We start from the raw sequence: 115,343 nt of genomic DNA, 5'->3' as shown, positions 1-115,343 counted from the left end.
ATCGTTGCCCGCAGGATGGTATCGAGCGCGTCGCGCCGGTCTCCTGTCATCTGGAGAAACGGCCCGGGGTCGACCGTCAGCCGGACGAAATCAAACCCGGACGCTTGAACCGCCGTGATCAATTCATCAGGGACGTAGTGTTCTGCAGTCGCAAACGGCGGCCAAGTGTACAAGGAACCGTCCAGGGGCGAGACAGACGCCCAGTTCAGCGGCCGGTGTACACCGATCCCTCGCTGGAATGTCTTGGCACCGTCAACGGCGTACGCCGTGGTCGCCGTCATTGCAGCGCATATCATCGCCAGTATGCGCAGCAACCTTCGCATCACGAAATCCAGCGGCGGAGCCGTGCGGTGTGGTCGCACATCGTCAACAATGTGATGATCAGAATGTCCGCCGACTTGACCGACAGCGCATTGTTGGTCAGCGCCAATGCGAAAAACATCACCGTCGCCAGCATAACGATCGCCGATCGTCCTTTTAGAAGCGCCCGGAAAAGATTGGCCAGCAGCAGCGCGAACAGAATCGCACCTATCAAACCAAACTGGACGGTGAAGACAACGAAAGAGCTCTCGATGAACGGTAGTCCAAAAATATCGAGCGCGATCCGCTGAACCTGCGCGATATCGGCGCCGAACAGGAACTCCTTCCAGCTCAGATAGTCGAACACGCCATAGATGCTGACGCGCGCGAGAGAGCTTTGATCGACGAAACCGCCTTCGAACCGGCTCAAGGCGCCAGCGGCAAACATGACACCGATAACAGCGATCAGTACGATCAGCCCCGCGATCGCAAGCATCATTTTCCGCTGGATGGAATCGACCTGAGATCGCGCCGGCATGGGCTCGAGAATCAGAAATAGCGCACATGAAACACAGGCGGCCACACTTGCAATTCGCGCTCCGGATGCGAGAGCACCCACAAACAAAATAACAACACCCATCAGCTTAAACGACGGTCTCCATCGCGCCACGCCGAGGAAGCAGATGCCGACAGCACACCATTGGCCGAGCTGTAATGGATGATCAGACAATCCGGTCGGGCGGAAAACATCTTCACCAGCGGCATAAGGCAGCAAGCGCGTCCTGAGCGCGAATTCGGCGATGCCGACCGCTGCGCTCAGGATGAGAAACAACAGGATCAGTTCGCCAAGGTTCGATCGCCACTGATTTGGCAGCGTCATCATGACGAACACAGCCATGCACGCGACGATATATGTGTCGAGGATATAGCCGGATGACGTGCTCTGGCCGCTCACCGAGAGCATGAGAAGCAAGCCGCAAATGCCGGCCAGAAAAACGATAATCGCGCGAAGGATACCGACATCCTGTGCGCTCAGCTCGATGCGATAGTTGAGCAGAATCGTAACTGCGATCAGACCGATCCCGTAGAATGCGGGGTGGATCTTCTCGATCGTCGAGCCTTCAAGCGTCGTATAATTGACGAACTGGTTGAGAATGAGTGCGTTAAGTCCAATCCTGAGCAGGACAAAAGCAACGAACGACAGATAAAGCACGCGCAGCAGAACACGGCTGTCGCTCGGCTCGGTAACGGCGTAACCGGAACGGATCATGGAAAGCTGCGCTATAGTGGCCAGTGAAATTTACCCTAGGCAATCCGCGTTAACAGTTGGCTAACCAAACGGTGCGTAAGGGTGGATGTTGGTTTCCGCCATGAGCAGCGCCGCGGTATGCGACGAATGCAAGAAACTCCGAAAATGTCCTCCGTCCGCGTTTTGTGCGTCACGCCTTTCGGTCCTTCGGGCAAGGGCGGCATCGACCGGCTCTATCACTATTTCCGCGAGTTCATTGCCGAGCAAAACGAGCCGGGGATTGATCTACGCTTTGCGCAGTCTCGTGGCGATGCGCGAGGCATCCTCTGGATTGCGACATTTCCGCTCATCCTCGCAAAAATCGGCTTCACACTCAGCCGCTTCCGTCCGCATGTGGTCCATATCAACTTCGCCACCGGTGGAAGCTTACCGCGCAAATACGCCATCCTGAAACTCGCGAAGGCATTTGGCGCGCGAACCATCGTTCATTTCCACGGCCAGTTTATTGAAGATCAGGTTGCTGCGCGCACGGTGCCAGGCCGGCTGTTTAGCGCGATTGCCAACCAGGCCGACTGCGTCGTCGCGCTCGGCAAGGTCCATGCAGACGCCTTCGAGCGCATCGGCGTTCAGCCCCAACGGATCGTGATCGTTCCCAACGGAATTCCCGATTTCGCAGCCGATCTTCCGCTGCCCAAGCAAGACACCGGCTCGATGGAAATCCTTTTTTCCGGCCTGCTGACCGAAAACAAAGGTATGCACGTCCTGATTCCGGCACTCGCTCGCCTTCGTCAGACGACCGAGAACTGGCACTGCACAGTCGCCGGTAATGGTGACGTCCAGCACTTCGTAGACATGGCCCATAAAGCGGGCCTCGACCAGAAAATGACTTTCACGGGATGGATCGAAGCGAGCGAAATGCTCGATCATATGCGCAACGCAGATGTGGTGGTCCTTCCCTCCCGCACCGAGGCCTTGCCGCTCAGCTTGATAGAGGGTGCCTGTGCCGGCGCGGCTCTCGTTGCGACCGATGTCGGCAACGTTCGTGACATCGTGGAAGACGGTGTTAACGGGCTTCTCGTAGCGCGGGAACCGGAGCCCATCGCCTCAGCGTTGCTCGAAATCGCCGCCAACCGTTCTCGTTTAGGCGAGATGCAATCCGCGTCGCGTCAAATCTATCAACGGCATTTTACGCTGTCGGCATTCGCCCAGCGGCTTCGCGAACTCTATCGGCAGATCGCGAAAGTCCCATAGCAGCTTGCATCCGGCTCACGTCATGTGAGGGATAGCCAGCCGCTGATCGATGAATTTGCGCTTTCCCCTGCCCGTCATTGGCAGTTCATCGACGATCTTCAAGTGAATTGTGAGATCGCCAGCGGCACGCTCCGTCATTCGTGTGAGATAGTCCGAGAAATCCGGCTGCTGACCGCCTTCCGTGACCACCCTGAGTTCGACCTCGCCTGGAACAAGCTGACAGAACTGTACTTCACGCGTCAGATCATGCCGGTCGATCGGCACGCACAGTCCGTTAAAGGGAATAAGGGACCCGGACCGGCTAACCAGGTATTCGCTGCTCCGCCGCGGCGCCAGGTGATTCAGAACGAGCCGGTATCCATTACTCGCGCTTGGCAGTTCGACCAGTTGCGCGGCATCGCGCGTGTCGTACCGGATGAGCGGCATGCCTCTGAACATCAACCCCGTCGATACGACACGGCCGGTTTTACCGGGCGTGGTGATCGGCTGGCCGTCATCGTCGACGAGTTCCGTGTATCCGTAAATCGGGTTGAATTCGTACGTATCCGGCTCATTGGCTCGCTCCACGGCGAACGCGACCTTCTCGCTCAATCCATAGAAAGGCACGATGGTCGCCTGATCGAAGACCTGTGTGAAGAGATCACGCTGATGCGGGAACAGTTTTTCCGAAATCGGAAAGATTCCGCGGATCTGCGGCAATGGTGCAGTTCCGGTCCGGAGCAGATACTGAGCGAAAATTGCTATCGCGGAAGGATAGCCGTGAATGAATCGGATATTCTTTTCCCGGATGGCCGCCAGATAGGACGCCATCGTCGCATCATCGAGATGAAAAACGGAGAACCGCAGTTCCTTCAGCGCCGGCTCGATCTCCATGTGGGAGTTCTTGCCGTCGATCAAATCAAATCCGCGAAAAACGCAGCGCCAGTCATGCGCCGTGAATCCGGTCCTCGACCACGCATCGTGAATGAAAGCATACTCGATCGGGCTGCGATTGCGATCAAGCATGATCGACAACGGTTCGCCGGACGACCCATCAGTCGAAGCGCGGTCGAGGCGATCGAGCGGAACGGTGCACATCTCGTCGCGGTGGTCGAGCACGATCTGTCGCGAAAGGACAGGCAGTCGAGACCAGGCTTCGCTTCCCAGCAGTTCGCCGGGCGCGATATGACCAACCACAGGCTTGAGCGTACGGGTGTAGTAAGGCGCATTCCGGATCGCCAGTTGAACCACTTCACCAAGCGCCTGCTGGCGATAGGACCGTACAAAATCTGTGTCCGTCTTCGCGCGATCGATCACACCGCGCCAATGACGATAGGTCTTGCCGAATTTGATAGAAGTTGGCACGTACTGAAGGAAGCGGCCGAGATGGGCCCGCGTCGATAGCGGTAACCGGACATATGCACCGCGCGCGACGTCTAGAACTGTCATCGGTTTCCCCCTGATTTGGCGAACATGTCTATGTACCGCAGCCAATAAGAGGCCTGCGGTAAATCGGACATTTACCTTAACCGTGCATGGTCAAATTGATGGTTATTCAATCAAAACACGTCGCGGTTTACGTGCCGGCCCTGAACCGGGGCGGAGCGGAACGCGTGGCTGCCCTGCTGGCATCCGGTTTCTTCAAGGCCGGCTGGCGCACCACCCTGCTCGTTGATTTCGAGGCGTCTGAGAACCGCGCGCTGATCGATCCCGGCGTGCCGATACGCATACTCGGAAACTCGCATGCCGGTTCTGTAGTGGCCCTCACTGGCTTCCTGCGTTCACAGAAACCGGACGTCGTCCTCGCGATCGGCGGTGCCGCGAACGTCAAGCTTTCTGTGGCCCGCCTTTTGGCCGGCGGCCAATCCCGCATTGTACTTTCGTATCACGGACGTTCCGATGTCGGACGCGGGCGGCTTGGTCACTTGTCGTACTCATTCGCGCCGTGGCTGGCGCGACGCGCCGACGCGGTCGTTTGCGTATCCGGTGGGCTGCTCGAACATCTCCGCGACGACTGGAAGGCGCCGCCGGACAAGCTGACGCGTATCTACAATCCTGTGTCGGTTGAGCACGCGATACCCGCGAGCCATAGCGACATCCTCCAGCGCCCACCCGTCGTTCTCGGCGTTGGAAGACTTAATCCGGAAAAGAACTTTGCTGCACTGGTTCAGGCGATTCCCCATATGCCCCCTGATGCACGCGTCGTGATCTTTGGCGAAGGTCCCGAACGCGACAACCTGCTGGTGCTCGCAAAACAGTTGGGCGTCGCAGACAGACTGGAACTTCCGGGCTACCGCGATGACCCATGGCCCTGCTATGCGCAAGCCCGGTGTTTCGCATTGACGTCGCGCCGGGAAGCCTTCGGCAATGTAGTTGTCGAAGCGCTGGCCTCAGGACTTCCCGTCGTATCGACACGAAGTGGCGGCCCCGACGAAATTCTTGAGCATGGCCGTGTCGGCTCGCTCGTGGACAATGGCGACATCGATGCGCTCGCGCGGGCCATCAACCAGGCACTTGCCAATCCCGGTGATCCCGAACCGCGGATCGCACGCGCACGCATGTTTGACGCCGAGACCGCGATCAGCAGCTATCTCGGCTTGTTCAATACGATACTGATTCGGCCGTAGCCGTCGGGGCGGATTGTCCGCGCCAGATTTCCCACGGCCGGTCAAGCATCCGCACAAGTGCAAATCCAGATGCTGAAAGTGTTGATGCATACACCGCGATGAATGTCGCGGTTCCTCCGAACAGTATGATCAGTGGCAATTGCCCGCCCAGAAGCACGCGGGTGCCGAGGGTCGCGGCTGAGGCCAGCCCAAATGAAACTGCTAGCCCTGCAATGGCGCGCCACGGAACAGTAAATGGCAACAGGCGTGTGGAGAGAAATGCGCTGCCCGCGAGCGAAACGAAGGATGAAAATGCCGCGATTATGGCGGCAACCTGCGGACCGCCTTGCGAAATCAAAAGGAGGCCGAGCAGCAGCGAAATCACCGCAGGCGGAGCCATGCTCACGAACTGCTGCCAGTTCTTTTTCGTGATGTAGAATGCGTTATCGAAACAGAAGTTCTTCAGGCTTGCGAACAGCGTTGCGAAGGCAATCCATGGCATGACCCGCGCGGCCTCAACGCGGTAAGCCTCTGGCAACACCAGTTCAGCAAATGGCTGCGCAAGCAGCGCGATGCCAACCGCCACGGCACCGCACAGCAAGATCAGAGTCAGAATATTACCGCTCTGAACGCGGCCGGCCGCCTCTCGCCCTTCGGATGAATAGCTGCGGACAAGCATCGGAAACAGATACGGATTAAGCGAGCCGCTGAACAGCTCAACCGGCTGCCTGGCGAGAGCATAGGCTGCTGCATAAAGCCCGACGCTCGCTGGTCCAAGGGCATGATTGAGAATGAAGCGATCGAGCCACCCGACTGTCTGCGCCAGCAGCGTGACCGATACGATCGGCACTCCGAACAACAGAGCGGCGCGATAACCCTGACGTGGAAAATAAGGCCACGGCAGGTCTCGGAAAGCCACGGCACAGGCGAGCGTTCCCAAAACAAGTGTTACCAGGGAAATCCCAAGCGACGCAGCAAAGAACGTCGGTTCAATCGCCAGGACAGTTCCTACCCCGCAACCGAGCGACAGAACGCCCCGCGCGATCTCGACGCCTGCGTAAAGCCCATGATGCTGCTGCGTCTGCAACAGCGTTAAACCAAGCCGCAACACAGCGAAAGCCAGCACATAGACCGCGACGGCAACCGTGAACCACCCGGACAGGCTGGGCTGGACGATTGCCAGCAGCAGCGCGCCCAGCAATGACAGGACGCAAGACACAACGGTCAGAACAAGCACCCGGCCAAGCCTGCCTGCGGAGGGAACACGATCCTTGCTCTCGCTGCTCAATACAAAGAGACGCACCCATCCGCCGGTGGCCATATCGAGAATTTCGCCCGTCACAACGATGAGAGCAAACATCCCGTAGTCGTCCATCGACAGCAACCGGGTCAGCACCAGCAGCAGAACGAATGTCGACAGGCGGGGCACCAGATTAGCCCCGAAATAGAGCACGACGTTCAGGTTTTTCATCGGAGACCTGCGTCTGCGAAATTCGAGGCCGGCGCCTGATCCGGCTGCAAAGCCGGCGAAACATTACTCATGGAAGTAGCGGCAGACTGAACATCGATCCGTGTGCCGAACTCTCGCGTCTTCAGATCATTCGCACGAAAGACGATGCGTGCGGCACTCTCCATAACGCCGAACGCTGGTGAATATTCAGCACTCTCAAGCGTAACGGAGACGTTCGGCTGGGCAGAGACCTGCATCAGCGCCTCGCCGCCACGTGTGACAACGACAGTCGCCCCCTCAATCCTTGCCGAACATTCCGGATGAAGCAGAAACCCAATGCTGATTGAGGTCAGCGGCTTTGACGCCTGGTCTCCCGTCGCGAGGAGTTTGTCCCGCACCGTAAGCCCGCTGGCATCGACAGTGATCGTGCGCTCACACAACAGCCCAAAATCGCGAGCATACCCGTCATGTTGAGCTGAGACATCGACGCCGTGATCCGTCTCACGCAGACCGGTAAATTCCGAAGTGGCCTTACGCCGCCAATTGAATGCACCCGAAATTTCACTCTGGTCGGTTCCATTAATGCAGAGTGTATTGTGAACCGCCGTCCCGCGCAGGCGGTCCCGGACGCTGCCACCAGAGTGGTACAGGTACGTTCCGGGATCGACGAGCACCGGTCTTCCGTCAAGATGCAGCGTCAGCGACAGCGCATCAGCGTGGCCGTGCGCCGCAATCGACAGATAGCCGAGGGGGCCATGGTCAAACACGGCCAACGACTCGCGTCCGCTCATCTGGCCTCGTGAGACCGTATATCCTCCGCGCTCGAATATGCGCGTGCCTGCACCTGATACCGATGTAGCGTCAGGCCAGCCGACAAGAAGATTTCGCAACTGTGGAGCGCCGTAATCCGCAGCCAGATCCTGGCGGCCGGTCAAGGCCGCAATCCCGTTCACAACTGATCCTACATAAAGTGGCTCATGGCCTGCGCCGGACGCTATGACACGGCCCTCATCGTCATCACCGATGCGAGGATGATTTCCCGAGCTATCGAGCAACCATCGCAAATGTTCTCCAGCGGACGCGACGCGTGCAATGACGTTATCCGGAAACGGCATGCCGGCCGCTTCGGCGACAGTGAATGCAAGCAAATACCACTCGCATGTAAACGCGGTGTATGTCGGCGACTGTTCCGCACCCACGCCATCGTCGTGGATCTGACGGAATGCTTCGGCGATCAGTATTGCCCTCGCCGCCGACGCATCAATTTCAGCCCCCTGCCAAAGCGTGCCCAGAACGAAAAGAGCCGCCTCCTCCGCAATCAGATGGTTGTTTGCCGACGAATAGCGCGATGGAAAACGCTTGAGCCAGTAAGCATGCGCGGCCAAGCAGGCCGCGATCTTGCGAGAAAGCCGCGCCCCAACCCGCTCCCGGCCAACCAGTCCGATTGTCAGCAGGATCGAGACGACGCGGAGGGCCAGTTCGATCCCGGATATCCAGTTGACCCCTTTGAATGGCGGGTTCGCATCGATCCAGCTCTCGATCAGATCGAGCGCCGACTGCGCCAATTCATCATCATTTTTCAGTCTGGACAGCGCCGCGATCACCGGCACAAATTGCAGGCGGTTCAATTCCCAGACCAGCTTCACGTCGCCGCGGAGGCGATCGTGCCGATACTCGATATCGAAGCAATAGGCGTTATCCGGCCAGCGCAACGCCGATACGGGATCGAGATGCCAATCCATCTCAGTGGACAGATGGAAATCGTGGCCGAGCGCGCGATAGATTCCAGGGGCCTTCGCGGTCGGGGCGACCGATTGCCAAAGCGCACGCGTGCCGGCGTCGATCGACTGCAGCCGGTCAATATCGACTGAAAGAAAAGGCAGATCCGCGGATTCGATCGCAAAGGCTGAATAGTCGTAATATCTTGTCGCGGACAGGCGGCGCTTTCCGGCTTCGCGCAACCGATGGCCCAGCTCCGGGATGCTCATAGCCCGCAGCCGGTTGACGTACCATCCAAGTTTGCCGAACGAACCTGCCATGTCGACAGACGATCCTAGCGTGCTTGCGGGGTCACGGTGACCGGCGCTTTAGCCTTAGGCCGGGTGGTCCTGTTCTTGATCAGCGCGGCGTACGCTCCGAGCAACTTCGGCGCCTCGTGCTCCCATGACAAGTCGCGTTCAATGCGCTGCCGGCCGAAAGCGCCCATCGCTGCGCGACGTTCAGGATCATCAAGGAGTTCGATGATCTTGCCCGCCATGTCTTTCGGATCGTTGTGCCGGGCATAAAGCGATGCATCTGCTGCGGAGACTCGCCCTTCTGTCAGATCGAATTGAACGATCGGCTTGCTCAGCGCCATGTACTCCATGATTTTGTTCATGGTGGACTTGTCGTTCATTTCGTCAGCTTTATCTGGATTAACGCAGACATCCGCCGTGTTCAGCATCTCGAAGAGATCGTGATCACTGGCGCGGCCCGTGAACGTGACAAAGTCATCGACGCCGAGCGTTTTCGCCAGCGCCTTCATTTCTTCGAGCGCGGGGCCTCCGCCGACCAGCCCGAAATGAATGTCAGACCGCTTGAAATCTTCCACAATCACCTTCACGGCGTTCAGCAAAAGGTCGATCCCCTCCTGTGCACCCATGACGCCGACATAACCGATCAGGAAGCGGCGTCCCTTTCGCAACAGCGGGTTGGGGGGAATGATTTGGATGCGATTGAGGTCCGGGCCGGAGCGGACTACGAAAACGTTTTCGTCACGCATGCCGCCGCGGGTCAGTGCGATCCTGCGATAGGATTCGTTTGTCGCGAGCGAGATGTCCGCCGTTTTGAAAGTCAGCTTCTCAAGCAGGACAAGCAACCGATACAACACGTCCTTCCGGCCGAATTTCGATACATAGAGTTCCGGATTGATGTCGTGATGATCGAACACGAACATCTTGCCGAGGAAGAGCTTGAAAAATCCGCCGATCAGAAAGATCGTATCGGGGGGGTTGCATGCATGAATCACATCGAACCCGCGCGCGAAAAGAATCTTCCAGCTCAGGAAGAACTCACAAGCCAGCGCCCAGCCGTATTCGAGCGGATAGCCCGATGCACGCTTGGCTTCGAAGGGCATCCCGTGGCGATGAACATGAACGCCATCGATCAGTTCGTAGCTCTTCTGCGCGTTAAACCCCTTCGGGCAGATCACGGAGACCACGCAGCCGGCTTTCGCCATCGTTTTTGCTTCCGACCATACACGACGGTCGAAAGGTACGGATAGATTTTCGACGATGATCAGGACGCGAAGCGGCCGTCCATCCTTGACCAGGCGCGGGTCACCAGTTGATTCCGACATAACGCGCCTTCATGTCTGGAGATTCCCACAACCGGGCAAGATCGAGAACGATCTGATCTTCGCTGAGCATCGGCTCAATGCTTCGGAATTCAGGCGAAGCGTTGCCGATGATAATGACGTCGGCTGCGACCACGGTCTTTCGCAGCGAAGTCATCATGATCGAACCAATATGTGGGATCGCTTTCTCGATGTACTGCCTGTTCACACCCGTGAGCTTCGAGAGATTGACGCTCGGGTCATAAAGCTTAAGGTTGAACCCCTTGCCGATCAGACGCTCGATTAATTCGACCTGCGGGCTCTCGCGTAAGTCGTCCGTACCGGGCTTGAAACTGAATCCGAGCACGGCAATGTCGCGTTGGCCGAACCCAACAACCTTCGCAATAGCTCTTTCGATCTGATTGCGGTTACTCGGAAGAATATTGGAGAGGATCGGCACTTCGACGTCGAGTTGACGTGCAAGATACGTCAGCGCGCGTGCATCCTTGGGCAGGCAGGATCCACCGAACGCATACCCCGGCTTGAGATAATAAGGGGAAATGTTGAGCTTCGTATCGGAGCAGAACACATTCATCAGCTCATAACTGTCGATATTCAACGCCTGGCAGATGTTTCCGATCTCGTTTCCGAAGCAGACTTTCAGGGCATGCCATGTGTTGTCAGCGTACTTGATCATTTCGCTGGCTTCGAATGATACCGTGAAAAGCGGCGCGCGAATTCCTTCGTAGAGGTTCGCAACCACAAGGGCGGCGGCTGGATCGTCCGCCCCGACGACGGTCTTTGGCGGTGCAAAGAAATCGGCAACCGCCGTGCTCTCGCGGAGAAATTCGGGATTGTACGCGACGGATAGCCCCTCGCCGCAGCGTCGTCCGGATTCACGCTCGAGGATCGGAATGATTGTGTTGCGCATCGAACCCGGAATCATCGTCGATCGCACGATGACAAGGTGATCGCCCTGCTTTTCCCGAAGCGCACGGCCGATTTCCGCAATAACGCTGCAGACGGTATCGATGTTGATGCTGCCGTTATCCCGGCTCGGCGTCCCGACGCAGATCAGCGAGATGTCGGTATCGCGTATCGCCTGATTGACGTCGTCGGTTGCCGTCAAGCGTCCAGACCGGACCCCTTGCTGCATAAAGTCGTCAAGACCGGCCTCCACGACCGGCGGCTTGCCTTCGCGAAAGCACTGCCGCTTGATATCATTGGTATCAAGTCCAATAACTGTGTGACCTGTGCGCGAAAAACATGCGGCCGATACCGCTCCGACATAGCCCAACCCGAAAATGCTGATGCGGCGGGGAGCAGTATTTTGCGGTATAACGGGAGCAATGACCGGCAAGCGATCGGTCGCCGTTTGCGCGCTTCCCGGAGCGAGTTCGATTAGATCGGAGCCATCGAGCCATGAATTCATTTGAGCCGCCTCGTCTTTTTTTATGTCGTATGCTGACGATGATGAAAGGGAAAGACAATGCGGGATCTCATCGCTTGTTAGGCTTACCTTGCCTCAAAATGATTGCATCGATTAACGCTTTGTTAACCTACCGATCAGAACAGGATTGGATGTATAAAATTGGCTCTATAAGCGCGTCAGAACGGCGTGAGATCTAAAGGCGAAGCAAAGCGTAATGCTCAGAACCACATTTCAGGTGCTTGCGTGGACTTCGATTCTCGCAATCGTGATTATAACGGACGGCCCGATTGGGTTGCGTCCGGTCACTCACCTGCCGGGCAGCGTTGAACGATTTTTCGCTCTTCTCACGGTCGCGACGCTGTTCACGCTCGCCTATCCGAACCGAATTTCCTTTATTGGGCTTTCGCTCGTGCTCGCCGTCTTCGTTATTGAGTTTGCACAGGTCGCCTCATTCGGCCGCCATGCTCGCCTGCGGGATGCTGGCGTCAAAGTGCTCGGTGTCTTCGCCGGACTGGCGGTCGGCTATTTCTTGCGGGCCGGAATTGACCTGATACGCGCGAGACTCTCGCGCGATCCAGAGGCGCGTCCCAAGGCCGCAAACCAGTCCTGATAGTCAGGTAACTGCGCATCCGACCTTGGTGCTATCGTAAAGTTGATCGCGATTTCCGTCAGCGACAGAACCGCTTTTTATCCAGGACAATCAGACTTCAAGGGTGTCACCACCCTTGAGATGGAGGATTTCGCGGGCCTCATCAGGCGTGGCGACTTCCAGGCCGAGCCCCTCGATAATCTTGCGCGCCAGGCGCACCTGCTCGGCGTTGGACTCTGCCATGCGGCCCGGCGCTGCCCATAGGGAATCTTCAAGTCCGACGCGGATGTTGCCACCCATGGCAGCCGCCATTGCCGCGATCGGTAACTGGTTTCGGCCGGCACCCAATACGGACCAAACGTACTGATCGCCAAACAACCGATCCGCTGTGCGCTTCATATGCAGCACGTCCTCCGGATGGGCACCGGTGCCGCCCTGCAAACCGAACACCGTCTGCACAAACAGTGGAGCCTTTACCAAGCCCTGATCGAGGAAGTACTTCAGATTATAAAGATGAGCGGTGTCGTAGCACTCGAACTCGAAGCGTGTTCCGCTTCCCGAAAGCTTGCTCAGCACATACTCGATGTCCTGGAACGTATTTCGGAAGACGATATCCTTGTTTTCGACATGCTTGCGCTCCCATTCGTGTTCGAATTTCTTGAAGCGATTGAGCATGCCGAAGAACGCAAAGTTCATCGACCCCATGTTCAGCGATGCGACCTCCGGTTTGTAAAATTCCGCCGGCCGGACCCGTTCATCGACTGTCATGGTTGGCGAACCGCCGGTCGTAAGATTGACCACCGCATTTGAACGCTGCTTGATCACCTTGAGGAATGGCGCAAACGCTTCCGGGCTCTGATCTGGCTGGCCAGTTTTGGGATTGCGTGCGTGAAGATGAACGATAGCTGCGCCCGCTTCCGCCGCGCCGATAGCAGCGTCGGCGATTTCCTGCGGCGTCACCGGCAGCGCCTTGGACATCGACGGCGTATGAATCGCGCCGGTCACAGCGCAAGTGATGATGATTTTGCGGCTCATTTCTTGTCTCTTTCTTCTTTGCAGGCTCGTGGAACTAGTCGCTCTGTTTGGCCTTGTGCGCAACCAGCGCCGCGAGACGCTCGTTGCGGCGGATCGTCAATTTTCCAACGCGCTCAGGCGTTGGCAGGTGCGGCCAAGCCTTGATGACACGTTCGACGTTAGGGCTCTGGTACACCTCAGGTCCGGCGGACGCTGCCGCGAGCTCCTTGTAAAACCCGGTGTAGCGCGCGCAGTAATCCGGGATACCACCGGGCGCGTTGAGTTCGATTGTCTCGAACGGCCCGAGGAATGACCATCGCAACCCGAGGCCATCCTTAACAGTGTGATCGAGGTCTTCGGCCGATATGTACCCCTCGCCCACCAGCCGGAAAGCTTCCGCCAGCAGCGCGCCCTGTAACCGATTGAGGACGAAGCCGTTGATCTCCTTGTTTACCGTGACCGGCACTTGACCGATGGCGCGATAGATTTCGCGTGCACGCGAAATTGCCTGAGGGGATGTCCACGGCGCACCGCAAAGCTCGACCAAAGGCACCAGATGCGGCGGGTTGACCGGATGACCAACGAGACAGCGGGCACGGCCTTTCAGGTTCTCCGTGAAACGTGAAGCCACGATGGCCGATGTCGACGACGCCAGGATCGTATCCGGCGCGGCAAGACGATCCAGCTCGGCGAACAGCGCAATCTTGTCGTCAATTTTTTCGGGACCGTTCTCCTGGACGAATTCAACGTCCTTCAGGGCGTCCGCCAGATCGCTCGCCACCGAGACACGCGCCGCTGCGCCATCCGGGTCCTCGGCAAGCCCATGCTTCGCGAGCGAACGCAGCTCATCCCTAATAAGATCGGGCGCAGCACTCAATGTCGGCGCATGCGGATCGGTGATACGCACATTCCAGCCCGCGCGCGCAAAGATTGCGGCCCAGGCGCGTCCGATCAAACCAACTCCGACAATGGCGACGCTTCTTTTACTGGACATATTTTCTTGTCTTTCGCCTTACAACCACAATACCTTGCGCCGCAGATCGAGATCGTCGCGCAGAGCCTTCGAGGGCCCCTCATGAATGATACGCCCACGCTCAAGCGCCACTGTCGTATCCGACAAAGCCAGCGCAAGATCGAGATGATGGTCGACGATGATGATCGCGACCTCCTTGCGCAACCGGTCGAACGCCTCGAACAGTTGCTCGACGACGGCGGGAGCGAGTCCCTCGAACGGCTCATCGAGCAGCAGCACGCGCACGTCACCCGACAACGCGCGCGCCACCGCCACCATCTGCTGCTCGCCGCCAGACAGATAGTCCGCGGGGCTGTCCAGCCGCTCCCGGATACGCGGGAAGTATTCGTAAACCCGCTCGCGGGTCCAATGTACGCCATTACCGGTCTGTCGTTTCAAGCCGCCCAGCTCGAGATTGTGTTCAACACTCATGCCCGCGAACAACCCTCGCCCCTGCGGGACATAACCGATGCCAAGCCGCGCGCATTCGGCGGATGCACGCCCGACAAGTTCAGCGTCGGCAAGCTTGATCGACCCGTTTGATGCCGGCGCGATGCCTACCAGCGTCTTCAGCAGCGTGGACTTTCCGGCGCCGTTGCGGCCGAGCAGCGCGACGATTTCGTTGTTATGCAGCGTGAAATTCACGCCGTTGAGAATATGGCTCTTGCCGTAGAACGTGTCGACGCCTGCTACAGTGAGCAAGGCGCTTGCTTTCGCCGATGTCTCGCGCGGCTTTGCCGCCACGGCGGCAGCACCGGAGCCAATATAGATCTCCTGAACCTTCTTGCTGCTGCGCGCATCCTCGACGGTGCCATCAAGCAGCACACGCCCCTCATTCATCACCGTCACATGGTCCGCGAGCTGGAAGACCCGATCAATGTCGTGTTCCACGAGCAGCACCGGTAGATCAGACGAGATGCGCTTGATGATCGCTCCAATGCGTTCACGCTCGGCAGCGGCAAGCCCCGCGAGCGGCTCATCAAGCAGCAGCACACGCGGCGCGGTCGCCAGCGCAACGCCCATATCGAGCAGCCGCTGGCCGCCATAGGATAGCGCGCCCGCCTCCGCCTTCTCGATGCCCGCGAGGCCCAGATAACGGATGACCTCGTCGGTCTCGCGGTTGATCGCCTCAATAGACAGCGCATTGGTGAAGGGATCGAACCGGCGCGGATGGCGCGCCTGCACCGCGAGGCGGATATTTTCGCCGACACTCAGTTCCGGAAACAGATTGGTGATCTGGAATGAGCGGCCGATGCCTGCTTCAGCGATCTCCTCCGGTGAATGACCGGCAATAGGCTTGCCCATCAGCGAGGCCTGCCCCTCATCCGGTGGAAACATGCCGGACAGCAGATTGAATGCCGTGGTCTTGCCGGCGCCATTGGGGCCGATCAGCGCATGCAGCGTTCGGTCGGCGATTGAGATATTGATTCCCTGCACCGCCTTGATGCCGCCGAAACTCTTCACCATGTCGCGGGCGGCCAGCACCGGCCCTTCGATCACGGCTTTCGGCCGCAAGAATTCCGGCAGCGGCAACGCCTCGACCTTGCGGGCCGACATCGCTGCTTCCTCCGTGATCCTTTTACGGAACGGCGCAAGAAGTTTCTCACCCACGCCGATCAGGCCGTTCGGCGAGAACACGATAAAGCCCACAAATACGAGGCCAAACCAGAGCAGCCAGTTTTCGGTGTAGATACCGAGAAACTCGCGAAACAGGATGAAGAACAGCGCGCCCAGCGCAGGACCAAGGAAACTGCGCATACCGCCGATCACGACCATGGCCAACAGCTCGCCGGAAAACGCCACCGAGATCGGGTCCGCGGATGTCATCCGGTTCTTGTAAAGTAGAAGGATGCCGGCGAGACCGGTCAGGGCCGCAGAAAGTACGAACGCCGCGAGTTTGTAGCGATTGGTCGGATAACCTAGAAATCGCGCACGTTGCTCGTTTTCGCGGATCGCCACCAATACGGTGCCGACAGTCGAGTTATGAAAACGCCACAGCAGCACCAGCACCACGAAGGCGATGGATGCGACGAACCAGTAATAGTTGACCTGGGAATCAAGGTTGAAGCCGAAAATCGCCGGACGGACGATCCCGCCGATGCCGTTCTCGCCGCCGGTCACATCGGTCCAGCGAAACGACACCGTGTAGAGCATCGCAGCCAGTGCCAGCGTCAGCAGCGAAAAGTAGACCCCTCGCCGCCGCAGGATGAGAAAACCGAACGGCACTGCGACGAGCACAATAATGAGGATGGCGCCGATCGCGGGACCGAAAAATGAATCAGGCATGACGTTGCGCTGGAGCAGTGCCGCGGCGTAGGCCGCAAGCCCGAACCATGCGCCATGACCGAACGACACCAGTCCGGTATGACCGACGAGAATGTTCAGCGCCATGCAGGCAATGCCGAACACGACGACTTCCGTGGCCGACGTCGTCGTCAGGCCGAGCGCGACCAGCACCGGCGGCAACGCGAGCAACCCGATGGCGGCAATGACCAGTTGAACGGGAATCCGCTTGAGCATGACAGACGGCCTCACTCGAAGCGCGTGATTCGCTCGCCTAACAGACCGCGCGGCCTGAACACAAGCACCAGAAGCATAAGGAAATAAATCGCAGCAGTGGATGCCGCCGAGTAGCCGATGCCGACCATGACGCCCTTCACCAGCCCAACTAACAGCGCGGCAACGACGACGCCCCAGAACGATCCGAGACCGCCTATCACCACCACGACGAAGGCCGGTGTGATGATCTCATTGCCCATCGCCGGATGGATCGCGTAGATCGGCGCGAGCAGCACACCGGCCAGTCCCGCAAGCCCGATACCGAGTGCAGCAACAGCGGACATGTAAGGCTGCAGGGAAATCCCGAGTGCGCCGACCATGTCCGGGTTCTGCACGCCCGCACGCACCACACGGCCGAATGCGGTTTTTCTCAGCAGGAACCATAATCCCGCGACGCAGGCGACGGCGATTCCGAGCAGGACAACGCGGTAGAACGAATAGATGAACGAGCCGATCGCCACCTGCCCGCGCAAATCCTGCGGGATCGAGTATGACAGCGGCGGCGCGCCGAAGATCATACGCAGCGCCTGCTCCGCGACCATCGCCAGTCCGAATGTCAGCAACAGGGAGAGAATGGGATCGGCGCGATAGAAACGCCGGAACAGCAGCCGCTCGATCACGACGCCGAGCAATGCCACCGCCACCGGCGATAGTACAAATGCTCCGCTGAACCCGAGATAAGGCGAGATCACCAGAGTAAGGTAAGCACCGATGGCAAAGAATGCGCCGTGCGCAAGATTGACGATGCCGCCGAGCGAAAAAATCAGCGATAACCCAAGCGCAATCAGGAGGTAGTAAACGCCGTCAAGCAGTCCGTTCAGAATCTGCTGTGCGAGCAATATACCGGACATAGTCGCCGCCCCGCGATCGATGAGCCACGCGCAACACGTGTGCCGAAACAAGGAAAGAAGAGTGCGATCCTCCGAATGCCCCGGAGGATCGCATCAAGTCGGTGTTACGACGGGAACGTGCAACTGTTCTCTTCTTTGGTAGCAGCGATGACTTCGAGGTCTTCGTTCGGACCGGGTACGGGACCGCTCGATGAGAAGATGTCCCATTGATTCTTGATCTGAGCTGCAGGTAAGGCCTTCACCGCATACATCTCGTGCATGAGCTGATGATCCGAGGCGCGGAAATAGCCCGGCCTGGTCTTCAGAAGATCGAACTTTGCACCCTTCTCCAGGTGCTCGATGATCTTCGGCGATTCCGCCGACTTCAGATCGTTCATGGACTGCGCCACGATCTTGGTGGCGATGTAATCGCCCCACGCCTGATTTTCCGGCGGCTTCCCGTACTTCTTGCTGAAGGCTGCCACGAACGCCTTGCTGCCGGGCGTGTCGAGCAGATGATGCCAGACCACCGGCCAGGTGCCGACGAAGTTACCCTTGCCCGCAGCCCAGGCCAGTGCGGTGTCGAAGCCGAAGCCCCCCACCGGATAGGTCAGGCCGAACTCAGCATATTGCTTGAGGAAGTTGGTGATCTGGTTTCCGGCGAGATTGATGACGACGAGATCCGGTTTCGCATCACGGATTTTCAGCAGATAGGCCGAGAAATCGGTGGCGTCGGTCGGCACCAGATCGTCACCGGCAAACTGGCCGCCGTTGCCCTCCATGAAGCGCTTGGCGACGCGCAGCAGGTCATGACCGAATGCATAGTCCGCCGTCAGCGAGTACCACTTCTTACCCTTGACGAGACCTTCCTGAAGGAATGAGCGGCCCACCGTCTTCACATACATCGAGTTCTGGGACTCGACATGGAACATGTAGCGCTGGCAATCCTTGCCGCGCAGCGCATCCGAGTTGCCGCCGGTGTTGATGAACAGCGTCTTGTTGCGCGATGCGACCTGCGCGATGGTCAGGCACGACGCCGACGAAATCTCGCCGATGATACAGGCGACCTTGTCGCGCTCGATCATGCGTTCCGCCTTGGTCGAAGCGGTCTGCGGATTGACCGAGTCTTCCTTCAGCAACTCGACCTTGCGGCCCATCACGCCGCCCGCCGTATTGATTTCTTCCACCGCAAGATCCGCGGCCATCACGCCGTATTCGCCAAGTGGCCCGAGAAAGCCGGTGCGCGGTGTCAGATGGCCGAACCGGATGACGTCGGCCGACTGAGCGCGCAGGATCGACGGCGCGGAAAGTCCAGATACCAGCGCGAGACCGCCGGCGGTCTTCAGCAAATTACGTCGCGTGAATTTATCCTTGATCGACATAAGCCATCCTCCCTGTGACGGCCGCGTTTCGCGGCGCTTACTTTCCGGCCGGGCGCCGCGCGATTATTGGCGCTTATATCGCTTGCCGTGATCTGTGATCACACTTAGACTGACAAACCATCGTCGCCTTGTCGAGTCCCTTGTTTCGCGATGCACGCCCCGCAGGATAAACGGTCATGAATCGCCCCGCCGCGCTTGATCTAGTTGAGCCGCTTGACCGGCAGACGTTGGGCGGGCGCACCTATGCGCAATTGTCCGACCTTCTGATCTCCGGCCGGATGGCGCCCGGCGAAAAGATTTCGCTGCGTCAAACCGCAGAGGTCCTCGGCGTCTCTATTATGCCGGTGCGCGAGGCCGTCTCGCGGCTGGTGGCCGACGGAGCGCTCGAAGTGACACCGAACCGCGCCGTCCGCGTGCGTCTGATGACGGCAGCTCAATTCCGCGATCTGACACAAGCGCGCATCGCGATCGAAGGACATGTCGCGGCCGCGGCCGCCAGAAATCGGAACGACGACGATCTCAAATCCATCGCGCGCGCAGAAGCCGAGATGCGCTCGGAAAGCCGTGCGGCCAAGCCGAACCTGCCCCGTGCGGTTGAATACAATAAATCGTTCCATTTTGCCGTCTATGAGGCGGCACATTCGGCGACTCTGGTGGACATCATCCGCGCGCTCTGGCTGAAGGCCGGGCCGGTCATCAACCTCGACCTGCGTGCCAATCCTGAACGCCTGGCGAAAGGCGATGCCGTGCGTTTCCACGCGAAGGTTCTGGCCGCCATCAAGGCCGGGGATGAATCCGGCGCACGCGAGGGGATCGCCGCCGACATCAACAACGCCGCAGAGGTCATTCTGTCGCGCGGCGGTCTTCCTGAACAATAGTTGTTATTGCCTGGAGATGACATGAATCTCGATATCAAGGGACTGCGCGTGCTGGTGACGGCTGGCGCCAACGGAATCGGGCTCGCCATTGCGCGGGCGTTTGCCGGCGAAGGCGCAAATGTTCACATTTGCGACGTCGATACCGAAGCACTTAAGGCACTAAGAGCCAGCGATCCGACGTTGACGCAAACTGTCTGCGATGTCGCGGATCGCGCGGCGGTGAAATCGCTTTTCGCGGAAGCGACTTCCGTTCTCGGCGGTCTCGATGTGCTGGTCAACAATGCCGGCATTGCCGGACCGACCGCCAAAGTCGATGAGATCAATCCCGAGGACTGGGATCGCTGTCTGGATATCTGCCTCACGGGACAGTTCAACTGCACTCGTCTTGCTGTGCCACTGCTACGCGAGAGCAAGAACGCGTCGATCGTCAACATTTCGTCCGCAGCAGGACGACTTGGATTTGCGATGCGTGCGCCCTATGCCGCTGCCAAATGGGGGGTTATCGGGTTCACGAAATCCCTTTCCATCGAACTCGGCCCGGATAACATCCGCGTCAACGCCGTCCTGCCGGGACTGGTGGCTGGAGACCGCCAGCGGCGCGTGCTTGAATCCAAGGCACAGCAGCGCGGCATCTCATTCGCACAGATGGAGCAGACGGCATTTTCCTACACATCGATCAAGGAATATGTCACGCCGCAGCAACTTGCAGATCAAATCATCTTCATGTGCAGTCCGCGCGGCAAGACAATTTCTGGACAGGCCATTTCCATCTGCGGCGACACACAGATGCTGGGCTAGTCCTGGAACAGGAACAGCGATTACCAGCATTTAAGGTATGCCTCTCCTCGCCTGGCGCCCAAACACATCCGGTGAAGGGAAACTGCGCCAGCAGATGCCGAAGGCAGCCATTGTCAAACAGCAGCTGCCATCCGTTTGTCGAATCCGTTGGGAAGTTCGATATCAACCTCCAGCGTCGAAACGCTCTTGCCGCGGTCCATCCGAACGATGACCTTTTCCGGATCGAGTACGACATGCCGTGAAACCACGGCAAGGATCTCTTCTCGCAGGATTGCCAGAAGATCGGGCTGGCCGCGTAAGCCGCGTTCATGCGCCAACAGAATCTGCAGCCGTTCCCGAGCAACCGGCGCGGAAGCAGGACGGCCGCTGAACAGCCGCAACAGATTCATGCTCATGCAGCCCTCCGTCCCAACAATCGGTCCATCAAGCCCTTGCGCTCGACCGGCACTGTCATTGCGATCGATTCACCCATCAGGCGCCGGGCCGCATCCATGTAGGCGCGGGCTGGTGCGCTCGCAGCATTGTTGAGCGTAACGGGAGAACCGACGTTCGAAGCCCGCAGCACGTCCTGGCTCTCGGGAATGATCCCCAGAAGCGGCGTGGCGAGAATCTCGAGGATGTCATCGATGCTCAGCATCTCTCCCCGCGCGGCGCGCCCCGGGTCGTAGCGGGTGATCAGCACATGCTTCTTCACCTGTTCGCCCTTCTCGGCCTTCACGGTTTTGGAATCGAGCATGCCTATGATTCGGTCTGAATCACGCACAGACGAGACTTCGGGATTGGTAACGATGACGGCTTCGTCCGCATAGCGCATCGCAAGGGTCGCTCCGCGCTCGATGCCCGCCGGGCTATCACAAAGAACCCAGTCGAACTTGCTGCGCAGGTCTTCGATAATGCGGCCGACACCCTCTTCAGTCAGCGCATCCTTGTCCCTCGTTTGGGACGCTGGAAGCAACCAAAGATTCTCAAGGCGCTTGTCGCGAATAAGCGCCTGGGAGAGCTTTGCTACGCCCTGCACAACATTGATGAGGTCGAACACCACGCGGCGCTCCGCTCCCATGACAAGGTCGAGATTGCGCAACCCGACGTCGAAATCGACGACAACGACCTTCTCCCCGCTTTGCGCGAGTGCTGCACCGAGTGCGGCGGTGGAAGTCGTTTTTCCCACGCCGCCTTTACCTGACGTCACGACCAAGACTTTGGCCATCCTTACCTCCTTCGCTGGTTAATTCAGCGGTGTAATTCTCATGATATCGCCATCGAGCCACGCCTGAGCGGGCCGATTGCGAAGCGTCGCGTTGATGTCTTCTGCAGTCTGGTAGTAACCGTCGATGGCCAGAAGCTCGGCTTCGATCTTCTGGCAATAAATCCGTGCGGCCGCGTTGCCATTGACGCCCGCCATCGCCCGGCCACGCAGCGTTCCGTAGACATGAATTGAGCCGCCGGCGACAATCTCGGCACCGGACCCGACTGAACCCAGCACCGTTACGTCGCCTTCGGTAAAGACGACGGATTGGCCTGAGCGCACAGGCTGTTCCAGCAGAAGAGACGTTGGTTGCGGTTTCGCTTCCGGCTTCTTCGTTTCGGTCTGCTCGAGCACGCAGTGGCGTCCGCCGCTCAGCATCGGCGGCATGCTCGTGGTGAGCAGTGACGCATCCACGCCCTCGATCCCGAGAACGCGGACATTCCGATCTTCCAGGCTTTTGACGAGATGAGCGATCGCGGATTGGCTAAGGGCCAGTGCCGATAGATCCAGAACGACCGGCTTTCCGACAAAAAATCCGGGCGAACGCGCGAGTGTCGCGTCTATTTCCTCAAGCCAACCGACAATTGGAACCGTTGGGGAAAACACGAACGCGACATAGGACCGCCCCCGGAGACGCACCAATTGACGTTGTGGTACCGCTTCTGCGTCCATGACCGCCGACTCACTCTTCGTTATTGAATAGTTAAAGACTGAGCCGCGTTGGTTAACGGTTAGTTAATGCGCCTTTTTTCATTGCGATAACGAACAACTATCGGTGTGACCGGCAACACAAGCCTTCCACACTTGCAATCGAATCTGTTGCGGCAGCATTTTCATATGCGATTGCGTCGCTCTCCGAACACACATCGCATCTGCCGAAAAGACAATTTTCTGCGCAATCAACGGCTGTAAAAATAGAATCAAAACAACTGAAAATTGTCGGGAACCGATTCTTATCTCAGTTCGGTCGAGTTTTTGACTTACTAATGTCCGGTCGCGGTTCCATCAAATGTGGGTGATTGTCCGCCGCTCGTTCAGCAGACGGAACATTTGCCGAGGGACAGGCGATGAAAGCGTTATGGACGGTGCAGCCGCGAGATATGACTCAATGGCTGAAGCGGACGACATTGCATTATGCAGGTCCGGTATCCGACGCCCTGTTTCAAGTTTCCCGACTACCAAACTTTGTGTCTCGTCTTGACCGATCCCGCGGCTTTTCCGTGCGGCCAGCTTTGACCACTGGAATCTTGTTCATCACACCCACGAAACCATCCACCGCCATGGCCACATCACCCCTGAGGTGACTGAGACCAAGCGGTTAAACGTTGTGAGGAGTAGCGTATGAGTACCTTAAGCCCGCAGGACCATCTCAATCCCCAAAATCCGTTGTATTATGCGCCGCGCTGGTTGCGTGAAAGATCGGCGCGTCCTTCAGCCTCGCTTTCAGAATCGATATCCCAGTTTTCAGAAACGGGATCTGAGCGCATCCGGCGCCCAATTTCCACTCGGTCTTCCTACGACGCCCTGCTTGAGGGAGCGGTTGCCGAAGCCTTGCAGCATCCCCTTGATCCTGAGGTCATCCACGAGCCGCCGGAATTCGCGCATGACCGTGACCAGCGGCGGGCTCTGCTTGGCGTCGTCGGCCGCTTCGGCGCAGCCATCGGCATTTCGGCCATTGTGGCACTCTTCTTCGTGATCATGGTTCCTGCTTCGCAGGACAATACACGACAGCCAGACGGCGCCGGTTCATCCGCCTCCGGGATATTCCAATCGATGAAAGCCGCACTTTACGCGCCAACTCAGGAACGCGAGGATTCGAAATCCGCTGTTTCAGAGTTTCAGACCGTTCTCACGTCAGCCCGAACCAACCAGCCTGCTCCCACGCACGAGCAGTCCGAAACGCTGCTGCAGCAATTTTTGCAATGGCAGCAAAAACCAGCTCAGGTGCCTTAATCACGAGGGTGAGCGACCGGAACGCGAAGGACAATTGACGATGCTGCACGACAGGTCCAGTGTGACCGTGGTCTCGTGGAGTGAGCGATGACCTGTCGTTGGATCGCTCCGGCACTTGGTGTTTTGCTCGCAGGCTCCGCGGGTGCGGCGCTTGGAGACAAGCTGGATGTTGTCCGAGACCTTGCGGGTCGCGTCGGGCCGGTTATCGGTTCGGCGCTGGTCTGCCGCGACATCGCCCGGCCCCGCATTCAGGTGATCGTCGATAAGTTTGCCGTCGTGATCAAGGAAGCCTCGCCAGGCGAGGCTGAGCGCGCCGACGTTACGCAGCTGTTTGATCGCGCCGTGGCGGACGGCCGCCGTGCAGTAACGGCAGGTCAGATCGATTGCGCTTCGGCGGAACGTCAGCTCGCTGATCTCGAAAAATCGATAACCGGGCCAGCCTCACCCGGTGCGGCCGCTCCCGTAACTGCAGCACCAGCGACTTCACCCGGTGCCGCAAGCACGGCGGTCCGCGGCGTAAGCGATCGAGAAATCCGGTTCGGGATTTCGGCACCATTCTCCGGCTCCGCAAAGGAGCTTGGACGCCAGATGAAACTCGGGATCGACGCTGCCTTTAATCGAGTGAACGACGCCGGGGGCGTGGAAGGCCGGATGCTTCGGCTGATAGCGGCAGATGACGGCTACGAGCCGACACGAACCGCGGAGACAATGAAGCAGCTTTACGAGAAAGAGCGGGTGTTCGGCATCATCGGAAATGTTGGAACGCCCACAGCTGTCGTCGCGGTCCCGTACGCACTTGAGCGAAAGATGTTGTTCTTCGGCGCCTTTACCGGAGCCAATCTCCTCCGCCGGGACCCGCCCGACCGCTACGTGTTCAACTATCGCGCGAGCTACGCAGAAGAGACCGATGCCGTGGTGCGATACTTGGTGAAAGTGCGACGGATACCGTCGAAACAGATCGCCGTTTTTGCCCAGCAGGATCCCTACGGAGATTCAGGCTTTGCCGGCGTTGCCAAGGCGATGCGGACGCTGGGAGCTGGCGACAGCACGGTTCTGCGGCTTAATTACCAGCGCAACACCGTGGATGTGGATGATGCAGTTGCTCAGTTAAAGGCGCATAAGACGCCGATCAAAGCGATTGTCATGGTTGCGACCTATCGAGCCGCCGCAAGGTTCATTGAAAAAACCCGCGACCTCTATCCTGCGATGATTTACACCAATGTATCGTTCGTCGGCAGCACGGCCCTTGCCGATGAATTGATGTTGTTGGGAAAACGCTATGCCGCTGGCGTTATAGTAACGCAGGTTGTGCCCGCGGTGGCCGGTTACTCGAGCGTAGTTCTCGAATACAAGTCGGCCTTGGCGAAATATTTTCCCGGTGAAGCGCCGGACTATGTTTCGCTCGAGGGGTACGTTGCGGCGAACGTGCTGGTGGAAGCGCTAAGACGTGCCGGTCCGCAACTCGACACCGAGAAACTCGTCGACACGCTCGAAAGTATGCGCAACCTGGACATGGGACTTGGCACATATCTTAATTTTGGGCGCGGTGAACACCAGGCCTCTCACAAGGTGTGGGGTACAGCGTTGGATGAAACCGGAAAGTATCAGGCAATCGAACTGGAATAGAGTTCGATGTCACCCAGGCGAAGCGTGAACTCCCTTTCGAGGCACATTATTGCCAATGTTCTAACTCAATCGGGAATTATCGACGATCGTAACAGGCAAGAACCTGCATGCTTTAACAATCCTGCGTGGAGTTATGTGATGTCCTGGGATCAAACGTTTGCAGCGCAAATCGACTTACCGAACGGCGCGGTTGCGACAACCCTTCGCGACGCCATTGGGTATATCGACGAGCTTTCAGAAGCTGAAAGGGAAACCAGTGAATGGAAGAATGCTCGCGATGCAATCGCTCAAGCTGCAGATGAGATCGGTTCTATCTGGTTCGCGCGGATCGCAGTTGTTCGCGCAATTCAAATGAACGGGCTCGAGACCAAACACGCGAAGAATGAGCTCGTGTGATTGCGCGCGGCGCCCGCGTCCATCGCAGGAAATCTAGCAACGCCAGCGACGCTTGAGCGTTGCACGCGGGATCTCATTCTTCCCCACAATTCACCGCTCCATGCGTCAAACGAACGCCATTCGGGGGTTCCAATTGACGCGTGCAGCTTCTGATCTCACAGTTGCACTATGGCCCGATCAACGACTCCCATCTGCCCAAACTGCTATTTTCCGGAGCGGCTTCTTTTGCCGCAGACAGGCGTTGGGCCGCGTTTCTATCGATGCATCGAGTGTGACGAGCCTGACCCGTTAAACCTCCCAGACGTGAGACGCTGGTTGAAGGACGGACAGGAAACCGGCATCGAGCATACCTCTCTTGACTGATGCGAGCTTACCGATTGATCGTTTAACAACGTCCCTTGGATCGGGTATCTGACGCTTCTTACGACAGGAGCGTGCCATGAATTCTCAGCGCACATTATTCAACCCCGATGAGATCGCCCTGCTGAGAACCATTCTGGATGAAGTTGCGGCCCTGCTTCCCGCCCAAAAGCGCACTTCAGAAACCAAGGCACTTATGGCGCATAGAATCCTGATCTGCGCCGCGAAAGGAGAGCGTGATCCCGTCCGGCTTCGCACTGCGGCTATTCTTGAATGCAAGACAGGTGGCCGCGACCAGTTTAGCGAAACCCTGGATGGCTCCTGGTGGGGTGGATAATCCCAAAGTGCAATACCACTGCCCAAACTTCTCTCATCACCGCAATCAGTAGCCGCGCTGGCGATCCACCACATTTTGAAGCGGTCGCCCTGCCTCGAAGCTCAATATCTGCTTGGCAACATATGACGCGATAGAGTCGGGATCTGTATCCGCCGCATTGTGCGGGGAGATCGTCACCGCAGGATGTGCCCAAAGAGGGCTGTCAGACGGGAGTGGCTCTCTTTCGAACACGTCCAGCGTCACTGCTTTAAGCGCTCCATCCTCAAGACAGGCGATGATGTCCCTCTCGTTCTGGAGTCCGCCACGGCCGGCGTTAATGACCACCGGCCCGCCAAGAGGACCGTCATTTGCAAGCTGCTCAAAAAGATTTCGCGCAAGAAACCCTCGCGTTTCGGGCGTCAGAGGCAGAAGCACGACGAGGATATCCGTTCGAGCAAGAAACGCACTAAGCTGGCCGGATCCTGCATAGCATTGGATACCGTCGATTGATTTTGCACGCTTGCTCCATCCCGCGACCTGAAAGCCGATTTCGCGAAGTGCGAATGCAGCCTGCCGGCCCAATACGCCCATTCCAAGTATGCCGACACGGACAGCTCGGGCCGGCCATTGCACGCGGGGTGCCCAGACACGCGTTCTCTGACAGTCAGCGAGATAGGCCTGTTGCCGATGATGCATCAGCGTATGCATGACGACATACTCTGTCATGCGAGACGTCAGATCATCATCCGCGACGCGGACAAGCGGCACGGCTGGAAGCAGCGGATCTTGCAAGACGGCATCAACACCCGCACCCAGATTGAATATCGCTTTAAGGTTCGGGAAAGTGCGAAGAAGGCCCGGTTCCGGCTGCCAAACAGCCGCATAGTCCACCGCCTCTGGGTCAGTTGCGTCAGCCGGAAACAAAGCAACATCCCGGTCCTTGAGCTTTTGATTGAACCGCAGCTTCCAGCGATCAGGAGCCCAATTATCAGTGCCTCCGCTGATAAGCAGCGCCAACGCACCCTTCGACATCCGGAAACTCCAATTGCGTGATGACTTCAGCTACTCAGCAAGCAAGCTCAGCCGCTTATAGCGGCCAAGGAAGCGAGTGCCAAATCCGCATCGGCTGCTCTATGGATGGTCCGGTACATCGCGCCGCCTAGGTCCGCATCAACTATCGCTTCTAAGCGAATGATGCTTCGCCCTCTCTGAATACCTTCAAACGATCGGATATGGAGCGGCTCTTTCGGAAGCCGCTCCAATCGAGTTTAGGCCCGCTCGATTTCAAGAAATGCCTGATTTTATTGCCCCATTTATCATCTTGCCCGTATGATTATTTATCAATATCGTCATACTCACCATGCGACGTGAAGGCCTCCCGTAACGTTGTTGAGTGCAGGTGCAGCAGTGATTGATGTTGTTCTTCGGGCTTCAGGAAAATCGCTGCTGACGCATTTTTCCCGCCGCTTCAAGTCTGGAACGGCACAATGCGGGGCCGTCGCTCTCGTTTCATCCATCATGTGCGCACTGGATGCGTCAGCACATGATCCTTCGTCTTCGGCCACCAGCACGCTTCCCTCAATCGAGGTCACCGGCAAGCGACAGGACAATAGCGCTCCTGCAAATCCGGTCAGCAGCACGTCCGGATCTCCCGATTCACCGCAGAATGAACCTGTCGCGTCGGCCAGCCAGAAAAATGTGAGCGGCGAAGAGGTCAACGCGAGACCATTCTCCCGGCCGGCCGAAGCCCTCGAGGTCGTCCCCGGTCTGATGATCACGCAGCACAGCGGCGAAGGCAAAGCCAACCAGTACTTCCTGCGCGGCTTCAACCTCGACCACGGAACAGACCTTGCCATCTCCGTCGACGGGATGCCGGTCAACATGCGTACCCATGGCCACGGGCAAGGTTACGCGGACCTGAACTTCCTGATCCCTGAACTGATCGGATCGGTCAACATCAAGAAAGGCCCCTACTTCGCGGACGAGGGGGACTTCGCTTCGGTAGGAGCCGTGCATGTCAATCTCATCGACAGCATCGCGAAGTCGACGCTGTCGACCAGTATCGGCAGCTTCGGCTATCGCCGGATGCTTGGGATCACGTCCACGAAAGCCGGAGACGGCACGCTCCTCATCGCCGGTGAGGCGAGCACCTACAATGGACCTTGGGACAATCCCGACAAGGTGCGCAAGCTGAACAGTGTCGTCCGCTACACACAGGGTACAGCCGACAACGGTTTCTCGCTGACAGGCATGGCTTACAGCAATAGTTGGAATTCGACCGACCAAATTCCGCTGCGTGCGATCACGTCCGGACAGATCGGGCTTTACGGCGCGCTGGATCCGACCGATGGCGGCAAATCCAACCGCTTCTCGATTTCAGGCCAGCTTAGAAAAACCGAGGCGGAAGGAACCACGAAGCTAAATTTCTACGTCGTCAGGAGTTCGCTCGATCTCTACAACAACTTCACCTACTTCCTGAATGAAGCTGCCCCCGGCTTCGATCCCAACGCTCCCCTTCTCGGCGACCAATTCCACCAGCGCGATAGCCGTGCGATCTGCGGGCTGAACGCGTCTCATACCTTCAACCATACGTTCGCTGGCCTGCCGATGCAGACCGAGGTTGGCATACAGAATCGCTACGACAGCATTAGGGTCGGCCTCTCGAACACCGTTCAGCGCCAGTTTGTGTCGGGCACGCGAGAAGACAAGGTCCAGGAAGGCAGCACCGGCCTCTTCATACAAAACACCGTTCATTGGACCAGCTGGCTCAGGACTATTGTCGGCTATCGCGGCGACTTCTATGCAACCAACGTTGACTCACTTCTCACTCCAGCCAATTCCGGCAAGGCGACTTCTTCGATTGGCAGCCCCAAAGCCAGCATTGTATTCGGACCGTTCGCCAAGACCGAATTCTTCATCAACGCCGGTGAAGGCTTCCACAGCAACGATGCCAGAGGCGTGACAATCAAGGTATCGCCGACCGATCCCAGCGAAGCTGTGTCGCCGTCGCCATTCCTGGTCAAGACACGCGGAGCTGAAGTCGGTATTCGCACCAGGATCATTCCCGGCCTGGACAGCTCTCTAAGCCTGTTCATGCTGGACTCTGCGTCCGAGATTCTTTTCGTGGGTGACGCCGGCGACACCGAGCCAAGCCGTCCCAGCCGGCGTTACGGTATCGAGTGGACCAACCATTATCAGCCTACCCCCTGGCTGACGTTCGACGGTGACATCGCTGTGACTCATGCGCGCTTCCGCGGCGCCAACCGGGATCAGGCTGCAGCCTATGCGGACCTGGCTGGCTACCCCGAAGCCCAGATCGGAAATGCACCCGGCAACTATATTCCGGGCGCGCCGAACATGGTCGCGTCCGCCGGGGTCAGGATCGGCGAGCGAACAGGATGGTTCGGCGCTCTGCGGTATCGCTATTTCGGGCCGCGGCCGCTCACCGAAGACGGCGCCTTCGTTTCACCGGCGGCCGGCCTTCTCAACGGCCAGGTCGGCTACAGCTTCCAGAATGGATGGCGCGTTCAACTCGACGCCTTCAATTTGACCGACAGCAAATCCGACCAGATCACCTACGCCTATGGATCGTTCCTGAAGACCGATGCGTTGTTTGCGCAATGCCGATCCGCAAATCCACCGCCCGCAGCGGTGTGTACGACCGGCGTAATGGATCGTGTCCTGCACCCCGTCGAACCCTTCGCCCTTCGTCTGACTGTCGCTGGCCAATTCTGACGCAGCCGTCCTTGACCGATTGATCTACCTGGATGACATCTGAGCCAGCAGCGCATTGAACGTCGCGCTCGGACGCATAACCTCTGCACATTTTTTCGGGTCGGTGAGATAATAGCCACCGATGTCCACAGGCTTCCCCTGCACCGCCTGGAGTTCCGCTACAATCTTTCCTTCATTTTTGGTGAGTGCTTCGGCCAGCGGTTTGAACTGCTCCTGAAGAGATTTGTCCTCTGTCTGGGCTGCCAATTCCTGCGCCCAATACATTGCCAGGTAGAATTGGCTTCCGCGATTGTCCAATTCGCCGGTGCGCGGTGAAGGAGACTTGTTGTTGTCGAGCAGTTTGCCGGTGGCAGCGTCCAGCGTTTTCGCCAAGAGCTTGGCTTTCGAGTTGCCCGCCTTTATTCCGAGATCTTCCAGAGAGACTGCAAGCGCAAGAAATTCGCCGAGAGAATCCCATCGCAGATGGTTTTCTTCCACCAACTGCTGCACATGCTTGGGTGCCGAGCCGCCCGCTCCGGTTTCATACAGGCCGCCCCCTGCCATGAGCGGAACGACCGACAGCATCTTGGCCGAAGTACCTAGCTCCATGATCGGAAACAGATCGGTCAGATAATCGCGCAGAATGTTGCCAGTCGCGCTGATGGTGTCGAGACCGCGGATAACACGCTCAAGCGTGTAACGCATGGCGCGGACCTGACTCATGATCTGGATATCGAGGCCGGATACGTCGTGTTCCTGCAGGTACAATTTGACCTTGGCGATAAGCTGCGCCTCATGCGGACGATAGGGATCCAGCCAGAACAGCACGGGCATCCCGGAGTTACGAGCGCGGCTCACAGCAAGCTTCACCCAGTCCCGGATGGCCGCATCCTTGACCTGGCACATGCGCCAGATATCGCCCTGCTCGACGTCCTGGCTGAGCAAGACCTCGCCGGTCCCAATATCCGTAATATTGGCGACACCGTCCTCAGGGATTTCAAACGTCTTGTCATGCGAGCCGTACTCCTCGGCCTGCTGCGCCATCAGGCCGACATTGGGCACGGTGCCCATGGTTTTTGGATCGAATGCCCCGTGCCACTTACAGAAATTGATCATTTCCTGATAGATGCGGGCGAAGGTGCTTTCCGGCATCACCGCCTTGACGTCCTTCAGGCGGCCGTCGGCGCCCCACATCTTGCCGCCATTGCGGATCATCGCAGGCATCGACGCATCGACGATGATGTCATTCGGCGAGTGGAAATTCGTGATTCCCTTGGCGGAATCGACCATCGCCAGTTCGGGACGATGCGCGTGGCAGGCGTGCAGATCGCTCTTGATCTCATCCTGTTTGCTCTGTGGCAGACTGGCGATCTTGTTGTAGAGGTCAACCATGCCGTTATTGACATTGACGCCTAGCTCTTCGAACAGCGCGCCGTGCTTTTCGAAAGCGTCACGGTAGAAAATCCTGACGCAGTGGCCGAACACGATCGGATGCGAGACCTTCATCATGGTGGCCTTGACGTGCAGCGAGAACATGACGCCGGTCTTGTAGGCGTCGTCGATCTGCTGCTCATAGAACGCCAGGAGGGCTTTTTTGCTCATGAACATGGAGTCGATGACTTCACGATCCTGGAGCGACACCTTTGGCTTGAGCACGATCGTCTTGCCGCTCTTGGTGATAAGCTCCATCTTGACGTCCCGCGCGCGGTCAAGCGTTATCGACTTCTCTCCGTGATAGAAGTCGCCGTGATGCATATGCGAGACGTGCGAACGCGATGCCTGGCTCCATTCAGCCATGCTGTGGGGATGCTTGCGCGCAAAATTCTTCACTGCTAGCGGCGCGCGGCGATCGGAATTTCCCTCGCGCAGGACCGGATTCACAGCACTGCCGATGCACTTGGTATAGCGCGCACGGAGCGCCTTTTCCTCGTCAGTCTTTGGACTGTCGGGATAATTTGGGACTTTGTACCCCTTGTCCTGCAATTCCTTAATGGCCACCTTCAACTGCGCGACCGAGGCGCTGATGTTCGGCAACTTGATGATGTTGGTGTCAGGCAGAAGCGTCAGTCGACCGAGTTCAGCCAGATTGTCGGACACGCGCTGTTGTTCGGTCAGAAATTCCGGAAACTCGCCGAGAATCCGGCTCGCCACAGAGATATCGCTGGTGACGACATCAATGCCCGCCGGCGCAGCGAACGTGCGCACAATAGGCAAGAAAGATGCTGTCGCCAGCGCGGGAGCCTCATCGGTCAGAGTGTAGATGATCGTGGGAGATGCCGTAGTCATATCCTGGTTTCCTCACTGACCGGCGTGCCTGGGGCCGTAAATTCCAATGTACAAACAGGACATGCTTGTCCCTCGCCAATAGCTTTCTCACGAGCTACTGGCGACCGCAATCGGCAATTTGGCGATCATTCCCGCAGCAACACCCGGCCGGAATAAAGAATGAATCGGTGGATATGGGGCGCTGATAGCCCTGATCGGCCTGGCCCAATTCTCTGGCTCATGACGGGCCGGTCTTGATCGATGCAGTGGTCAACCAAACCGAAGTCACCGTGCCACTGTCCATCAATATCGGAACATTCTGGCTTCATAAACCCGATCGTCTCCGACCTGCCAGGGTCGCAGCGGCCTGCTCCATGAGCGCCTGCGCCGATGATCGCCATTGCCGGTAACCAAGCGGCGAGCATCCGTCAAACCACGCTGCCCTTCAGGAAAAGCCGGGCCGTGGTCCGCGCACGCCGTTCAATCTCCCTGTGGCCGGGAACCGCTGCGTGACCGAACATCACCGCACGCTGCGGCTGGAACGCAAACATTCCGAGCAGCATGCCGGCGGCTTCCGCGGCATTTTCGATCTTGATCAGGCCACGTTCGGCCTGTGTCTTCAGCCAGCTGGCAAGCGTATTCTCGCTACGCTTGATCGCCTTGCTGTAGAACGTCTCGGCGATCTCGGGAAACTGCTCGCTCTCGCTCAGTACCATTCTCTGCATCGCAATCACCGTGTCGTCGAGAACAAGCTCGCCGAACAGCGTCAGCGCTTCGGTCAACGAGGCTTCAATGTTGCTACCGTCGCAAGCCCTCAATCGAATCCGCGTGGTGAACTGGTCAAGGCCATCAGTGATGATCGCTTCAAACAAAGCAGCCTTGTTGGGAATCAGCCGATAAAGCGTCTTCGTGGAAACCCCCGCTCCACGCGCGACGCTTTCCATGCTTGTCGCGGCATATCCGCTGACAGCAAATTCCTCCCTCGCTGCGCCGATAATCACCGCGCGCGTTTCGTCGTCGGGGCGTGCCTGTGGTCTCCCGCGACCGCGCCGCACCTCACTCTTCCCTGGTTCTCTCGGTTTTGTGATCGCCATCGCGAGCCATGCCTTTAGATGATGACTGTCATTCCATTGACAGTCCCAACATGGTCCCTATTTTGGAAAATATCAAGTTTCCTAATTGTGAGGCTCGCCATGAGCACCCAGACCGCCGGATTGAAGACCGTCGACAGCTTTCAGCCGACCACCCAAAAGACGGTTACGGAACCGGAAACAGCCGATCTTGCCACCGCGCCCCCGTCGCAGCCCGGAAAAAGGAACCGGGTCCAGCGCACCCTGATCGCTGGGGCTGCGGTCGCCCTTCTCGCCACCGCCTCCTGGTATGGCTGGGATTACTGGTCCGTCGGACGCTTCCTGGTCTCGACCGACGACGCCTATGTGAAGGCCGACAACACTACGATCGCCCCGAAAATTTCGGGCTATCTCGATCTCGTTCCGGTCGGCGATAACCAACAAGGCCGGTGATGTGCTGGCACGGATCGACGATCGCGACTTCAAGGTCGCGCTCGATCAGGCCAAAGCCGATGTCGCCGCAGCCGACGCTACAGTCGAAAGCAAGCGCGCCCAGCTCGATGTGCAGCAGGCAGTGATCGCCGCAGCGGAGGCGACACTTAATGTCGACATTGCCACGCGGACATTCACAGCCCAGGAAAACAAGCGATATAGCGATCTCGCGGCGACGGGATTTGGCAGCATCCAGAACGCACAGAATGCACAGGCCCGTGACGGCACAGCGCTTGCAGCCATCGAGCGCGACAAGGCGAACCTGACGTCCGCACAGAAGCAGGTCGAACTGTTAAACGCGGAGTTGGCACAGGCGATCGCGGCGAACGCGCGAGCAAGGGCGCAACAGCGGCAAGCCGAGCTCAACCTGTCCTACACGACCATCACCGCTCCGATCGACGGCGTGGTCGGCAATCGAACCCTTCGCGTCGGGCAGTTCGTGCAGGCCGGCACGCAACTGATGTCGCTGGTGCCCTCGCACGGCGCCTACATCATAGCGAACTACAAGGAAACGCAGCTCGGCAGTGTGCAGGCCGGCCAGCCGGTCGATATTGAGGTCGATATGTTCCCCGGCAAGTCCGTGCATGGCCATGTCGACAGCCTCGCACCCGCCAGCGGACAGGAATTCGCGCTGTTGCCGCCGGACAATGCCACAGGCAATTTCACCAAGATAGTGCAGCGCATTCCCGTGAAGATCGTTCTCGATAGCGCTGATGTGGACCTGCGGCCCGGCATGTCGGTGCTTCCCAGCATTCAGACAAAGGCCGTAGTAGCGGCCAACCTGCAATACCCGCACGGTCAGTCCGCCAAATCACAGCTTGTTTCGAACAGGTGATGCCATGTCCAGCCTCACCCTCTCCGGTTCCGCACCCCGCCCAACTCCTGCGCCGATAGTTCAAGGAGAGCGCGCCAGCGCCACCGTATGGGTCGCCATTCTGGCCGCCATGATCGGTGCCTTCATGGCGATCCTGAATATTCAGATTACGAATGCCTCGCTGCTGAACATCGAAGGCGGCATCGGCACCGGCGTCGATAACGGATCATGGATCTCGACGTCCTATCTGATCGGCGAGATCGTTGTGATCCCGCTGACTGACTATCTCAGCCGCGTGTTTTCCTTCCGCAACATCATGCTGAGCTTTGCGAGCCTTTTTGCCGTTTTCTCGGTAGCGTGCGCGTTTGCGACCGACCTGCCGACGATGATCGGGTTTCGCGCCTTTCAGGGATTCTTCGGCGGCGTGCTGATTCCCATGGCCTTCACGCTCGTGTTCACCAAGCTGCCGAAAGCACAGCAGCCGATCGGACTTGCGATGTTCTCGTTAGCGGTGACTTTCGCGCCGGCGATCGGCCCGACCATCGGCGGCTATCTCACAGAGAATTACGGCTGGCAGACGATCTTCTTTGTCAACGTTGTGCCGACGGCCGTAATGGTGACGACGCTCTACTTTACGCTCGAACGGCAGCCGCTGAACCTTGCCTTGCTTCGCGAGGGCGATTGGTTCGGCATTGCGACGATGGCGGTTGGCCTTTCTGCGTTGCAATCGGTGCTGGAGGAAGGCAACAAGGACGACTGGTTCGGCTCGCCCTTTATCGTCAAGCTGGCGCTCATCGCTGGTGTGAGCCTGTCTCTGTTCATCGCCAACGAGTTGCTCGTTGAGAAACCGCTCATTCGTCTGCGCCTGCTGAAAATTCGCAGCTTTGGACTGGGAACCGTCGCAGCCGTCTTTATCGGTTTCGCGCTGTTTGGATCGATCTATCTCCTGCCGGCCTATCTCGGCCAGGTGCAGCACTACAACGCGGAGCAGATCGGGGCAGTGCTGGCCTGGACCGGTCTGCCGCAGTTATTGCTGATTCCGCTGGTGCCCAAGCTGATGGGGCGTTTCGACATTCGTTTCATCGCCTTCCTCGGCACCGCCATCTTCGCGGCAAGTTCTTTCATGAATACAACCATGTCGCTCGACTATTCCGGCGACCAGCTCTTTCTTCCGAACGTCGTTCGCGCCGTCGGTCAGGCGTTGCTGCTGACCCCGCTCAGTGCGATTTCGCTGGGAAGCGTGGCGCCGCAGGACGCGCCGGCCGCTTCGGGTATTTCCAACATGATGCGCAATCTCGGCGGCGCGGTCGGCACTGCGATGCTGTCCACCATCGTGACCAAGCGTGAGCAGTTTCACTCCAATATCATTGGTCAGTCCGTCGATCTCGCCCGCGAAGAAGTGCGGGAGCGGATCGCGACCATGACCGACTACTTCATGGCACACGGCATGACCGACCCTGCAGGAGCCAGGCACCAAGCCATCATCGCGCTGGGCAAGACCGTTAAGCAGCAGGCGCTGATCATGGGCTTTAGCGACACGTTTGCCGTCGTTGGCATCGTACTGGTGCTCGCAGGCATCGCCCTTCTCCTGACTGGAAAGCCAAAGGGCGGCGCCGCTGCGGGCGGCGCCCACTAAGTCTCGAGAACGGAAGACGACCAAATCCACCCTAACGCAGTATGGAGCATAAAATGTCGACGATCCGCCTTCACCGCACCACCCGTTTGACACCCGAGCAGTACATCGCCGGTCTGACCGATTTTCGACCCGGCCGGTCGAAGCTCTTTGGCAACAGCGCCGACGAATATCTCAAGGTGCATCACCTTGACCGCACGATGGCCGATGTCACTGAGGGCTCCGGAGGCGTCTGGGAACGCCTGCATTATGACTGGTCAGACCCTAACCGCGTGGTTCTTGTAACGACCGACTCGAACGTCTGGGGCGGCACTTCGGGCCATACCTACATCTTCAAGCGCTGGTCCGATGGCACAACCGACATCGATGTCGTTGTCGTCCGCGAAGGAAAGAACCTCAAAGGATACCTGCTGGGCTTCGTGCTTGCGACCATTGGAAAGCGCGTCCTGAGCACCGCGTTTGAAAATTCCGTCAGAGCGATCGAAGACAGAAACGGCGCCGCATCGCGCTCAGACACGGCTAACTCCAGCCTCGCAGCCTGAGCGACGGGCACGCAAATGCTCTTGAAGATGCGAAGCGCGGCTGCTCTTGCCGCCGTGGTTCCCACAGACGGCTGATGCGGCGTGGAGGCCTTGACCTATCCTTCACCTCGTCTCGTCATGGCGCAGCGACGGATAGCGCCAGTCGATCAGACCTCTGAGCGCCAATTGTTACCCGCCGCGAGTGGTAGGCGCTTAGGTCTGCGCGGTGCCCGATACTAATGATCGTTGCATGCCCCATCTCTAACTGAAGAAGCTGCATCATCCGTCTCTGGCTGGGAGCATCCAGCGCCGAGGTAGCCTCATCCAGAACAATGATATCCGGCCGATGCAGCAGAAGCCTTGCAAAGGCGAGCCGCTGTTTTTCACCTCCCGATAAGATCTGATCCCACGGCAAATCACTATCGAGCTGAGATTGCAGATGCATCAATCCGACCTTGGCGAGTGCATTGCATAGTTGCGACGTTGACCATCTATTTGGCGCCTCTGGATAAGCCACCGCCCGTCCGAGCGTGCCCGATGGCAGATAGGATTTCTGCGGAAGTAACAACAAACGGCCGGGGCTCACACCGACGTTTCCCCGCCCCCAGGGCCACAGTCCTGCGATCGCTCGAACCAGCGTACTCTTGCCGGTGCCGGATTCCCCTTCGATCAGGACGCGATCTCCATGACCGACTGAGAGACTGAACTCGTCCAACACCATCTTGCCGTCGTCCAGAGCCACCGACACATTTTCCAGACTGACGGCAGTGGAACCTGTTGTCACCTTGTGGCGGATACGGTTGTCAGCCTGCGCGCCCTCCGCTTCGAGCCGATCAAGCGACACCATGAGCGATGCCACCCGTGACGCATTAGCCGTCCAGTCGGCAAATCGCGGATAATTGTCCACTAACCAGCCGAACGCACTTTGCACGAACGCGAACGCTGATGCCGCTTGCATCATTTGTCCGAGCGTCATGCTACCCTCCAGATACTTCGGAGAGCACAGCAGCAGAGGAACGATAGGGACGATGAGACTGGAGCCTTGAGACACCACTGTGGCGCGAACGTGTTGACCGGCAAGCAGCGACCAATGATGAATGACTGCGGAGAGTGAACGATCCAGCCCTTCGCGCTCCTCCTTCGCTCCACCCAGGAGTGCAATGCTTTCGCTGTTCTCCCGTACTCTCGTCAGGGAATAGCGATACTCCGCCTCAGCCTGATTTTTCCGCTCTACGATCGTCACGAAACGTCGACCGATAACGATCATAACGCCGCTGGTAATCAACGCATACAGAACAGCCGCGACAACCAGAAACCCATGAATCGTGATTGAGATACCGAAAATACTGAACGTGACCTGCCCGCCAATCGTCCACAGAACCGCGATAAACGTCATCGCAGAAAGAAATGCGGAGATAATGCCGGCGACAAAATCAATGGGCGCATCGGTTGCAATTCGGAGATCATCCGCCAAACGATACTCGGGATTCTGGTGGCTGCCGCTCGCAAAATTGAGTTGATAGTAACGATTGTCGGCCAGCCACCGGGATGTCACCCTGGCCGTGAGCCACGCCCGCCATCGCCGCTGCAAGCTCATGCGAGTTGCTACCTGAGCCACACCGAACAGCAAGGCACCACAGACCAGTGGAATAAATATCAATGTCTGATGCACGACGGAGGCCTGATCTTTCCCCTCGACGGCATCAAAGAGAGATCGGTTCCAGATATTGATTCCGTAGTTGAATCCGAGTTGAGCAAGAATCAGAATGAGTAAACCCGTACTCATCCATAGTGCGTGGCGATCACCCTGACGGATGTTCCAAAACCCTCGTGCGCTGGACCAGAAGCGAAGAAGAAGCTTCTTGCGGTGAGATGCATTGATTTCTGTGTCAAGCATCGGATCTTACCTCAATGCTTCGATGAGCGATCCCGTATCGGCGCGAGGAGCAAACAGGTAGTCACACTGAATCGCGTTCTCCCACGTCCAGACCTTGTTGGGAATTGCCGGCATGACGACCAATTCCGTAGCTCGGAGACTATCTGCACTCTTGATCACATTCAGGCAGACATAGTCGACTCGGCTGAGCCAGAACATGAGAGCGTCAAGGCGCAGCTGATGATCTGACGCTTCAGCCCTGAAGTCCCTGTGAAGCACCTCGCACAGTATCCATGGCCGATCTTTTACAATGCTTGCTTCCATGCCGCGTAACACCGGAAGCTCCGCCCCCTCGACATCGATCTTGAGCAATCCAATCTTGCCTATTTGCAGCGCAGCGCGAATGTCATCAAACCGATAACACGCTGCAAACTGTTCTTTCCAGCTTCGGCCCGGGCGCAGAGACACGTCCAGGCTTGCGGAAGGATCCAGATTTTCTTCTGGATCAAGAAGGAGCTGCTGCAATCCATTCCTGTCCGAAAGGCCCGCTGGCACAATCCGGCAATCCGGCCTCCGCGCGGAGGCAATGATATCGCTGACAAGGCTCGCGCAATAATAATTTGGTTCGAAACCGAGATAGCCGTGCGTATGAGGTACGGATAGATAATCCAGCAGGGTCTGGCCACGATTGGCGCCGACATCGATCAATGTCTCACGGCGTAATGTCAGCAACTGTGAAATAAGTTGAGTTTTCCAATCCGGTCGCCAATCAGAGGCACCCCTCGCGACAGAAATTTCAGGAAGGAGTTCGTCCTCGGCAGAATCAAGCACAACATGCTTCGCACCGATCGCATTCATCAAACCCTCCGTGTACCACACTTGGCCAAATTATTTTGCCGGAAGACCAGATTGCTCCGCTGGTTGCAGTCGCCACTCCACCTGAACATCGCAATGGCAGTTCGGGGAGTGCAAAAATGCTTTCACCTCATTCGGTCGGCAAAAGACTTAGGGATCCGGCTTTATCAATTTGTGCCAGTTCCAATTGTCTAAGGTTTTGCGACAATTGCCGAGCATTTGTCATTCATTGCTCCAGACGTGCTGGTCTGAGCGGCCGTTATCCTACGCGAAATCCACGGTTTTTGCGAGTTGTTGAGGCAAAGACCGGATCATATTTTCGACAGCGCCCGCGGAGCCGCTCGCAACCCGGCGTGCGAGTCACGATTGCCCTTGTAGTTGGCTATGCAGCGTTTCCGACAGGATCTGTCTGGCCCTTCGGGTAGCGAGACAGCGTCCAGGTGGCATCGGCGCAAAAATTGAAAGAAGCTTGCTCGGGCTGAAGCTACTCACCAAAGACCATTCAAATTACAATCAATGGCTGATCATCCACGGCCTTGCCGTAGGAAAACCTTTCGCACCGGAACGAGACTTTGTTACCAGCCGCGACGGTTTGGTCGAACAGCAGCCACAGCCTGGCTTGTGGTAAGCCTTGTATTCGCCGAGCGTTTTCGGCGCGTTGGCACTGCGTTCGTTGATCGCGTGCGACTTGCGGGTCGATGCAGGCATGCATGAAAAATGCGGAGCGGTCAGGATCGCCCGCGGCGCGGCGACCGCGCAATGCGGGCAATCTTGCGGCATGTCGTATTCCGACATCGGCCGCATCTCGGTGAATGGTCCGCAGTCATTGCAAAGATACTCGTAAACCGGCACAGCCCGTCTCCCTCGGTTTGTCCTGTTGTCGCGCGATTCCGCCGATATGGAGGCGGCAAGATACGCACCGCCTCCACGTCGCGCGGGAGCTACTTGTCTTGTGACAGCGGCATATCGATGCCGCCCTTGATATGTTTGATGGGTCCCGCCGACGACGGCATGACATCGAAGTCGAAAATCTCCGTCGGCAACCATAGCGTGGCGCAGGCGTTCGGCACGTCCACCACACCGGAGATGTGACCCTGTACGGGCGCCGTTCCGAGGATGGAGTAAGCCTGCGCACCCGAGTATCCGAACTTCTTAAGATACTCGATGGCGTTCAGACACGCCTGACGATAGGCAACTGTCACGTCGAGATAGTGCTGCTTGCCAGCCTCATCGACCGAGATGCCTTCGAAGATCAGAAAGTCCTTGTAGTTCGGCGTCATCGGCGACGGCTTGAATACGGGATTCTTGATGCCGTACTTCGCCATGCCGTCCTTGATGACATCGACCTTGATGTGCAGCCAGCCGGCCATTTCGATAGCGCCGCAGAAGGTGATTTCGCCGTCGCCCTGGCTGAAATGCAGGTCGCCCATCGAGAGACCCGCGCCCGGAACATAGACCGGGAAATAGATCTTCGAACCGCGCGACAGATCCTTGATGTCGCAGTTGCCACCATGTTCGCGGGGCGGAACGGTGCGCGCACCTTCGGCGGCGGCTTTCGCCTTGGCGTCGCCCTTGAGGCGTCCCATATGCGCGGTCGGGCCGAACGGCGGATTGGCAAGGCCCGGTACGCGGGTCGGATTGGTCGCGATCAGGGCAGTCTCGCGCTCATTCCACATCGACAGCATCTTCGGATCGGGCAGACAACCGATCAGGCCGGGGTGAATGAGCCCCGCGAAGTTGACACCGGGAATGTGCCGCGACGACGTGTACATACCCTTGAAGTCCCAGATCGACTTCTGCGCCAGCGGGAAATGATCGGTCAGGAATCCGCCGCCATTCTGCTTGGAGAAAAAGCCGTTGAAGCCCCACAGACTCTCCTTCATAGGCCCGACATCGAGCAGATCGACGACCAGCAGATCGCCCGGCTCCGCGCCCTTGACGCCGATCGGCCCCGACAGAAAGTGCACGATCGACAGGTCGATATCGCGCACGTCATCGGCCGAGTCGTTGTTCTTGATGAAGCCGCCGGTCCAGTCATAGGTCTCGATAATGAAATCATCGCCCGGACTGACCCACTCCACCATCGGGATCTCCGGATGCCAGCGATTATGAACCTTGTCGTTTTCGTAGGCCGACTGGTTGAGATCGACCTTGATCAGTGTATCTGGCATTAGATGCTCCCCTGGTTACAAACGGCTTCGTTAAACTGAAAGGTATTTGGCGACCTGCGCGGCATCGATGCCGTCGCGCTTCTCGTCGCGGACGATCTCGCCGTTCTCGATCACGAGAACGCGGTCGGCGACATCGAGCGCGAAGCTGAGAACCTGCTCGGACACGATGATCGATAAACCCCGCTCGTCGCGGATGCGCTTCAGCGTCCGCGCCATTTCGCGGATGATCGAAGGCTGGATGCCTTCGGTCGGCTCGTCCAGCAGAAGAACCTTCGGCTTGGTCGCAAGCGCACGTGCGATGGCCAGTTGCTGCTGCTGGCCACCCGAGAGATTTCCCCCGCGCCGGCCCTTCATCTCGAGCAACACCGGAAACAGCTCATAGATATCGCCTGGCACTTCCTTGCCACCCGACGTGACCAGCCCGGTTTCGATGTTTTCCTTCACCGTCATGGTCGAGAAGATCATGCGGCCCTGCGGCACATAAGCGAGGCCCTTGGCGACGCGCTCATAGCTCTTGAGCGTGCTGAGTTCGCTTCCTTCCATGGTGACCGAACCGCTCTTGGTCGGAACGATTCCCATCAGCGACTTCATCAGCGTGGTCTTGCCCATGCCGTTACGGCCCATGATCGCAACGATCTCGTTGGGCGCGACGGAGACATTGAGACCGTGAAGGACTTCGCTTTGTCCGTATGCGACGTGAAGATCGGAAATCGCCAGCATGGTGTCTTCCTTGATTGCGAACCTAGTGGCCGAGATAGACTTCAATGACCTTCGGATCGTTCTGGACCGCCTCCATCGAACCTTCCGACAGAATTTTTCCTTGATGCAGCACGGTCACCTTGTGCGCGATGTCCTCGACGAATTTCATGTCATGCTCGATCACCAGCACCGAACGATCCTTGATCATACGGTTGAGCAACTCGGCGGTCTTGATCCGCTCGCTGACGCTCATCCCGGCCACCGGCTCGTCGAGCATTAATAGGTCCGGGTCCTGGATCAGCAGCATGCCGATCTCGAGCCACTGCTTCTGGCCGTGGCTCAGCAATTCGGCGCTCATGCCGAGGCGGTCCTTCAGGAAGATCATCTCGGCGACCTCCTCCACCCGGTCGCGCACCGTCGCGTCGCGCTGGAATGTCAGAGCACCGAACACCGTGCGCCCGCGCGGATAGGAGATTTCGAGATTCTCGAACACAGTGAGATCGTCGTAGATCGACGGCGTCTGGAATTTGCGGCCGACGCCGGCCTGCACGATCTGGTTTTCTTTCATCTTGGTCAGCTCCTGATTACGGAACTGGATCGAGCCGGATGTCGCCTTGGTCTTTCCGCAGATCAGATCGAGCACTGTGGTCTTGCCGGCGCCATTTGGGCCGATGATGACACGGATCTCGTTCTCATCGACATAGAACGACAGATCGTTGACCGCCTTGAAGCCGTCGAACGAGACCGTGAGTGCCTCGACCGCGAGCAGGAATTCCTTGGGTTGATGACCGACCAGCATGATGTGCTCCTATTCCGCCGGTGCGCCGTCGGCGACCGAGCCGCCGGTCCAGCCGTTCTTGCCGTCCGCCTTCGGCTTGCGCGATGAGATCAGACGGTCGATGCGGCTCTGGATGTGATCGCGCCAGATGCCGGCGAGACCGTTCGGGAAAGCCAGCACCACTGCAATGAACAGACCGCCGAGGCCGAACAGCCACAGTTCCGGGAAGGATTCCGACAGGCTGGTTTTGGCGAAATTGACGAGAAGTGTTCCGTAGACCGCGCCGAGGATGGAGAGACGCCCGCCGACGGCGGCATAGATTACCATCTCGATTGATGGCACGATGCCGACGAAGGACGGCGACATGAAACCGATTTCGAGGGCGAACAGCGCGCCGCCGATAGAGGCGAACACTGCCGCCGCGCAGAAAGCGAAAATCTTGAAGTTGGCGACACTGTAGCCCGAGAACCGGACGCGATCCTCCTTCTCGCGCATCGCAACCAGAATACGCCCGAGTTTCGAATGACGAATAAACTGCGCGATGCCGATGCAGCCGAACAGCAATGCTACTTCCACGAAGTAGAGGATGAACTTGGCGTTGTCGGTACGGATATCCCAGCCCTTCAGCGTGCGCAGATCGGTAATTCCGTTCACGCCGCCGGTGTAGCCCTGCTGACCGATAATCAGGATCGTCAGGATCGCCGCGATCGCCTGGGTGATAATGGCGAAGTAGGTGCCGCCGACGCGGCGCTTGAACATTGCGGCGCCGATGATGAAGGCAAAAATCGCGGGCACCGCGATGATCGCGATGACCGTAAACGACAAACTATGAAACGGTTTCCAGAAGAAGGGCAACTGCGTGAGCTGATTCCAGTCCATGAAGTCCGGAATTCCGGGCGTCGACTGGATCTTGGTGTTCGCAACGCTGGATGCTTCCAGCTTGAGGAACATCGCCATGCAGTAACCGCCGAGGCCGAAGAACACGCCCTGCCCCAGGCTGAGAATGCCACCGTATCCCCAGCAAATAACAAGGCCGATCGCGACGAACGCGTAAGTGAGATACTTGGCGACCAGATTGAGCCGGAAGATATCAAGCGTCAGCGGCAGGATGACGACCAGCAGCACCGCAAGCGCAATGATGCCGATGAGTTCGGAGCGGTTCGTGAAGCGCGGATTGTCGTGCACGGTCTTGGCGACAACAGTTGGTTCGGAGCTTTTCTTGGACATCTTCCTGGCCTTTTCACTTCCGGACCTTGAGGGCGAACAGCCCCTGCGGCCGCAGCATCAGGATGCCGACAATCGCGAGCAGCGTGAGAACCTTGGCCATCGATCCCGACATGAAGAACTCCATGGTCGACTGGGCCTGGGAGATGGTGAAAGCCGAGGCAATGGTGCCGAGCAGGCTCGCCGCGCCGCCAAACACGACCACCAGGAAGGTATCGACGATGTAGAGCTGGCCGGAGGTCGGGCCCGTGGAACCGATCATCGTGAAGGCTGAACCTGCAACACCTGCGATGCCGCATCCGAGGCCGAAGGTATAGCGGTCGACCTTCTCGGTGTTGATGCCGACAGCGCCGGCCATCACGCGGTTCTGCACCACGGCGCGGACCTGCCGCCCCCAGCGCGACCTGTACATGATGTAGGCGACGGCAACGGTGATCAGCACCGTCAGGCACATCACGAAGATGCCGTTGATGGGCACTTCAATGGTGTCGGTGAGTTTCAGCGAGCCCAGCATCCACTGCGGCAGTTCGACGCCGACTTCACGTGCGCCGAAGATCGAGCGATAGGCCTGCTGCAGGATCAGGCTCAGGCCCCAGGTCGCGAGCAGCGTATCCAGCGGGCGCTTGTAGAGATGGCGTATCAGCGCCCACTCCACCAGCATTCCGAGCGCGCCGGATGCGATGAACGCAAGGATCATAGCGATGAAGAAGTAGCCGCTGAACAGCGAGGGCAGATAGGCCTGAAAGAAATTCGACGTCATCCAGGTGACGTAGGCGCCAAGGATCATGAATTCGCCGTGCGCCATATTGATGACGCCCATCTGGCCAAAGATGATCGCGAGGCCGAGCGCCATCAGAACGTAAACGGAGAAAAGAATGAGACCTGCGAAGCCTTGCATCGCAAAGATCGCGCCAAGATCACCAATCGAATAGTCGCCGAACATTTCAATTCTCCGCGAAGAGGAAGTCTCGCGCCGCAGACGAATCCGCGGCGCGAGGGCTGCGGGCGTGGACTGACGATCCACGCCAGGGAGCTCAGCTATCGAAGAGAGACTTACTGGTAGCCCTTGGGGAACGGATCGGGCTCGATCAGATCGGGCGTCTCGTAGACTACCTTGAACTGGCCATCGAGACCGGCGAGACCGACGCGCGTCTTGGACCACAGGTGATGGTTCTTGTGGATCTTGACGTAGCCTTCCGGCGCCTTGGTGAACTCGATGCCGGTTGACGCTTCGGCGATCTTGTCGATGTCGAAGCTGCCAGCTTTCTCGACCGTCATTTTCCAGAGCCACGGCCCGAGATAGGCAGCCTGTGTGACGTCTCCGATCACGGTCTTTTCGCCCCACATCTTCTTGAAGGCCGCGACGAATTCCTTGTTATTCGGGTTATCGAGCGACTGGAAGTATTTCATGCAGGCGAATGCGCCAGCGATGTTTTCGCCGCCGATACCGTCGATTTCGTCCTCAGTGACCGAGATGGTCAGCAGCGTCTGCTTCGACAGGTCGATGCCGGCCGCCTTGAGCTGCTTGTAGAAGGCGACATTCGAGCCGCCGACGATAATGGCGTAGATCACATCCGGCTTGGTCAGCTTGATCTTGTTGATGACCGAGTTGAACTGGGTGTGACCGAGCGGGAAGTATTCTTCGCCGACAACCTTCGAGCCGGCGAGATGGCCTTCGATGTGCTTGCGCGCGATCTTGTTCGAGGTGCGCGGCCAGATGTAGTCCGAGCCGAGCAGATAGAATGTCTTGGCGCCCTTGGTCTTGTTGACCCAGTCGAGACCGGCGATGATCTGCTGGGTGGCTTCCTGGCCGGTGTAGATGACGTTCTTCGACTGCTCGAGGCCTTCATAGAAGGTCGGATAGTAGAGCATGCCGTTGTACTGCTCGAACACCGGCAGCACCGCCTTGCGCGACGCCGAGGTCCAACAGCCCATCACAGATGCGCACTTGTCGTTGACCAGTAGCTTCTTTGCCTTTTCGGCGAAGGTCGGCCAATCGGACGCGCCGTCTTCCTGGATGAACTTGATCTTGCGGCCGAGTACGCCGCCCGACGCGTTGATCTGCTCGATGGCCAGCTTCTCAGCCTGCACCGATCCCGTTTCCGAGATCGCCATGGTGCCGGTCACGGAGTGCAGGATTCCGACCGTAACTTCGGTGTCGGTAACCGCAAGGCCCGTGGTGTTGACCGCGGATGTTGCCGGCCCGGCACCGAACGATGGCTTTGAGACCAGTGACATGGCGGGCAGCGCCGCCATCCCCATCAGCATTTTTCGCCGGAACGCGGACTGTAAGCCCTGATTTTTGTCGTCTGACATGACCACCCCTTTTTGCTGGAAAACCGTCTTGATGGGGAAAAGATGGCCCGGATTGTGCAGCGCACAGATACGCGAAATCGCGCATACGGCACCGCAAAAGCGCGACGTAGATTTTCGGAACAGGATCAGGACGCAAATCGCGTGACGATGGAGATCAAAGTGGCCGGGCGGCAGCGGATAGACCGCGTCAGGCGCCAATATAATCAATGGGTTGCGAACCAGACCCTTGAGGACTACGCGCTTCGCTTCACGGCCAAGAGTGCGCGCCGCTGGTCGGCGGCGCGCGTGGCGAATACGGCGCTGGGCGCAATCTCGTTTCTCGCGCTGGAAGCCATCGGCGGCACGATCACGCTGAACTACGGGGTTACCAACGCCACCGCCGCGATCTTGGTGGTCAGTGCCATCATTTTCTGCTGCGGGCTGCCGATTGCCTATTATGCCGCCAGATACGGCGTCGACATCGATCTGCTCACCCGCGGCGCCGGGTTCGGCTACATCGGCTCGACGATCACGTCGCTGATCTACGCGTCCTTCACTTTCATCTTCTTCGCCATCGAGGCCGTCATTCTCGCGATGGCGCTGGAACTATGCTTCGGCATCCCCCGCCCGATCGGCTATCTCATCAGCGCGGTGGTCATCATCCCGCTGGTCACTCACGGCATCACACTGATCAGCCGCTTCCAGTTGTGGACCCAGCCGTTCTGGATTCTGCTCCACATTCTGCCCTTCGCGGCCATCGCCATCAAAAGCCCCGGCTCGTTTACCGAGTGGACCGCGTTTCCGGGCGAGCATGGCAATCCATCAGGCCATCTCGACCTGCTGTTGTTCGGAACCGCAGCTTCCGTGGTGTTCGCGCTGGTTGCGCAGATCGGCGAACAGGTCGACTTCCTGCGGTTTCTGCCGCGCGACCGGAGAACCTCGAAGCGCGCATGGTGGATTGCGATGGTCAGCGCCGGCCCCGGCTGGATCGTGCCCGGCGCGATCAAGATGCTGGCCGGATCGTTTCTCGCATTCTTTGCGATCAAGCATGGCGTAACCGCCGAATACGCCGCCGAGCCCGCGCACATGTATCTCGAAGCGTTCCGCTACGTGCTCGCGCAGCCTGATCTCGCACTGGCGCTAACCGGCACGTTCGTCATCCTGTCGCAGCTCAAGATCAACGTCACCAACGCCTATGCAGGCTCGATCGCATGGTCGAATTTCTTCTCGCGCCTGACGCACAGCCATCCAGGCCGCGTGGTGTGGCTGGTGTTCAATGTGCTGGTCGCCCTGCTGCTGATGGAGATCGGCGTCTACAAGGCGCTGGAGCAAACGCTGGCGCTCTACTCGAACGTCGCCATCGCATGGGTCGGCGCGCTGGTCGCCGATCTCATTGTCAACAAGCCGCTCGGCCTGCGCCCGCAACACATGGAGTTCAAGCGCGCGCATCTCTACGATATCAATCCGGTCGGCGTCGGCGCGATGACGATCGCGACGATCGTTTCGATCAGCGCATTCTACGGCTTCTTTGGAACCACAGCGAAGGCGCTTGCGCCATTCGTGGCGTTGACCGTGGCATTCCTGACCGCGCCGGTGATCGCGTGGGCGACGGGTGGAAAGTATTATATCGCGCGAAAACCCAAGCGGAGCTGGCAGAACCTCGAAACGATCAAGTGCTGTATCTGTGAACATGCGTTCGAACCGGAAGACATGGCTTCCTGTCCAGCCTATGCCGGTCCGATCTGCTCGCTGTGCTGCTCGCTCGATGCCCGCTGCCATGATCTGTGCAAGCCGCATGCACGGGTACAGGCCCAGTTTTCCGAAACCCTTGGCAAGATGCTTCCGGAGTTCATATACGCGCGGATCAACTCGCAGCTCGGGCATTATCTCGGCGTGTTTGCGCTGTCTGCAGGACTGGTCGGGCTGACGCTTGCCCTGATTTACCTCCAGACCTCCACCGCGATCCGGTTCGATCAGATTCAACTCTCCGACGTGCTATGGAAAGTTTTCTTCGCGCTCTCGATCATCATCGGCGTGGTGGCATGGCTGTTCGTGCTGGCGCGGCAGAGCCGCCAGGCTGCTGAGGCCGAAACCAGACGGCAGACCACGCTGCTGATGCAGGAGATCGACGCCCACCGGCAGACCGACATGGAGCTTCAGCGCGCCAAGGAAGTTGCCGAATCCGCCAACCTCGCCAAGAGTCGCTACGTGGTCGGATTGAGCCACGAACTGCGCTCACCTCTCAACGCCATCAGCGGATACGCGCAACTGCTCGAACAGGACGCGACCATCCAGCCGAAGCCGCGCGACCAGATCCGTGTCGTTCGCCGCAGCGCCGATCATCTTTCGGGTCTAATCGATGGTCTGCTCGACATTTCCAAGATCGAGGCCGGACGGCTTCATCTGTCGCGTGACGAAGTTCGGCTGCACGCGTTTCTCGACCAGCTTGTCGGCATGTTCCGACTTCAGGCCGCGGCAAAAAACGTGGACTTCGTGTTTCAGCGGCCTGAAACCCTGCCCCCTGTTGTCTATGCCGACGAGAAACGTCTGCGGCAAATTCTCATCAACCTCCTGTCGAACGCGATCAAGTTCACCCAGAGCGGCAGCGTGCATTTCATCGTGCATTACCGCAGCCCGGTCGCGGAATTCGAGGTGCGCGACACCGGCCCCGGCATTCACGCCGACGATCTGGAGCGCATCTTTGCGCCGTTCGAGCGCGGCGCCCTCGGCATCTCCCAGCCGCAAACCGGAACGGGCCTCGGCCTGACCATCAGCAAGCTGCTTGCTGGCGTGATGGGCGGTGACATCCGCGTCACCAGCACCGTCGGAAAGGGCAGCACATTTCAGGTCAAGATGCTGCTGTCGGAGGTCACCAACCCCACACGCATCAAGGCGATCAATGCGCCGATCTACGGCTATCACGGCCCGCGCAAGACCATCCTCATCACCGACGACGATCCAACTCACCGCGATCTGCTGCGTGAAGTCCTGGCCCCCCTCGGTTTCATCATCTTGAGCGCGCCAGACGGCGCGACCTGTCTCAATCTCGCGCAGCACTGCCAGCCGGACATGTTCCTGCTCGACATCTCGATGGGCGAGACCGACGGCTGGTCGGTCGCCGAAAGCCTCCGCACGGCCGGCCATCACAATGCCCGCATCCTGATGATCTCGGCGAGCGCGCTTGAAGCTCACGGCACGCCGCTGGCGCAGCCATTCCATGACGGCTACCTGATGAAGCCGATCGATGTCCCGCGCCTGCTGGAACTGATCGGCCAGTTGCTCAAGATCGAGTGGTCGTATGAACCCGGCCCGGTTCAGCCGAGCGAGGCCGAAGTCGCCACATGGAATGCGAACGACGATCCGGGGCCGCCCGCTCAATATGTCAATGAGTTGATCGATCTCGGACAAATCGGCTACGTCACAGCCATCCACCTCAAGCTCGACCAGATCAACAACGATCATCCGGAGCATGCGGCTTTCGTGTCGCAGATGCGTTCGTTGGTGGAACGGTTCGATCTCGGCCAATACATGGCAACCCTTCAGAATGTGCAGCGCCATGAGCATTGAAGCCAAATCACGCGACACCGTGCTGATCGTCGACGACTCGCCGGAGACACTGCGCATGCTGACCGATGCGCTGGATGGCGCCGGCATGACAGTGATGGTTGCGCTCGACGGTGCGTCCGCCCTGCGCATCGGCGAGCAGATCACTCCCGATGTGATTTTACTCGATGCGGTGATGCCTGGCATCGATGGATTTGAGACGTGCCGACGCCTCAAACGTGAGGCAGGGCTTGCCAATGTTCCGGTCATCTTCATGACCGGTCTCGCCGAAACGGAGCATATCGTGCGCGGTCTTGAGGCCGGCGGCGTTGACTACGTTACAAAGCCGATCGTGATCGCCGAGATGCTGGCGCGGATAAAGGTTCACACCGCCAATGCCCGCATGACTCACAGCGCGCGCGCGGCCCTCGACGTATCCGGGCGCTTTCTATTCGTCTCCGATCATCTTGGTCAGATGATCTGGGCGACACCGCAGGCCCAAAAATTGCTGTGTCCAGATCCGCTCGATGCCACCGGCAGGAAATTCGAGCTTCCTGCATCATGGCTTGCCTGGCTCGATCAGATTTCCAAAGGAAACGGCGATGCCAGGGCGCCGTCAGATCAATCGCTGGACCGCAACAGTAGATTTCGGATTCATTACGTGGGACGGCTCAGTCCGGATGAGTTTCTGTTCAGACTGGCCAATGATGCGGCTTCCAGTTCTCCTGATGAATTCAGCAAACAACTTGGACTGACCCTGCGTGAAGGAGAGGTCTTGTCGTGGCTCAGCAAGGGCAAGACCAATCGCGACATTGCCCAGATCCTCGGCCTGAGCCCGCGTACTATCGACAAGCACCTTGAACAGATTTACGCGAAACTTGGAGTTGAGAACCGGACCGCCGCTGCCGCGGTTGCTAACGCTAACCGGAGGTCTTCCGCTTAACCAGAGACTCGCTGAAAGCGTGCCGGCTGGCTGGCGACGCAGTGTTGATCGCGCCCGTCTCCGGGTAGATTCCGTTCTCAGCCCATGAACCGGACTTATTGGAGCGAAAAGCCCGCTCCAACACCCATCCTCGAGGATTCCTTAGTCAGCCGCTGCTTATCGCTATCGCGCTAAATGGGGACGGCCGCTCGCCGCAATAGCCGATACCTCAAGTTCTCGACTTCGCGATCGAGGTGAGCCAGATTGCGTCCGCCCGGCCAATGCCGAGCAGGCATTTTCGCAATATAGTGAAGGATTTCGGGTATTTAAGTACCTTTTAAGTCAAAATTCGTTGCACTCGCGCCACAGTTCCTGAAACTCGGTAAAGACGTTATTTCGCCCCATGTGTGTTCTGGTAAGGTCAAAACGGTAGTTGTGAAGAAATTTTTAAGTATTTTCGGCGTAGGGGATTTTCTGATGCGCGCATCATTTTTCGCCGTTCCAGCGTTCTTGCTGGGCTGCTCGCTTTCCCCGATGGCTTATGGGCAAGCGTTTTCAATCAACGATGCACTAAAGCAAGCCATAGCGACAAATCCCGGAGTTGGAGAGGCGGCGGCTAACCGTCGCGCCACCGAATCGGAATTACGCCAACAACAATCAACACTGCTGCCGCAGGTACGAATCGAAGCTCGCGCCGGCCCGGAACGCTTCAATCAGCAAGTTGTGCCCGCACCGCTGGGCAACGATACATGGCGAAACGGGCGCGATGTCTCGATTGTCGGACGCCAGCTGATTTTCGACGGATTTACATCTTTGAACGAAATCTGGCGACAGTCTGCACGCGTGAACGCCGCTGCAGCGCGCGTCCATGAAAGAACAGAGTTGCTGGCCCTCGACGCCGCCGAGGCCTACATCGATGTCATTCGCTACACCCGCCTGATCACGATTGCCGAAGACAACGTGCGTGTCCATCGCAGCCTGTTTGCAAACGTGCAGGCCCGCTTCAACGGCGGCCGCGCGGGAGAAGGCGATCTAGAACAGACCCGTGAGCGCGTGGAGAACGCGGTGGCGACCCTGGCAGGTTTCCGCCAAAGCCTCGACGAAGCCCGCGCGAAGTATCGCAAGTCGGTCGGCCTCGAACCGTTCAACCTGCGCAATCCCAACCGTCTTCCGGGGCTTCCCAGAACGAAGGATGAGTCGCTCGCTGTCGCTATCAAATTCAATCCCACTATCCAGGCTGCAGAAGCGGATGCGCGAGCGGCGAAGTATGCATTCCGCAGCACGTCCGGCGCGTTCGTTCCGAACGTGTATTTGGAAGGCCGCGCGGCATCGGGCATCGATGCCAACTCATATGTTGGCAAGCGCGATGATGTCAGCGGAAAGGTTGTCGTAAGCTGGGACATCTTCCGGGGTGGCCAGGATACATGGCGCCGATCCGAAATGGCGGAGCGATATGTTGAAGGAACGATGCGGCACGCGCGGCTTCAGCGGGATGCTGTGGAATCAATCGATAAGGCCTGGGCTGCGCGCACGCTGACCGCAGACCGAATTGCCGCTTTGCAGCGGCAAATCGCGTCCGATCGGAAAGTCATCGTCTCCTACCAGAAAGAGTATGAGCTCGGTCAACGCTCGCTGGTCGATTTGTTGAACGGTCAGAACCAGCTTTTTAACGGGTTCGTATCACTGGTCTCTTCGCAAAGCGTTGCGGTGTTCGCTGACTATCAGTTGCTTGCTGCCATGGGGGGCTTGATCGAATATGTAAAGGCACCGCCACCGGCCGATTCCGCGCCGCTAGACGTTGAACCTTTCGGTCTGTTCCCCACCAAATTGCCACCTATCATTCTCCACACGCCAAATTCGGGCCCCGAGCCTTTGCCCGTTAAGCGGGTCGAACCGGTTCCAGCTTTGAACTATGCGTCTGCCACTGGATTCAGCCCAGGACCCGGAAACGACAGTTTCTCAGGCCGGTGGCAGGGCTCGAATCCTGCGCAGGAGCTGATCGACGCCGCATCGAAATGGCCAAGCGTCGGGACGCAGCCCGGACGTTGAAACTGCCGGGTTAAGCGTCCGAAGCAAGGGCCAGGAACAGCCGACAAATGCGGGCGCGAGCGCTCCCACATTAGTCTTAACATTAAGGTTTTCTTATCTTTTTAACCGACCGGGCTAGGATAACGCATTGACCCCTGGCAGGACGACAACCCTTGAAACCCGAAGCGGCAATTGAACGAAATGCGTCGATGCCAAGCGGGCCCGAGACCGGTGGTCGCTTAAGGGATCCGCTTGCGTCTGCGCTGGTCTACCTTGCTGGCTTTCATGGACGATCCATTAGCCGTGAAGCCTTGATAGCCGGTCTGCCCATCGTCAACGGCCGGCTGACCGCTACGCTCGTCGAACGTGCAGGCTTGCGCGCCGGGCTCGAGATTGAGCCGGTCAAACGCGCGCTCCTCGATATTCCCGCTCTCGTGTTACCGGTTCTACTGATCTTGAAGGACGGCATGCCGTTGATCATGACAGGCGTCGATGCGGCCGGTGAAACGGCTCACGTCATAGACCCGGAGCGACCCGACGCGACGAAAAATCTCACCATTGCTGCGCTGGCCTCGCTCTATTCCGGCTATGCGTTCCTGGTCAAACCCGCGGCCACAGCTGACGCGCGCACGGTTGCCGCGGGCGATCTCCCTCAATCACACTGGTTCTGGTCCGTGGTCCGCAAATTCGGATCGAATTACGGACATGTTGCGCTCGCGGCACTCCTCGTTAACTTGCTGGCCCTGGCTGCACCGCTATTTACGATGAACGTCTACGATCGCGTCGTCCCGAACGGAGCGATCCCGTCTCTTGTTGCTCTTGCTGTCGGCCTTGGCCTCGCAATCGTTTTCGATTTCGTCATCCGGATTGTCCGAAGCCGAATCGTCGATCTGACGGGCAAGAAGATCGATGTCGTGCTCGCCGCCAATATTTTCGAGCATATCCTCGCAGTGAAAATGGCAAACAGACCGGCGTCTGTTGGCATTCTCGCCAACCAAATGAGGGATTTCGATTCAGTCAGGGAGTTTTTTACATCGGGAACGGTGGTCGCAGCCACTGACCTCATCTTTGCGATGATATTCATCGGCATACTCTTTGTTATTGCGGGCCCGCTCGCATGGATTCCCTTGCTGATGTTGCCGATCATTATCGCAACCGGCTTCATTCTGCAGCGGCCGCTCGACCGTGCCATGAAGAGGCTGCAGGCGGAATCGGCTGCGCGGCATGGCGTGCTTATCGAATCATTGTCAGGCATTGAAACCGTTCGCGCCACGGGTGCAGAATCCCGCATGCAAACCCTCTGGGAGCGGTCCGTGGCAGCAACGGCGCGCTCGGGCGAAGATGTCCATTTCTGGTCATCGCTTGCCCTGACGATTTCAAGCTCCGCTCAGCAGATCACGAGCATGTTGCTGGTGGTGATCGGCGTCTTCCTGATTCTCGACGGCAAAATCACCATGGGCGCCCTGATTGCCGCAAACATGCTGTCCGGCCGCGTACTGGCCCCGATTTCGAGCCTTGCATCCGTTATCACCCGGGCGACCCAGACAGTAAGCGCGTTGCGTTCGATCGACCGGCTGATGTCACTTGAACGCGAACGCCCGCCGGGTCGCGCTTTCGTAACCCGGAAGATCGAACGAGGCGCCGTCAGTTTCGACAACGTAAGCTTCCGCTACCCTGGCACCAAGCAAAGCGCGCTTGAAAATGTGTCGTTCAAGATCGCTCCGGGAGAGCGAGTTGCCATCATTGGCCGCGTCGGCTCAGGGAAGACGACGGTCGGTCGCCTCTTGACCGGATTCTACGAACCGCTTGAAGGCAGTATCGCCATCGATGGTATCGATTCACGTCAGTATGACCCCGCTGACCTTCGCGCCGGCGTCGGCTTCGTCATGCAAGATACCGACCTGTTCTTCGGAAAGCTGCGTGACAACATCACACTCGGAAAACCGTCAGCCAGCGACGAAGAAGTCATCGAAGTCGCTCGCCTGTCCGGTGTCGAGCAGTTCATCGCCGGCCATCCGCTCGGTTACGATATGCCGATCAGCGAGGGGGGCCGCAGCCTTTCTGGCGGGCAAAAGCAAGCCATCGGCTTGGCACGTGCCATGATCCGGAAACCCAAGATCATCTTCATGGATGAACCGACTGCGCACTTCGATGTACGCAGCGAGGCGGAGTTCCTTGATCGTCTGAAATCAATAGCGATGTCCGACATGACGATCATCGTCTCGACCCACCGCCCTTCCCTATTGACGCTAGTCAACCGGATTCTTGTTTTTGAACAGGGCAAACTCGTGGCCGATGGCCCCCGCGAAAGCGTTCTCGCCAGTCTTCAGGCTGGAGCAAAGCGGGCAGCCGAAGCACCGAAGTTCGACAAACCTATCGTGAAAACAAATGCAGCAGTCTGACTTTGCTTTCGCAAATGATATTCGAGCTGCGGTCGAGTTGCGCACGCCGCGCACATCACGGCTAGTCTTGCTGTGTACATTGGCGCTTCTTGTAGTTGGCGTTGTCTGGGCGCATTTTGCCGTCCTCGACGAAGTCAAACGCGGTAACGGCCGGGTGATTTCCTCTCGTCAGACTCAGGTTCTGCAAAGTCTCGAAGGTGGGCTGGTCCTGGAAATTCTGGTGCGGGAAGGAGATATCGTAAAGCAAGGCCAGGTTTTGATGAGAATTGACGACACCAAGTTTTCAGCAGACCTTGGTGAGGTTCGTGAACGGCGCGCGTCAAACGCTGCACGTGTTGCGCGCCTTCAGGCTGAAGTGATTGGCGCTGAAAAGCCCATCTTCCCAGAGGAACTCATCAAGCTCGCCCCCCAGATCGTAGAAACCGAGCAGAACCTGTTTACTGCGCGCGTGAAGAAAGTATCTCAAGACATCGACGTTCTCGCGCAGCAGGAAACGCGGCTTGCCGCCTCACTCAAACTGCTCAGCCGAGAGGTAGAAATCACCCGCAATCTGTATGCGCAAAAGGTAGTGCCCGAGATTGAGATGTTGCGTCTCGAACGGCAGGCCAGCGAAATTCGTGGGCAACTTGCCGAAACGCAATCGCGCATCACGAATATCAAGACCGCGTTCCGGTCGCAGTCGGAAGAAGATCTGGCTAAATCTCGCGGAGATTTGGCTGTGCTGGAAGAGAACATCAAGTCCGCGCAGGATCGCGTCCGCCGGGCCGATCTCAAATCTCCGGTTAACGGCATTGTCAATAAGCTGAACGTGACCACTGTCGGAGCAGTGGTTCAGCCGGGCGCGAACCTGATGGACATTGTTCCGCTAGATGACAGCCTGCTTGTCGAGGGCCGAATTCGTCCGCAGGACATCGCGTTTATCAGGGCGGGACAGGATGCGGTGGTCAAGATTACCGCTTACGATTCTTCGGTCTATGGCTCTCTCAAGGGGAAAGTCGAGCGTATCAGCGCGGATACGATAGCCGACGACAAGCCCGAGCGCGGTGAAAAGGGCGAAACGTTCTATCGGGTCATGGTTCGCACAGACAAGAACCATCTTGGAACCACCGAAACTCCGCTTCCGATCATTCCCGGCATGGTTTCCACCGTGGAAATCCTGACTGGCGCAAAATCGGTGCTCGATTATGTCGTGAAGCCTGCCCGTATGCTTCGCGATGAAGCTCTTCGCGAGCGTTGAAGCCTTTCGGTAACGAAATAGTCAGCATTAACGCTGCGTTACCCATCGGCGATATTTCAAATTCTACGTATTCTGTTTCTGGCTCTTCACTCTGCGGCGCAGAATACCCGCCCCTGCCCGCGCCGTTTAACGCTGCGCTAGCCGCCTCCATTCAATGATCGCTCCATCACACGGGAACGGGATCAGCTTTTAAGGTTGGCCGACGCTCCCGGGATGCAGGGGCGTTATCATGGCAAGTTTTTCAACGGCGCGTACCGTTACAGGGGTAATTGTTGGCCTCGCGGTTTTGACAGTTGGCGTTTTTCCTGGGGAGGCCGCCTCAAGGGCCAAACCCAGGAAGTATATTTTCGACGACCTCGTTACCCCGTCGATGCTGGAGTCGCCAGTACCGCCTGTCCCGACGCAGGCCGCGACAGGCGCCCGCTTCTTTTCGATCAACAGCGTTTTGGCAAAGCTTGATGGCAAGTCCGTTCCGAACGAGCCCGTTCGACTCGCCTCCGTCGCAAGCGATAGCGTTATTTCGGACGCGCCCAGCGAATTCACCGGTGTCGAGCAGTCACAACTCTCGACAACCGAGCCTTTTGGCCTCTTCACTTTCCGCGCTCCCGAAGGGATGTTGTGGCGCAAGTGGCGCAGCGTAAAGAGCCAGATTGACAAAGAGATGAGCGAGATTTCGAGCTGCAAGGCGAATTCTTCGACCTGCAGTAGCGCTGCCAAACGGTTTATGCTGATGGTCGATGACGTGCGTGAACGCAACGGCGCGGCAAGGCTCGAGACCGTCAATCGCCTTATCAACACCGCGATCCGCTACACCAGCGACCTCATCCAGCATGGCGAGGTCGACCTGTGGTCTTCTGCGCTGGCTTCGCTACGCACTGGCCGGGGCGACTGCGAGGATTATGCAATTGCAAAATACATGGTGCTGCGGGAAGCTGGCATTCCTGAACAGGATCTTCGCATTCTCCTGGTGCGTGACCGCGCTGTCCGTGAGGATCACGCGGTGCTCGCAGTGCGCAAGGATAGCGGCTGGACCATTCTCGACAACCGGCGCGGGACATTGTTCGCTGACAGCGATCTGCCGCAGTTCACGCCGCTTGTGGCGCTGGATACAGGTGGAGTGAGCCTGTTTGCCTCGCCTTATCTGAGCCAACGCATGAACAGCGACAACAAGGCCGTAGCACCAGCAGCAGCCGATCCCTGGGGTATGGCGCTTCCGAGCGATGCAGCTGTCCAGGACACGGCCGTGAACCTCGACCTAAGCGACATTCAGTCGTCTTCGGGAGCATCGGGACTGACCAATTTTCCGCTTCTGCTCTGACGGTTTTCGCAGCACAGGTGTTCCTTAAAAATACCCACCACTGCACCTGCTATCGCGGTGCGGTGGCAACGGTCGCGTGGTAGACTTCAGTCGGGACAAGACCTCTAGGCGACTATGGGGACGATCGTGAGCAACAAGATTCTATGTGTCAGGCACCGGATTGGAATCGGAAGGGCTTTCGCAACTGGTGTATTGATCCTGGCGGGTTTAGGCGTGTCTGCTCACGCCCAAGATGCTCAAACAGTGGAGCGCACGGCCAAGGGAGCTACGGCGAAGCCAATCCGGGTCGGCGTCTATCTCAATGTGCAGCCGGATTGTAGTTCCGGCGTTCTCCCTACCATCCGCCTTCTGAGCCCGCCTGCGAACGGGACGGTTGAGGTCAAACGCGGGAAAGTCACTGCTACCAACTACAAGCAGTGCCTGGCGCTTGAGGTGCCCGGCTATGTTGCGTTCTACAAATCAAAGACTGACTTCATCGGCGTGGATGTCGTGACGCTTGAGGTCAAGTATCCGAACGGCCGCACCGAAGTACAAAAGATCAGCGTCACTGTCGGCGACGGCAAAGGCGGACGAAACATTTGAATAGGAAAGCGCGGCGAAGCAAAGCACCCCATCAGGCATCCGTCCGAAAAGCCAAAGAAAAACCCGCCGGTTCGCTCCGGCGGGTTTGTTCGTCTTGTGAGGTGCCTTAGGTCGTGGCCGCCAGATGGAGCTGATGCTCGGTGCCGGCGAACGTGGCGTTGATGATGTCACCATGGCTGGTGCCGGCAAACCCCGCAAGCACGGCTACATCGTGTGATCCGCCGGCGAAATTGCCCTGACCGGTGGTGTCGACCTGAACGGTGACATCGTTGCCGGACTGAGCGAGGTGGACGAAGTTCTCCACATTCGAGCTCGGCGCAAAGACCTGATCGAGAAGTGCAGAGAGATCGATCTTGTCACCTTCCGCATTGTTGAAGTTAAGGATCGTATCGGCGTGTCCCAGCGTGCTCGCCGGCAGCGCGAACGTATCCGCGACGCCGTCCGTGCCGGAGACCGTATGGCTGCTGTTATTGCCATCCGTGATTTCCCCGAGCGAAGCATTGAGGTTGACTTCCACGAACGAACCCTTCGAGCCATCGACATAGGTGAAGGTGCCGTTCGCAGCAATCGACTGGCCATCGATAGCGCCCGTCCCCGCCGTTGCAGCGAGATCGATGCCGGTGATGCCAAGGCTGGTCAACGACAGCAGTTCGCCTGCATCGGTAACACCGTTGTGGTTGACATCCTGCCAGACCGAGAGCTTGGCGAAAGCCTGATCCTTGCTGTCGATCACGCCGTCCTGATTGTTGTCGAGGCTGGCGAGCGCTGCAAGACCGTCGGCGAAGTTCCCGCCCGCGAAGTTCGGGGTAAACAACTCGCTGCCGCTGTCGATTTTGCCGTTACCGTTGATGTCGAGCGCCAGCATGCCGTCGTGACCATTGGTCCAGGCAACGTGGTCCTTGACCCCGTCGTGGTTGATGTCGAATTGAACGCCGTTTTCCTGCGAGGTGAATGCAAAACCGTTGTGGTCGAGGTCGAGCACAATTGGGTCGACGCTGGTCGTTCCAGCCACGCTGAACTGGCCGCCTGACGCCGCGATCGACGTCGCATTCACACCGACAAGATCGATGAGGACGTCATTGTCGTTCGAGTTTCCGTTGCTGCTACCTTGGATGAAAAGGAAGGTGTGATCGACACCACCGATCATCGCGGCGAAGGCGACCGCAGTTCCCGTGGTGCCGATGTCGACACCCTGAAGGTACTGAACGGCAGCCGCAACCTGAGCCAACGTGGTGAGCTGATACTCCGCACTATAGCCTACGCCGGTGCTGCCACCGGAACTTGGCGCATCATCGAAAGTGATGATGCCGTTCGTAATGCTGTGCGAGCCGATCACTCGGCCACTTTCAACCTGCAGGCTTGAGTTCGTTCCGTTGCCTGTTGCATTGACGGCGACTGAAGCGCTGGCAAAGCTGATGCGCTCGCCAGAGCTTGGCTTGAAGTCCGTGATGGTATCATAACCGGTGATCAAGCCGCTTGTGCCGGAACCGGTAATCGAGAGAACGCTATCACCAATGGCAAAGCTGAATGTATCGGTTCCTCCACCGCCGGTAAGCGTGTCGTCGCCCGTACCGCCGTCGATCCAATCATTGCCGGCGCCGCCTTTGATGGTGTCGTTGCCATCAAAGCCGTACATCACCTGGTCGTTGTTGACCGCACTGCCGTCCATCGCGGTATTGTTACCGTTGGTGCCGAGCCAAAGCGTCAATTGCTCGACCCGGTTGTTCCCAGCCGAATCTGACACAGTTGACCCGCTCACGGTCACGGTCTGTACAGTGCTGAAGCTGAGGCTGCTGGTCGACACGACGCCACCGTTCGTGATCGACAGGGTCTCGTTATTGGTCCCGCCAATACTGACCGTCTGGCTGCCGGTACCGTTAAAGCTAAAGGTGCCGGCCTCGTTGCTGGTCAAAGTCAGCAATGTTGAACCGCTGCTGACCGTCGTATTGCCGCTGCTCGTGCCTGCGGTCAGCCCTGCGTTGCCCGTGAAAACGATGTCGGTCGGCGCTGTCGCGTCGATGGTTGCCGTGCGTGCAGGCGTCGTTGTCGTCTGGTTACCCACAGCATCTGTGGCGACGGCGGTGAAGCTGTGAGCTCCATCACCCAGGGCGGTCGTTGTGTACGACCAGTTGCCGCTGTTCACCGTGGCGGTGCCCAACAAGGTGCTGCCGTCGTAGATCTGGACTGACGACACACCGCTTCCGCCGGTGTCGCTCACCGTGCCGGACAACAGCAATGTATTGTCTTTCGTGGTGCCGCCGCCGGAGATGGTCCCCGTCGCGCCGGTATCAGTGGTGATCGTGTTGCTCATCGTGACCGTCGGCGCTGTCGCGTCCACGGTTGCGGTCACCGGTGTTGCGGTCGTGAATGTGTTTCCGGCACCGTCCGTCACCTTGGCCGTGAAGCTGTGCGACCCATTACCCAAAGCGCTGGTCGTGTAGGACCAGTTGCCGCTGTTCACCGTGGCGGTGCCCAGCAAGGTGACACCGTCATAGATCTGGACCAGTGACACACCGCTTCCGCCAGTGTCGCTCACCGTGCCGGACAGCAGCAGGGTATTGTCCTTCGTGAGGCCACCGCTGGTGATGGTTCCTGCCGCACCAGTGTCGGTGGTGATGGTGCTGCTCATGGTTGCCGTCGGCGCGGTGATGTCGACGGTTGCAGTTACTGGCGTTGCGGTCGTGGATGTATTTCCGGCACCATCTGTCGCCTTCGCCGTGAAGCTGTGGGCTCCATCGCCCAAGGCCGAGGTCGTGTACGACCAGTTGCCGCTGGTGACCGTGGCGGCGCCCAACAAGGTGGCGCCGTCGTAGATCTGGACTGACGACACACCGCTTCCGCCGGTGTCGCTCACCGTGCCGGACAACAGCAACGTGTTGTCCTTCGTGGAGCCGCCGCTGGTGATGGTGCCCGTCACGCCAGTGTTGGTCGTGATGGTGCTGCTCATGGTCACCGTCGGCGCGGTTGCGTCGATGGTTGCAGTTACTGGCGTTGCGGTCGTGAACGTATTGCCGGCACCGTCCGTCACCTTGGCCGTGAAGCTGTGCGACCCATTACCCAGAGCCGATGTCGTGTACGACCAGGCACCGCTGGTGACCGTGGCGGCGCCCAACAAGGTGGCGCCGTCATAGATCTGGACCGTCGACACGCCGCTTCCACCGGTGTCACCGACCGTGCCGGACAGCAGCAGTGTGTTGTCCTTCGTCGTGCCACCACTGGTGATGGTTCCCGCAGCCCCCGTATCGGTGGTGATCGTGCCGCTCATGGCCACCGTCGGCGCGGTCGCGTCGACGGTTGCGGTTACCGGCACTGCAGTCGTGAATGTATTGCCGGCAACGTCGGTCGCCTTAGCCGTGAAGCTGTGGGCTCCGTCGCCCAATGCTGAGGTCGTGTACGACCAGTTGCCGCTGTTCACCGTCGCGGTGCCCAGCAAGGTGACACCGTCATAGATCTGGACCAGGGACACACCGCTTCCGCCGGTGTCGCTCACCGTGCCGGACAACAGCAATGTGTTGTCCTTGGTGTTGCCGCCGCTGGAGATCGTACCTGTCGCGCCGGTGTTGGTGGTGATCGTGCTGCTCATGGTGGCCGTCGGTGCAGTGGTGTCAACCACCAGCGTGCCCGTCGGATTGACGCCATTCGCGCCGGTCAGAGTCGCTACGTTTCCTGACGTATCTGTGATAACCGCACCACCCAAGGTGACGGCCGAAGCCGCCAGCGCCAAGTCCGCTGTCGTCTGGCCGGTGGCCGGAGTGTAGGTGAAAATGAGCGTATCGGTGCCCGAGCCTCCCGAATAACTCGCTGTCCCGCCGGTATTGAGATTCAGAACCGGCGAGCCGCTGGTCGTATCAACAACAACTGCCTCGCTGAACTTGACAGTCAGGGTGACCGCCTCGCCCAGAGCCAGCGCGCCGTCGTTTGCTCCATAGGCCACAGAGGTCACTGTCGGCGGGATCAGATCGATGGCCAGCACCCCGGCCAGGTTCTTGGTCACGCCACCTTCAAACTGGAAGCTTTCAAAATTGGTGAACTCATCGGTGATGCTGCCAGCACCGCCGGCATGGGTGATCTTCACGCCACCGGAAATCGCCTCAATCGCGGTGATCTCGCTGACACTGAAATCCAGCTTCACGATGTCTGCGGTGGTCTGAGCGCCACCGTCGGCAATCACCTTGTGAGGATCGCTGTTGCCGCGCTGTGTGAGATCGAGAATATCATCACCCGTGCCGCCATGAACGGTGACGGTCGAGGTGTCGAGGGCAGTACTCGCCAGCGAGCCGATGTATTGAATGTTCACGCCGCCAGGGCCGGCGGTAATGTCGATGTCCTCGACACTATCCATGCGTATGGAGCCGCCATCCGACATGGTGACGATGATATCGGTCGAGTTCGGGCCTGTGGCCGGCACGATATCGGTGCCTCCCGTCGCCGCCGCGATGGTGACGGTGCCGGTGGCGCCGGTGATGTACAGCGTGTCCGAGCCGGTGCCGCCATCGACGGTGTCCTTGCCGTCGCCTTGCGCGTAGTTGATCTTGTCGTTGCCTTCCTGGGCGAAAATGATGTCGTCGCCTGTGCCAGCGGTAATGGTGTCGTCACCGCCGGTGCGGCCGCTTTCCGTGGCCAGTTCACGTTGATGCGAAGCAATATAGGCGAGTGTGTCGGCGCGCGTCCATTGCGCGCCGTCGCCACCCGGGTCATTAGCCGTGGTGAATGCGGTGGTCGTACCTTCAAGTGCTGCAAATACAGCCCAGCCAGAGCCGGCCGGATATGTCGCCGCAGACAAGCCCGCCGCGGCCCTGAGAACGTCGGTGTTCATGACATCGCCGTAGATGATGTCCTTGCCGGCGCCGCCGTTGATGATGTCGTTACCCGCCGCGGACTGTACGACGCCGCTGCCGGCCAGGCTGCCGACAACGCCGGTCAGGTCGCTGGGATTCACCACATTGGTGTAGGAATGGCCGCTGTCCAGCGCATTGAGCGCGGCCACCGCGTTCGGGCTACCGGCCACGTTGAGGCCGACGGCCTCGATCGTATAGCCGTATTGGCCGGCACCGGTGCCGGTGATGGTGTTGATCTGTGTCTGGGTAGCGTTGGTCGTCGGTTCGCCGTCGGAGATGAAGATCACCTTGTTCACCGAGGCGCCGGTCAGCGGGACAGACGAAACCGGATCGCTGCCGGATGTGCCAGGTGTGAGGTAGTCGATCACGGCATCAAGGCCGTCGGCATAACTCGTGTTGTTGCCCGGATCGGCGCCGATATACAGGCGATTGCCGCTATTGGTGATGCTGCCGTCCGCGTTCGCGGCGTCCAGCGCGCTGGCCAAGGCGGCGGCGTCGGCGGCCGCATTCGCATGGCTGTTCGTCACGATGTTATACGTACCCAGTTGCGTGTAGCCGCCACCGAAGGCGTACATGCTCACCCGAACATTGGCGGCGCCCGAGTTGTACAGGCTCTGGAGCAGCGCGCCCACCGCCTGCTGCATCGCGGTCATCTGTTGTGCGCTCAGGCTCGCGGTCGTATCGAGGACCAACACCACATTGGCGCTGGCACCCGCAGAGATGGTCGGCGTCGCGCCCGGATCTCCAACGATGGTGTCGTCGCCCGCGCTGCCATTGATCACACCCCTTACGTTCGGCGACGTATCGACGAAATGCGGCGGGTCACTGGGATTGTCGTCGCTGTCGTTGGAGCCGACGAAGAGCTGCGCCGTTGCGGTCAGAGAAATGGTGAGATTGGCTTGATTGCTAACGTCACCGTCGCTGTCGGTCAGGGTGTAGTGGAAGGTATCGGTGCCGCCGGAGTTGGACGTGCGAGTATAGTCGTAATTGCCATTGGCATCGATATGCAGGGTGCCGTACGTGCCGGTGACGTTGAAGCCCCCATTGCCGTCAGAAACACCACTCGTCACGCCACCGATGTGAGCGCCGTCAGCGCCCTGCTTGTCGGCGCCGCCGGTACCTGTACCGCTGCTGATAGTGCCAGCGATCAGATTACCGGAGGCATGCGAGCCGACCGCCGCCGTCCCCAGGCTGTTGGTGTCGGACACCGCGCTTGGCTTGTCGTCGATGATGGTGACGTCGAGGCTGTCGGTGGCGGTCGAGCCGTTGCTGTCGGTGACCTTGACCGTGAAGCTGTCGGTTGCCTGATCGGAACCAGCCGCGTTGGCTGCGGCGCTGGTCAGCACATAGCTGTAGCTCACGGTGCCGCCGGCTGCCGTGCCGGTATAGCCGTTGATGGTCAGCGTCCCGTGCGGGCCGTTGATCACCAGATTGGTGCCGCCGGAGGCCGCCAGCTGCGCATAGGTGTAGCTGGTGGCGCCGATCTGGATGGCCGAGATGCCGTCCGCCGCGGTCACCGTGAAGGTGCCCGGCTGGGTCAGCGCTGCTCCGTTCGGCGAGGTGCCGGCCGGCAGATTGCTCTCGTAGACGGTCTCCTCGCCGCCGGCCACATTCAGGCCGCCCAGCGTGACGCCGTCGTCCGCGCCGTCGATCGAGATCACCAGCTTGGCCGGCGACGTGTCGCCGTCGCCGTCCTTCATCGTGTAGTTGAAGGTGTCGTTCAGATGCTGACCCGGCGTCAGGGCCTGGATCGTGGCCTGCGTCGCCGCATCGGTTTTGAGTGTATAGGTGTAGCTGCCGTCCCCATTGAGAACGAGCGTGCCGTAGGTGCCGGTGAAGCTGCCGGTCGTGGTCACGGTCTTGCCGCCGTCCGCACCTGCAACGTCGTTGCTCAGCACGCCGGAAGCCGCGACCGTCACGCTCGCCGCATCCTCGCCGATGCTGCCGGTGTCGTCATGAGCCTGCGGCTTGTCGTCGATGATGGTGACGTCGAGGCTGTCGGTGGCGGTCGAACCGTTGCTGTCGGTGACCTTCACCGTGAAGCTGTCGGTCGCCTGATCGGAACCAGCCGCGTTAGCTGCGGCGCTGGTCAGCACATAGCTGTAGCTCACCGTGCCGCCGGCCGCCGTGCCGGTGTAGCCGTTGATGGTCAGCGTCCCGTGCGGGCCGTTGATCACCAGATTGGTGCTGCCGGAAGCCGCGAGCTGCGCATAGGTGTAGCTGGTGGCGCCGATCTGGATGGCCGAGATGCCGTCCGCCGCGGTCACCGTGAAGGTGCCCGGCTGGGTCAGCGCTGCAGCGTTCGGCGAGGTGCCGGCCGGCAGATTGCTCTCGTAGACGGTCTCCTCGCCGCCGGCCACATTCAGGCCGCCCAGCGTGACGCCGTCGTCCGCGCCGTCGATCGAGATCACCAGCTTGGCCGCTGACGTGTCGCCGTCGCCGTCCTTCATCGTGTAGTTGAAGGTGTCGTTCAGATGCTGACCCGGCGTCAGGGCCTGGATCGTGGCCTGCGTCGCCGCATCGGTCTTGAGTGTATAGGTGTAGCTGCCGTCCCCATTGAGAACGAGCGTGCCGTAGGTGCCGGTGAAGCTGCCGGTCGTGGTCACGGTCTTGCCGCCGTCCGCACCTGCAACGTCGTTGCTCAGCACGCCGGAAGCCGCGACCGTCACGCTCGCCGCATCCTCGCCGATGCTGCCCGTATCGTTCTTGGCTTGCGGAACGTCGTCCTTGATATCGATCGCCAGGGCCGCATTCGACGTCGTATTGCTGCCGTCCGTCACCGTGATCGTGAAGCTGTCAGCACTCGCATCGATGTTCTGGCCGGCCTCAGGAGAAGGATCGTGATAAGGCGCGGTCAGCGTGTAGGTATAGCTATAGGTGACCGTGCTGCCGTTGATCACCGGATTGGCGCTGATGACCAGCGTTCCGTAGGTGCCGTGAACAGTTGCGCCGGAGCCGTTGAGGGCTACCGTCAAAGGTCCGGACGAGTCGACACCCGTGATCGTCACGGTCTTGATGTCACCTGCGCCGTCCGTATCGGTCAGCGTGAACGTGCCATGCGTCACTTCGCTCGGCGCGTTTGCATTCGAACCAACGCTCGGAAGTCCCGCTTCGTCCACAAGGTTGTGGCCGGTGGCGACATTGGTTTCGCCTGTCGTCGGCGTTACCGTGATCGTCGGCGGGGTGTTCTGGTGAATATGCACATTGATGGTGCCGGAGACACCGTCACCGTCGCCATCGGTCAGGTTGGCCGTGAAGGCCAAATCCGCATCTGCTGAGCCTGAGGTCGTTCCGACTGTGACGCTGTCGAGATCGATCTTGGTCTTGCTGCTGGTGCTGATGGCATCGAATTCAACATCAACAATCGTCGCGCCAACTGGCGCGGTGATCGTCAGACCGTGAGCTGAGGTCGCCGAATAATTACTGACGACCAGACTCGTGTTGTCCGAGAAGTGAACAATATAGTTGAGCGTCGTATCCTTGAAGAAGCTGAATGTCGCAACCGTCGGGTCTGACTGGTTGAAATCGAACTTCAACCAATCACCCGGATTGAAATTATTGCTGTGAAGCCCAAAGCCCTGGGCGGAACCGTTCACGTCATCGCTACCCGTCACTGTCGCGACGACATTTCCGCCATTGCTGGCAGTCGTCACGTCAATCGAGGGTGCCGGAGCGTTTGAGTGGAACAGATTGGCGATGACCTGAGACGTCGAGGCCGATAGATCGAGAGCCTTGTACTGAGTGAAAGTATAACCCTGCTCGCCGTCGGTCACTTCGAGCACGAACACCTGGTTTGTTGCGCCGGGCGGCGTGCTGCCCGTGACGATAGCGCCGGTATAGGCGATCAGAGTCGAGCCATCTTCGCTCACCCAGTAATGAACGTCCTGGCCACCGGACTTCATGCCAGCGGGCGGTGCATTTCCGGCAAGATTGGCGCCGCCAGCACCGTCCGCACCGGGATTGAAATCAATGGCTCCGGCGTGAACGACGTTGTAGTTATCGACCGTGATCTGCTGGATGCCGTTTAGTTCCGGACTATCGTCATCGACTTTCACGCTCAGCGTACCGGTCGCTTGATCGTTGTCGCCGTCCGTCACCTGATAGTTGAAGTTCAGCGTCAGTTCGTCTTCGTAGCTAAGCTCCGGACCATTGTTCTTGAGATCGGGATCGGTGAACGGATGAGCGAGCGGCGCATCGAGCGTGACGGTGTAGTGGCCGGACGAATCCACCTCGATGGTGAAAACAGTCACGGTCTTCGTGCCATTCCCATCCGGAACGGTCATGGTACCCGTAAACGTGCCGCCCTTGGTGAAATCACCGGCCGCGCCGCCCACGCCGGCGTTCACGCCAGCCGCCCACGTCGTGGTCACCTCGTAGGCCTTGCCCACGCCCGTGGTCGGATCGACATAGATTGCGAACAACGCGACGGCGGTGTCGCCGTTACTGTTTTTCGCTGAGAATCCCGTGATCGCAATCGACTTCAGACCGTCCGCACCGGCGGAGAAGTTCAGGTCTCCGCTGGCCGTATAGTAGTTGTTTCCGGTCAGATCGCCGGGGCCGCCGTCGATTCCATTTAGCTGAGCCTCGTCGTCCAGTGTCGCGGCTGTCGTTGGACCGCGCACCACCGGAACGTCATCATCCACGCCAACAAAGAACGAGCCGCTGACGGAGTCGCCGTCGGAATCGGTTGCTGTGTAATTGAACGACAGGCCGATATCGTTCTCATTAGCGCCAGGCGCGTGATCCAGCTTGTCGAGCAGGATGAAGCGGAACTGTCCGGTCCCCTCGTCGCTCAACGAGACTTCGAACACAGTGCGCGCGTTGTTGCCTGTTCCGGCAACGCCCATGAGCACGGTATGGTCAGCATTCAAAACGAAGGTGACCAGGTCGCCGTGTGAATACAGCGCGGATACGCCCGTCACGGCTACGTTGGCGTTCGTGAAGGTGACGCTGCGGTCACCAACGCCGTCCGGATGGTCCTGAACGAAAGAGTTGAACGGTCCCGAGAAGGTATCAACACCGCTGTCGCTGTCGTCAGCACCCCACTTGATGTTGAGACTACCGGTCGCAGTTGCTTCGTTGTTGTCCTGTCCGACACCCTCGGTGTTCGGAACAACATTGTCGCCTGGCTGGCTGTCGTGATTGCCGTAGGCCAGTGGCCCGGTCAGGCCGTCTTCGTCAACGGTGATGGCGGGGATAAGGCTGACGTTATCGAGATATGCGCCGAGCTGGTTGGGCTGGCCGCTGCCCTGGAAGGCAACGGTATTGGAGCCAGCCTGCGCTGTGACAAGAACGGAAACGTGCTGCCAGCCATCAGCCTGCGTTGAGGAATCGATGGTGTGAACAATGACACCGTTCCAGTAGACCTTGAGGCTGCTGCTGTCGGGATTTCCGTCATTGGGACGCGGCGAGTACCAGAACGACAATTCATAGCTGTCGCCGGCAGCCAGCGGCGTTGAGATCGTCTGCTGAATCGTCGCATTCAGCTGCGAGGTCGGATTGTTAAGCGGGTCGGAATCCAGTTCGACCTTGGCGATACCGTCCTGCGGCAACAAATCGCCGATATTGCCCTGCTGGATCTCGAACGGAACGTTATCGGGACCCGAGGTCCAGTGATTGATTGCCTCGAAGGTGTTGAATCCGGGATTTCCAACCGGACCATGGTCCTCGAAGCTTCCATTCAGAATGAGATTGGCATTCTGATAGGGGTTGGTGAGGTACGGAACGTCGTCGGTGATCCGCAGCGTCAGGAATGACGTGGCCGTATCATCATCGCCGTCAGTAGCAATGAAGCCGAACTTGAGATTTAGCGTGTTCTGACCATTGCCCGCCGGATGATCCAGCGCGCCGGTGAGTTCGAACGAGAATGTGCCGCCATTGCCCGCATCCGGATCAAGAGTCAGCGTGAAAATCTGGTTTGCCGGGGCAATCGCGCCCTTGTACGCGATCAGCGTTTGGCCACCATCAACATTGGTCTGGATGTCGTAAACCAGCGGGACGCCGCCCGACGTGAGTGCGGGTTGCGGAACGCCATTGCCATCGGTGATGGCGATCGTCGGATGATGTGAATCCGTTGCAGCAAATGTCAGCGCCTTCGGGCCATCGGCCCCCCAGGTCACGCCGAGCGGCTTCCCATTCAGTTGCGTGTAGTCGTTTGTGTCCGCCGGGTTATCCAAGGCGTCGTTGCCAATCGGAGTCGCATGACCCGCGGCCGGAAGTACGTCCTCGTCAATTGTCCAGTCGCGTAGCGAGCTGTTTTCAAGCGGATTGATCGAAGGACCGTCGTCTTCAAAGCGAACAGCGCTGGAAATATCTGCCGAAGACGTAGCGTGGTCGCCGTCGCCGTCGGTCAACGTCACCGTAGCAAGCAAGGTGTTGGCGTTCAGGTAAACGCCCTCGTCGTTCTGACCGGCAATCGGATGATGCAGCGAAACATATTGAGCGATAGATAGAATCCCGGTGTTGGGATCGATGCTCAACGCAAAGGCTGCCGTGTCATAGCTGCCGTTGTTGTCGGAATCGTAGCGGCCGACAACCAGCTTGCCTTCCAGATAAAGGTGGATGGCCTTGCCTTCGGTAGTCGTCAGACCCGAATCGACGCCTGCTGACGATACGCTAAGGCCGATTACACGCGGATCTACGGCAGCAGGACCATCGGTCCCATAGTCAGCGACGCCCGTCGTGACGACGGGATCTTTACCTTGCGCATATTGCGGCTGATCCATGTCGGGATCGACGCCGACCGGGCCACCGTTCGTAACGGTTGAGAATAGAGCGCCAAGACCTGTGGTGTCGTCACTGTCAGCGTCCACCCCCTTGGTCTCGTCAATGATGATGACATCGGACAGCTTGACGTTGGCGAGGAATGTACCGGTGTTGTCACCAGCCTCACCGATCTCCTTGAACGTCAGCTGATTGTTCGCTCCGGCAGCGGTGACGTCGACCGAGATCGTCTGCATGACACCCGAAGTCGGAACGAATACTCCGACCGATTGCCCGTTCCACAAAACCTCGAGCTTCGCGCTATTCGCGATGCCCGGATCGTTCGCAGCGCCGATCTCGAACGTGAGATGATACAGGGCGCCCGGAGTAAGCGTCAGATCCTGGGTGATTTGAACGTTGCCCGGCGTAGCTTCCATGTCGACCATAACACTGTTGGTCGGACTGTCCGCGCCACGGTAGCCATCGCCGACGCGCTCGAGCTGAACGGTCGACGCGCCTTCGTAATCTGAAGCCGCTATATGCCACGCTCCGGCCGTGCCGGTGGTGTTGATGCCGCTGCCCACGCCCCACTGCGGGCTGTTCGAGACGAAACCGTCGAAGAACAAGCCATTGAGGGCTCCGTTCGTCGCCGCAATGCTGGGCGTCGGGCCGTCATCGTCGAACGAAACAACAGACGTATTGTTGGAGACGATGTTCGCCGTAGCCGTCTTGGTCACGGAATCATTGTCACCGTCCGTGGCTGTCACGGTAAGCTTCACGCCGATGCCCTGGCTCGCGTTGGCCATAAGCAGCGAAATTGTTTCATCGAACAGGGACGGATTTTCCGGCGCCTGGGCGCCTGCCGGTTCTGATGCGTCATGGTCGATAGGCAGGAACTGATCAACGATCAGTTGTGCCGTTGCCGGATCGGTCGAACTTAGCGAAATCCGCAATACGACATAGTCATCGCTGGTTCCGGCGGTATCGTGACCGATGCGGCCGACGATCTGGCCATCTTCAACCGTCAGCCACACAGTGCGATGATCGACTGAAGTTCCCGCAAGCGGGCCCCCCGTCAGCGCTGTGGCAACGAGATTGGTCTTGTAGCCGGCACCGGCCGTACCGGTCAGCACCAAGCTCACAGCCGACGTCAGCGGATTCGCTGACGGGCCATCCGCGCCGTAGTTGACGATTGCCGGTGCAAAAAGATTGCTCAGGGAGCCTTGGGCCGACTTCAGTTCGCCGATCTGCGCCGTGGAGTGTGAGTCTGTCGTCAGAGTGACGGTCTTGTTGCTCGTATCGTCCAAAAGGCCGTTCTGAGCGCCTCCACCCGATTCTGTCTCGCCGGTGTTGTAATGATCGGCGGGCGAATTGGCGTTCTTTCCGATCGTTTCGTCCAGATTGAGCGAAAGCGCTGCAAGGTCGTCCGAACCCACATCGGTTGCGACAGTCAGCGTCGGACCATCGTCGTTGAAGTGAATCTTTCCGGAGATATCAGCCGATGCAAATGCCGTGTCGCCGTCGCCATCGGTGATCGTGACGGTCGCAAGGATCGTGTTGTTTGCAAGGGTAACCTGATCGTCCGGATTTGCGCCGTTCAGGTTGTGCTGGATCGACAGATATTCGACCACGGATACTCGACCGGTCAACGGGTCGATCGCGACGGCGAATGCGGCCTGGCCAACCAGCAGACCGCTATCAACGCGGCCGACAATAATGTTGCTGTTCAGCGGATCGGTGTAGAGGCTGATTGTCGTTCCGTCCGTGAGCTTCAGTCCGGACGGTGTGCCGTTGCCGCCATTGAGTGTGAGCGAATAAGCGACCGGGTTGACAGTCGCAGGTCCGTCAACGCCGAAATACGGAAGGACAGCAAGTGCCGGCGTGTTGTCTATCGCAAATGCAAGCGGATTCCCGGCGTTGTCAGGATCGTGACCGACATTCGTAACGCTCGCGAAAATCGCAAGCGGTCCCGGAACGTCATCGTTCTGGCTGCCGGCAGATTCGTCCGCAGTGATGCCAAAGCCGTGCTGCAACTTAACCGCAACCGAAGGTCCATCGTCTTCAAAACGGATATCGCCGGAAATATTGGCAGATGCCGAAGCCTTGTCTCCGTCGCCGTCCGTTACGGTGACCGTCGCCTGGACGGTACCAAGCGCGTTACCGAGTGAAACGTATTCATCGGAGTCAACGCCGACATCCGGGCTGTTGTGATGCAGCGATACATACTGAACCAGCGAGACGACGCCGGTTAGCGGATCGATGTACAATGCGAATGCGGCTGGATCGGCATTCGTAACTTCGCCGTTGGCCGCGTCATATCGGCCGACGATGAAATTTCCTTCCTTAAACAGGAAGATTTCATGATGGTCCGTGGTCTGGATCTTCGAATCTATCGGACCGAGAGTCGCGGCTCCGTTGGCGTCAAACAGCGACAGCGAATAAGCCTTCGCAGCAGTTCCTGCTGCCGCACCGTCGGTACCGTAGCTAATAACGGGTGCTGAAAGCGCGGAACCGGCGCTACGCGCGTAGCCGATTGGAAGGCCGAACGGCACGTCCGGATCGTGACCGGGGTTACTCACGCTATTGAATACGGGCGTGAACAGGATGTCGTTATCGTCGCCGAATGGCGGGCTCTGAAGCAGCAACGTCTCGTCATGGACGAGTGTGAAGCCTTCGGCCTTGCTGACAGTGACGGTTGGACCATCGTCATCAAATGCGATGAACGAGCTATTGCCGCCAATGAGGGTGACTTCGACCGGCAGACTGGCGTGATCGCCATCACCATCAGTGACAGTCGTCGTCAGCTTCAGGTTAAGCGTGCTGTTTCCGATCAGCGTCAGAAGAGTCTGCTCGTCGAAGACCGACAGGCTTTCAGCTCCTCCGTGATCGATGGCAAGGAACTGATCGACAGTGATCTTGGCGTTCGCCGGATCGTTCGCGTTTGTCAGCGTAATACGGAAAGCAATGTACTGATCGTCGGTCGCAGAATTGCCGTCGCCAACAAGCCGGCCGATAAGCGTATTCGAATCGATCTGCACCAGCTCGATTGCGCGCTGCGCGGCCGTCATGTTTTCAAGCGACGTACCGACGAGCGCGGTTGCGGTCAGGCTCGTGCCGACGTGCTCGGACGAGAGCACCAGCTCCAGCAATTTTGTAACGCCGCCGTTGGGTCCAGGACCATCCGTACCGAAGTCGATATTCGGATTGGTGAACAGGCCTGCCAGAGCACCGCTGCCTGTCGATAGCTCGCCAATTGCTTTGCTAGCTGCCAGATTTTGATCGGTCGAAACCGTTACGGTCGCCGATTTGTCGTCGGCTCCGTTGGAGGCCCCGCCCTCTGATTCCGTTTCACCGGTATTGTAGCGATCCGCGCCGATCGTCTCATCGAGATCGAGAACCCCGAGATGAGGTGTTACTTCACCGCCCTCACCCGCCGTAACGGTCGGACCATCGTCTTCGATATTGACAAGCGTCGTCTTGCTATCAATGACCGTGACTGTAGCGTTCGAGGTCGCAACGTCGCCATCCCCGTCCGTGACGGTGGCTGTCAGTGTGATGCCGAGCGTGCCGCCGCCGGAAAGCGTCAGCGGCAGCGACGTGTCAAAATTGTTGTTATCAGAGCCATGGTCAATCGGCAGATACTGATCGACAACGAAATGCGCCGTGACAGGATCGCTTGGATGCTCGATCGATATCCGAAGCGCGATATCGCCCTGCGGTCCGCCAACGCGGCCAACAATCTCGGTGCCTTCACTGAAAAGATAAATCTTGGCGTCGGTGTAGTGTCCCGTTGGATCTGTAACCGAAAGAGAGGTCGCAACGCCGCCATTCTCACCCTTGCCACCAAGCGTCAAGGTGAAGGCATAATCTGCAGTGCCGCCGTCTTCGCCAGTGGTGCCATTGACCGAGAAAAGGTGTGCGAGCGAAAAGTCGCCGGTCTTTTGCTCCCCGAAGGGCTTCGGCGCAGCCTGATTAGTGTCGTCAGTCGCCGCATTGCTGTCGTTAAGGTCCAAGCCGACGGATTCATCCAGAGCCGCAAGTTTCAGCGAGCTCTCTTCAGCCGCCGAAACATGAACCTCCGGCGTATCGTCGATGACGCCGATCGTAAACGCACCTGCTTCGCTGAGGGTAAAGTTATCGCCATCGACGTCCGAGACATGCACCAGCGTGGTGAAATCAAGGAACAGCGTTTCTTCCAGGTGGCCGTTCGACGTCGAGCCGGTATCGGTCGTGTGAACCGGATGATCGATCTTGTCGAGCAACTCGAAGTCATAGGTGCCGTCAGAATGGATGGTCAGCCGGAAGACTTCGTGGAATCCATTCTCACCATCGGAGTACCCGCCGACAATGGTATTGTCGCCGGCGACCGTGGTGTCGATGGCGCTATAGTGCAATTCATGATTGGCGGACTTCACAACAGCGCCGGTGCTGTCGATAACCGGTGAGTTTGGAATTCCGGTATCGATCGTGAATGTCAGCGGCGGATTGCCACTCGCCACAAGATTGGTCAGCGCATTAGCGCCCGCGCCGTGAAAGTGCTGGGTCGTGATGTTCGGATTTTCGGGCGTGTCCTGATCAAGGCCATCCGATGACGTACCATTGCTGTTCGGAAGCGTAGCGTCGTTCGGGTCTTCTTTTCCCCCGCTCGTGATCCAGTTCAACTGGTTCACCAGTTCCTGAACAGACGGCTTTTCGCTGATCAACCCGCCGAGCTGTTCTTCTTCGGTGACGCCACCGACCTGAGCACCCGCGATTTGAAACGGAATCCGGTTTGGCTCGACGGTCGGCCCGAGCAGATCGTTGATGACAAAGTTCGGCAGTTCTTCCTGACCGAGGAGATCCAGCGGTCCGGGGAGCGCAAGCGGGTCTACGCCAACGCTGGAGAAGTTCGCGCCCGATGCCTGCGCGTTGCCGTTGCCGTCACCTGCGGCGGGTAACACCGACTGGTCTTCGGTGACCGGGAACGTCGCTGCGAATTCTGCGCCGGTCAAATCGCGGCCGGGCGAAACTTCCACCGAGATGCCATTGAGCGGCTTGCCGGTTGAATCAAAAAAAGGCTCGAGCGTAACCGTCGATTTGTTGTCGAAAAGAATGATGAGCTTTTCGCCGATATGAACCAGCGTGATCTTTTCGCCGGCAATGGCTGAGAGATCTGCCTTCACGCTTCCGTCGTAGCTCAAAGCCACGACGACAGACTGATCAGTAAAAGGCTTCGCTATTTTTACGATGCGCGCTGGAGGCTTGCCTGTCGTCTGACCCGCAATGTTTGCCTGGGCAACCTGGAATGGTCCATTCATGACAAGACTCTCAAAATTACAGAAAATAAAAATACAAGCGTAATGGGCGCTTTAACGGTCTGTTAACTCCCATCCTCTCGTTCAAACCTGTGTGGGTCAAGGAACCGTTATGGTGAATCGAACGACGCCTCCGGGTGTGGTTAAATTGACACGCTCTGCAAAGGTCTGATGTACCCGCCAGATGGAGGGATTGACCGGACGGCTGACTCTTGCTTGGTTAAGTAATTGATTTTTGGATACTTTTGGGGGCCGCCATGCGGGCCAAATTGCTCAATCTTTTCAAGGTGTCAGCCGTCGCCTGCACGGCCGTTGCTTTCAACACCGGCGCCAACTCGGCCGACCTCGGCCTCATGGTCTCGCGGGGTGTTAACGCGGGCAGCTGTTCCGAGATCGTATTGGTTTGCGAAAACGGCCGCCAATACCCGCTCTGCCCGATCGCGGTGAGCGTCGCGGGCGAGCTGGTTACTGCATCGCTTTATACCGCACCGCACCGCGCTACCTATGTCAGGCTGGTGCCGATGGGCGTTGGCTACAGATACGCTGGCAAGGGAATCTGGTTCGACGGATTGCGGGAGAACGCACTGCTGAATTTCGGTGACCGCAGCTCTGTCGCCTGCACCGTCTCACAATCTTGATTCGATTTTTTGAATAGACACGGGCCCCCGCCGGATCGGCGGGCTCAAGCTCAAATACGCATATCATCTGAGTATAGAGCGTAGTTCTGCCGCACAACTCGCTGGCTCTCATCCCTGAAACTGGCGCGAGCCGACGCTCTCGCCAGGACCGAGCCCAAATCCGGCTAACCTTCAGCCCTTTGCCCGCAAAGCTGTCCGGTAAGACGACCGCGGGTACATGTAGGCTTTCGGGTGAACATAGGCGGGACAATGGTCGTACCAGCTGTACTGCTGCCAATTCCATTTCCAGCATCCGGAGGCGATGCCCGGTTCGTAGCTATAGCCAATTCCTGGCCACCGAGGCTCATCACCAAAGGCATGAGCCCTATCAAGCGCAGCAATCGATACTAAAAAAGCACCAGCGGCCAAAATCCTGAATATCGAATTCATCATCACCACCATAATGTGCACTGAGAATACTTAAACGTGTCAAAGTCCGCGGGCTTAGGCAAGCGCAAGCTTGGCATTCTTTGTCGCTCGTAGGGTGCGGCCCAACAGCGACGATACCTCACTGTGTTGCTTGGTCCTTGTCGCGCGCGCAATGCGTTTTCGCATATCATTTGATCGCGCGAGCTTGCCGCGTTGCTTTGCGCCCGGACGCTTTGCAACGCGCAACAAGAGCGACTCAATCTCGCGAAGGGCTTTTTCTTTCGATAGAGCGCATAAATATCCGTATTACGCCCGATAAACTCACGCACCAGTTCGGGATGAAGCTCCAACAAATCCCGAGATACATTCTCTAAATGTTGGTGAACCAACGGCTCTCGCTTACAGCGACGAGTTGGCCAACCGCCATACTGTGCATTCGGTACGTTTGCCAACTCTTCTACTTGGGTGCGCGTTTGGGTGCGCACCAATCGACATGCGCAATCATCTACATGATTTTTCTTATAATTTTCCGATGCTGGAGCGTTGGCTGGCGACGCAGTGCTGATCGCGGCTGTCTCTAAACAAATTCCCTGCAAACAGGGAATTTTACAGGGGAAATCATACGAATTGAGCCCTTTGGATAGTTCGATTGACCAAAAGGAGCCTGTTCGTAGGCACTTCCGACGGAATTCGCTAAGCGAAATAGCAGGGAATATCTGACAGGATCAGGGAATTTGCTCCTCCATAACAGGGCTTCCGAAATTACTGCAGCCTATCCCACGTCCTAGCCAAGCCTGATAAAACTGTTGAAGTCAGACTTCGAGCTGGCGCACGTTATATCCAATCGGCTGTGTGCGCTCGAAGGCAGCGGCTGCACGGACAACGTCGCCCTCGCAATAAGAACGCCCCACGATCTGCAGACCGACCGGCATGCCGTCCGGAGCGATGCCGGCGCAAACGGAGGCAGCGGGTTGGCCGGTGAGATTGAACGGATAGGTGTAGAAAACCCATGACACGAGATTTCGGTCTTCCAGACCGTCGGGAATGTTTTGCCCCGCGTTGAGTGATGTCACCGGAATGACCGGCGAGATGAGAATGTCATAGCGCTCGAAGAATGTATTGATCTTGTCGCGCAGCGCATAACGGGCGAATACCTTGGTGTAGTAGTCACGCATATCCTGCGAGAGCGCGGGCTCAAGGACATCGGCGACAGCCGGATCGAGCAATTCGCGCTGGTTCTCCATGAACGAACGCAGACGGATGCCGACACCTGCATAAAATTCCGCTGTCCATAGATCGGCAGGATCGGTGTCGAAAACGTTCTCGACAAGCTCGACCGCGCAGCCGAGATCCCTGAACGTGCTCGCCGCCCTGTCCGTGAGCTTCACGACTTCAGGATCCGGACGCGCATAACCGAGCGTCGGACTATAAGCGATCCTGAGATCGGTTACCGATGCGAGCGCGGACCCGAGAACATCAGGGACTGGTCCTGCAACGCTGAACGGATCGCGCCTATCGAGACCCGCGATCACGGAAAATAGGAGTGCCGCATCCTGCACCGAGCGGGCCAGCGGTCCGACATGAGCAAGCGTCGGCGTCGCAGATGTCGGCCATACGGGCACCCGCCCGAACTGTCCCTTGATGCCTGCAAGTCCCGTGAACGCCGCAGGGATTCGGATCGATCCGCCACCGTCCGTCCCCAACGAGAAGGGTGTGATTCCAGCCGCGACAGAGGCGGCTGCGCCGGCACTCGAACCCCCAGGTGTCTTATCGAGATTCCAGGGGTTGCGGGTGATGCCGGTGAGCGGACTATCGCCGACCGGCTTGCAGCCGAATTCACTCGTTGTGGTCTTGCCTATCAGAATCGCACCGGCCGCTTTTGCGCGTTCAACTGCCGGCGCGTCCACAGCGGCGATGTTCGACTCCATCGTGCGCGAGCCGGAGGCGTAGCGCATTCCCTTGACCGCCATCAGATCCTTTGCGGAAAAGGGAATTCCGTGAAGGGCGCCCAGCGGCGCGCCTTTCAGAACCGCATCTTCAGCAACGCGCGCCGCTGCCAAGGCCTGCTCCGGCAGCAGAAGACAGAATGCATTGAGTGTCGGCTGCGTGGCCTCTGCTTTTTCCAGCGCTCGCCTTGTCACCTCCACAGGCGATATCTCTTTCGCCGCGATGCGCCGGCGCATCTCCATCGCGCTCATGTAGTCGAATTCATGCGACATCAATACATTCCCGGATTGAGACATATCTCCGGGCGGCTACGACGGCCGCCCGGAGATATTGCGCGGATCAGTCGTTCACGATCGCAAATGCGCGAACCGGGGAGCCCGAACCGCCCTTGAACTTCAGCGGCACACCGAAGAACTGAAACTCGCCCTTGCCCAGCAAGGACTCGAGGTTCACCAGCCACTCCCAGTGACTCATGCCGAGATCACGGCACAAGCGGTGCTGAGCGAAAATATCGTCGGTCGGCTTGTCGGTCGACGGCCCCTCGACACCATGCATCTTCGACTTGCGCTCGTGCAGCCACTTGGTGGCCTCGACGGTCAGCAGCGGATTCTTCCAAACCGAATCAAGCTTCGGATAGTTGCGCCGGTGGAAGCCGGTGCAGAGCAGGACGATGTGGCCATCGACCTTCACGCCGGCCTTCTTCTCGGCTTCTTCCATATCCTTGGCGGTGATGTCGCCGAGGTCAGGAATATGCTGGAGATCGAAACAAACCGCCTTCCCCATGAACATTTCGAGCGGCATATCTGCGACGGCAGCGCCCTTCGGATTGACATGCAGAAAAGCATCGACATGGGTGCCGACGTGATCCAGCATCGAGATATGATTGGTCTGGAATGTCATCGCGTCGCCCGGTACGCCCAGGCCCGACGCCTTGGTGCTTTCATGGCTCAAATGGACGGTGATCACCGGCCTTTGAAACATCTTGTGGGCCGGCATGTTGTCTTCGATGAGAAGGCTGAGATCGATTACGCGTTGAGCCATGGTCACTCCTTAGGCTTGTGGTTAGGGGTAGACTTCTTCTTGCCGAGGAAAGCTTCCATCACCTCGGGATCGCTCGACAGGGCCGTACTTGGCCCTTCGCGCGCGATCTTTCCGTTCGCGACAACGAAGCCATAGTCGGCGATCGCAAGCGCGTAGGATGCGAGTTGCTCTACAAGGAGGATGGTCAGCCCTTCCTTGTTGAGCATCGTCAGCACACCCATCAATTGATCGACGATCTTCGGCGCAAGACCGAGCGAGAGCTCGTCAATGATGAGAAGCTCGGGCTCCGCCATCAGTCCGCGTGCGATGGCCAGCATTTGCTGCTCGCCGCCGGACATGCTGCCCGCCTGTTGATGGAGCCGCTCTTTGAGCCGTGGAAACAGGGCGAGAACTTTTTCCAGCGACGAACGCGACTTCGAATTCTTGATGCCGCCCTGCAGATAAGCTCCGAGGACGAGGTTGTCTTCGACCGTCTGATCCGGGAACAGAAGACGCCCTTCGGGCACCATCACGAGTCCGCGTGCAACTTTGCGGTCAGCGCTGAGGCTGGTTGTATCTTCGCCGCGGAAGAATACCTTTCCGCTCGACGGCCGCACGAGGCCCGTGGCGCCGCGGACCATCGATGATTTCCCTGCGCCGTTGTTGCCGATAACCGCGACCAGTTGACCCCGCTTGACGCTGATCGAGATGTTGCGCACCGCGACGGCCGCGCCATAGCGCAGTTCCAGATTCTTGATCTCGAGAAGAACGTCGCTCATACGCCCGCCTCCGCAGCCTTGCCGTGGTGAGTGGACGTGCCGAAATAAGCCTCGATCACACGCGGGTCGTCCTGGATCGCGGACGGACGGTCGCTGGCAATGACCTGGCCGTAGTCGAGCACAGTGACGTTATCGGCGAGCGCCATGATGAGATCGACATGATGCTCGATCAGCAAGACGGAAATGCCCAGTTCCGCGATCCGGCGCACCATCTCCTCGAGTTCATCGATCTCCTGGGTCGTCAGGCCGGCGGCCGGCTCATCGAGCAACAGCAGCTTGGGCTTCGAGGCCAGCGCCCGCGCAATCTCGAGCCGGCGTTGCAAACCGAATGGCAGGAAGCGCGCTTCTTCATTTGCGTATGTCAACAGGCCGACAAATGCGAGCAAGCCGATGGCCGTCTTGCGACATTCGAGCTCCTGGCGGCGCATGCGTGGTGTGCGCAGCAATGCATCGAACACACCGTAAACCAGACGCTGGTCGTACCCAGCCATGACGTTTTCCAACACGCTCAGCTCTCCGAAAAGCTCGGTGTTCTGAAAAGTGCGGGACAGACCGAGACGCGCAATCTCCAGTGAGCGCCGGTCCGTCAGGTCGATGCCATCGAGACCGAACTCACCCTCATTTGCGCGATAGAAGCCGGATATGGTGTTGACGAAGGTCGATTTTCCCGCGCCGTTCGGGCCAATCAGGGCGTGAATTTCCCCGCCCTTTACCCGCAGTGAGGCCTTGGAAAGCGCAGTTAGGCCGCCGAAGCGCACGGTCAGACCATTCGCGACAAGCTCAGACGACTGTGTCGTTTTCTCACGCCGGAGCGCCGCCTCGGCCGGAAGACCTTCGGATGCGTCAGGCACGGGCTCCGCAGGGCGGAAACGCTTGAACAAATAGGCGAGCGTGCCGACGATGCCGCGCGGCAGCGCGAACATGACCAGCAAGAGCAGCGCGCCATAGGCGAACTTCTGCCAAAGCTGGAATTGCTGCAAGTACTCCGGCAGGTAAGTCAGGATATAGGCGCCGATGACCGGCCCGAAGGTTGATCCGGCACCGCCAAGGATCACCATCAGCAGAAAACGGACGCTGTCCGAGAACGTGAATATGTCCGGCGAGATGTAGGAGTTCAGAAACGCATAGAAGGTTCCGGCTATACCGGCCGTGACGGACGAGATCACAAAGGCCATCGTGCGCATGCCCGTGGGATTGATGCCGAGCGCGCGTGCGGCGGTCTCGCTCTGCGAGACCGCGAGCATGGTGCGGCCGTAGCGCGACAGCTTCAGGTTATGAATGAGCAGCGTGAGCACGAACAGCGTGACCGCCAGAACGCCATAGAATGCGAAGCCCGACAGCGGAATGCCGAAGATGTTCGGTCGCGGGATCGACGTCAGGCCAGTCGTCCCGCCCGTAAGCGACTGCCATTCGATCGCAACGTTCTCGACGATGATGCCGAACGCGATGGTGACAACCGCCAGATAGACGCCGCGCACACGCACCGTGGGAAACGCCAGAAGCACACCAAAGAGGCCGGAAACGATGGCCGCGCCGATGCCGGCGGCAACGATATCGAAGCCCAGCCGCATCGCGAGGATTGCGCCGGTGTAGGACCCAAGCGCGAAGAGGCCCGCCTGCCCCAGCGATACAAGGCCGGTCATACCGACGAGAACGTTCAGACCCACGGCAATCACGCCGTAGATCAGGAACAGCATGAACAGCCGCAGTTCATACTCGTTATCGGCCATCAGGGGGACGGCAACGAGAATGATCGCGAAGATCAAAAATCCGATCGGGCTGAGGTACTTCATACCTTGGTCACCTCTCGCTTGCCGAACAAGCCCTGCGGGAAGGCAAGCAACACCACGATCATGATGCCGAAGCCGATGATTTCCCGGGCGGCGGTCGAGATGTAGCCCTCGACGAATTTCTCCATCACGCCAAAGCCGAGGCCGACGATGACAACACCCGGCGCGCTCGTAATGCCGCCGATGATCGCAACTGCAAATCCTTTGAGGCCGACCAGCGTGCCCATGGTGGCGGACACCTGGATCACCGGAGCGACCAAAACGCCGGCTGCCGCCCCCAGCAACGACGCTAGCCCGAATGAAAAGGCGACGATTCGATTGACGTTGATACCCATCAGCGCTGCCGCACGCTTGTCGTGAGCGACGGCCTGCATGGCGCGTCCTACCAGCGTATGGCGCTGCATCAGGCGTAGGCCGATCATGATCAGGACAGCCACTACAGGAATGATGAGTTCTTGCGGATAGACGCCGGCTCCGAAAATGTGAATCGCGCTTTTCACGCCGGGCGACGGCAGCGGCCGCGAGAAGCCGCCGAACTGAATCGTGGCGAGGGATTCGATCATGACGCCGACTGCAATGGTCGTTAGCATCCAGCCGATCGAGGTTGAACTGGTCGCGAACGGACGAACAGCAAAACGCTCAAGCAAGACGCCGAACACGGCGCCCGCAGCGACGCCGAGCGCGCAGGCAACAGCCAATGGCAATCCGGCATCGACTCCGAGAACGGCAAGTACCGCACCCAGCATCAGCGTGTCGCCATGGGCGAAGTTTACAGCCTTGGCTGACGACCACATGATGTGGAAGCCAAGCGCAACGAGGGCATAAACGCCTCCGATGGCAAGGCCCGACAGGATGTATTGAATGGTTGTCGTCACAACTCGATTTATCCTTGGGGGAAACTGCCTGGGTGAACTTCACTTGCGGCGGATCGCGTGACTCACACGCGTCCAGAAGGCGAGCGCCACACCTGCGCTGCGCCGCGGATGACCGATGGCCGCGAGGGGCCATCGGTGGAGATCGGATCGCGATCAGTTCGTCTTGTTGAAGCTTGTCTGCTCAATGGGAAGCAGTTTGCCGTCGGACCAGACCGTGAGCTTGTAATACTTCGGCAGAATGGCGTCCTGGCGCTCCGGATCAGCCGCATCGAACGCCGGCTTGTAGTCGGCGACGAGGCCTTCGTAGTTCACGGTGTAGAGAGCTTCACGAACCTTCTTCCAGTCGTACGATCCGGCCTTCTCGATCGCTTTGGCAATGATGTAGACCGCGTCGTAGGCGTTGCCGACGCCCGAGCCCATCTTGATTTCCGAGGGATCCTTGACGCCGTACTTCGCCTGCAGCTTTTGCCAGAACGCTTTCTTCTTGGGATCCATTTCGCCCATGAAGGTGTAGGTCTGCACGACCTGGACGCCGTTGGCGAGCGGCCCGGCAAGTTCACCGAGGTTTCCGGCGATGCCCCATGCACCGATAATCGCAGGCTTGTAGCCAACCTTATCCATGGAGCGGACGATCTGGTTGCCCTCGCGATCGAGAGCCCAGAGCAACACCACGTCCGCGCCTGCGTCGCGCGCGCGCATGACCTGCGGCGTCATGTCCTGATCGTTCCAGTTAAATGTCTCAGCGGCGGCAAGCTCCTTGCCAGCCTTGGCCATCGCATCCTTCACGTCGGGCAGCGCGCCATTGCCCCAGCCGGTGTTCTCGTAGAGAAATGCGATCTTGCCGGTCTTGGACGACTTCAGTGCCTGTTCGACGAGGAAGCGCGCGACCCACTTGTCTTTCGCCGAGACGCGGAACATGTAGTTCGGATTGCGACCGTTCTCGATCGCTTTGGTGTTCGCGGCCAGCACGCCGACATAGGGAATTCCGATTTCATTCACCGGCTCAGCCTGCGCAACCGCGACAGTCGAGTGATATCCGCCGAGGATCGCAATGCACTTGTCGGAAAGCGCGATCCGGCGCGTGTTGTCAACGCCCCGCGGAGGTGCGCCAGCGTCGTCATACTGAACAAGGCTCAGCTTTTGGCCAAGGACACCGCCCTTGGCGTTGATTTCATCGATGGCAGTCTCGGCGCCCATCTTGATCGCCAGCCCGCCGAACGCCGCCGGCCCGGTGACGGCCGCCGAGTTGCCGATGCAAGGCTTTTGCTGCGCATAGGCAGGAGCCATCGCCAGCACAAGCAAAGCGGTTCCGGCAATCAGCCCGTCTCGTATCCTCGTCTGCGAAATCATGTCGACATCTCCCGCTCTTCAATTGAACAGCCGCAAGGCATGTCCGGTGAGGTCGAGCTAATCGGAGGCGCGTCGGCCAAACAAAGACCAAATTCCGATGAGATCTATAGGCATAACCTATTGATGATGCACTGCACGCGTTTGATGCATATAAATCCAATGCAAGCTAATGATTACGTTGGATAAATTATGACAATAGGCAATAGGTAATTATAACTGCTCAATAGATTTGCATCGACCGGCTGATAAAAATCCGACGGCGCATGCTCAACGCATCGAGATCTCAATGGACCTACGACAACTTAAATACTTCGTGCAGATTTCGGACAGCGGAAACTTCTCCCGCGCCGCCGAGGTGCTGCGTATCGCACAGCCTTCACTCAGCCAACAGATCAAGAGCCTGGAGGAAGAACTCGGTGTTCAGCTTCTGGTGCGCCACGCCAGAGGCGTCACCGTGACGGAGCAAGGCCAGCAGCTCTATGACCGCGCCTGCCGGATTCTCCAGGAGGTCGATGACGCCAAGGATTCAATCCGTCTCCAATCGTCGGATCCGTCCGGACGCGTCACTGTCGGCCTCCCGACATCGGCGTGCCGCGGAATCTCCGTCGAGCTCATCCGCACGATGGGAAGACTTCTGCCGAATGTGAACCTTCATATCGTCGAAGCAATGACCGGCTATCTCGATGAACTGATTCAAGCGGGCCGCCTCGATGTGGCGCTGCTTTACAATCACAAGGCCTTCGAACACGTCGCATGGACCGAGATGATGACGGAAGAACTGATGCTTTTCGTGCGCAGCCACCACTCCCTTGCGAAGCGAAAATCAGTCCCGTTTCAGAACGTCTTCAAATCGCCTGTTGTGTTGCCTGGCCGCCCGAACGTGGCGCGCGCTCTGATCGAGCAACTTGCCGCCCGACACGACATTGCCATCAACGTCAAGGATTGCGACAGCCTGCCGGCAATTGCCAAGATGGTCTGCCATTCGGGATTTCTGGCGATCATGCCGCATTTCGCATTTTTGGATGAAATCGCGCGAGGAGAGATGGTTGCAGTACCCATCGTCGATCCCACCCCATCATGGACGTTGTCCGTGGTGGTTTCGCAAAGAACCATGAATACGCGCGGCAGCGAGGCAGTGGCCCGCGCGATGGCGGACCTGATCGCGGACATGGTGGAGCATGGGACCTGGCGCGCAAGGCTTCGCGGGGGAAGGACAAACAAGCCGTTGCCCGCGTGAAATGCGGCGCGGTTGAACTTGCTGCGACGTGTGTCGGCTTTCAGGCATTGCAAGAACGAACCGAGGATAACGTTCGGCAGGTACCAATAATTTATCTCCATACAATGTCCGCTATGGGCGATTATACGCGGCAGAAAGGCTCAAGCTGGCTCGGTCGCTCGCATCTCGGCGCAACTCGTCGAAGGACTTGTGATCAACGCGATCCGGGAGCACCTCGCGGTCGACCCGCAAGCTCCCGACGATCAGCTCAGACGTCATGTCGTGGATTCCGTTTCTGACGTCATCGTTTACCCTAAGAAGATCACGATCCGCCTGCAGCCGGACCATGCGGATGCGATCGAGATCCCATGGCAAGCCCCGGCGAAGAAGAGTCCTGCGCTTCCGCCGCCCTCTCGCCGCAAAAGTTCGACAACTGGTGTCTTAGAGACTCATCGTCGTCAAAGAAGCCCGCATTTCGCGGGCTTTTCTGGTGCCTAAGAAGGATATTCTCTAAAATCCGGACTAGCTGGCTGGCGACGCAGTGGTGATCGCGCCCCTCTCCAAGCAAATTCCCTGCAAACAGGGAATTTTACAGGGAAATCTGCAATTTCGAAACGTCCAGAGACATCTTGAAGCAAGAAATCACCGTGCCGCAGAGGTTTTTCGACAATTCCCTACTCAAATTAACAGGGAAAATACTTCGAGGAACAGGGAATTTCTGTTGAATAACAGGGAATTCATACGCGGGATTAGTACCAGGCGGGGCTTAATCGAACCACTTAGCGATCCGACCACTGGTCCGGCGGCAGGCCAGTCATGAGGCCAGATGGGACGGTAGGCCCGCTCCGCTTCTTTTGGCTCACGCTTGGAATTGCTGGTCCCACGTTTTCCTATCACTGGTTGCGCCGAGAAGCGGAAATACGCATCGCCGACGTCAGCTTCCTGGGTGGGTCATGGGGTAGGAGCGGAGGCCTGCAGGGCGCGCCGAACGAACTGAGCACCTCCTCTTAGAAGCGAGGCGACCGTCGCTTGCTCCAAACCAGCCTCCTCCGCGCTTCTCCTTCATGAACGGACGCGAGTAACTATTCTCCACTAGTCAGCGAACTTGATTCGTTACTCCCGAGCGTGCAGCGTCAACCACCCGACCTAGCTTATCAGCGACATCGCCTGCCGCCGCTTTTAGAGCTTCAGATGTTAAGCCTTGTTTACGTGCTTCTTGGGACGTGGCGTCAATTACCTCATTTACGAGTGTCGTCGCGCTGTCAATTTGTCCGCGGGTTATTTCCGCCGTTCTGCTTTTCAATGTTTGGCTTGCGTCGCCCAGATAGGCTTTCTCCACATCAGTCGACGGCAGGGCGGCCGCTATGCCAACCCCAATAGCTAGACCGATAGCACCCAGCGCCAAGGGCTGTGCCTCGAACATATGGGCCAAGTTGGCTTGCGCCCGTTCGAAGAAGTCGTCGCCCCTCGACGCGCTCTTAGCGAAATCAGTAGCTTGGCGGATCGCGTCTGCCCCTCTTTCCGAAACGGCATTCACGGAATTGCTTGCGGCGCGTGTCACTGCCTCGGCACCCTCCTCAATCCCAGACTTCACATCTTGGAAACGGTCTTTTACCGCGTCAGGAAGCCGATCCATGCTTGTGTTGCGCCAAAGGTCTCCGACGCGATTGACTGTCCTACGGTCAGCCAGCAACCAAACGACGCCCATCCCTATCAAGGCTGCCGATATTGGATTACGGCGGGCAGACTCTGTGAGTTCGTTTATGAAGTTCGAATTTCTGTCTGGGGAGGCGTTCATCGTATCATCTCCTTTGCCGCCGATTTATCCAGTTGGACCTGATCCAACAGCTCTGAGGGTTTTAACGCGCCACCTGATAAGCGACCGATGCCGACTGCGATTAGCGAAACCGCACCGAGCGCGGCAATACCCCCCACGAGCAGATATGCTGTTGCGTCCGAAAAGCCGTATTCGATCAGCAAAGACGATCCCGCAAATAACAACATGACCAGCGCCGGCATCATTAATCCCGCGCCCATGACAATCATGACCATGGCTCGGCTCCCCTGCGCTGCTTTTTCGGTTAGCTCAGCGCGGGCCAGGGCGAATTCGTTGCCAATGAGCTTCGCCAACTGGCCTACCGCGTCCCCGAACAGTTCCGGGATTGACCGTTCACTTGGAGAAGTCATCACGATAACCTCCAGACTTCGCCCCGTCGGGGGGAGTATTGATGGCGGTCCCGACGTCGGGTCCTCGGCTTTCTTCCGATGAACTCTTCAGGAAACGGACAGCCCCGAAGCCGGCGAGAACCGCAATCCCCAAAAACGCCGTGGGTTGCCGCCGTGCGAAGGACTGGGCATTTCGCACCACATCACTGAGGTTGCCGGTTCGAATGTGCTCCGACATGCCTTCGATCTGGGTCGCGGCCTTTCGAATGTAAGTCGCGGCCAAAGGTAGATCTGCTTCGAATTCTCGGGCCGCACGACGGGCCGCGTCTGCAACACTTCCTACGTAATCTGCCCCCGTCGATTTCCGATCATCAACTGCCTGCTTAATCTTATCTGTCGCTTGCGATGCGACATCCTTTGCTGCTTCCACAAATTCCGAGGCGTTTTCCTTTAGAACGTCTTTCGACGTATCAGCCAAATCGAGAGCCTTGTCCTTTAACTCCCTACCGACAGATAGCGCCTGCTCGCCCAAACTGGTCGCTGATAATCTCACCTCATCCGACTTTTGGGTTTGCCCGGAAGTGAATGCGCGTTGATCCGCGGTTGTGAATTCGTTAGTCATTTTTAATTCCTCCGCCACTGCCTGAGTTGGGTTCACTGTCTGGATCGAACGCCGTCGTAACTGCACTTTCAGCAACACGTTTCACGCGTACACCGATATCCTTCGCCGCGGCGCCGAGTTGATTTCCTGTCAATCCCTCCGCACCTGCCTGGCGAGCAACGTTTTCGACGATTTCGCCGGCTACCGTTTTAGCTGTTTCGAAGCCTTTGGACGCCGCGTCTTGAACATGACGTTTAGCAGCCTCGCTGGCTTCGCCTACCACACGCTCCTCCAACTCGGTCTTGGGAAGAGCGCTTGCGATGAGACCGCCTATTAACAAACCAATGCCAGCGACGAGGAGCGGGTTTTGTTCGATCGTATCCGTAATGATCTTCCCGGTGCGGTGGGATAAATCAGCGCTCTTACTTCGGAGTGCGCTCGGAGTCCTCTCCGCCGGCTCTCCGCGGGATCTAACCGCCTCGCGAGTGACGTCGGCTAAGTCTGTCGAGATCGTTCCAACTTTATCCGCGGCAGATTTCGCAAGATCAGTCACGCTTTCTTTGACATCCGTCGCGCTCGCCCGCGTTCGTTCGACTACATCCGATGTGAGTTCTTTGGCGGCGGTGAACGACTCCCCGATTTTATCGCTTATGTCGTGGCCTTTTCTATTTGCCTCATCAGCGAGATCGGAAACTAGGTCTGATGCCTTCTGCGTCGCGACACGGCCAGCGTTCGTTCCCGCAAAGAAGAAGCCTGCTCCAACCATTAACACCGGGAGAGGTATCGCGCGCACAAGCCTCAGAAGGGGGTAGGCGACGCTTGCGCCGACCGCAATGGCCTGCATCGGGTTGCGGTGGGCAGCCGCCGTAACGTCCGCCACAATGCGTTCTCCCCGTGAGCGAACATATTCGCGAATCTCACCCTTTATTGAGTCCGGACTTATGCGCTTACGTAGGTCGTCAGCGGTGTCTGAGACGCTTGTTCGGAGTTGCTCAACCGTCCGGGTTAAAACGGCACGCGTCTCCTCCGTTTCTCGCTTAAGCTCACCCAACGATGGGCTGACTGGTTGTCGCATGGTTTGGGACTCCTTGGCCTATTGTTCAGCCTGAACTCCCGGTTATGCTCCTTGTTCCTATAGAAGGTGATGCACCCTCTTTTTCTTTCAATAGGAAGGTCCAGAGCGCCCGCGCAGACGACCATCTGGGCTCTATCGGTGATGAGATCGGATTGCGGCCATGGCGTATACCGTCGCTGACGACGAAACCTCAAAAGTAACGTTCGCCAGCAAGCGAACCTCCGTGAGGAGTCCGCAATGGAAAGAGAATCGACGCCAATGAAAGTGACTGGGGAATTTTTTCCCCGTCAAACCGTTACGGCTCGACCTTAAGTTCCACAATCACCCGGCCTTGGACCGGACGAATAGACTAACTGCTTCTGCCCAGCGGCACCGTCCCAGGGCCTTTACGGCACCCTGCGAACGGCACACACAGAATGCGGCCCTTCGCATCGACGACTGGCGTTAAGATCAATCGCGCGGGGAGCAGGCAGGTCGAATCGTCCCGCGTTAATCGCAGAACCCGTCGCGCCTTAAGAATGATTTGTTGATGGCGACCGCCGCTTTGGCGCCTTCTGCAATAGCTACTGCCACGAGTAGAACGTCGCGAGACGCATCCCCGGCAACATATACACCCGCCACGCTCGTTTCCTCGGTAGCAGGATCGGTGATAATACCGCCTTTTTCATCGCGCGTGCAGCCCAGACGCTGCGACAAGTCCGAGGCCTGATTGCAGCCCGTGGAGAAAAAGAGCCCCGCGCGCTCAAGGTCCGGCCCGCTTTCGAACCTAATAGTCTTGAGTTTGCCTTCTGCACCATGCAGGAATCGAATGAGCTCGCTTCGAAGCGGAATTCCGTAATGTTCCAACTTTGCTGCAGCATCTGGGCTGACTTCTGTTCCGTCAGTGCAGACGACAACATCGGCAATCCAGTGCCTCATTATGATGGCTAGATCGGCGCCCTTGTCGCCCTTGCCGTATGCTGCAACCGGTTTGTCTGCGTACTCAAAGCCATCACAGTATAGGCAGTGATGGGCGGACAGGCCGTAAAATTCTTCGATCCCCGCAAGTCTAGGCAGTTCGTCAACGATGCCCGTTGCTACCAAAACCTTGGAGGCGAAGCCGGCCGTGCCGTCGGCACATTCAAACTTGAAGCCGTCATGGATAGGGCCGACGTTAGTGACCTGCGTCTCGACGACTGAGACCCGCTTGTAGCGGATTAACTCTCGTCGAGCTTCCTGCAAGAAGGTCGACGGAGCCGATCCGTCCCATCCAAGAAGCCCGTGGATTGCATGGGAGGTTCGGTTACGCGGCTTGCCAGCATCGCAAACTAATACCTTTCGGTGGCACCTCCCAAGGACCAATGCGGCGCTTAATCCCGCCGGGCCTCCGCCGACGATGAGAACCTCTACTTCCACGCAAATTTCCTTTTGAGACTCTAGCTTGAGGGCAACTTCACGTTGGTATAAAGCGCGCGCTGTCAATGCCCATCACCTTCCGACGGATGATACGGGGCACCGGTTGGCGGCTTCAGCCCCGGCGAAGAAATCCACTGATTGATCTGCGACGCCGTTTCTAATTGACGTGCCATCTTGAGGAGTGCGTCTTTTTCTTTTCCGTGTGGCAACCCTTCTGCTTTCAAACGAAGAGCTTCAAATTGCCTTTTCCACTTTTCTTCGATGGATGCTGACTTGGATATTTTCATAGCGGACTCCTCTGGTCTGCCCGCAATGATGAGATGCCCCTTTTGGTAATGGGTCAATCCGCCGACTACTCTATATGGTAGCTTGGCTGCACTTACTCACTTTGTGCTTGTTGAATGAGTCGCCAATTGGAAAGCATTTGCAATTGCGGTACGATGCGGCAACTCGCGGGTGCTGTCATGGTCGTATTGGAATTTGAAAATGTGTGGGAAAGCGATTTGGTCGCAGCCCTACATCGTGCGTTCGATGTCGCCCGGATAAACGGTTCAGACCTCGAATCGAAAATCCGTTCGCTCGTTGAGGAGGCCGAAGCCGATGAAGCTCAGGCAATTAAAGTCGCGTTGCAGTGATCTTTGCCGCGGTACGTTCCTTACCGCGAGCCGCTGACCCGCAAATTTTCGGCCGATTTCATCTTGTCGTTCGCGCAAGTACGACAATGCACGTTCGGGGTTTACGCCGCGCGGGACTAGGCAATAAAATTAAGATGATGGCCAACTTGAACGAAGAACGTGTTTATTGGCGCGAGAAATTCTTTGGCGAGAGATTCGATTTTAGATCGCGTATTCTCTTTCTAAGGTTCGACGCCTGCCTTTTTGTTGATTGTACTATTATGTTTGATGCCGCGACTGAGCAACTTGCGTTTACGAACTGTATTTTTAAGGATTGCAACGTTAATCAGATTGAGGCTGACGAAGCACGAGGCTTGATCGCGAGAGATAACTTTTTTGATCGTCCACTCAGAGAGCGCAAAGCAGATTTTGATATTCGATTAGCAGAGGCTCTACGCTCGCGTACGAAGCGCTAAGTTCCTTCCGCAGGGGCTGTAGGTCCGTTGTCCCTCCATAACAACATCTAGGACTATTTACCTCCGCCGTCGCGTGCGCTTGAATGCTTCTCATGAGCATCCTGTCGTTCTTCCGCCGGACCAAATCCCGATACGCCGATGACAAGGCCGTGGACGACTTCACGCGCGAAGCCGTCCGCGTTCGACGTTGCGATGGACGAGGCCCGAAAGGCCGACGCCGATGCCTGGGCGAAGCTTGAGCAGGATCTGAAGCGGGAGGGCTGATCATGGTCCCCGCGCGTAATCCGACTCCCAATGTCAGGCGGCGACCGGAAACACTATGTCCGCGAATTAAAGGCGGCACAGCGTGAGCATCCGCGACTGCTTGCTGAAGCGATCGAAGCCTACTACGTCGCTCACCGGCTGGCGTGTCAGGAATGGAACGTGCGCCAGCATAGGCGGCGCCGCCGATCCGTCGCCTACGATCGGGGCCGCGATCGATGGCGGATATTCGATGCTCCGGGTTGAGTGCCGGGCGTGCGGTCACACCAGGGACTTTGACCTGAGAGAGGTCACCAGACTGGCGACGCAACAGGTTCACACGCTCAGCAAGTCCCTGCTTTGCGTGAGCTGTAATGCGCACCGGCCCAACCTCGTCAGCCTGTACGATCCGAATGCACCGAAACCGAGGTCCCGCGCGCCGGGAAGCCGGCATGACCGCACTCACCGCCGTCTAGTACTGGCCTTTTTTAATCTCTAGGGGCGGCCTGATTTAACTTAATTTTTTGCTATTTGGGCTGCGACAGAAACAGTATGGACTGCACTTCGGTCCGGGATTAATTGTTCCCGTGCAGGCGGGTTCGATGGCTGAGTATCGAGCATATTTGGTCGGTAAGGATGATCAAGGGCTAGCCTGCTCTGAGAGTACACTCCACCCAAGAGCCGCGGATGCCGAATTCTCGAAAAGGGTTTTGTTCGATCGAGCACGCTTGTAATCCTGCGAAGTACTGAGCGTCAGCAGGGCTTCGCAAGTGAAATCTCAAGTGTGATGCCGGCAATTGACTTCGCGCGAGCCATACAACGCCAGAGAAAATCTGCACTAGGACATTGGCGTATTCCTCTAAGCCCGCAACTCCGAAGTCAAATTTAGGCGACACCGTAACAAAGCGAGCGCGCAACATTGGGCTTGTATATTTCTTCACGAGCAATCGGCTGACCTGGCAAAAGGCCAAGAATGAATCTTCCTGCCTAAGGCCGAAAAGGCCGCTTTCTCTTGCATCTTTGAAAGCCAGCGGATCCAGTGCGGAAAATGTGCCTACGGCGAACGTCGAAAAATCCTCTCGCAGAGAGGCACTCTCGGTCTCCCATTGGGATTTTAGCTTCGACCATGACCGATCGATTTCTGTGATTGGGACCAGTTGCATGAGACACCTTCAAACCAGCACCCCATGTAGCCACATTTTAGTTACCGGATGGCAAAGCTCAGTTTGTATGGCTCTAAACTTCCCGATTTTGAACCCAGACCAACTCGAATCTTCCGGCATTGGATCGGCTGATCCTAGGGCGAAAGAGGACCACCCGCGCGGTTCGCGTTTACTACAACGGGAACTGTGAACACGCCAGTTCGTTGAATTGTCGATCATGCATCTTATCGAATTGCTCTTACCTCTTCAGGACAACCGCGGGACGCCCTTTCCGAGAGGCCTCTTTAGGGCTGTTCAGGAACACCTGACCGACGCCTTTGGGGGCGCCACTGCCTTTATCCGCGCTCCGGCCGAAGGGACAGCGCGGGCGGAGGGGGAGCTCGAGAGAGACGAGATCGTGGTATTCGAGGTAATGGCGAAAGAATTGGATCGGGATTGGTGGCGGGAATATCGCGCCCAGCTTGAAAGCACGTTCAAGCAGCGGAAAATCGTTATCCGGACCCACCAAGTGGAGTTGCTCTGAGCTAGGTGCGCCTCAGGACTGAGAACGCGCGCACGTAGCAGGAACTGCGATACCCCCAATGAGAAGCGCGCGGGCCCTGCTTCAAAAACCGCAGGCACGCGCCGTGCCGCTCATTGCAGCTGATGAGCGGTACCTATAAAACCTGATTCCTTAGGACCTCGGCGCGGTGTTGCCAACCTTCTCGACCCCCTTTCAAGCTGTTTGCCGTTAACCCCAACGCTTTTTGTCCAGTACTTCTGCTCCAAGTCTTCGCTCAGGTTTATCCTCCCGCGATCGGCTTGGACCTTCTTTGCAGGGTTCTCCATTTTCGAATGTCTCCAGAGCCTCGATCAGCTGGTAGTCGTCGAGCACGTTGAAAAGCTCGTTGATGGTCCGCTCGGGATTTCTAAAACCGGGCTCAACATATGCCGACAACACGAGCTGAGCATCTCTCACCGCTGCCGCAACGCGCTGTTCTGGGGTCATACGCTTTACTCCACGCTACTCCGCGACAAACGGTTTTAACGTCGTCCGTTCCTCACCCGGATGATTTGTCCGTCGACGACTCTCCAACACATAAGATCGGGGTGGCTGGCATCACGGTCGCCGCTGGTAACGAAGGCTTCGAAAGAAAAAGCCCGGGGGTTCCCGGGCTTTATTTAGTCACGACTGTTTTTAGTTCAGTACAGCATGCGCTCCTTGCGAACTTCGTCAGCGGTATACGGCTTTGCAGCGGGATCAAAAGACTTCCAGCCAGACTTCTGCCACGAGGTTCTCCGCGACTGCACGTCGACGGCGGAACGGTTCAATACCGCCTCAAGTTTTGCCCTGTTAGAATCGGGAACCCGTGCGGATACAATTGTCCCGCCGCGTCGCACACCCTCGGCATAGGTCTCCGCGTCTTCTCTTGACACGCCGGCTTCCGTGAGTGCGCCGATAACACCACCTGTTGCAGCACCTGCAGCCGCACCTGCCGCTGTTGCCGCAAGCCAACCGGCGGCAACAACCGGTCCGATACCGGGAATCGCTAGCAAGCCCAATCCTGCGAGAAGCCCGGCTGTCCCGCCAAGTGCTGCGCCGACGCCCGCGCCCTTGCCTGCACCTTCAGCACGATCGTCAACACCGTCCCGGTCCTTGTCGACCTTGCCATTGTTTGAATACCAATTGTCCGAATTGTTGGCCACGATGCTGATGTCCGAGTGGGGCACGCCTGCGGCTTCGAGCTCGCTCACGGCTTTCGCTGCTTCTGAATAGCTGTTGTAGAGACGAGAAATGGTAACAGTCATTTGAGTGAATCCTTATTTGAGAGGTCGATTACTGAGGATTGACGTTGCCCTGGAAATCTAGGCTCACATCCTTGACTGAGCCGCCCTTTGACCCCTTCCCGCGCCAGACCCCCGCATCATCTTTTTTGAGGCCGGATACATCCGTGTATCCCGCCGCTTCAATACGGCCCTTGGCCTGGTCCTCGGTGAAGCTGTTGCGCCCTTCAACCGGCTTGTCAGAATTATTTTGTCCGGGCGTGTTCACGGCGTTGTTGCTTGGGCCAGAAGCCGCAGGCGTTTGTGCGAACGCGGCAGTAGATACGAACAAGGCGGCAAACGCCGCGGCTCTAACGATTCTGTGTTTCATTCATTTGTTCCTTTGATTATCGCTCGCTGAAAACGAACGCGCGCCTGCTCCGGCTTGGGAGCCTTCAACTGATCGCTACAGTGTTTGTTCCGAGCTATTGAAAGTCGCGACTGAATCTTCCGCTGGCTTTCGAGGCCCGCAAGTCTCCGCCCAATCGCTCTCAGAAACTGGCGCGCATCCCACGGAAGTGGGTCTTTGTCGGGATGCACGATCTCGTGCTGCTGCCAGCGGCGCGTGAAGGATCAGAGCGCTCAACCGGAACGCATTGGCCTTTGGCCGATCCTGACTGAGCGTTGCAATGTCTTCCGGGACGCGCCACGCGATCCTGCCGTCATCGAAATTAAGAGCGCGCCGTCGATCGTGACCTCCATTGCCCGCGATAGAACCGGAACGCCCTGCTCGTGAAAGTAATTCTCCCGCACGCCGCTCCGTTCGGCCCGCCCTCGTGCATCACCGCAATCGGGATCACCTTGCTCATCGGAGACAATACACCGCGAACGCCTAAAGGACGCGCGACACCGTGAGACGCGTGTTCAGCGCCCCCGCCGACAACGTTCGTAAAGTGATCGGAGATCAGACTGCCGCCGACCTTGCATGTGCGACGCGCGCCAACGCCGCGGCCACAAAAATTTCTTTTTTGATTTTGCAACCAGCTCAAGAGTAGCTTGTTGGCCGCGTGTTCGAAGCCAACCATGGAGATGAAAGATGGCGAACGAAGAACGCGGCGGTTCTGGCAACTTTGCTAACGACCCGGAGCGGGCATCGGAAGCAGGAAAGAACGGTGGCGAGCACAGCCATGGCGGACAACGGCCGCAAGGCGGCGGCGGTCGAGGCCAGCAGCAGCAGGACGGCGGAGCTGCCGGACAGCAGGGCGGCAGTGGGCAGTCGGGAAATCCCGGCAACTTTGCGAATGATCGCGAGAAAGCAAGCGAGGCGGGCCGAAAGGGTGGCCAAAGCTAGTTGATCAGAGGAGAGGCTCGATTTCTCCGAGCCTCCCCTTCCCTTTTTCCAAAGATGCCGGTGAGCCAAGACAATGGCTGTAGAGAAACTCGCCGCAACATGAGCGACATCCAGCGCCGCGAACAGCAGCAGCGCGAACGAGCGACGGACCAACGAGACGGTCGTGACGGCGATACTTTCGGCGAAGCGGCGGAAGCAGGGAGCCGACGATGACCGTAAAAAGGACGATTAGTCATAACGACGACTTTCGCTAACACAAAAGCGCCACCCCGAAGGATGACGCGACACAACCAACAGAGGGCAAGTTTGTAGCTAAGCCATCATTGCGCCTGGCCTTTGAAGAGATGTTGCGTTTCATAACTGACCATCGCAGCGGGCTATGAACTCCTCACTGTCGTCCAGGCCGCATAACGACTTTGATAACTCCATCTTCCTTGTCTCGAAATTTTTTGTACATTTCAGGTGCATCCTCGAGGCTCGCCGGGTGCGTTACGACGAAGCTTGGATCAATTTCGCCAGCTTGAATTTTCTCGAGCAGGGGCTTTGTGTATGCTTGGACGTGGGTCTGTCCCGTCTTGATGGTAAGGCCCTTGTTCATAGCGGCACCCATAGGGATTTTGTCCGCCATCCCAACGTATACGCCAGGAATTGAGATCGTTCCGGCTTTCCGGCAGCACATAATCACCTGCCGTAAGACATGGACCCGATCAGTTGCCAGCATCGTCGCGGCCTTTACCTTATCCAAGATCGCATCTGCCGCACCATGACCAGCCGCCTCGCAACCGACCGCGTCGATGCAACTGTCAGGCCCCCGCTTGTCGGTCAGCATCATAAGTTCGTCGTAAACATCGGTTTTTGAGAAGTCGATTGTTTCCGCTCCCCCGGTTCGGGCCATAGCAAGCCGCTCGGGGACCTCATCAATAGCTATGACTCGACCAGCGCCCATCATAAGCGCAGAGCGGATCGCGAACTGGCCAACAGGACCGCAGCCCCAGATCGCTACAGTGTCACCATCACGAATCTGCGCGTTCTCTGCCGCCATGTATCCCGTTGGAAAGATATCCGACAGGAAAAGAGCCTGCTCATCGGTCACGTTGTCTGGAACCTTTATCGGGCCAACGTCTGCCATCGGCACGCGCAGATATTCCGCCTGCCCCCCACTATATCCGCCGAGTATGTGACTAAATCCAAACAGGCCGGCAGGCGAATGACCCATGGCTTTGACCGCGAGCTCAGCGTTGGGATTTGTGCGGTCGCAGCAAGAAAAAAGTCCATTCTGGCAGAACCAACACTGACCACAGCTGATCGTAAATGGGACCACAACCCTGTCACCAGCACGGAGATTGATAACCTCAGAACCCACCTCGATCACCTCGCCCATATTTTCGTGGCCGAGGTCTTTTCATCGTCGGCTGATAGCCGTCGAGCAAATGCAAATCGGAACCGCATATAGCACAGGCGGTGATTTTTATGATCGCATCACGCGGATGCTGAATCTTTGGATCTGGAACTGTATCGACCCGTACATCTCCTTTTCCGTGCCAACATAATGCGCGCATAACTCACCTCCTATGAGCCAAGCCAACTAATCGCTAACAAGACTGTTCCGGACATACCGAAATAACGCGCAGCGCCCCCGCATGGGCCTCGAACTCCCGGGCTGCGGCATAAACAGTGTGGACTGCGCTTCGATCCCGGATTAATTGTTCCCGTGCAGGCGGGTTCGATGGCTGAGTATCGAGCATATTTGGTCGGTAAGGATGATCATTTCCAAGACGTCCGGGTCCTTGATTGTCCCGACGACGACACGGCTATTGCTGAGGCTAAGAAGCTCCTGAAGGGGGTTGATATCGAGCTTTGGCAACGTGACCGGATGGTCGTGCGCCTAGATCGCAAAAAGAAGTAAGACCGCCTCAGTGTGCGCGGAGGATGCTCGTGCAGGGCAAAGCAGGACTTCCACTATCGATTCTGCTCGTCGAAGACGAAGTCATGATCCGCATGATGATTGCCGACATGCTAACCGAGCTTGGCCATACGATTGCCGCTGAAGCCGGCGACATCGACGAAGGCGTCAGACTCGCTCATGCGACCGACTTCGACCTCGCTGTTCTCGACGTGAACCTCAACGGCAAGGCGATCACGCCTGTTGCCGAAGCCGTCCAGTTGCGCGGCAAGCCGTTCGTGTTCGCCACCGGCTACGGCCCGCGAAGCCTTCCCGAAAAATTTCACGACCGTCCGTCGCTGCAAAAGCCTTTTCAGATCGAAACGCTCACGCGCACGATAGAGACCGCCATGAATGGCATCGCAACATAAGCCGCAGTGGAACAACGCTCAGCATGACCGCCCTCACCCGCCGCCGCGACAACACCGAGAAGCTTGAGCAGTGGAGCATCTGGGACGGTGACGTTCGCGTTGGACTAATGCGGCAAGTCGTCAGCACCGGCGGCGCGGTGATCTGGCAGTGGGGATGCTGGGGTGGCGATACTGGAAACGCCGATACGTTCGAGGAAGCACGGGCCGAATTTCAGAAAGCTTGGGACCGGGTTGCGCCGACGATTACGGAGGCTGATCGTGACGCCTTCCGATTTCAGGAGGCGCACACCGCTTGGAAGTATGCGGTGTGGGACGCCGGGTGCCGGATGCGACGCAATCCTCTGACGGCTGGTCGCATTGCTTTTGCGGAGCGCGCATCACGATATCCGGCGTGACAGATCATATCCGGGCTGCCCATATGTCGTCTTAGCTCGCCCCAGCAGAATCCCCCCTCACTTCTTTTCAGCTCTGACGTGAATTTCCCATAGCGGATTTTGGAACTCGTCTGTCACTTCCATGCGCCAGTCATGGCCAGGCCTCAACTGGCCGTCGAGGTCCCTGATGATATCGCCGGCGGTACGCGTCGCCTCCGCCCAAGCCGCATGCTTATCCGGCAACTCCTCGCCCACGAAGTCGATATGAGCGCGATCGTGGAAGATGTTGAAAAAATACCGAGGCATTTTTCCTCCCATTGAGAGGAGACAAATCCGCTCTCAGGAGAAAGTTCAGCCCACAGTTACAGCTTTAGTTTTGTCACCTCGGCCGGCGACCGCAGCCCCGGTGAGGAGATCCACTCACTCAAATGTCACGCTGTTTCAAGCTGACGCGCTTTCTTTAGCAATGCATCGCGCTCGGCCGTAAAGTTCGCCATTTTTTGTCCTACTCGGAACAGATCGGCCGAGCTTCGGTTTTATGATTGTCCGGTAGGACAAGCATCCTTCTGACCTTCCGCGTCGGTCGCCTTCTTGGGTTTCCGGCGCGGTCTTTTTTTTCGCCGAGGCGACATCACAGTGCGAGAGACGCCTCTAGGTAGCGAATGCTTTTCGCGTCATAATCATCGGAATTTTGGCAGTGCGAGCAGGTTAGCCTGAAGGTGCCTTCTGCGGCGATATCAGGCACATCGAACGTCGAGGGGCCACATGCAAATATTCCGTTAGGTTCCCCGCAATGTGTGCAGAACACTCCGAGGAAAACTCTAGCGAAGTGGAGCTCGGGCATCACGACACCCATTGTTTCCTCTAATATCTGCCCGTCACCGTCGGCGACGCCAAGGACGAGCTCGCCGGCCGGCTACGAAAAGCCATCAAAACCCGCTTTAGGATCAATGACCCCTAATTGTTTCGCAATTCTAAAGATTTTTTAAAGCATCCCAGACCTGCCGCTTCAGCCGACTTAGCCTCAGGCGAAGGAACCCCTTCAGCTCAGCGCACTTGAATCAAGTTGTTCAGTTGCGTTGAGGTTGCGTCATGCGTTCAGGATGGACACCATCCCTTGTGCCGGATCCGGGTGACGTCACGGTCTATATCGTCGAGGACGATTTTGGCCAGATCGGACGTGCCTACCGCGAGACGGATGTCGAGAAAGCGGACCTCGACACCACAATCCAGGACCTCATCAGCGGCCAGTTCAACGACCCCATTCGCGTGGTGAGTTTCAACACCGCCGAACGATGGTCTGCTGACGTCTCCGAAGACATCGCGCGAGAGATCCAGCGTCGCCACGACATTATCGGCCAGCCCGTCCCCCTCCCATCTGCAGGACTTCGTCGATTCCTATACAAGCCATACCCGCCAGTTTTCGCTGAGGCTGGTCTGATGTCGTGGGACACGCGCCTCATGCGTCCGATCACGCCGCGGAAGGGCAAGCCGATTAAAACCTCGTCCGACGCCCTACGTCCTGACCCTTTCCAAAGCCGAGCAAGAGAAGCCGCACGTCGTGGCGGGCGTGAAAGCCTTGATGCTCGCGGCCGACAAGCAGGTCTGCGAGTTCGTCGCCCAGGTCGCCGTCGCGCACATTGTGAACGGTCCACCGAAAACCCTCGGCGGCACGAAGCCCGATCGTCCCTGGATTAAGCGAAAGCGAAAGCCGTGACAGATGAACAGATAGTTTTGCAGGCCATCGCGCGCGCACAGGACGTGCTGGCGGCCTACACCGAGCCGGGACCGCGTGACGAAAGATGTGTTCTCAGCGAACTGATGGTGATCTTGGACGATCATGACCTGATCCAGGCTCACAAACGTCTCGCCCGGAATATCGGGAAGCGCGGTTCGGGAACCAGGCAGGCAGAGCGAGTTTACTACGAGGCGCAGCGTAAACGAATTGAAGAAAGGAAGGATACCTCGAATGGCAAATGAGAACGATGGCAAGCCTTGGAGCGCCGATGATCTTCAGACGCTGAAGACGTTGATCACCGAGAACACACCCACCCGGCTGATCGCGATGAAACTGGGCCGGACCGAAGATTCGATCCGGGACAAAGTGAAGGCGGAAGGCCTGTCTCTCGCTCCGACCAACCGCAGCCCGCGAGATTGAGATGAAACAGTTCCCGCCCAATGGACACGAACCTTCCCCGATCCTGATCGGTGCTATCGCGCTCTTGCCTATCGTTGGCATCGGAGCTTGGCTGATCTTCGGATAGAAGATTTCTAGAGGTTTCAACTTGAAATCGTAAAACAGCATTGGCACGATAACCCCGGAGGCCGGGGTCGTGGGCCAGAAAGCGCATTTCTCGAAATGTGGGGCAGAACTCAAGGACCTCGCTCGTCTGCGCGGAATGCGGGGACGACCCGATCGCGTCGGCAGCCGTTGGCTGCAAAGTCGCCGTTTCTTCAGCCGTCCGAAGATCCCGAACGGAAAAGCAAAAGCCGCGCCACCCGAAGGATGACGCGGCCAAATTCATAAAATGCGGCTAACCGGAAAGCTCGAGCCTATAGGGAAACCTGTTTAATAGCCATGGCGGTGCATGGCATGATCAGAGATCGACGAATCGTGGGCGGAAAGCCAACGCCTCCGGGCTTGCTCCACGCAGATAGTTGGTGCATTTTTCCCGACCACAGAGAAGCTCGCTATGGTCGACAATATCAGAAAGTCCCTTGAGAACCTCGAGGCTCCGATCTGCCCTGACTGCGCAAGACCGATGCTGTGGGTATGGTCTCAACTCGTCGAGTATGCTCCTGTCGTCATCGAACACGAGTTTGTCTGCGATGCCTGCGGCCGCACAACCCGCCAGAAGCACATTCGAGCCGATCAACACATCAAGCCTCCCGGCAAGTTGTCGCACCCAAGAGTCCGTTCTGCGGCATAGAAAAAGCCCGCCCAGCGCGAAGCTGAGCGGGCCTGAGTTTAGTAGGTTCGCGTCTTTAACGCATTCAAGAATTCTGACATCGCCGCCTACAAATCGCTGCTCGCCTTGACTGGGCCGGCTGGGGCGATGCCTGCAAGCCGCTTCTCCTCATGGATTTGAAAGGGCGGCCCACTTGAATTTTGCAGCAACTCACCGAAACTGCGCGGATGACAAAGCTCAGCAACGGGTTTGAACGGCGTCGCAAGTCGGCAATAGAATGGATGTTGCTCGCAGTGATCGCTACGGGCTTGCTGACATTCGCCGCAGCCTACGCATATTACATCTTTAAAATGTAGGACCGCCTCAGTTGGCGGCCGTGTACCTGTGTAGGTGCATGTATCCAGTCAACACGCCAGCCAATAGATCCCGGTATTTTCCTAAGAGCTGTAGTCGTCTTGGCATCGAGTAATCCTTTCGGGTGATGAACGAGACTGGAACGGAGAAAGAACTTTCCCGGTTGGGCGTATGTCGCCGGAACTCCGGCGGCTAAGCCCGGCCGGAGTAGACGTAATCGGAAATGCCCTGCGCCGGTCGGGCTGATTTTTGCTTTCGGTTCGGAACGGGAGTGGATAAGCGACGTTCGGATGCCAAGGGCGGATGTACCCCTCCGGAAAGGCCCCCGTCGCTCCTACGTCATCCGGCGGCGGGGGTCTAAGCGGCCCCGGCGTTTTCAGCGTCCCTAACGCCGGGGTTCGCATCGATTCCATGAAGCAAAAAAGCCGCGCCACCCCAAAGGATGACGGGGCGGACAAGGCAGTCCTAACCCCGGCTTCTTTCGAAGATTAGCCCATTCCCGACAGAAGCTGCGGTCAGGAACCATATCGAATTCCGATCGTTCGTCGCTCATGTCCAATGAAAAAACGCGCAAAGAAATTGACGACATGCAGCGTCGAGAACAGCAGCGGCGGGAAGCAGCTATGGGCAAGCGCGAAGCGGAAGACGCCGCAAATGTTCAACCAACACCGAATAAGGAGAAGCAATGACCACCGCAAAGGAACTTTTCATCACCGGATTGCGCAATGCTCACGCAATGGAAACGCAGGCGCGCGAAATGCTGGAACGGCAATCGACGCGTCTGGACGACTATCCTGAGGTCAAGGAACGGGTCGTGTCGCATCTGGCGGAAACAAACGTTCAGTTGCAGCGCCTCGACGAATGCTTGAAAACATTCGGAGAGGATTCATCCGCGCTCAAGGATACCGCGCAGTCAGTGATGGGTAATGTGGCTGCGTTGGCACATACTGTTGCCGACGATGAGATACTGAAAAACACGTTCGCCAATAACGCATTCGAGAATTTTGAAATCGCCGCCTATAAATCGCTGCTCGCCTTGACTGGGCCGGCTGGGGCAATGGCCTGCAAACCGCTTCTTGAAGCAAATCTCCAGGAAGAAAAAACGATGGCAGGTTGGATCGCCGACAACGTCGAACGGGTGACGGAAGCTTTCCTCGCTCGGCAGGCGCGATAAATTATGCCGAGGGGCATGCGTGCATGACTCCGACCCACATAACCGCGATGAAGCTTGGGCGGACGGTGGAGGCCACTCGTGACAAGGGTGCCGCGGAAGGCCTTTCCCTCGCGCCGGCCAACTGCCCGAGGAATTAGAAATGGCGGACCCAAAGGCCAAGCCGGACCAGCAATCTAGAACGGACCTGGTGGACGAGCGGCGCGGAGTCTACGACCCGGTTACATTGAGCGGCGCCCCTCAGCCGAACCAAGTCAAGGAAACTATGACGCCGCACGAAGCTGCCCAATGGGGTGCGGATGTCCGGTCTGAACCTGTGCCAAGCAATCAGCCTGTTTTACCGGAGGGCCTGAGGCGTCCTCGCATCGGCCCGGATCACAAAGCCGTCAAATAGAAAAAGCCGCGCCACCGAAAGATGACGCGGCAGCTTTTTTAGTTTCCGCTACCACCAGTTTTACTCGCGCCGGGCTGGCTGGTGTTCGGCGAACCTGGCGATGTTCCGCCTGCACTCAGAGATCCTGGAACGGTGGCGCGATCGCTGTTGGAAGCCCCCGAGTTGTTTCCCACCGTATCGCCGCTGCTGGGCTTGGACGGAGTTGGTGTGCCGGCGGCGCTGGGGCTGACACTGGGATTGGCGCTGTTCTGAGCTGGCGGATTCTGTGCGAAGGCGCTCACGGATGACATTGCCACCACGCAAGCACCGATCAATACTATCTTCTTCATTAGTTTTATCTCCTTTTGTTTCCTGCCGAACCCTCAACGGATCACCCGTTATGCGGTTCCTCCTCGACAGAAACAGTGGGTAATTCACTTTTGCCGCTCGGCAATTTCACGCGCCATCAATGGATAATGCATTTCGAACCGGAGCGAGATTGAGTTTCGAGTAACAGTGAGGCCCGTTGTGAGAGTGCTTTAATGAAGCCCCTTAAAAGCCGCCGAAATGCGAGATGCGATTAGGAGGGAAGCCGCCGGAAGTACCGGATGGCCCGCCGGCGCCGACATATTGGTCTGGCCCGACGGGAACTCATAAAAGATCAGCTTTCACAGCGTTAGCCCGGCTCGAGATCAACAACTTGCGTTCCGGGCAGAAGGCCTCGCACGATACATGCGCGATCGGATTGATCTTGCGCCAACACCGCTAGTTAATCCCTGAAACAGGCGGCGAAGTTGCTCAACGCTTCCCCGGCATGTCGGAAGGGCCGAGTTTAATTGTCGAAGGGTCCTGCCTGTTATTTGGGTCCATCAGGCGCCCCCCGACAATTAAGAGAGCGCGCCGTCGATCGTGACGTCCATTGCCGCGATAGAACCGGAACGCCCTGCTCGTGAAAGTAATTCTCCCGCACGCCGCTCCGTTCGGCCGGCCCTCGTGCATCACTGCAATCGGCATCACCTTGCTCATCGGAGACAATACACCGCCCCCGCCGACAACGTTCGTAAAGTGATCGGAGATCAGACTGCCGCCGACCTTGCATGCGCGACGCGCGCCAACGCAGCGGCCACAAAAATTTCTTTTTTGATTTTGCAACCAGCTCAAGAGTAGCTTGTTGGCCGCGTGTTCGAAGCCAATCATGGAGATGAAAGATGGCGAACGAAGAACGCGGCGGTTCTGGAAACTTTGCTAACGACCCGGAGCGGGCATCGGAAGCAGGAAAGAAGGGTGGCGAGCACAGCCATGGCGGACAACAGCCGCAAGGCGGCGGCGGTCGAGGCCAGCAGCAGCAGGGCGGCGGAGCTGCCGGACAGCAGGGCGGCAGTGGGCAGTCGGGAAATCCCGGCAACTTTGCGAATGATCGCGAGAAAGCAAGCGAGGCGGGCCGAAAGGGCGGCCAAAGCTAGTTGATCAGAGGAGAGGCTCGATTCTCCGAGCCTCCCCTTCCCTTTTTCCAAAGATGCCGGTGAGCCAAGACAATGGCTGAAGAGAACTCGCCGCAACATGAGCGACATCCAGCGCCGCGAACAGCAGCAGCGCGAACGAGCGATGGATCAACGAGACGGTCATGACGGCGATTCACTTTCGGCGCCGCACTCCAATCAGAGAATCTCATTGCAAGGATAATGAGGCACGAGCAGACTCTTTTCGCGCAGGCCCAGCAATCAACCGCTTGCATGGCAAACCACGAAATCGACGCTCGGCTCGCCCGATGGTTATTACGTGCTCGCGATTTATCTAGAAGTGATTATCTCCCGTTCACGCAAGAGTTTTTAGCCGAGATGCTTGGTGTCCGACGCACCAGCGTAACAACGGTCGCGCGCACACTTCAGGAAGCCGGAATAATCAAGTACACGCGTGGTAAGATCGAAATTATTGATGTCGAAGGTCTGCGGGATAGCGCCTGCGAATGTTATGAGACGGTCAAGGAACATTACGGCCAATTGTTGGGCCGTAATGATGACCGGTGATAAATACCCTTCCCATCCTCGGGCGACACGCTCCGCGTCACGTATCTTCGCCCTGATCGCTTTGACGGTACGAATTTCAACACCCAGCAAACGCGCTCGAATCATGACACCGTTCATGGGTCTTTTCAGAGCCGCGGCGATGCGTATCTGGGAAGCGCCCGCTTCCGCCAAATCTCTAAGCCGCGCATCTTGCGCGGGCGTCCAACTGGTTTTTAAAACCCGGGGCATCAGACGAGCTTGTAGGATTTAAGCTTTGCCAATTCGGCCGGCGGCCGCCGTCCTGGCGAAGAAATCCACTCATTCACGCGGCAAGCTGTGTCCAATTGCTCGGCCTTTTTGAGCATCGCATCGCGTGCGCGGCCGTGGGGTAGTCCGATTGCCTCTGCTCGGGTTTCTTCCGCCAGTTGCTTCCATCTCATTTCGACCGGCGGCTTCTTAGTTGCGTGGGGCATTGATGGCCTCTTTTGTTAAACGGTCATTCACATCGCCAGGAAATAATAGCTCGTACCCGCAAGGAACAGCGCGGTGCCGACAACCACGAGCGCAATCATGCATCGCTCAAGTAAGGTGAGACGCCGCGTTTTTGGGTCTAGAAACTCGTCGATCGGCTGCCGCACTCGCGAAACCCTTTCGCTTTTAGAGTCCGATCTTATTTGTATAGATTTTCCACTGTCTGTTCGGTAACCGACTCAACCCTCGACCGAGACGCGCATGGCGACCTCTGTATTGCATCATGATCTGGATAAAATTCTTAGCGGATGGAACGATCGAGGCGCTTGCCGATTAGATCCGCTTAAGACGGCGCAATCTTCCCTCGCCCTGCATACGGCTCGCTCGTTGCAGGGCTTTTTTTGCTTCCGCTGGCGGAACCGGGATAGAATCCGGCGATTGAACCAAGCTGTTCGGTTGCGGTCATGCGTTCAGGTGGACACCATCCCTTGTGCTGGATTCCGGAGATGTCACGGTCTATATAGGCTAGGACGATTTTGGCGCCCGAGCCTACGTCCTGACCCTTTCCAAGGCCGAGCAAGAGAAGCCGCACGGCGGGCGTGAAGCCTTGATGCTCGCGGCCGACAAGCAGGTCTGCGAGTTCGTCGCCCAGGTCGCCGTCGCGCACATCGTAGCCGGTCCACCGAAAACCCTCGGCGACGGTAAATCTTATCGGCCATCGATGAAGAGGAGATCCCGCGCATGAACAACTTTCAAAGGTTCAGGGAAAATGCCGAGAACTGTGCGCAGCTCGCACAGGCCGCGACCAAGGAAACCGAAGCGAAGCGCTATCGGCGGATGGCCGAAGCCTGGCTCGCGCTTGCGAACGAGCAGGACTGGCTCGACGGCGAAATCACTCCCGATCGGACAGCCGAGCGGCTGGACGCCTGATCGGGACCTCTGCGCGGAACGGCAGTTCAGGTTTTACGATTGAAAGGTAGGACCAGCCTCCTTGCCTCCCGCGTCGGTTCGCCCCGCTTACCGGCGCGTTTTTTGCCCCGACGGGACTGCACTGATGATTTATTCTTGAAGTCCCCCCTCGATCGCGTCAGGCATTTTTGCAACGGTCAGAAGCGTTCGACTGATTTGGTTAAGAAGCTGGTCCGCGTTTTCTTCCTCGGCGAGGGACTTTGAGAGAAGGGCAACTATCGCGCTGTGGCGCAACTGTTGCGCAAGATTCTTGGCTGTGGTGTAACCAGAAATCTCGTAGTGTTCGACCCGCTGAGCTGCACCGATAAGGGCAAGGTCCGCCAGAGAATCATTCTTTCTCGACCCTTCCTTGATTACTTCCTGACCTTCTTCAACTAAGCCCATCATGCCTTTGCATGGCTTGGCCCGCGGTGTTTCTCCCAGCAAAGAGAAACATTCGTTCAACCGTTCGATCTGCGCTTCCGTTTCGATCAAGTGTTCTTCAAAACACTCTTGCAGCCGAATGAATCTTGCGGCCTTCGCCATTTTCGGCAGGGCTTTTGTAAGCTGCTTCTCGGCGTGGAGAATATCTCTAAGTTCATTTAGAAGAAGCTCTGAAATCCCCTCCGAAGCCATGGGAGGTGAGCTTTCTGTCTTTATCGGCGTGTCAGCGGCCGCATCGGATGCGGAGAGCGCAGGTGCATCCACGAACTCCCACTCTCCGCCTTTATTCCAGGGGCCGCGGGTGTCGATTTCGCCTTCGTCGCCAGAACCAGTCGAATCATTGAAGAATTGATTGACCAGCCCGGGCGTCGGAGCGAGCTTTCCAATTGAAAATGCCGGCTTCTTCATGCTTTCAAGCGCAGCCGCGAATGCTTTCATGTGGGTGATTTCGCGCGTCATGAGAAACTGAAGCGCGTCCTTCGTCCCGGCATCCTCGCAGAAATTAATTAGTCGCTCATAAACAATCTTCGCTCGGGCTTCCGCCGCGATGTTGCTTCTGAGATCGACATCCAGTTCTCCCGTGATCTTAAGATAATCGGCCGTCCAAGGGTTGCCTTGTGAATTAAACAGATTCACGCCTCCCCCGCCAGCGATCGCAATGAGAGGATCGGCTTCGGCCTTCTCGCGGTCAAATTTTGTAGGAGCTAAGTGGAGACGCGCAAGAGAGCCGACGACTTCCAGATGGCTGAGTTCTTCAGTTCCGATATCCATCAGAAGATCTTTGCGATCCGGATCTTCACAATTCAGACCTTGAATGGAATATTGCATCGCCGCTGCTAGTTCCCCATTGGCACCGCCAAACTGCTCGAGCAGCATGTTACCGAAGCGAGGATCAGGTTCGTCGACACGGACTGTGTACATGAGCTTTTTGACATGATGATACATGAGAACCTCTGGGTGCTGGGGTTGATGCTGATCAATCTCCGTGTATCGAGCTGGTTCCGGAAGTGCGCGGTTAATCAGTCGTTCCCTGCGCAGGAACTGGGCGCAACTTGCGAATAGATTTGATGCATTCGACGGCCGTTGGTTGCGCGGTAGTGAATTCCACTATCTCGACCGACCAAAGGATTTGCCGGAATTGAAGCGGCCGAAGGGGAGTCCTTCAAAACGTGATCCGGACAACAGATGGCTTTAGTATAAGCGAAGGCACCTTGTAGCCGGCGCCCCTTCTTTAAGCCGGGCGATTTAAGTGGGAGTCCCAGCCCGTTAAAGACGGGGGGCATCAAGCGGGCTTCCAAGATTTAAGCTTTCCAAATCCGGCCGCCGGGCCGGGGCGGATCCTGACGTGTCGTCACCGCGATCCCAAAACTAAGCGGAGCTTTTCTGCCAGTTCATCTCTACGGTAAGGCTTGGTCAACAGTGGCAGGTTCTTTTCCACCACTTGGCTGTTTCCGGCGTCCCCCACATATCCTGACGTAAGCAATACTTTCAGTTCGGGCCTTAGGGCTCGCGCTTCGGTCGCCAATTGCGCGCCATTCATGCCCCCCGGCATCACAACATCCGAGAACATGAGGTCGATGCGTCCGGGGCCGTGTAGATGCTTGAGTGCCTCGCGCGCGTCACGTGCGACGATCACCCGGTAATGCAGTTCTTTGAGGCTTTCCACCGCCATAGTGAGCACTTGCTCGTCGTCCTCCACTAGCAACACCGTTTCACCAGTGGAGGCCCGTCTTACGGGCAATTGCGCCACCGAAGACGCCTGATGGTCCGGGAGCCGCTCTTCTGATCGGGGAAGGAAAAGCCGGACGGCCGTACCCCGTCCTTTTTCCGATTCGATCGCAACGTATCCGCCGGCGCTGCGGGTAAACCCATAGACTTGGGCCAACCCGAGTCCCGACCCTTTGCCTACTTCCTTTGTCGTGAAAAACGGTTCGAATACGTGATCTAACGTCTCTTGATCTATCCCAATCCCCTCGTCGGTGACGTCAATTCGAACGTAGGCGCCCGGGCTCACTCCCTTTCCGGCTACTGCCTCCGATCCCCAGTAAACGTTCTTGCTAGCGATCGAGATGGTCCCACCTTGGGGCATAGCATCGCGCGCATTCACGACAAGATTCAAAATTGCAGATTCGAGCTGCGCAGCGTCGACACGAACAGGATGAGCGTTCGGATCCAGGTCGAGCTTCAGAGTAATGGAATCTCCGACGGCGCGTTCGGCTAAGCCCTCGAAATCGAGCAGCAGGCGATTTGGATCCAATGTTTCCGGGCGCAACATCTGGCGACGGGAGAACGCAAGAAGCTGTTGCGTTAGCTGCTCACCGCGGCAGGCGGCAGTCATAGCCGCTTGCGCCAACCGTGCCACACGTTCCGGCTGGTCTGGACGACGGCTGATCATGTCGAGCCCGCCGACGATAACCGTCAGTAGATTGTTGAAATCGTGAGCAACGCCTCCGGTAAGTTGACCGATTGCTTCCATCCGCTGTGCCTTATGAAGCGCGGCTGCTGTTTGCCTGCGCTCGGTAATATCCATTAGAATTCCAGCCAAGCGGACCGGGCGATTGTTCGCGCCGTAACCTACTCGACCCTTGGCTGCAATCCACCTCATCTTGCCGTCGCGACGATTGATACGGCATTCGGCTTCAAAAACGCCGCTTTGCGCGGCGTCTTCAAGTGCGGCTTCGACCATTTTCCGGTCTTCATCAACTACGTGCGAGAGAAATTCGCGTGTGCTCCACGATGAAACTGGAGTTTCATATCCGAAAATCTGGTCGTGCCTTCCCCCGCGGCGAGCCAAATCCTGAATCAAATCGAAATCCCAAGACCCCATGCCAGCCGAATCCAATGCGAATTCCAACGTTTCTTGCGCCTCGGTCAACTCGCCGGTGCGCAGTTCTACACGCTGTTCGAGCGTATCGTTCAGAGCGCTCAGCTCCGTGGAGAAGCGCTTTTGTTCGGCGAGGAGACTCTCGACCTGATATTGCCGCCGGCGTGCACGCAGCGCGGATTGAGCTGCACTCGCGAGCGTTTCGACATTGATAGGCCGCTCTAGAAGTATGACGTTCCCGAGTCGCCGGAGAAGGTCGGAAGAACTTTTTGAACGGTGCCCCGCCTGCTTGGTGGCGAGCGTTATGATCGGAAGATCGGACCAGGGAGGTTGGCGAGCCAATCCGTCAAGCAGGTCACCAAGGCCAGCCCCCGCTAAAGACTCCTCAGTCAAAATGATACCGCCGACAGGTTCTGTTGAAAGGCGATCCTTAAGGTTTCGCAAGGAAGTGCAGATGCTCGATTTTACTCCGTTTCGATCGAGGGATTGGCGGATGACCTCAGCGTCTCTTCCGCGAGGTGCCAGTATGAACAAGGTTTCTTGCACGAAAAGGGCCCATTGATTAATTCATCTAAGATTTCAGTAGCGCTGTGTCGCCTTTGTAGGAGGGCAAGCCCGACAACACGCCTTCGAAGTCGCGTAGCGCTTCGCCAACCTCGAGACCGCCGGCTGCGAGCTTGAATTCCCTGATGGAGCGTTCGTGGGAACTCGTACGGCTTTTCACGACCGAAATAGCAGTGCGAACCTCTGCCTTCGCTTCAAAGAACCGGAAAAGCAAGATCGTATCGCTGAGGTAGCTCAGGTCGATATCGTTGCGCATATCCCCGACCAGTCCGTGCTGGCCAAGTATTAGCATGGTGGTAATGCCGGACTGATTGAGATAGTTGAGCAGTTCATGCATTTGCAGAAGCAGGAATTGCTCACCAGGCATCGCCTGCAGATAGGCATTCAGACTGTCGATACAGACGAAAGACGACCCACTCTCTTCTACCGCAACTCTCGCTCGACTGGTGAATTCACCGGGCGAAAGCTCGGCTGGATCGATTTGCTGAATGTCTAGAACTCCGCGCTCGATGTACGACGCGAGATCCATTCCGAGAGCTGCGCTTCGGACAAGTAAAGTTTTGATTCCTTCGTCGAATAGAAAGTATGTTGCCTTCTCACCGCGATCGAGGGCTGCTCGAATACAGAACATCGCCGTCGTCGTTTTACCGACGCCCGAAGGGCCGCTTAAGAGTGTGTTGGTTCCGGGCATTAAACCACCTCCTAGCAGGCCATCCAGCTCGGCGTTGCCGGTAGACGACGCGTTCGATGAAAATGCAGCGCCGTGCTCAGCCGCGACGAGTCTGGGGAACACCGTGAGGCCGCCGCGATCCAGAATGAAATCGTGATAGCCGCCTCTGAACTTGATCCCGCGCATTTTGACGATACGAAGCCTTCGCCGCTCCGCGCCGAAGTCTCGTGCAGCCTGTTCGAGCGAAATTACGCCGTGAGCGATGCTGTGCAGTTGAAGATCGTTGGGATCTGAGGTCCGGTCGTCGAGCATAAGGACCGTGCAATCGCGGCTGGCAAAAAACTGCTTTAGCGCCAAAATCTGGCGACGATAGCGCAGCGGATTCTGAGCCAAAAGTCTCATTTCCGACAGACTGTCGAAGACGACGCGGGAGGGCCGGAGTTCCTCGATGCGTTTCATCACTTCTCGAGCCGTTTCCCCCAATTCGACCTCTGATGGATGGAGAATCGTCTGCTCCCGCTCGGGATCGAGGTCCCCCTGGTTGACAAGCTCGAATAGCGATAGCGGCTCCAATGACCAGCCGTGCGTAGCAGCGACCGCACTAAGTTCTTCCGCAGTTTCCGAAAGCGTGATGTAAAGGCCCGCTTCGCCGCGGCTGGCACCCTCCAGAAGGAACTGAAGAGAAAGCGTTGTTTTGCCGGTGCCTGGTGTTCCTTCGACCAGGTAAACCCTGTGCTTTGTTAGGCCACCCCCAAGAATATCATCAAGCCCGCTTATGCCGGTGGGAGTGCGCGTTGTATCATCGGCCGAACTCGTCAATGCGGGCTCCTTTTTTAAACACAATGCAAACGCTCCTACGTTGCCCAGGTTCCTCAGCCTTGGAGGGAAACCATGAAGCCATGTGGGGCCCCGAAGTGTTTTCCTCGGAATCTGCCGACTTGACCCCGCACCGCTACTTTCGACTCACCCTTGGAATTGCTCGTCCCACGTTTTCCTTATCCGTGCGCAGAGGATCGGAAATACGCATCGGCGACATGGATCGCCCTGGGGAGTCATGGGGAGCTGAGGGCTGCAGGGCGCGACCACCCATGCCAATCACCAAGCCGATGATCTTACTCTCCCGGTCGACGAGGACGTCGGCTATGTCGCGGAGTCGGTGCTGCCGTCTAGACCGCGAACTTTCACTCAGCGGCCCTCGTGTTGGCATTCTTAAGGGTGAACGGTTGTTCAAGAAAAAATCGCGCGTTAAAGGCCCGCAGAAACGCGGGCTTTTTCGATCGCCTCTTATCAAATGCTGCTAGACCTATTCTATAGCTAGTTTTTTCCCGTCGTCGATTTGATCCGCTGGTTCTCTCCTCGATAAGATCTCGCGCTTCAATCGCGTAAAGGATGCGAGCTTATGAGAACGTCGCGATGTGGGGCCTGCCACCGCGATAAGGATTGCCCTAACCAATCGGGCCAGGTGATCGTGTTGCCTCCTTAAAATGAAAAGGCCCCGCCGAAACGGGCAAGGTGGTGACTAACCCGGCCAGCTGGTGCCGTACCAGTCGTCCACTTCCTTCTTTGTTTGATCCTTCGCATAGCTAGCCATAGCGTTCTTGAAGTTTGCCTTCGAGTTGCTCGCGCTTGCCGTTGATCTGATCAAGGTCATCGTCAGTGAGTTTTTGACCTTGCCCTTAACTTGCTTCCAGTTACCTTCCACTCGGTTCCAATCCATCCCATACCTCATTGTGGGAGGCGACGGAACATTCGAAGCAACGGCTTGTTCCTAAGTCGGTTAATCTCGTCGAACCGCCAAAGTCCGACTCCCAAGATAGATAAATCAACCTGCTGGCAGGGATCATGTGTGGATGAACACCATGTGTGGATGAACACCCCCCGGGAACTTAACCGCCACGAAACCGAAAACCGTCAGCTCAAATGTTCCAAGTAGCTGCGGTGGTATGTGGTCGGGTGTTTGTTGCCGTCCAGCAGAACAATGATTTTTCCTGATTTGGTTGCGGACAAGATCACCGTGCCAATCTTGTCCCGAAGCTTTGGGCTCCGAGATTTGCCAACTTCGGTGAACCGACAGCGATCACCAGGCTTGAGTGTCTTATCGCTCACGCCAGCTCTCTCGACTTTGCTCATGTTAGTCTGGTTTGGGTCCTTATTGAGAAATTCCTTTGCCTGGCCCTCGCTTCCTCCTCGGGGGTGTGAATGCTTCGCGACAAGGCCGTCGTCTCGCTCGCGACGCATACGGTCATTAAGGTCTTGCGACGACTTCATGGTTATCCGGTCTTGCGTGAGCGCGCGGTCGATCGTGCGGGTTTCGCTACAGCCGCGCTTCGCTCCGATGTTCGTGCTTCTCGCTTTCCACTGATCGGCAGCAGCATTTCTTTCTGGCCGGCGACACGCTTCTTACCCTTTTTCGGCTTAGCAGCAGGGGCCGATTTGGGCTCACCCTTAAGGCTCTTGCGCAGCGCGTCCATAAGATCAATGACGTTGCCCGACGTGCGAGATTGGGTCGGCGCGCTGATACTCTTACCGGCACGTTTCTTATTGATGAGTTCGATGAGCGCTGACTCGTAGTGATCCTCAAATTTCTCGGGCTCGAATTCACCGGATTTTTGATTCACGATGTGGCGGGCCAAGTCGAGCATTTCCTTGGTGACCTTCACGTCCTGAATACCGTCGAAATATTCCCTCTCATCGCGGACCTCGTAAGGATAGCGCAACAGACTTCCCATGAGCCCTTTGCCCATCGGCTCAAGGGCTATGATGTGCTCGCGGCTTGTTAGAACGACGCGGCCCAGCGCGACCTTGCCCATGTCGCGGATCGTTTCGCGGATCACCGCGTAGGCGTCGTGCCCAACCTTACCGTCAGGCACCAAGTAGTACGGTCGGATGAGATAACGGGTGTCGATTTCAGATTTTGGAACGAACTCGTCAATCTCAATCGTGCGAGTGGACTCGAGCGCGATGCTTTCTAGTTCGTCCTTGCTCACTTCAATGTAAGTGTCTTTATCGACGGGATAGCCTTTGATGATGTCGTCGTTCTCGACTTCGTCGCCGGTTTCCGCATCCACCTTCTTGTACTTGATGCGATGGCCGGTGTTCTTATTGATCTGGTTGAAGCTGACCTTCTCCGCATCGGAAGTCGCGGGATACAAAGCGACGGGACAGGTCACCAAGGACAGACGAAGGAAACCCTTCCAATTGGCGCGGGGGGCCATACGCGATACTCCGGTTACGCAACGCAACTGAATTGTGACTCAAGTCCC

95 protein-coding genes and 3 pseudogenes (1 of these 98 cut by a window edge) are annotated in these 115,343 nt (G+C 57.9%); 38 read left to right on the top strand and 60 right to left on the bottom strand.

Features of this window, described 5'->3' with window-relative positions:
• Window positions 1-281: the beginning of a glycoside hydrolase family 5 protein gene (locus tag AC1RM7_RS00780; protein ID WP_492838304.1), read on the bottom strand. 931 nt of this gene lie to the left of the window's left edge; only the first 281 of its 1,212 coding nucleotides appear in the window; the start codon lies at window positions 279-281; the stop codon falls past the left edge of the window.
• 41 nt (window positions 282-322) lie between these two features.
• On the bottom strand, window positions 323-1,570 hold the full coding sequence (locus AC1RM7_RS00775) for a VpsF family polysaccharide biosynthesis protein (RefSeq protein ID WP_492838302.1): 1,248 nt from the start codon (window positions 1,568-1,570) through the stop codon (window positions 323-325).
• A gap of 81 nt (window positions 1,571-1,651) precedes the next feature.
• Between AC1RM7_RS00775 and AC1RM7_RS00770 the strand changes: the two genes are divergently transcribed.
• Window positions 1,652-2,800 carry a glycosyltransferase family 4 protein gene (locus AC1RM7_RS00770; RefSeq protein WP_492838300.1) on the top strand — a complete coding sequence of 383 codons (1,149 nt, stop codon included), beginning with the start codon at window positions 1,652-1,654 and terminating at the stop codon, window positions 2,798-2,800.
• A gap of 15 nt (window positions 2,801-2,815) precedes the next feature.
• Here AC1RM7_RS00770 and AC1RM7_RS00765 read toward each other — a convergent pair whose 3' ends face one another.
• Entirely contained in the window at window positions 2,816-4,228 is a 1,413-nt protein-coding gene (locus AC1RM7_RS00765) for a phenylacetate--CoA ligase family protein (protein WP_024921279.1), read from the bottom strand.
• 86 nt (window positions 4,229-4,314) lie between these two features.
• Between AC1RM7_RS00765 and AC1RM7_RS00760 the strand changes: the two genes are divergently transcribed.
• The gene (locus AC1RM7_RS00760; protein ID WP_024921278.1) at window positions 4,315-5,406 is read left to right on the top strand and encodes a glycosyltransferase; all 1,092 of its coding nucleotides are present in this window, start codon (window positions 4,315-4,317) and stop codon (window positions 5,404-5,406) included.
• Here AC1RM7_RS00760 and AC1RM7_RS00755 read toward each other — a convergent pair.
• The 4 genes from AC1RM7_RS00755 to AC1RM7_RS00740 are packed head-to-tail and all read right to left on the bottom strand — an operon-like array spanning window position 5,381 to window position 11,508.
• Window positions 5,381-6,856: a lipopolysaccharide biosynthesis protein gene (locus tag AC1RM7_RS00755; protein WP_024921277.1), complete on the bottom strand. Its 1,476-nt coding sequence runs from the start codon at window positions 6,854-6,856 to the stop codon at window positions 5,381-5,383. The two genes, AC1RM7_RS00760 and AC1RM7_RS00755, sit on opposite strands and share 26 nt — an antisense overlap.
• Window positions 6,853-8,874 carry a heparinase II/III family protein gene (locus AC1RM7_RS00750; RefSeq protein WP_024921276.1) on the bottom strand — a complete coding sequence of 674 codons (2,022 nt, stop codon included), beginning with the start codon at window positions 8,872-8,874 and terminating at the stop codon, window positions 6,853-6,855. Before AC1RM7_RS00750 ends, AC1RM7_RS00755 begins: the two co-directional genes overlap by 4 nt.
• A gap of 14 nt (window positions 8,875-8,888) precedes the next feature.
• Window positions 8,889-10,172, bottom strand: a complete 1,284-nt coding sequence (locus AC1RM7_RS00745; RefSeq protein WP_024921275.1) for a glycosyltransferase family 4 protein — start codon at window positions 10,170-10,172, stop codon at window positions 8,889-8,891.
• The gene (locus tag AC1RM7_RS00740; protein WP_244434460.1) at window positions 10,153-11,508 is read right to left on the bottom strand and encodes a nucleotide sugar dehydrogenase; all 1,356 of its coding nucleotides are present in this window, start codon (window positions 11,506-11,508) and stop codon (window positions 10,153-10,155) included. Before AC1RM7_RS00740 ends, AC1RM7_RS00745 begins: the two co-directional genes overlap by 20 nt.
• A 364-nt stretch (window positions 11,509-11,872) precedes the next feature.
• Between AC1RM7_RS00740 and AC1RM7_RS00735 the strand changes: the two genes are divergently transcribed.
• Window positions 11,873-12,190, top strand: coding sequence for a hypothetical protein (locus AC1RM7_RS00735; RefSeq protein ID WP_152544192.1), 318 nt, complete (start codon window positions 11,873-11,875; stop codon window positions 12,188-12,190).
• Between the two features lie 90 nt (window positions 12,191-12,280).
• Here AC1RM7_RS00735 and kce read toward each other — a convergent pair whose 3' ends face one another.
• From kce to AC1RM7_RS00710, 5 genes are all read right to left on the bottom strand, one after another.
• A complete protein-coding gene (gene kce / locus AC1RM7_RS00730) occupies window positions 12,281-13,204 on the bottom strand; it encodes a 3,5-dioxohexanoate:acetyl-CoA acetone transferase (protein ID WP_024921272.1) in 924 nt (307 codons plus the stop codon).
• Window positions 13,205-13,238: 34 nt separating this feature from the next.
• Entirely contained in the window at window positions 13,239-14,177 is a 939-nt protein-coding gene (locus AC1RM7_RS00725; protein WP_024921271.1) for a 3-hydroxyacyl-CoA dehydrogenase, read from the bottom strand.
• Between the two features lie 18 nt (window positions 14,178-14,195).
• Complete coding sequence (locus AC1RM7_RS00720; protein WP_024921270.1) at window positions 14,196-16,715, bottom strand: branched-chain amino acid ABC transporter ATP-binding protein/permease; 2,520 nt, start codon at window positions 16,713-16,715, stop codon at window positions 14,196-14,198.
• A gap of 11 nt (window positions 16,716-16,726) precedes the next feature.
• Window positions 16,727-17,605 carry a branched-chain amino acid ABC transporter permease gene (locus tag AC1RM7_RS00715; RefSeq protein WP_024921269.1) on the bottom strand — a complete coding sequence of 293 codons (879 nt, stop codon included), beginning with the start codon at window positions 17,603-17,605 and terminating at the stop codon, window positions 16,727-16,729.
• Between the two features lie 104 nt (window positions 17,606-17,709).
• On the bottom strand, window positions 17,710-18,966 hold the full coding sequence (locus AC1RM7_RS00710; protein ID WP_024921268.1) for an ABC transporter substrate-binding protein: 1,257 nt from the start codon (window positions 18,964-18,966) through the stop codon (window positions 17,710-17,712).
• Between the two features lie 176 nt (window positions 18,967-19,142).
• Between AC1RM7_RS00710 and AC1RM7_RS00705 the strand changes: the two genes are divergently transcribed.
• Together AC1RM7_RS00705 and AC1RM7_RS00700 are read left to right on the top strand one after the other, a co-directional pair.
• The gene (locus AC1RM7_RS00705; protein WP_024921267.1) at window positions 19,143-19,844 is read left to right on the top strand and encodes a GntR family transcriptional regulator; all 702 of its coding nucleotides are present in this window, start codon (window positions 19,143-19,145) and stop codon (window positions 19,842-19,844) included.
• 21 nt (window positions 19,845-19,865) lie between these two features.
• The gene (locus tag AC1RM7_RS00700; RefSeq protein ID WP_024921266.1) at window positions 19,866-20,642 is read left to right on the top strand and encodes an SDR family oxidoreductase; all 777 of its coding nucleotides are present in this window, start codon (window positions 19,866-19,868) and stop codon (window positions 20,640-20,642) included.
• Window positions 20,643-20,755: 113 nt separating this feature from the next.
• On the opposite strand, the gene minE is transcribed toward AC1RM7_RS00700, so the two are convergent.
• From minE to minC, 3 genes are read right to left on the bottom strand one after another with little or no spacing between them, the layout of a single operon-like run.
• Window positions 20,756-21,037 (bottom strand): cell division topological specificity factor MinE, encoded by a 282-nt coding sequence (minE, locus tag AC1RM7_RS00695; protein ID WP_006020124.1) that lies wholly within the window; start codon window positions 21,035-21,037, stop codon window positions 20,756-20,758.
• Complete coding sequence (gene minD, locus AC1RM7_RS00690) at window positions 21,034-21,849, bottom strand: septum site-determining protein MinD (protein ID WP_006020123.1); 816 nt, start codon at window positions 21,847-21,849, stop codon at window positions 21,034-21,036. The genes minE and minD overlap by 4 nt, the downstream gene beginning before the upstream one ends.
• A gap of 18 nt (window positions 21,850-21,867) precedes the next feature.
• Window positions 21,868-22,560 carry a septum site-determining protein MinC gene (gene minC, locus AC1RM7_RS00685; RefSeq protein WP_006020122.1) on the bottom strand — a complete coding sequence of 231 codons (693 nt, stop codon included), beginning with the start codon at window positions 22,558-22,560 and terminating at the stop codon, window positions 21,868-21,870.
• Window positions 22,561-23,229: 669 nt separating this feature from the next.
• Between minC and AC1RM7_RS00680 the strand changes: the two genes are divergently transcribed.
• From AC1RM7_RS00680 to AC1RM7_RS00665, 4 genes are all read left to right on the top strand, one after another.
• Window positions 23,230-23,841 (top strand): hypothetical protein, encoded by a 612-nt coding sequence (locus AC1RM7_RS00680; RefSeq protein ID WP_492838293.1) that lies wholly within the window; start codon window positions 23,230-23,232, stop codon window positions 23,839-23,841.
• A gap of 87 nt (window positions 23,842-23,928) precedes the next feature.
• Complete coding sequence (locus AC1RM7_RS00675) at window positions 23,929-25,467, top strand: ABC transporter substrate-binding protein (RefSeq protein WP_024921263.1); 1,539 nt, start codon at window positions 23,929-23,931, stop codon at window positions 25,465-25,467.
• A gap of 138 nt (window positions 25,468-25,605) precedes the next feature.
• Window positions 25,606-25,863 (top strand): hypothetical protein, encoded by a 258-nt coding sequence (locus AC1RM7_RS00670; protein ID WP_006020119.1) that lies wholly within the window; start codon window positions 25,606-25,608, stop codon window positions 25,861-25,863.
• 439 nt (window positions 25,864-26,302) lie between these two features.
• On the top strand, window positions 26,303-26,560 hold the full coding sequence (locus AC1RM7_RS00665) for a hypothetical protein (protein ID WP_024921262.1): 258 nt from the start codon (window positions 26,303-26,305) through the stop codon (window positions 26,558-26,560).
• Between the two features lie 45 nt (window positions 26,561-26,605).
• Here the strand turns inward: AC1RM7_RS00665 and AC1RM7_RS00660 are convergent, their stop codons facing one another.
• Both AC1RM7_RS00660 and AC1RM7_RS00655 read right to left on the bottom strand, forming a co-directional pair.
• Window positions 26,606-27,571, bottom strand: coding sequence for a 2-hydroxyacid dehydrogenase (locus AC1RM7_RS00660; RefSeq protein WP_024921261.1), 966 nt, complete (start codon window positions 27,569-27,571; stop codon window positions 26,606-26,608).
• A 323-nt stretch (window positions 27,572-27,894) separates the two neighbouring features.
• Complete coding sequence (locus tag AC1RM7_RS00655; protein ID WP_244434456.1) at window positions 27,895-28,257, bottom strand: hypothetical protein; 363 nt, start codon at window positions 28,255-28,257, stop codon at window positions 27,895-27,897.
• On the opposite strand from AC1RM7_RS00655, the gene AC1RM7_RS00650 reads away from it, so the two are divergent.
• Entirely contained in the window at window positions 28,238-30,274 is a 2,037-nt protein-coding gene (locus AC1RM7_RS00650) for a TonB-dependent receptor (RefSeq protein WP_244434457.1), read from the top strand. The two genes, AC1RM7_RS00655 and AC1RM7_RS00650, sit on opposite strands and share 20 nt — an antisense overlap.
• Window positions 30,275-30,298: 24 nt before the next feature.
• Here AC1RM7_RS00650 and AC1RM7_RS00645 read toward each other — a convergent pair whose 3' ends face one another.
• Window positions 30,299-32,539 (bottom strand): NADP-dependent isocitrate dehydrogenase, encoded by a 2,241-nt coding sequence (locus tag AC1RM7_RS00645; protein WP_024921259.1) that lies wholly within the window; start codon window positions 32,537-32,539, stop codon window positions 30,299-30,301.
• A gap of 407 nt (window positions 32,540-32,946) precedes the next feature.
• On the bottom strand, window positions 32,947-33,573 hold the full coding sequence (locus tag AC1RM7_RS00640; RefSeq protein ID WP_343299485.1) for a TetR/AcrR family transcriptional regulator: 627 nt from the start codon (window positions 33,571-33,573) through the stop codon (window positions 32,947-32,949).
• Window positions 33,574-33,711: 138 nt separating this feature from the next.
• Here AC1RM7_RS00640 and AC1RM7_RS00635 point away from each other — a divergent pair.
• From AC1RM7_RS00635 to AC1RM7_RS00625, 3 genes and pseudogenes are all read left to right on the top strand, one after another.
• A pseudogene (locus AC1RM7_RS00635) lies at window positions 33,712-34,915 on the top strand (HlyD family secretion protein).
• Between the two features lie 4 nt (window positions 34,916-34,919).
• Window positions 34,920-36,530 (top strand): MDR family MFS transporter, encoded by a 1,611-nt coding sequence (locus AC1RM7_RS00630; RefSeq protein ID WP_024921256.1) that lies wholly within the window; start codon window positions 34,920-34,922, stop codon window positions 36,528-36,530.
• 53 nt (window positions 36,531-36,583) lie between these two features.
• Window positions 36,584-37,069, top strand: a complete 486-nt coding sequence (locus AC1RM7_RS00625) for a hypothetical protein (protein ID WP_024921255.1) — start codon at window positions 36,584-36,586, stop codon at window positions 37,067-37,069.
• A 115-nt stretch (window positions 37,070-37,184) separates the two neighbouring features.
• Here the strand turns inward: AC1RM7_RS00625 and AC1RM7_RS00620 are convergent, their stop codons facing one another.
• The 9 genes from AC1RM7_RS00620 to urtA form a co-directional block, all read right to left on the bottom strand.
• Window positions 37,185-38,945, bottom strand: a complete 1,761-nt coding sequence (locus AC1RM7_RS00620) for an ABC transporter ATP-binding protein/permease (RefSeq protein WP_034460403.1) — start codon at window positions 38,943-38,945, stop codon at window positions 37,185-37,187.
• Window positions 38,946-38,951: 6 nt separating this feature from the next.
• The gene (locus AC1RM7_RS00615; protein WP_152544190.1) at window positions 38,952-39,782 is read right to left on the bottom strand and encodes an FkbM family methyltransferase; all 831 of its coding nucleotides are present in this window, start codon (window positions 39,780-39,782) and stop codon (window positions 38,952-38,954) included.
• Between the two features lie 510 nt (window positions 39,783-40,292).
• Window positions 40,293-40,631: an FmdB family zinc ribbon protein gene (locus AC1RM7_RS00610; RefSeq protein ID WP_024921254.1), complete on the bottom strand. Its 339-nt coding sequence runs from the start codon at window positions 40,629-40,631 to the stop codon at window positions 40,293-40,295.
• An 89-nt stretch (window positions 40,632-40,720) separates the two neighbouring features.
• Window positions 40,721-41,950 (bottom strand): formamidase, encoded by a 1,230-nt coding sequence (gene fmdA, locus AC1RM7_RS00605; protein ID WP_024921253.1) that lies wholly within the window; start codon window positions 41,948-41,950, stop codon window positions 40,721-40,723.
• A 30-nt stretch (window positions 41,951-41,980) separates the two neighbouring features.
• Window positions 41,981-42,670, bottom strand: coding sequence for an urea ABC transporter ATP-binding subunit UrtE (urtE, locus tag AC1RM7_RS00600; protein ID WP_006020106.1), 690 nt, complete (start codon window positions 42,668-42,670; stop codon window positions 41,981-41,983).
• Between the two features lie 22 nt (window positions 42,671-42,692).
• On the bottom strand, window positions 42,693-43,448 hold the full coding sequence (gene urtD, locus AC1RM7_RS00595) for an urea ABC transporter ATP-binding protein UrtD (RefSeq protein ID WP_024921252.1): 756 nt from the start codon (window positions 43,446-43,448) through the stop codon (window positions 42,693-42,695).
• Between the two features lie 9 nt (window positions 43,449-43,457).
• Window positions 43,458-44,654 (bottom strand): urea ABC transporter permease subunit UrtC, encoded by a 1,197-nt coding sequence (gene urtC, locus AC1RM7_RS00590; RefSeq protein WP_051472531.1) that lies wholly within the window; start codon window positions 44,652-44,654, stop codon window positions 43,458-43,460.
• 13 nt (window positions 44,655-44,667) lie between these two features.
• Window positions 44,668-45,594 carry an urea ABC transporter permease subunit UrtB gene (gene urtB / locus AC1RM7_RS00585; RefSeq protein WP_006020103.1) on the bottom strand — a complete coding sequence of 309 codons (927 nt, stop codon included), beginning with the start codon at window positions 45,592-45,594 and terminating at the stop codon, window positions 44,668-44,670.
• A gap of 110 nt (window positions 45,595-45,704) precedes the next feature.
• Window positions 45,705-46,967, bottom strand: coding sequence for an urea ABC transporter substrate-binding protein (gene urtA, locus AC1RM7_RS00580; RefSeq protein ID WP_006020102.1), 1,263 nt, complete (start codon window positions 46,965-46,967; stop codon window positions 45,705-45,707).
• 159 nt (window positions 46,968-47,126) lie between these two features.
• On the opposite strand from urtA, the gene AC1RM7_RS00575 reads away from it, so the two are divergent.
• The 7 genes from AC1RM7_RS00575 (at window position 47,127) to AC1RM7_RS00545 (ending at window position 58,978) form a co-directional block, all read left to right on the top strand.
• Window positions 47,127-50,513, top strand: coding sequence for a hybrid sensor histidine kinase/response regulator (locus tag AC1RM7_RS00575; RefSeq protein ID WP_492838770.1), 3,387 nt, complete (start codon window positions 47,127-47,129; stop codon window positions 50,511-50,513).
• A complete protein-coding gene (locus AC1RM7_RS00570; protein ID WP_492838283.1) occupies window positions 50,503-51,432 on the top strand; it encodes a response regulator in 930 nt (309 codons plus the stop codon). The genes AC1RM7_RS00575 and AC1RM7_RS00570 overlap by 11 nt, the downstream gene beginning before the upstream one ends.
• Before the next feature lie 513 nt (window positions 51,433-51,945).
• On the top strand, window positions 51,946-53,460 hold the full coding sequence (locus AC1RM7_RS00565) for a TolC family outer membrane protein (RefSeq protein ID WP_492838768.1): 1,515 nt from the start codon (window positions 51,946-51,948) through the stop codon (window positions 53,458-53,460).
• Between the two features lie 188 nt (window positions 53,461-53,648).
• The gene (locus tag AC1RM7_RS00560) at window positions 53,649-55,841 is read left to right on the top strand and encodes a type I secretion system permease/ATPase (RefSeq protein WP_492838767.1); all 2,193 of its coding nucleotides are present in this window, start codon (window positions 53,649-53,651) and stop codon (window positions 55,839-55,841) included.
• A complete protein-coding gene (locus AC1RM7_RS00555) occupies window positions 55,828-57,078 on the top strand; it encodes an HlyD family type I secretion periplasmic adaptor subunit (RefSeq protein ID WP_425994507.1) in 1,251 nt (416 codons plus the stop codon). Before AC1RM7_RS00560 ends, AC1RM7_RS00555 begins: the two co-directional genes overlap by 14 nt.
• A gap of 229 nt (window positions 57,079-57,307) precedes the next feature.
• Entirely contained in the window at window positions 57,308-58,396 is a 1,089-nt protein-coding gene (locus tag AC1RM7_RS00550) for a transglutaminase-like cysteine peptidase (protein WP_492838280.1), read from the top strand.
• Between the two features lie 114 nt (window positions 58,397-58,510).
• Window positions 58,511-58,978, top strand: a complete 468-nt coding sequence (locus AC1RM7_RS00545) for a hypothetical protein (protein WP_492838278.1) — start codon at window positions 58,511-58,513, stop codon at window positions 58,976-58,978.
• 106 nt (window positions 58,979-59,084) lie between these two features.
• Here the strand turns inward: AC1RM7_RS00545 and AC1RM7_RS00540 are convergent, their stop codons facing one another.
• Window positions 59,085-75,815: a DUF5801 repeats-in-toxin domain-containing protein gene (locus AC1RM7_RS00540; RefSeq protein WP_492838276.1), complete on the bottom strand. Its 16,731-nt coding sequence runs from the start codon at window positions 75,813-75,815 to the stop codon at window positions 59,085-59,087.
• A 254-nt stretch (window positions 75,816-76,069) separates the two neighbouring features.
• Here AC1RM7_RS00540 and AC1RM7_RS00535 point away from each other — a divergent pair, with 254 nt between their 5' ends.
• Window positions 76,070-76,450 (top strand): hypothetical protein, encoded by a 381-nt coding sequence (locus AC1RM7_RS00535; RefSeq protein WP_006020092.1) that lies wholly within the window; start codon window positions 76,070-76,072, stop codon window positions 76,448-76,450.
• A 1,220-nt stretch (window positions 76,451-77,670) separates the two neighbouring features.
• Here the strand turns inward: AC1RM7_RS00535 and AC1RM7_RS00530 are convergent.
• The 6 genes from AC1RM7_RS00530 to AC1RM7_RS00505 all read right to left on the bottom strand — a co-directional run bounded on the left by AC1RM7_RS00530 (window position 77,671) and on the right by AC1RM7_RS00505 (window position 84,556).
• Entirely contained in the window at window positions 77,671-79,077 is a 1,407-nt protein-coding gene (locus tag AC1RM7_RS00530) for an amidase family protein (protein ID WP_024922021.1), read from the bottom strand.
• 67 nt (window positions 79,078-79,144) lie between these two features.
• Window positions 79,145-79,846, bottom strand: coding sequence for a cyclase family protein (locus AC1RM7_RS00525; RefSeq protein WP_006020090.1), 702 nt, complete (start codon window positions 79,844-79,846; stop codon window positions 79,145-79,147).
• 2 nt (window positions 79,847-79,848) lie between these two features.
• Complete coding sequence (locus tag AC1RM7_RS00520; RefSeq protein WP_024922022.1) at window positions 79,849-80,604, bottom strand: ABC transporter ATP-binding protein; 756 nt, start codon at window positions 80,602-80,604, stop codon at window positions 79,849-79,851.
• Window positions 80,601-82,397 carry a branched-chain amino acid ABC transporter ATP-binding protein/permease gene (locus AC1RM7_RS00515; RefSeq protein WP_024922023.1) on the bottom strand — a complete coding sequence of 599 codons (1,797 nt, stop codon included), beginning with the start codon at window positions 82,395-82,397 and terminating at the stop codon, window positions 80,601-80,603. Before AC1RM7_RS00515 ends, AC1RM7_RS00520 begins: the two co-directional genes overlap by 4 nt.
• Window positions 82,394-83,269 (bottom strand): branched-chain amino acid ABC transporter permease, encoded by an 876-nt coding sequence (locus tag AC1RM7_RS00510; RefSeq protein WP_024922024.1) that lies wholly within the window; start codon window positions 83,267-83,269, stop codon window positions 82,394-82,396. The genes AC1RM7_RS00515 and AC1RM7_RS00510 overlap by 4 nt, the downstream gene beginning before the upstream one ends.
• 153 nt (window positions 83,270-83,422) lie before the next feature.
• Window positions 83,423-84,556 (bottom strand): ABC transporter substrate-binding protein, encoded by a 1,134-nt coding sequence (locus tag AC1RM7_RS00505; RefSeq protein WP_081758768.1) that lies wholly within the window; start codon window positions 84,554-84,556, stop codon window positions 83,423-83,425.
• A 349-nt stretch (window positions 84,557-84,905) separates the two neighbouring features.
• On the opposite strand from AC1RM7_RS00505, the gene AC1RM7_RS00500 reads away from it, so the two are divergent.
• Both AC1RM7_RS00500 and AC1RM7_RS00495 read left to right on the top strand, forming a co-directional pair.
• Complete coding sequence (locus AC1RM7_RS00500; RefSeq protein WP_006020085.1) at window positions 84,906-85,856, top strand: LysR family transcriptional regulator; 951 nt, start codon at window positions 84,906-84,908, stop codon at window positions 85,854-85,856.
• 189 nt (window positions 85,857-86,045) lie between these two features.
• Window positions 86,046-86,333, top strand: coding sequence for a hypothetical protein (locus tag AC1RM7_RS00495; protein ID WP_244434531.1), 288 nt, complete (start codon window positions 86,046-86,048; stop codon window positions 86,331-86,333).
• A 598-nt stretch (window positions 86,334-86,931) separates the two neighbouring features.
• Here AC1RM7_RS00495 and AC1RM7_RS00490 read toward each other — a convergent pair.
• The 6 genes from AC1RM7_RS00490 to AC1RM7_RS00465 all read right to left on the bottom strand — a co-directional run bounded on the left by AC1RM7_RS00490 (window position 86,932) and on the right by AC1RM7_RS00465 (window position 91,359).
• Window positions 86,932-87,633, bottom strand: coding sequence for a hypothetical protein (locus AC1RM7_RS00490; protein WP_492838271.1), 702 nt, complete (start codon window positions 87,631-87,633; stop codon window positions 86,932-86,934).
• Entirely contained in the window at window positions 87,630-88,022 is a 393-nt protein-coding gene (locus AC1RM7_RS00485) for a phage holin family protein (protein ID WP_492838765.1), read from the bottom strand. The genes AC1RM7_RS00490 and AC1RM7_RS00485 overlap by 4 nt, the downstream gene beginning before the upstream one ends.
• Window positions 88,006-88,623 (bottom strand): YtxH domain-containing protein, encoded by a 618-nt coding sequence (locus AC1RM7_RS00480; RefSeq protein WP_492838269.1) that lies wholly within the window; start codon window positions 88,621-88,623, stop codon window positions 88,006-88,008. Before AC1RM7_RS00480 ends, AC1RM7_RS00485 begins: the two co-directional genes overlap by 17 nt.
• Complete coding sequence (locus AC1RM7_RS00475; RefSeq protein WP_492838267.1) at window positions 88,616-89,482, bottom strand: hypothetical protein; 867 nt, start codon at window positions 89,480-89,482, stop codon at window positions 88,616-88,618. The genes AC1RM7_RS00480 and AC1RM7_RS00475 overlap by 8 nt, the downstream gene beginning before the upstream one ends.
• A gap of 684 nt (window positions 89,483-90,166) precedes the next feature.
• Window positions 90,167-91,138 carry an NAD(P)/FAD-dependent oxidoreductase gene (locus tag AC1RM7_RS00470; RefSeq protein ID WP_492838265.1) on the bottom strand — a complete coding sequence of 324 codons (972 nt, stop codon included), beginning with the start codon at window positions 91,136-91,138 and terminating at the stop codon, window positions 90,167-90,169.
• On the bottom strand, window positions 91,135-91,359 hold the full coding sequence (locus AC1RM7_RS00465; protein ID WP_492838263.1) for a hypothetical protein: 225 nt from the start codon (window positions 91,357-91,359) through the stop codon (window positions 91,135-91,137). Before AC1RM7_RS00465 ends, AC1RM7_RS00470 begins: the two co-directional genes overlap by 4 nt.
• A gap of 177 nt (window positions 91,360-91,536) precedes the next feature.
• On the opposite strand from AC1RM7_RS00465, the gene AC1RM7_RS00460 reads away from it, so the two are divergent.
• The 4 genes from AC1RM7_RS00460 to AC1RM7_RS00445 all read left to right on the top strand — a co-directional run bounded on the left by AC1RM7_RS00460 (window position 91,537) and on the right by AC1RM7_RS00445 (window position 94,088).
• Complete coding sequence (locus AC1RM7_RS00460; RefSeq protein ID WP_492838261.1) at window positions 91,537-91,707, top strand: hypothetical protein; 171 nt, start codon at window positions 91,537-91,539, stop codon at window positions 91,705-91,707.
• A gap of 86 nt (window positions 91,708-91,793) precedes the next feature.
• On the top strand, window positions 91,794-92,162 hold the full coding sequence (locus tag AC1RM7_RS00455) for a hypothetical protein (RefSeq protein WP_492943869.1): 369 nt from the start codon (window positions 91,794-91,796) through the stop codon (window positions 92,160-92,162).
• Window positions 92,163-92,300: 138 nt separating this feature from the next.
• Entirely contained in the window at window positions 92,301-92,426 is a 126-nt protein-coding gene (locus AC1RM7_RS00450; RefSeq protein ID WP_492838259.1) for a hypothetical protein, read from the top strand.
• 1,356 nt (window positions 92,427-93,782) lie between these two features.
• Window positions 93,783-94,088, top strand: a complete 306-nt coding sequence (locus AC1RM7_RS00445) for a hypothetical protein (protein ID WP_492838257.1) — start codon at window positions 93,783-93,785, stop codon at window positions 94,086-94,088.
• 110 nt (window positions 94,089-94,198) lie between these two features.
• Here AC1RM7_RS00445 and AC1RM7_RS00440 read toward each other — a convergent pair whose 3' ends face one another.
• The 6 genes and pseudogenes from AC1RM7_RS00440 to AC1RM7_RS00415 form a co-directional block, all read right to left on the bottom strand.
• Window positions 94,199-94,333 (bottom strand): hypothetical protein, encoded by a 135-nt coding sequence (locus AC1RM7_RS00440; protein WP_492838763.1) that lies wholly within the window; start codon window positions 94,331-94,333, stop codon window positions 94,199-94,201.
• Window positions 94,296-94,553 (bottom strand): hypothetical protein, encoded by a 258-nt coding sequence (locus AC1RM7_RS00435; protein WP_492838788.1) that lies wholly within the window; start codon window positions 94,551-94,553, stop codon window positions 94,296-94,298. The genes AC1RM7_RS00440 and AC1RM7_RS00435 overlap by 38 nt, the downstream gene beginning before the upstream one ends.
• Window positions 94,554-94,747: 194 nt before the next feature.
• Window positions 94,748-95,353 carry a general stress protein gene (locus tag AC1RM7_RS00430; protein WP_492838255.1) on the bottom strand — a complete coding sequence of 202 codons (606 nt, stop codon included), beginning with the start codon at window positions 95,351-95,353 and terminating at the stop codon, window positions 94,748-94,750.
• A gap of 28 nt (window positions 95,354-95,381) precedes the next feature.
• Window positions 95,382-95,699: a hypothetical protein gene (locus AC1RM7_RS00425; protein ID WP_425989939.1), complete on the bottom strand. Its 318-nt coding sequence runs from the start codon at window positions 95,697-95,699 to the stop codon at window positions 95,382-95,384.
• Between the two features lie 654 nt (window positions 95,700-96,353).
• The gene (locus AC1RM7_RS00420; RefSeq protein WP_492838253.1) at window positions 96,354-96,812 is read right to left on the bottom strand and encodes a hypothetical protein; all 459 of its coding nucleotides are present in this window, start codon (window positions 96,810-96,812) and stop codon (window positions 96,354-96,356) included.
• A gap of 235 nt (window positions 96,813-97,047) precedes the next feature.
• A pseudogene (locus tag AC1RM7_RS00415) lies at window positions 97,048-98,218 on the bottom strand (zinc-dependent alcohol dehydrogenase).
• A gap of 167 nt (window positions 98,219-98,385) precedes the next feature.
• On the opposite strand from AC1RM7_RS00415, the gene AC1RM7_RS00410 reads away from it, so the two are divergent.
• The 3 genes from AC1RM7_RS00410 to AC1RM7_RS00400 are packed head-to-tail and all read left to right on the top strand — an operon-like array spanning window position 98,386 to window position 99,367.
• A complete protein-coding gene (locus tag AC1RM7_RS00410) occupies window positions 98,386-98,565 on the top strand; it encodes a hypothetical protein (protein WP_492838251.1) in 180 nt (59 codons plus the stop codon).
• 29 nt (window positions 98,566-98,594) lie between these two features.
• Complete coding sequence (locus AC1RM7_RS00405; protein WP_492838249.1) at window positions 98,595-98,972, top strand: response regulator; 378 nt, start codon at window positions 98,595-98,597, stop codon at window positions 98,970-98,972.
• 23 nt (window positions 98,973-98,995) lie between these two features.
• On the top strand, window positions 98,996-99,367 hold the full coding sequence (locus AC1RM7_RS00400; RefSeq protein ID WP_492838247.1) for a hypothetical protein: 372 nt from the start codon (window positions 98,996-98,998) through the stop codon (window positions 99,365-99,367).
• Between the two features lie 57 nt (window positions 99,368-99,424).
• Here AC1RM7_RS00400 and AC1RM7_RS00395 read toward each other — a convergent pair whose 3' ends face one another.
• Together AC1RM7_RS00395 and AC1RM7_RS00390 are read right to left on the bottom strand one after the other, a co-directional pair.
• Window positions 99,425-99,652, bottom strand: coding sequence for a DUF6894 family protein (locus AC1RM7_RS00395; RefSeq protein ID WP_492838245.1), 228 nt, complete (start codon window positions 99,650-99,652; stop codon window positions 99,425-99,427).
• Window positions 99,653-100,444: 792 nt separating this feature from the next.
• The gene (locus AC1RM7_RS00390; RefSeq protein ID WP_492838243.1) at window positions 100,445-100,693 is read right to left on the bottom strand and encodes a hypothetical protein; all 249 of its coding nucleotides are present in this window, start codon (window positions 100,691-100,693) and stop codon (window positions 100,445-100,447) included.
• A 214-nt stretch (window positions 100,694-100,907) separates the two neighbouring features.
• On the opposite strand from AC1RM7_RS00390, the gene AC1RM7_RS00385 reads away from it, so the two are divergent.
• From AC1RM7_RS00385 to AC1RM7_RS00365, 5 genes are all read left to right on the top strand, one after another.
• Complete coding sequence (locus AC1RM7_RS00385; protein ID WP_492838241.1) at window positions 100,908-101,063, top strand: hypothetical protein; 156 nt, start codon at window positions 100,908-100,910, stop codon at window positions 101,061-101,063.
• Window positions 101,060-101,326 (top strand): hypothetical protein, encoded by a 267-nt coding sequence (locus AC1RM7_RS00380; protein ID WP_492838239.1) that lies wholly within the window; start codon window positions 101,060-101,062, stop codon window positions 101,324-101,326. Before AC1RM7_RS00385 ends, AC1RM7_RS00380 begins: the two co-directional genes overlap by 4 nt.
• The gene (locus AC1RM7_RS00375) at window positions 101,316-101,504 is read left to right on the top strand and encodes a hypothetical protein (protein ID WP_492838237.1); all 189 of its coding nucleotides are present in this window, start codon (window positions 101,316-101,318) and stop codon (window positions 101,502-101,504) included. The genes AC1RM7_RS00380 and AC1RM7_RS00375 overlap by 11 nt, the downstream gene beginning before the upstream one ends.
• Window positions 101,505-103,160: 1,656 nt before the next feature.
• The gene (locus AC1RM7_RS00370) at window positions 103,161-103,298 is read left to right on the top strand and encodes a hypothetical protein (RefSeq protein WP_492838235.1); all 138 of its coding nucleotides are present in this window, start codon (window positions 103,161-103,163) and stop codon (window positions 103,296-103,298) included.
• Window positions 103,295-103,783 carry a ferritin-like domain-containing protein gene (locus tag AC1RM7_RS00365; protein WP_492838233.1) on the top strand — a complete coding sequence of 163 codons (489 nt, stop codon included), beginning with the start codon at window positions 103,295-103,297 and terminating at the stop codon, window positions 103,781-103,783. Before AC1RM7_RS00370 ends, AC1RM7_RS00365 begins: the two co-directional genes overlap by 4 nt.
• Before the next feature lie 429 nt (window positions 103,784-104,212).
• Here the strand turns inward: AC1RM7_RS00365 and AC1RM7_RS00360 are convergent, their stop codons facing one another.
• Complete coding sequence (locus AC1RM7_RS00360; RefSeq protein WP_492838231.1) at window positions 104,213-104,503, bottom strand: hypothetical protein; 291 nt, start codon at window positions 104,501-104,503, stop codon at window positions 104,213-104,215.
• 858 nt (window positions 104,504-105,361) lie between these two features.
• On the opposite strand from AC1RM7_RS00360, the gene AC1RM7_RS00355 reads away from it, so the two are divergent.
• Window positions 105,362-105,616, top strand: coding sequence for a con-10 family general stress protein (locus tag AC1RM7_RS00355; protein ID WP_492943868.1), 255 nt, complete (start codon window positions 105,362-105,364; stop codon window positions 105,614-105,616).
• A gap of 4 nt (window positions 105,617-105,620) precedes the next feature.
• Here the strand turns inward: AC1RM7_RS00355 and AC1RM7_RS00350 are convergent, their stop codons facing one another.
• Entirely contained in the window at window positions 105,621-105,779 is a 159-nt protein-coding gene (locus tag AC1RM7_RS00350) for a hypothetical protein (protein WP_492943867.1), read from the bottom strand.
• A gap of 56 nt (window positions 105,780-105,835) precedes the next feature.
• On the opposite strand from AC1RM7_RS00350, the gene AC1RM7_RS00345 reads away from it, so the two are divergent.
• Window positions 105,836-106,180 carry a Crp/Fnr family transcriptional regulator gene (locus AC1RM7_RS00345; RefSeq protein WP_492838227.1) on the top strand — a complete coding sequence of 115 codons (345 nt, stop codon included), beginning with the start codon at window positions 105,836-105,838 and terminating at the stop codon, window positions 106,178-106,180.
• Between the two features lie 227 nt (window positions 106,181-106,407).
• Here the strand turns inward: AC1RM7_RS00345 and AC1RM7_RS00340 are convergent, their stop codons facing one another.
• The 3 genes from AC1RM7_RS00340 to AC1RM7_RS00330 all read right to left on the bottom strand — a co-directional run bounded on the left by AC1RM7_RS00340 (window position 106,408) and on the right by AC1RM7_RS00330 (window position 107,297).
• On the bottom strand, window positions 106,408-106,632 hold the full coding sequence (locus AC1RM7_RS00340) for a hypothetical protein (RefSeq protein WP_492838225.1): 225 nt from the start codon (window positions 106,630-106,632) through the stop codon (window positions 106,408-106,410).
• Window positions 106,633-106,659: 27 nt separating this feature from the next.
• Entirely contained in the window at window positions 106,660-106,797 is a 138-nt protein-coding gene (locus tag AC1RM7_RS00335; protein ID WP_492943866.1) for a hypothetical protein, read from the bottom strand.
• 176 nt (window positions 106,798-106,973) lie between these two features.
• Window positions 106,974-107,297, bottom strand: coding sequence for a hypothetical protein (locus tag AC1RM7_RS00330; RefSeq protein ID WP_492838223.1), 324 nt, complete (start codon window positions 107,295-107,297; stop codon window positions 106,974-106,976).
• Window positions 107,298-107,371: 74 nt separating this feature from the next.
• Between AC1RM7_RS00330 and AC1RM7_RS00325 the strand changes: the two genes are divergently transcribed.
• Window positions 107,372-107,560 carry a hypothetical protein gene (locus tag AC1RM7_RS00325; RefSeq protein ID WP_492838221.1) on the top strand — a complete coding sequence of 63 codons (189 nt, stop codon included), beginning with the start codon at window positions 107,372-107,374 and terminating at the stop codon, window positions 107,558-107,560.
• Window positions 107,561-107,689: 129 nt separating this feature from the next.
• On the opposite strand, the gene AC1RM7_RS00320 is transcribed toward AC1RM7_RS00325, so the two are convergent.
• From AC1RM7_RS00320 to ku, 6 genes and pseudogenes are all read right to left on the bottom strand, one after another.
• Window positions 107,690-108,967 carry a DUF892 family protein gene (locus AC1RM7_RS00320; RefSeq protein WP_492838219.1) on the bottom strand — a complete coding sequence of 426 codons (1,278 nt, stop codon included), beginning with the start codon at window positions 108,965-108,967 and terminating at the stop codon, window positions 107,690-107,692.
• Window positions 108,968-109,373: 406 nt separating this feature from the next.
• On the bottom strand, window positions 109,374-111,392 hold the full coding sequence (locus AC1RM7_RS00315) for an ATP-binding protein (protein ID WP_492838217.1): 2,019 nt from the start codon (window positions 111,390-111,392) through the stop codon (window positions 109,374-109,376).
• A gap of 25 nt (window positions 111,393-111,417) precedes the next feature.
• Entirely contained in the window at window positions 111,418-112,899 is a 1,482-nt protein-coding gene (locus AC1RM7_RS00310) for an ATPase domain-containing protein (RefSeq protein ID WP_492838215.1), read from the bottom strand.
• 700 nt (window positions 112,900-113,599) lie between these two features.
• Window positions 113,600-113,797, bottom strand: a pseudogene (locus tag AC1RM7_RS00305) (CsbD family protein).
• A gap of 194 nt (window positions 113,798-113,991) precedes the next feature.
• Window positions 113,992-114,210: a hypothetical protein gene (locus tag AC1RM7_RS00300; RefSeq protein ID WP_492838213.1), complete on the bottom strand. Its 219-nt coding sequence runs from the start codon at window positions 114,208-114,210 to the stop codon at window positions 113,992-113,994.
• 140 nt (window positions 114,211-114,350) lie between these two features.
• On the bottom strand, window positions 114,351-115,295 hold the full coding sequence (gene ku / locus AC1RM7_RS00295) for a non-homologous end joining protein Ku (RefSeq protein WP_492838211.1): 945 nt from the start codon (window positions 115,293-115,295) through the stop codon (window positions 114,351-114,353).
• Window positions 115,296-115,343: the final 48 nt, after the last annotated feature.

Source organism: Afipia sp. GW822-FHT03D08 (assembly GCF_058801645.1).
The sequence above is the reverse complement of the archived record's forward strand: the minus strand, read 5'-3'. Positions and strand labels throughout refer to the sequence as shown.

Excerpts from the sequence above, each read along its gene's own strand:
- AC1RM7_RS00665 (WP_024921262.1), top strand. The coding sequence starts at position 26,303 with ATGAATTCTCAGCGCACATTATTCAACCCCGATGAGATCGCCCTGCTG.
- AC1RM7_RS00645 (WP_024921259.1), bottom strand. The coding sequence starts at position 32,539 with ATGACTACGGCATCTCCCACGATCATCTACACTCTGACCGATGAGGCT.
- AC1RM7_RS00515 (WP_024922023.1), bottom strand. The coding sequence starts at position 82,397 with ATGAAGTACCTCAGCCCGATCGGATTTTTGATCTTCGCGATCATTCTC.
- AC1RM7_RS00720 (WP_024921270.1), bottom strand. The coding sequence starts at position 16,715 with ATGCTCAAGCGGATTCCCGTTCAACTGGTCATTGCCGCCATCGGGTTG.
- AC1RM7_RS00450 (WP_492838259.1), top strand. The coding sequence starts at position 92,301 with ATGACAAGGCCGTGGACGACTTCACGCGCGAAGCCGTCCGCGTTCGAC.
- AC1RM7_RS00410 (WP_492838251.1), top strand. The coding sequence starts at position 98,386 with ATGGCTGAGTATCGAGCATATTTGGTCGGTAAGGATGATCATTTCCAA.
- AC1RM7_RS00320 (WP_492838219.1), bottom strand. The coding sequence starts at position 108,967 with ATGTATCATCATGTCAAAAAGCTCATGTACACAGTCCGTGTCGACGAA.
- AC1RM7_RS00325 (WP_492838221.1), top strand. The coding sequence starts at position 107,372 with ATGAACAACTTTCAAAGGTTCAGGGAAAATGCCGAGAACTGTGCGCAG.
- AC1RM7_RS00760 (WP_024921278.1), top strand. The coding sequence starts at position 4,315 with ATGGTCAAATTGATGGTTATTCAATCAAAACACGTCGCGGTTTACGTG.
- AC1RM7_RS00715 (WP_024921269.1), bottom strand. The coding sequence starts at position 17,605 with ATGTCCGGTATATTGCTCGCACAGCAGATTCTGAACGGACTGCTTGAC.
- AC1RM7_RS00360 (WP_492838231.1), bottom strand. The coding sequence starts at position 104,503 with ATGAAGAAGATAGTATTGATCGGTGCTTGCGTGGTGGCAATGTCATCC.
- AC1RM7_RS00395 (WP_492838245.1), bottom strand. The coding sequence starts at position 99,652 with ATGCCTCGGTATTTTTTCAACATCTTCCACGATCGCGCTCATATCGAC.
- AC1RM7_RS00350 (WP_492943867.1), bottom strand. The coding sequence starts at position 105,779 with ATGACCGTCTCGTTGATCCATCGCTCGTTCGCGCTGCTGCTGTTCGCG.
- AC1RM7_RS00455 (WP_492943869.1), top strand. The coding sequence starts at position 91,794 with ATGCACGTTCGGGGTTTACGCCGCGCGGGACTAGGCAATAAAATTAAG.
- urtB (WP_006020103.1), bottom strand. The coding sequence starts at position 45,594 with ATGTTCGGCGACTATTCGATTGGTGATCTTGGCGCGATCTTTGCGATG.
- AC1RM7_RS00505 (WP_081758768.1), bottom strand. The coding sequence starts at position 84,556 with ATGGCTCCTGCCTATGCGCAGCAAAAGCCTTGCATCGGCAACTCGGCG.
- AC1RM7_RS00460 (WP_492838261.1), top strand. The coding sequence starts at position 91,537 with ATGGTCGTATTGGAATTTGAAAATGTGTGGGAAAGCGATTTGGTCGCA.
- AC1RM7_RS00565 (WP_492838768.1), top strand. The coding sequence starts at position 51,946 with ATGGCTTATGGGCAAGCGTTTTCAATCAACGATGCACTAAAGCAAGCC.
- kce (WP_024921272.1), bottom strand. The coding sequence starts at position 13,204 with ATGAGCCGCAAAATCATCATCACTTGCGCTGTGACCGGCGCGATTCAT.
- AC1RM7_RS00750 (WP_024921276.1), bottom strand. The coding sequence starts at position 8,874 with ATGGCAGGTTCGTTCGGCAAACTTGGATGGTACGTCAACCGGCTGCGG.
- AC1RM7_RS00430 (WP_492838255.1), bottom strand. The coding sequence starts at position 95,353 with ATGACTGTTACCATTTCTCGTCTCTACAACAGCTATTCAGAAGCAGCG.
- AC1RM7_RS00625 (WP_024921255.1), top strand. The coding sequence starts at position 36,584 with ATGTCGACGATCCGCCTTCACCGCACCACCCGTTTGACACCCGAGCAG.
- AC1RM7_RS00490 (WP_492838271.1), bottom strand. The coding sequence starts at position 87,633 with ATGAACGCCTCCCCAGACAGAAATTCGAACTTCATAAACGAACTCACA.
- AC1RM7_RS00540 (WP_492838276.1), bottom strand. The coding sequence starts at position 75,815 with ATGAATGGACCATTCCAGGTTGCCCAGGCAAACATTGCGGGTCAGACG.
- AC1RM7_RS00370 (WP_492838235.1), top strand. The coding sequence starts at position 103,161 with ATGTCCAATGAAAAAACGCGCAAAGAAATTGACGACATGCAGCGTCGA.
- AC1RM7_RS00480 (WP_492838269.1), bottom strand. The coding sequence starts at position 88,623 with ATGACTAACGAATTCACAACCGCGGATCAACGCGCATTCACTTCCGGG.
- AC1RM7_RS00705 (WP_024921267.1), top strand. The coding sequence starts at position 19,143 with ATGAATCGCCCCGCCGCGCTTGATCTAGTTGAGCCGCTTGACCGGCAG.
- AC1RM7_RS00365 (WP_492838233.1), top strand. The coding sequence starts at position 103,295 with ATGACCACCGCAAAGGAACTTTTCATCACCGGATTGCGCAATGCTCAC.
- AC1RM7_RS00485 (WP_492838765.1), bottom strand. The coding sequence starts at position 88,022 with ATGACTTCTCCAAGTGAACGGTCAATCCCGGAACTGTTCGGGGACGCG.
- AC1RM7_RS00345 (WP_492838227.1), top strand. The coding sequence starts at position 105,836 with ATGAGGCACGAGCAGACTCTTTTCGCGCAGGCCCAGCAATCAACCGCT.
- fmdA (WP_024921253.1), bottom strand. The coding sequence starts at position 41,950 with ATGCCAGATACACTGATCAAGGTCGATCTCAACCAGTCGGCCTACGAA.
- AC1RM7_RS00535 (WP_006020092.1), top strand. The coding sequence starts at position 76,070 with ATGCGGGCCAAATTGCTCAATCTTTTCAAGGTGTCAGCCGTCGCCTGC.
- minD (WP_006020123.1), bottom strand. The coding sequence starts at position 21,849 with ATGGCCAAAGTCTTGGTCGTGACGTCAGGTAAAGGCGGCGTGGGAAAA.
- AC1RM7_RS00435 (WP_492838788.1), bottom strand. The coding sequence starts at position 94,553 with ATGACCCCAGAACAGCGCGTTGCGGCAGCGGTGAGAGATGCTCAGCTC.
- AC1RM7_RS00765 (WP_024921279.1), bottom strand. The coding sequence starts at position 4,228 with ATGACAGTTCTAGACGTCGCGCGCGGTGCATATGTCCGGTTACCGCTA.
- AC1RM7_RS00400 (WP_492838247.1), top strand. The coding sequence starts at position 98,996 with ATGACCGCCCTCACCCGCCGCCGCGACAACACCGAGAAGCTTGAGCAG.
- urtC (WP_051472531.1), bottom strand. The coding sequence starts at position 44,654 with ATGTCCAAGAAAAGCTCCGAACCAACTGTTGTCGCCAAGACCGTGCAC.
- AC1RM7_RS00375 (WP_492838237.1), top strand. The coding sequence starts at position 101,316 with ATGGCAAATGAGAACGATGGCAAGCCTTGGAGCGCCGATGATCTTCAG.
- AC1RM7_RS00775 (WP_492838302.1), bottom strand. The coding sequence starts at position 1,570 with ATGATCCGTTCCGGTTACGCCGTTACCGAGCCGAGCGACAGCCGTGTT.
- AC1RM7_RS00630 (WP_024921256.1), top strand. The coding sequence starts at position 34,920 with ATGTCCAGCCTCACCCTCTCCGGTTCCGCACCCCGCCCAACTCCTGCG.
- AC1RM7_RS00725 (WP_024921271.1), bottom strand. The coding sequence starts at position 14,177 with ATGTCCAGTAAAAGAAGCGTCGCCATTGTCGGAGTTGGTTTGATCGGA.
- AC1RM7_RS00445 (WP_492838257.1), top strand. The coding sequence starts at position 93,783 with ATGCATCTTATCGAATTGCTCTTACCTCTTCAGGACAACCGCGGGACG.
- AC1RM7_RS00525 (WP_006020090.1), bottom strand. The coding sequence starts at position 79,846 with ATGGCTCAACGCGTAATCGATCTCAGCCTTCTCATCGAAGACAACATG.
- AC1RM7_RS00500 (WP_006020085.1), top strand. The coding sequence starts at position 84,906 with ATGGACCTACGACAACTTAAATACTTCGTGCAGATTTCGGACAGCGGA.
- AC1RM7_RS00620 (WP_034460403.1), bottom strand. The coding sequence starts at position 38,945 with ATGCTTGACACAGAAATCAATGCATCTCACCGCAAGAAGCTTCTTCTT.
- AC1RM7_RS00300 (WP_492838213.1), bottom strand. The coding sequence starts at position 114,210 with ATGAGCAAAGTCGAGAGAGCTGGCGTGAGCGATAAGACACTCAAGCCT.
- AC1RM7_RS00550 (WP_492838280.1), top strand. The coding sequence starts at position 57,308 with ATGGCAAGTTTTTCAACGGCGCGTACCGTTACAGGGGTAATTGTTGGC.
- AC1RM7_RS00675 (WP_024921263.1), top strand. The coding sequence starts at position 23,929 with ATGACCTGTCGTTGGATCGCTCCGGCACTTGGTGTTTTGCTCGCAGGC.
- AC1RM7_RS00680 (WP_492838293.1), top strand. The coding sequence starts at position 23,230 with ATGAGTACCTTAAGCCCGCAGGACCATCTCAATCCCCAAAATCCGTTG.
- minC (WP_006020122.1), bottom strand. The coding sequence starts at position 22,560 with ATGGACGCAGAAGCGGTACCACAACGTCAATTGGTGCGTCTCCGGGGG.
- AC1RM7_RS00710 (WP_024921268.1), bottom strand. The coding sequence starts at position 18,966 with ATGTCGATCAAGGATAAATTCACGCGACGTAATTTGCTGAAGACCGCC.
- AC1RM7_RS00745 (WP_024921275.1), bottom strand. The coding sequence starts at position 10,172 with ATGTCGGAATCAACTGGTGACCCGCGCCTGGTCAAGGATGGACGGCCG.
- urtE (WP_006020106.1), bottom strand. The coding sequence starts at position 42,670 with ATGCTGGCGATTTCCGATCTTCACGTCGCATACGGACAAAGCGAAGTC.
- AC1RM7_RS00660 (WP_024921261.1), bottom strand. The coding sequence starts at position 27,571 with ATGTCGAAGGGTGCGTTGGCGCTGCTTATCAGCGGAGGCACTGATAAT.
- AC1RM7_RS00570 (WP_492838283.1), top strand. The coding sequence starts at position 50,503 with ATGAGCATTGAAGCCAAATCACGCGACACCGTGCTGATCGTCGACGAC.
- AC1RM7_RS00545 (WP_492838278.1), top strand. The coding sequence starts at position 58,511 with ATGGGGACGATCGTGAGCAACAAGATTCTATGTGTCAGGCACCGGATT.
- AC1RM7_RS00755 (WP_024921277.1), bottom strand. The coding sequence starts at position 6,856 with ATGAAAAACCTGAACGTCGTGCTCTATTTCGGGGCTAATCTGGTGCCC.
- AC1RM7_RS00670 (WP_006020119.1), top strand. The coding sequence starts at position 25,606 with ATGTCCTGGGATCAAACGTTTGCAGCGCAAATCGACTTACCGAACGGC.
- AC1RM7_RS00340 (WP_492838225.1), bottom strand. The coding sequence starts at position 106,632 with ATGCCCCACGCAACTAAGAAGCCGCCGGTCGAAATGAGATGGAAGCAA.
- AC1RM7_RS00465 (WP_492838263.1), bottom strand. The coding sequence starts at position 91,359 with ATGAAAATATCCAAGTCAGCATCCATCGAAGAAAAGTGGAAAAGGCAA.
- AC1RM7_RS00425 (WP_425989939.1), bottom strand. The coding sequence starts at position 95,699 with ATGAAACACAGAATCGTTAGAGCCGCGGCGTTTGCCGCCTTGTTCGTA.
- AC1RM7_RS00560 (WP_492838767.1), top strand. The coding sequence starts at position 53,649 with ATGCCAAGCGGGCCCGAGACCGGTGGTCGCTTAAGGGATCCGCTTGCG.
- AC1RM7_RS00555 (WP_425994507.1), top strand. The coding sequence starts at position 55,828 with ATGCAGCAGTCTGACTTTGCTTTCGCAAATGATATTCGAGCTGCGGTC.
- minE (WP_006020124.1), bottom strand. The coding sequence starts at position 21,037 with ATGAGCATGAATCTGTTGCGGCTGTTCAGCGGCCGTCCTGCTTCCGCG.
- urtD (WP_024921252.1), bottom strand. The coding sequence starts at position 43,448 with ATGCTGGTCGGTCATCAACCCAAGGAATTCCTGCTCGCGGTCGAGGCA.
- ku (WP_492838211.1), bottom strand. The coding sequence starts at position 115,295 with ATGGCCCCCCGCGCCAATTGGAAGGGTTTCCTTCGTCTGTCCTTGGTG.
- AC1RM7_RS00355 (WP_492943868.1), top strand. The coding sequence starts at position 105,362 with ATGGCGAACGAAGAACGCGGCGGTTCTGGAAACTTTGCTAACGACCCG.
- urtA (WP_006020102.1), bottom strand. The coding sequence starts at position 46,967 with ATGTCAGACGACAAAAATCAGGGCTTACAGTCCGCGTTCCGGCGAAAA.
- AC1RM7_RS00700 (WP_024921266.1), top strand. The coding sequence starts at position 19,866 with ATGAATCTCGATATCAAGGGACTGCGCGTGCTGGTGACGGCTGGCGCC.
- AC1RM7_RS00520 (WP_024922022.1), bottom strand. The coding sequence starts at position 80,604 with ATGAGCGACGTTCTTCTCGAGATCAAGAATCTGGAACTGCGCTATGGC.
- AC1RM7_RS00615 (WP_152544190.1), bottom strand. The coding sequence starts at position 39,782 with ATGAATGCGATCGGTGCGAAGCATGTTGTGCTTGATTCTGCCGAGGAC.
- AC1RM7_RS00530 (WP_024922021.1), bottom strand. The coding sequence starts at position 79,077 with ATGTCGCATGAATTCGACTACATGAGCGCGATGGAGATGCGCCGGCGC.